This is a genomic window from Flavobacterium sp. N1719 (assembly GCF_025947045.1).
GTDB lineage: Bacteria > Bacteroidota > Bacteroidia > Flavobacteriales > Flavobacteriaceae > Flavobacterium > Flavobacterium stagni.
The window spans coordinates 1,499,459-1,614,801 of the sequence record NZ_CP109993.1 but is presented as its reverse complement, the minus strand read 5'-3'; the positions used below and the strand labels follow the sequence as shown (position 1 = coordinate 1,614,801).

Genomic DNA, 115,343 nt, shown 5'->3' with positions numbered 1-115,343 from the left:
CACAGAAGGCGTTGTTCCTGTGTAAATACTCGCATGACCCGGCGCGGTATAGGTGGGCATGTAGTTATAATGCGCATTATGGAACGTAAAACCGTTATTCATAATGCGTTTAAAACCCGTCTCCGAAAAATCATTTTGGAAACGGTATAAATATTCCATACGCATTTGATCGACTACGATTCCGACCACTAATTTGGGCCGTTTTTGGGCGAATGCAAGTTGGGACAAAACGATAATCCCAAAAAAGTATTTTTTCATGTTATAAGTGTATGGCTTGTTGTTTTGCCATTTCAAATTCAGAAACAACATCGGTTATTATTTGAGCTACGGGTTTGATCTCATGTATTAATCCGGCGATTTGTCCAATTTCCAATTCGCCTTCTTCTAAATCACCTTCAAACATACCGCGTTTGGCACGAGCCCGACCTAATAAGGTTTTTAAATCATCAACACTCGGACATCGCGCGTACAATGCTTGTAAATCGTGGAAGAATTTATTTTTGATCAAACGAACGGGTGCTAATTCTTTCAACGTGAGAAGTGTATCGCCTTCTTGGGTATTGACTACCGTTTGTTTGAAATTATCGTGAGCCGAACTCTCTTCTGAAGCAACAAAACGACTACCCATTTGCACCCCATCGGCGCCCAGCACCATGGCGGCTAACATTCCTTTTCCGGTAGCGATTCCACCTGCGGCAATTAAGGGCAAATGAATTTGCTCGCGCACCATCGGAATCAAGGTGAGTGTTGTTGTTTCCTCACGTCCGTTGTGGCCTCCGGCTTCAAACCCTTCGGCAACGATGGCGTCTACTCCTGCTTCTTGAGCTTTCAATGCAAACTTGGAACTGCTCACCACGTGGACAACCGTAATGCCGTGTTCTTTTAAAAACGCAGTCCATGTTTTGGGATTCCCCGCCGAAGTAAAGACAATTTTCACACCTTCTTCTACAATGATGTTCATAATTTCTTCAATGTTGGGATACAACATGGGAACATTCACACCAAAAGGTTTGTCCGTCGCTTTTTTGCATTTTTGAATGTGCTCGCGCAAGACATCAGGATACATCGAACCTGCGCCGATAAGGCCTAATCCGCCGGCATTACTTACGGCGCTTGCGAGTTTATAACCCGAATTCCAAATCATTCCACCTTGAATAATTGGATATTGGATGTTAAAAAGTTGGGTAATTCGATTCATAGTTTTCCGGTTATTTTTTAATGATTTTACCGGTTATCATTTGTTGGTTTTGAATTATTTGATAACAATAGATTCCGCTAGGCAATTCGCCAACCTCTATTGCTGTAGTTGAAGGATTGATTTTTTGAGTAAGCACCACTTGTCCCAGTGTGTTGACCAATTGTATCGTTCCCGAATTTTGAAGACCGACAATCGAAAATTCATGGGCAACGGGATTGGGATAGACTCGGAAATTGGTAGGGGTTAAAGCAGTATTTCCTAATGCATTTGTAAGCGCACTATTCAAATCAGGGATTCCATAGCCGTATTGATTGTTGGGCGCTGTATACCGATCGGCCGATTGTTTGACCAAATCCACTACCTGCTGATTGGTTAACTGGGGCACAGCAGCCCATAGACAGGCAATCGAACCTGATAAAATGGGACATGATAGCGAAGTTCCGTTAACATACACCAAATTTCCTTGCGGATTGGAAACGGCAGCACTTACCCCCAAGGCCATGACATCGGGTTTGATGCGTCCGTCGAAACTCGGGCCGATCGAACTAAAACCGGCTTTCACTTCTGCGGCATCTACAGCGCCAACTGCGAGAGCATGCGTGGCTTCTGCGGGAACACCCACATGGGGTTCGGTTGTATTGCCTGAATTTCCAGCACTGATTACAACCACCATTCCTTTACTGAAAGCTACATTTACGCCTTTCGAAGCAAAAGCACTATCGCCTGTCATTTGGGAATAGGTATAACTGTAATTGGTATTTTCGTATTGAAAATAGCCCAATGAACTCGTGATGATATCGGCACCTACACGATCTGCTTCTTCTGCGGCTTGCACCCAATAACTTTCCTCAACCGGATTTTCTTGCGAAACATCTTCGGTCACATACAAATAGTATTGGGCGTTAGGGGCTGTTCCTACCAATTGCCCGTCGACAAATCCACCCATGGACGATAAAACCATCGTACCGTGTTGGTGCAAATCATAGACATTGGTGTTTTGGGAAACGTAATTATAGCCTCCTAAAATCAAATTTTGCGTAAACAGTCTTTGAAAAGGCGCCGCAGTATCGACTCCTAAAAATCCGGAATCCAAAACAGCAATGATTTTTCCTGAACCGGTATAATCCGCTTGGTGCAACAAATGGGTATTCAACATTTGTACTTGCGTGGTGGCGTTTCCATAATTGTAACTGACCTGCACTTCATTGGTTTTTGAAGTAGCCAATGGCTGTGAAGGTTGGCTAGCCTTGGAATTCAATGTTGGATTGGCAAATTCAATATGGTCCACAAATGGTAAGGCTGTTAAAGCTTGTATGTCTTGTACCGAACCCCGCACATGTACACAATTCATCCATTTGGATTGGGCTTTGTATTCAATGCCGTTGGCGTTACTCACCGCATCGATATAGGCTGTTTCAACCGGAACATCGTTAAATGAAAGGGAAATGTTTTGTGCGACTCTTCGGTCCAATGCTCTTTGTGTTAGCATAGACAACGGATTATCCAAATAGGCTTGTGCATTGGGTTTGTCTGTAAAATAAATGCGTGCGTCTTCTTGAGCACTACTCCATTGAACAATAAACAGGAAAATGAAGATAATTTTTCGCATAGCAATGGGACATTGGCTCCCAAAAATACAAATAAAACCCCTGTTATGGTGTTAATTTACGAAGAAATTACTCCAGAGCCGAGCAGTTCTTCCCCTTGATGCCATGCGGCAAATTGACCTTCGGTAATCGCGGATTGGGGTTCGCTAAACTCGATATACAAGCCCGATTCAAATTGGAAAAGGGTGGCTTTTTGTAAGGGTTGGCGGTAACGAATGCGAACTTCCACGTCCATAGATTCCCCATTTTTCAAACGCAAATCTTCCCGAATCCAATGTACTTCATGCGGTTGAATGTGCAATGCTTTACGGAATAATCCAGGATGCTGATGGCCTTGTCCGGTGTAAATCACATTGTCTTTCACATCGGTAGCGATGATGAATAAAGGTTCGACCGTACCACCCACATTCAATCCTTTGCGTTGACCGATAGTGAAATAGTGGGCGCCTTGGTGCATCCCTACTTTTTTACCCATGGTTACATTATAGGAAATTGGTTTGGAAAGGTAGTGTAGCTCAGATTCTTTGGAATTAAATTTGGGCACCGATTGGTGGTACACTTCATGGGAAGCGGGCACTTCAACAATCAAGCCTTCTTTGGGTTGGAGTTGTTGTTGCAGGAATTCGGGTAATCGCACTTTTCCGATGAAACATAAGCCTTGTGAGTCTTTTTTCTCAGCGGTAACCAAATCCATTTTTGCCGCGATTTCACGCACTTGCGGTTTGGTTAATTCCCCGATAGGAAAAAGAGCTTTGGCTAATTGTTCTTGGGAAAGCTGGCACAAAAAATACGACTGATCTTTGTTGCCATCGACACCTGCTAAAAGTTGGTGAACGGCTGTACCGTCTTTTTCCAGAGTTGCTTTTCGGCAATAATGGCCGGTAGCCACATAATCGGCTCCAAGTGAAAGCGCAATTTTCATGAAAACATCAAACTTGATTTCGCGATTGCATAAAACATCGGGATTGGGTGTGCGACCGTTTTCGTATTCGTTAAACATATAGTTCACGATACGTTCTTTGTATTGTTCGCTTAAATCGACGGTTTGAAAAGGGATTCCCAATTTTTCGGCAACCAATAAAGCGTCATTGCTATCTTCTAGCCAGGGGCATTCGTTGGAAATAGTCACCGAGTCATCGTGCCAGTTTTTCATAAACAATCCAATGACTTCATACCCTTGTTCTTTGAGTAAGTAGGCTGCTACACTGGAATCTACACCCCCGGATAATCCGACAACGACACGTTTCATAGTTTAATTTTGGTGCAAAGGTACAGGAAAAAATGAGAGTGGCGAATACAATAAGAAAGGGTTAACAGTTTTGAATTATGAATTATGAGTTATGAGTTGTGCGATCCTGTAAAATAGAAGTAATTGTAATAAAGTAGTTTGGATTTTTGAGATTTTTAATCCCTGTCTTCCTCGTGGGTGATAGGTATTTTTTTAAATTTTCGCACTTTGAGTTTGCTCATGTCCTTTTTGACCAATTTCCCTTTTTCCAACACTTCCCAAATGCCTTCTTTTTTTCCTTTGACGAAATTCCCTTTGGCGGCAATTTTGTTATCGGCAGTTCGGAAAATCGCGAGTCCGTCGTATTCCCCATTTTTATAAACACTTTCTTCCAAGACCAATCCTTCTTCGGTTAACTTGCGGTAATTCCCGTCGCGTTTTCCGTTTTTATACCCACATTCTTCGGCGAGTTTACCGCTTTTGTAATAGACTTTGCGAATACCATTGAGTTTACCTTTAGTGTAAAATTCTTGGGTCATGATTTGGGGCGAATCTTCGTGGAAAAACTTCCATTCCCCTTCTTCGATGCGGTTGACGAGTTTCCCTTCACTGACTTTATTGCCATTTTGATTGTACACAATGGTATAACAGGAGTTGTCTTTGGGATTGAATTCGCGGGTAGCAATCACTTTTCCGTCTTTGGTATTGTCATAAAATTTAAAAACGCCCGTTTCTTTTCCATGCTCAAATGTGCCTTCATAGCGCGGGCGACCCGTGTCAGCATACGTTCCTTTCCAAAGACCGTGCTTTTTACCTTGACCGTCTACGGCATTGATTTCCTGGGCAACTACTTGGGAACAAACGAGTAAGAAAAGAAAAAGGTACTTCATGTTTTTTATTTTTAATAACAGCGAATGTACATAATTATTGTGCGAATATAAAACGTATTAAGTTGATTATATTTAATACTTTTCTTACATTTTTTATTTAATTTTTGTTTAATGAAGGAAAAGTCATTCAATGCAAGAATTGAAGTATTTCGTAAAATCCCACTCAACAAAATCGTTAAAAATAATCTAAATAAATTTTGTTTATGGTTTTATGTTTTTTGTTAAACAAACCATCTTGTAAATTCGAATCATAACTTAAAAAAATTGTTATATGAAAACAAACACATTAAAACAGATTGCCTTAGCGGCTTTTCTCAGCGTAGGATTAGCGGCTTGTAGTAGTGATGACAACAACACGACTACAGACAACAGTATTGCCGGAATTGCTTCACGTACTTCCAATCTTTCCACATTAGTAAGCGCTTTAAACAAAACTGGCTTGACGGCTACTTTAAGCGGTTCTGGTACTTTTACTGTTTTTGCACCCACCAATGACGCTTTTAATGCGTTTTTAACAGCAAATGGCTTCGCAAATTTGGATGCTGTTCCTGTGCCTGTGTTGAAAAACATTTTATTAAATCACGTGATTGGAACAGAGATTCCGAGTTCGGCGCTACCTGCAGCGACGTATGCTTCAACGCTTTCGCCAATCAACACAACGGCAAATGCACCAACGATCAGTATGTTTGTACAGAAATCAGGAAATGTTGTGACTATCAATGGCGGACCTGCTAACAAAGGAACTACCGTGGCTACAGCAGACATCGATGCTACAAATGGAGTGATTCACGTAGTTAATGATGTAATTGCGATTCCGACCTTGGTAAATCATGTGGTGGCCAACCCTGATTTTGACACTTTACAAGCGGTTGTAACAAGTACATCAGGTGCTTTTGGTGACCAATCGGCTGTGTTGAGTGCGTTAAACGGAATCACTGCAGCGGCTCCTGCAACTCTTTTTGCTCCAAACAATGCCGCATTCACTGCAGCAACTACAGGATCGGGTTTTGCTGTGGGTGCTACTGCTGCCCAAGTAACTAAAGTATTGCAATACCATGTTACGGGAGCTGGAAACGTTCGTTCCAATCAATTAACCAATAATCAATCTGTGCCAATGATTACTTCACCAGCTCAAAACACTACTGTTGTGTTAGGTTCTGGAACAGTAGACATCAAAGATACGGCGAACAATTTATCACGTGTTTTCCAAGCAGATATTCAATGTTCGAACGGAGTAATTCACGGCGTACAACGTGTGTTACAACCTCAATTATAGTACATTCTTGCGCTTCCTATAAATGGAAGAAGGGCTGTACCGAAGTAATTCGGACAGCCCTTTTTTTTGGTTAAGATTTACTAGTCACTAATTCCTAATAACCTTATTATTTCTTATTCAAACGTTTTTGCTCTTCTGCTTGTTCCATCATTTCGCGCATGCGTTTTTGGAACTTGCTTTCTTTGGTTGGCTTTTGTTTGTTTTCTTGAATTTGAGCGTGGATTTTGTCACTGTCAATGAAATACTTTTTAATGACCAACATTACACCAATCGTTACCACATTCGACATAAAGTTGTACAAACTCAAACCGGAACCGTAGCTGTTGAAGAAAATTAACATCATAATCGGCGAAACGTAAATCATGATTTTCATCATTTTAGCCATATCGGGCATTCCTTCCTGTTGGGGTTGCGCCATTGCAGCATTATCACCCGATGTCATTTTCATATAGAAGAAAATGGCAATCGCTGCCAAAATAGGGAACAAACTTACGTGATCACCGTACATTGGAATATTGAACGGTAATTTTAAAACTTGGTCAAATGATGATAAGTCATCGGCCCACAAGAAACTTTTCTGACGCAACTCAATGGCAGCAGGGAAGAATTGGAACGAAGCATAAACGAATGGCAACTGAATCAGGGCTGGAATACAACCTGCCATCGGATTCACACCTGCTTTATTGTATAACTTCATCATTTCTTGTTGGCGTTTCACAGGATCCTTGAATTTTTCATTCAATTCTGCAATCTCAGGACGCAATACTTTCATTTTAGCTTGCGACAAGAACGACTTGAACGTAATCGGCGACATCGCTAATTTGATCAAGAAGGTAAACACGATAATCGCTAAACCTAACGACATCCATCCGCCTAATAAACCAAATAATGGAACAAAAATGAATTTATTGATCCATCCGAAAATTCCCCAACCCATGGGTACCACTTCGTCTAAATTACGATCGTAACTGTTTAACAATTTATAATCAGCCGGACCGAAGTACCAATTCATTTTATAATCCAATTCGCCGTTGGTTAAGGCTAAAGGTGCTTTCGTCGTTAATTTCTTAGTAAAAACGGTATCCTTTTTATCGTCATGCACCAAATTATCAGAAGTCAGTTTTGCCGACTTAAAGGGCGTTTTGGTCATTAAAATAGAAGCAAAGAAATGTTGGCGATACGCTACATAAGTTACAGCTTCCGGGTTTTCTTCTTTACCGTTTCCTTGCCCTACGTAATCGTCTTTTCCGTCTTCGTATTCAAATATCGTTTCAGTATAACGATTTTCATAAGGAATACTGATTTCGTTGCGGTAGGTTTTGATATCCCAATCTAAATTTACGGGTTTTGAAGTATTCAATACACGACTCAATCCTTGAGAACGGATATCGAAATCCAACATATAGTCGTTTTTCAAAACGTATTTGTATTCCAAAAACTCGTTGGGTCCGGCTTTTAACTTCATCGATAAAACTTGAGCATCACCCACTTTGGAAACTTGGGGTTCGAAATACAAATCCTTCGTATTTAAAACTCGGTTATCCGACGTTTGTAATTCCAAGTTAAAGTTGGAGTTGTTGTTTTTCACCAATTCCACCAATTTCCCTGAATCGCGTTTGAATTTGGTATAGTTTTTTAACACTACATTGGAAACATAACCTCCTTTGTTGGCAATTTCCAATTTTACCACTTCATTCTCAATTACGGTTGTTCCTCCTTTGGCAGCAGGCAACGTAGCAGAGTAGGCAAATTTTCCTAACGTACTAGATAATTGTTTGATTTTGGTTGAATCGCTGGCTGTGGTATCTACAGCTTGAACAGTTTGCGCCGTTTTGGCTTGCTTGGCTTTTTGCTTTTTGTCAATCTGTTCTTGTTTGGCTTTGGCTGCCGCTTCTTTTGCTTCGTTTTGTTTGGAATTGAACATCATCCACATCACTAAGATGAAAATCAGTGCAAATCCGATAATCGAATTCTTGTCAAATTTCTTTTCTTCCATTGATTTGAAAATTGAGCTGCAGCAACTAACCGCAGCTTACTTTTTATTTTTTACAATTGCGGCTACAAAGCTAACAAAAATTGGCTGTGGATTTGCAACTGTACTTTTATATTCCGGATGATATTGTACTCCGATAAAAAACGGATGGTTTTCCAACTCGACAATTTCGACCAAACCGGTATCGGGATTGATTCCTGAACTCACCAAACCCGCATTTTGTAATGCTTCTGCATAGGTGTTGTTGTATTCATAACGGTGACGGTGACGTTCCGCAATTTGATCTTTGCCGTAGATTTTGTGTGCCAATGTCCCCGGTTTCAAGTCGCATTTCCAAGCGCCTAAACGCATGGTCCCTCCTTTTTCGGTGACCGTCTTCTGACTTTCCATTAAATCAATTACTGGATGGGGCGTATCGACATTCATTTCCGTTGAGTTGGCATGCTCCAAATGCAACACATTGCGCGCATATTCGATGACGGCCATTTGCATTCCCAAACAAATTCCGAAGAACGGCAAGTTGTTTTCTCGGGCATACCGTACGGTTTCAATTTTTCCTTCGATACCGCGTTCTCCAAAACCAGGAGCTACGAGAATACCGTCAATCCCATTTAATTTCTCAGCTACATTTGAAGCATCGATATATTCGGAGTGGATACTTACCACATTTACTTTGGTCTCATTGGCGGCACCCGCATGAATAAAGGCTTCTAAAATGGATTTATAGGAATCTTGTAATTCTACATATTTTCCAACCAAACCAATATTGATGGTTTGTTTCGGATTTTTGTGCCGACTTAAAAACTCATTCCACTGCTTTAAATCCGGTGCTGATTTTTCGGGCAAGTCTAATTTTTTCAATGCAACTACATCCAAACCTTCTTCCAACATTAAGTTCGGCACCTCATAAATCGTTTTGGCATCAATGGACTGAATAACCGCTTCCTTGGTCACGTTACAGAACAAGGCCAATTTTTGACGCAAGTCGGCTGACAACTCATGTTCGGTACGACAAACCAAGATATCCGCTTTAATTCCGCTTTCCATCAAGGTTTTCACGGAGTGCTGTGTCGGTTTGGTTTTTAATTCGCCCGCCGCTGCCAAATACGGCACCAGTGTAAGGTGAATCACGATACTATTATGTTCGCCCAACTCCCATACCAATTGACGTACAGATTCGATATAGGGTAATGACTCAATGTCCCCAACGGTTCCGCCAATTTCTGTAATCACAATATCAAAATCACCCGATTGTCCGAGTAATTGCATGCGTTCTTTGATTTCGTTGGTGATGTGCGGAACGACTTGTACCGTTTTTCCTAAAAATTCGCCACGGCGTTCTTTTTCAATTACTGAAAGATACACCCGACCCGTAGTGACATTATTTGCTTGCGAAGTAGGTACATTAAGAAAACGTTCGTAGTGACCCAAATCCAAATCCGTTTCGGCACCGTCATCGGTAACAAAGCATTCCCCATGTTCATACGGATTTAAAGTTCCGGGATCGACATTAATGTAGGGGTCAAATTTTTGGATGGTGGTGCGGTAGCCTCTGGCTTGGAGTAGTTTAGCCAAAGAAGCCGCAATAATTCCTTTTCCCAACGATGAAGTTACACCGCCAGTGACAAAGATGTACTTTGTAGTATTCATTATGTGTTAGTTGTGTTGTTGTATAAATCGGGGCAAAATTACAAACTAATCTGCCATTATAAAAATCGGTTGGAACCGAATTATCAGTATTTATTAACCTTTTTTGGGATGCGTTTTTTGAATATTTCGAATGAGTGGTTCCAAACCGTTGAGTTTTAATTCGTGGACCAACTTCAATTGTTCGCCCAACTTTCCTTTGGGCAAGCGATTGTTGTGCAACCACACCATATAATATTCGGGCAAGTCAATCAAATAGCGGCCTTCGTATTTCCCATAAGGCATTTTGGTATGCGCTAATTCAATTAAAAAAGCGTGTTGTTCATTTCTTATTTCCAATGAAAAACAATTTCTTTTTTAATATCGGGATGCAAACTATAATGAACGGGACATGTCATTGCAGTTCGTTCAAGGATAGTTTTGGTTTTTTCATCCACTTCCAATTCCATCGAAAACGTCACATGAATTTCAGTAATACGACGGGGTTCGGTGCCCATTATTTTGGTAACCTCAGCGGTTGATCCCGAAAAATCCACACCCAAATCACGGGCTTTGATGCCCATAACGGTAAACATACAACTCGCCAATCCGTTGGCTACTGTATCTGTGGGAGAAAAAGCTTCCCCTTTTCCGTTGTTGTCGGTGGGAGCATCGGAAATGATTACACTTCCCGATTGAAGATGTTCCGAAGAAGTTCGTAAATCACCTAAATACGTCACTTTTGAAGTCGCCATATTAATTTGCTTGTTTTATGGTTAAATCCTCATCGTAGTAAAGGATGTAAATTCCGTTGTTGGTATAACCACCTGATACTTTTTTGGCGTAATCAAATCTATTTTCAATTTGCTCGGAAGCATCCTCCAAAGTATCTTCAAAATCTTTGTCTTGCGCCAATCGAATCAAGGTATCAAAGGTCAAATCAAACCCACGCACGGCATATTGGTTGGGAAATACTTTGTTTTTTTTGCGGTATGCAACATCAAATTGACGGGCTTTATCCGAATCATTTTCACGAGTAACCGATGGATACATCAATTTTAATTTGGTCAAACGGGCGATCGGAATTTCTTCATAATCCAAGGTTTCATTGGCTTCTAAAATCACCAATTGTACTGGATACTCTTTTTGAGCTGCCACCATAGAAGCGGTTGTCGTCATTACAGCACCTGTTTTTTCAGTGGCTAAAATCACATAATTTGTGCGGTCCTTGACAAAATGTTTTTTGATACTGTCTGCTACCACGGAACCGTTATCCGCTACGCCTACAATTTTTACTTTCTCATAAAAATCTTTCAGATATTGGCGCATGGATTGTTTTTTGGGAGAAACCACGGCGATAATGTTGCCATTTTTGGACTGCAAATAATCCAACATCGCTGCTTTTGTAGCATCCGGTAATGGAGTAGATTGGTATAAATTGGTATAGCCTTTCCCTTCTTCACGCGATAAAGGTGAGATAACAGGAATATTTTTGGATTCCAAGGCCATGGCTACGCGCTCTACATTGACTTGATAAAAGGGTCCGATTACCGCATTTGTAGTTGAAAAATCTTCATTTTTTATAATGTCTAAAGCAGCTGTTGAATTGCGCGATTCTTGGGAATCATAAATACGAATATTGAAATTCATCCCAAGTGCCTTTGCGGAATCAATCGCCATTAAAGCCCCTGAATAAAAGTCCAATGTCATATTCAAAAATTTATCTTTCTTCAAACGCTCTACTACACCAGTCACTGTATCATTCTGAATGCGGGAAGCATTAAAAGGTAAGAATAGCACCAATTCTTTTCGTTTCTGATTGGACAATGAACGGGAAAAATCTTTGATTCCCGAACCCGTTCGTTCTTTCGCAAAAGCAATTTGTGCCGGTACTTTGATCACCATCCCTTGTTTTAAACCGTCTTTTAGTTCGGGATTCATACGAATTAATGCGGACTCTGATAAATTGAAATGTTTGGTCAAACTGTACAAGGTTTCACCCACTTTCACTTCATAATCCGAAGTTTCAATGGGTTTAACTTTAGGCAAATTATCATTGGATTTCGTTACCGCTTTTTTGATTTTCAACACATCCCCAATCGACAATCCATCTTTGGTTTGGGGATTTTGAGCTTCCAATTCTTCAATGGAAACCCCATATAAATTGGCAATACCGTATTTGGTTTCTTGCGCTCTTACCACATGTGTTATTTCAGTGGTTGAGGGGGCGGGCATTGGAGCAGTTGGAGTAGCATTTGACTTTGGAACCGTCACTCCTTTTTTTAAGGCTAACACTTGTCCGACTTGCAATCCGTTGGTCGACAAACTGGGATTTAAAGCTTCCAGTACACCTTTCTCTAATCCGTATTTTTTGGAAATACTGTAAATGGTTTCTTTTGCTAAAACGGTGTGCGTATTCGGCACTGTTGGTTTAGCCACAGCAACTGCTGGAATTGTTGAAGTTGGTTTAGTTGTTGTTTTAGGCAACACCGCATTCGGCGGAATCACCAAAACCATATTGGGCTGGATTCCACTTTTTGCATCGGGATTCACTTTATAAATATCGTAAGGTGTTACCTGATATTTTTGGGCGATAGACACTACTGTTTCGCCTTTTGCAACCGTATGCTTTTTCGTTTGGGCCATTACCGTAACGGTGGCCAAAACCAAAAAACCGAAAACAACTCTTTTCAACATACTCCTATTTTTAAAGGATTTCTCCTATTATTCCCATTCAATAGTGGCGGGTGGTTTCGAACTGATATCATACACCACTCGGTTTACCCCTTTGACCTTATTGATGATTTCATTCGAAATTTTCATTAAAAAATCATAGGGCAAATGCACCCAATCCGCTGTCATTCCATCGGTGGATTCTACCGCACGCAACGCTACTACTTTTTCATAGGTTCGCTCATCACCCATTACCCCTACACTATTCACTGGAAGTAAAATAGCGCCGGCTTGCCACACTTTATTGTATAAACCGTGTGATTTTAATCCGTCAATAAAGATAGCGTCAACCTCTTGCAAGATGCGTACTTTTTCTGGTGTAATATCCCCTAAAATACGAATCGACAATCCGGGACCTGGGAAAGGATGACGTCCTAGTAATTCAGGATCAATTCCTAAAGTAGCCCCAACGCGACGCACTTCATCTTTAAACAACATGCGAAGCGGTTCGACAATTTGCAATTTCATGTAATCGGGTAAACCACCCACGTTATGATGCGATTTGATGGTAGCCGAAGGTCCTTTCACCGATACCGACTCAATAACATCGGGATAGATGGTTCCTTGTGCTAACCATTTTACGTCGGTTAATTGATTGGCTTCATCATCAAATACTTCGATGAATACCCGACCAATTGTTTTTCGTTTGGTTTCAGGATCACTGATGCCTTCGAGGGCTGACAAAAAACGTGCCGAAGCATCTACGCCTTTCACGTTTAATCCCATTCCTTTATATTGGTTCAAAACGTTTTCGAATTCATTTTTCCGTAATAATCCGTTATTCACGAAGATACAATACAAGTTTGCTCCAATAGCTTTGTGCAATAAAACGGCAGCCACCGTAGAATCAACACCTCCAGACAAGCCCAAAACGACTTTATCCGATTTTACTTTTTCTTGGATTTCGGCCACGCAGTCTTCTACAAAGGCGTTGGGTGTAAAGCTTTGGGGAACTTCAGCGATTTTTACTAAAAAATTCTCCAACAATTGTTTGCCATCTGTGGAGTGATAGACTTCCGGATGAAATTGGATGGCATAGGTAGTTTCACCTTCAATTCGGTAAGCGGCATTTTCGACATCTTTGGTACTGGCCAAACGCACACCGTTGGACGGTAATTGCTTGATTGTATCGCTATGACTCATCCACACTTGCGAATTCAGGGCAATTTCTTCAAAGAAATCCTCATCATCTTTGATGAAAGTCAAGTTGGCCCGACCGTATTCACGGATATTACTCGGCGCCACTTCGCCTCCATTGAAATGCGCCAAATATTGGGCTCCATAACAAACCGCCAATAAGGGCATTTTGCCCCGAATTTGCGACAAATCGGGATGGGGAGCATCTTCTGCGCGAACAGAGTAAGGACTACCTGATAAAATTACAGCTTTAAAACTCGACAGATCCGCTGGAATCTGATTGTAAGGGAAAATTTCGCAGAAGATATTGAGTTCGCGAACCCTTCTCGCAATCAACTGAGTGTATTGCGATCCAAAATCTAAAATAAGTACGTTGTGTTGCATAAAAGTTGTGTTGTGCTTGTTCCGCGGGTATCAAATGATATTTGGAACGGTTGCAAAATTAGTCTTTTTTATGCTCTTTTTGTACAAACTTAATTACTAAAAAAAATAATAGTGATCATTTAATTTGTTGGTTTCACTTCAAGATCAAACCAATTGATTCCCCATTTGGTTTTTCCTTCATTTTCATATACAAGCGTACTATCCAGAAATGGATAATTTTTTGCTAACTCATCAACGATACTCTCCTTAACATCATACAAGGAAACAATCATTTTTGCATGGGGAGTAGTAAATAAAGACAATTGTTTTACAACTTCCAACCGATTGTCCAAATAGTAGAGCACTTCATTGAACACCAATAAATCAAACTTTTCTTCGGTTTTAAATTGATGCAAATCAGCTACTTTAAAAATAGCATTGGGGTATTTCTTTTTTCGGGCTTTTAATATTGCCGTATCCGACAAATCGACTCCTAAATACGCTGCATAGGCATCCTTGGGCAAATAATCCAATAAGGCACCATAACCACAACCCAAGTCTAGAATGCGCGGAGGTGTTACTGAACTCTTTTGAATGTAAGTTACGATGGCTTGATAACGATCGGCTTCGGTTCCCATTTTATTCCATTTTCCAATGGCGTATTTATAGTTCCAGGTAAGCCGCTTTCGAAACCACTTCCATCGATTTTTCAAAGTCCAATTTTGCATAAGTAGTGTGTATAGGTTTAGTTTGTTTTCAAATATCAAAATAATTATGTTAACTATTTTAAAAACCTAATTTTATTTCTAAAAAAAATAAACACTTAACAAATACTTTAACAAACACACTTCCGGTTTTATTCCTAAATTGCAGTATTAAAATTTGATTAGTAATCTTAACAATATTCTTTGTGAAGACCCTTATTTTTGTTGGCATTGGTGGAGCAATAGGCAGTATCCTTCGCTATCTTACAGGTATTTATTTTCAAAAAATGGATTCGGGTAATTTCCCTTTGGCAACGTTTATTGCAAATGCGATAGGCTGTTTACTCATCGGACTTTTTATGGGGTATTTGACAAAAAACAATCTCGTAGATTCCCAACTCAAATGGTTTTTAGTCACTGGTTTCTGCGGCGGATTTACTACATTTTCAACTTTCGGTTATGAAAACATTCAATTAGTGCAACAACAACAATATCTCTTGGCTTTAACCTACACGTTGGTCAGTGTTTGTGTCGGAATTACCGCTGTATTTCTAGGATTGTGGTTCACCCGTTAATGAACACAAACTAGGTTTCTTTCCAGAAAATTGTTTGGTAAAATTTACTACCTTCGCAACCTATGAATGAAAAAGAATTGCAGGATTTACTTGTTTTTTTGGAACAACCCAGAAAAATTGCCATTATCCCTCATCGTAATCCCGATGGTGATGCTATGGGGTCTACATTAGGTTTGTCCCATTTTTTACGAAAATTAGGCCACACTACTCAAGTTATTTCACCCAATGAATTTCCTGATTTTTTGGCTTGGTTACCTGGTGCCGAGGAAGTGATGATCTATGAAAAAGACCGCCAAAAATGCACTGCTTTTTTACAATCCCAAGACCTACTATTCACGCTAGATTTTAATGCCTTACACCGAACAGGTGAAATGGAACAAGCCTTACAAACCTTAAAGCAACCCATGGTCATGATTGATCATCATGAATTACCAGGTAACTATGCGCAGTTTGTGTTTTCGGATACGGCTTATGGCTCCACCTGTGAAATGGTGTATCATTTTATTCAAGATTTACAGCAAGGTGCTTTAATTGATAAAACCATTGCGACTTGTTTATATACTGGAATTATGACGGATTCAGGGCAATTCCGTTTTCCAAAAACGACAGGAACCACCCACCGTATTGTCGCGGAATTCATTGATTTGGGTGTGCCCAATACTGAAATCCCGACCTTGTTGTTTGACAATAATTCTTACGACCGTTTGCAATTAATGGGTCGCGCCCTTCAGAATTTGAAAGTGTTACCCGAATTACATACTTCGTATACGACTTTGAGTCAGGATGAACTCAACCAATTCCATTATGTCAAAGGCGATACGGAAGGAATTGTCAATTATGGTTTAACCATCAAAGGCATACATTTTACAGCCATTTTTATCGAACATAAAGACGAAGGAATTATCAAAATATCGTTTCGTTCACAAGGTCAATTTGACGTGAATCAGTTTGCTCGGACTTATTTTAACGGTGGCGGACATATCAATGCTGCCGGTGGAAAGTCAACCGACACACTTGAAAACACGATTTTGCGTTTTGAACAAATAGTTAAAGAAATACAACCGTAATTTATTGGTTATGAAAAAGAACTTTTTTCCCCTGTTTATCATCATGTTGGTGAGCATCTTAACGATAAGTTGCCAACAACAGCAAGCACGTCGACCTGTTTCCCATTCTTCTGGTGAATTTATGAATGCTTCGGTGGAACGCAACAAGAAGTTAATCAAGAATGAAGAAACGAAGATTGATTCCATTATTCAAAAAAATAAAGGCATTCAATATATTGCTTCCAAAAAAGGCTACTGGTACTATTATGAAAATAAAAATACTACGGATACCTTACGCCCAAAAAAAGGAGACATTGCCTATTTTGATTATGAAATCAAAGATTTGAACGGAAAGGTAATTTATTCGGATCTCGAATTAAAAGGGCAAACCTATCGGGTTGACAAGCAAACCATCATCACAGGATTACAACACGGTTTGAAATTGATGCGTAAAAATGAAACGGTGACATTCTTGTTTCCTTCCCATTTAGCCTATGGATACCACGGTGATGATCGCAGAATTGGTACCAACGAACCCATTATTTGTCGGGTAACGTTAACCGATTTCCGTCCAGAAAATAAATTAAACAATTAATAATGAAGAAAATAACATTAATTTTCACCATTTTAACGAGTTTGTTTTTACAAAGTTGTAAAGATGATCACGCCGATTTAAAAGATGGTCTTTATGCCGAATTCGAAACCGACAAAGGTTCGATTCTTGTAGCTTTAGAATATAAAAAATCTCCCATTACTGTTGCCAACTTCATCACGCTAGCTGAAGGAACCAATCCCTTTGTTCGGGAAGATTTAAAAGACAAGACTATTTTTGACGGAACCCGTTGGCACCGTGTAATTTCTAAATCAAATGGCGATGCCGATGATTTTGTAATTCAAGGCGGAGATCCTACTGGAACCGGTTCTGGTGATGTGGGATACAAATTCAAAGATGAATTTTCAGACTTGAGATTTGATCAAGAAGGAAAATTAGCCATGGCAAACTCGGGTCCTGGTACCAACAGCAGTCAGTTTTTTATCACGTTGGCACCTACTCCAAATTTGGATCAACGCCATACTATTTTTGGTTATGTGATTGGCGACGGAATGGAAGTTGCCCACGCCATTAAACAATTCGACCAAGTTATTTCGGTAACCATCATCCGCAAAGGTGAAGAGGCAAAAAAGTTTGATGCCGTAAAAGTATTTTCCGATTATTTCAAAGCAGAATCGGAACACCAAGCCAAACAAGCGAAAATTGATGCGGCTAATTTGTCAAAATACCAAGCTGAAAAACAAGCCTATTATGCGAGTTTAAAAGCGAAAGCGACCGTGACCAAAAGCGGTTTGGCCTATTTTATTACAGAAAAAGGTAAAGGCGGAAAACCCAATTTAGGCGACCCCATTGCTGTACATTATGCTGGATTTTTTGAAAATGGCAAATTATTTGATACGAGCGAAAAAGCAATTGCACAACGCTTTGGTATTTATAAAGCGGATCGAGAACAAATGGGCGGTTATAACGCATTACCGTTGAAACACGGCGAAAAAGAAGGTATGATTCCCGGCTTTGCAGAAGGGATGAATTTGCTGCAATATGGGGACAAAGCCATAATCTTTATCCCATCCAAATTAGGGTATGGAGAAAATGGTATGGGAAGTGACATTCCGCCCAATACCGATTTAATATTTGAATTAGAAATAAAAAAACCATAACATTAATACGCAAAATACTATGAAAATGACAATGAAATGGCTGGGAATTTTCCTCTTTTGTTCGGTGATGCTTCAAGCGCAAACTCCGAAAAAAGCAGCGGCTCAAAAACCAAAAGCAAAAGCAACAACTGCAGCTACTCAGCAAGCCGGACCTAAATTAGCCGACGGAATTTATACTGAAATCGAAACCCCAAAAGGAAAAATGCTTTTGGAATTGTATTACCAAAAAACACCGGTAACTGTTGCTAACTTTATTGCTTTGGCCGAAGGAACCCATCCTTATGTTTCCGAAAATTTAAAAGGAAAAAAATTCTTTGATGGTTTAACCTTTCACCGCGTCATCAAAGACTTTATGATTCAAGGTGGCGACCCTGCTGGTAATGGATCCGGCGGACCCGGTTATGCGTTTAAAGATGAAATTACAGAGGATAAGTTTACAGGACCAGGTATTTTAGCGATGGCTAATGCCGGACCCAAAACAAACGGTTCGCAATTTTTCATTACCCACAAAGAAACTCCATGGTTAAATGGCAAACATACCATTTTTGGAAAAATCATAACCGGTCAAGATGTGGTAAATGCCATTGCTCAAAATGACCCGATGACCAAAGTAACGATTATTCGAAAAGGTGCTGCTGCTAAAGCATTTGACGCAGTAAAAGTATTCAGTGACTACTACGGAGCGATTGCTATGGAAGAGCAAAAAGCAGAAGCCGCTCGCAAAGCTGCCAATGAAGCTGCATTGAAAGAATTTATGGACAAAGGTCAAGTAACGGCAAGCGGTTTACGCTATATCGTAATCCAAGAAGGAACTGGTGAAAAACCTTTAGCGACTAGTAATGTAAAAGTTCACTACACCGGAATGTTGACCGATGGTAAAATATTTGACAGTAGCGTACAACGCGGTCAACCAATTGACTTTGGTTTGAACCAAGTAATTAAAGGTTGGACAGAAGGCGTACAGTTAATGCCCGAAGGATCAAAATATAAATTTTATATTCCCTACCAATTGGCCTACGGCGATCGCGGTGCAGGCGGTGTGATTCCTCCAAAAGCAGATTTAATCTTCGAAGTAGAATTACTGAAAATTAATTCCAAATAATACAAAAGGCTGTCTATTGAAGACAGCCTTTTTTGTTTTATCATTTATCCTTTAAAGCGCCAGATAAAAGAATCCGTGGCGTCATCGATTAATGCTCCTATTTCAACACGAATAATGGCCCCAAACTCAGATTGAAGTGTCAACCAATTGGATTCATTAAAATGATTGGTAACGGAATCAAAATCTTCGGTTTCCCAAGTAGTAAAGGGCAACGATTCAATCACCTCCCCAATAGGTTTACCAATTATCGCTTGACCCAATAAGGTAGCATTGGGATGTGAGGTAATCGCATAACCAAAACGAAGGTCTTCATCGGCATAAAACGTCAATCGCAATTTTTGTTTGTTGTACAAATAAATCATATTGTCGTCTTCATCATGGAACTGACGATCGGGTTCGCCCAACAGATGCTCCACATGAGTCATTTTCATGCCGAAAATCAAATCGGCAATACCGTTTTTAGGATCTATTTTCATGACTTAATAATTAAAAGTGCCATAAGGCGAATGAATGGTTAACTTTTTAGTTGGGGCTGCCTCTATTCGACCCACTTGTTGCGCTTCAATTCCAAATCGGTTGGCAATTGCAATAATGGTTTCAGCGTGTTCTGGTTGAACGTACAATTCCATACGGTGGCCACAGTTGAAAACTTGATACATTTCTTTCCAATCCGTTCCTGACTGTTCTTGAATTAATTGGAACAACGGAGGTACTGGAAATAGATTGTCTTTAATTACGTGGACTTCGTCTACAAAATGCAACACTTTGGTTTGTGCTCCACCACTGCAATGCACCATTCCGTTAATATTTTCTGAACCTAAAGTAGCTAAAATTTCTTTAATAACAGGGGCATATGTGCGTGTAGGTGAAAGCACCAATTTGCCAGCATCAAGTGGCGAACCTTCGACAGCGTCGGTCAACTGTACATTTCCTGAGTAGACTAATTCATTGGGAACCGCCGCATCAAAACTTTCTGGAAATTGCGCAGCCAAGTCATGGGCAAACACATCATGACGCGCGGAAGTTAGTCCGTTACTCCCCATACCGCCATTGTATTCTTTTTCATAAGTCGCTTGGCCATAACTCGCCAATCCGATGATGACATTCCCTGGTTTAATATTGGCATTATCAATAACCTCAGAACGTTTCATTCGAGCGGTAACGGTTGAATCTACAATGATTGTTCGCACCAAATCCCCTACATCAGCGGTTTCACCACCTGTAGAATGAATGGTAACGCCGTGTTGACGGAGATCAGCAATTAATTCCTCCGTTCCGTTTATAATAGCTGCAATTACTTCGCCAGGAATCAAGTTTTTATTACGGCCAATCGTCGAAGACAACATGATATTATCCACGGCACCTACACATAACAAATCATCAATATTCATAATTAAGGCATCTTGGGCAATTCCTTTCCAAACCGAAATATCGCCTGTTGTTTTCCAATACATGTAAGCCAGCGAGGATTTTGTTCCTGCGCCGTCAGCATGCATGATGAGGCAATAATCTTCATCACCGGTTAAATAATCGGGGACAATTTTACAAAATGCTTTGGGGAATAATCCTTTGTCGATGTTCTGAATGGCTTGGTGAACTTCCTCTTTGGAAGCAGATACACCACGCTGATTGTAGCGTTGCGAATGATTTGATTGCATAGTCGTGTTGTTGTGGCACAAAGATACTATTTCTGTTTCAAGTTTCAAGTCAATCCCCAAGTTTCAGAATCTCCATTTATTTAAAATTATAAACAATTAAATGTTCTTTTTCCAAAAAAACAAGGTAGAGCGCCAACTGGAATTGGGTTGTATAATTAAATAAAGAATAAGAAGAATGAGCAAAGGTGAAAAAACGAGTAACCCTATAATATTGACTATTTTCTTTCCTGTAGTTTCACCGTATTTCTTTTCTGTTTCACGGTTGATAAATTGGATTAAAGAAGGTGAAACGTATTGTAAACCAATTGGAGCAACAGTTACATAACCCGGCTGGGGTTCGATAAAATGTTCCGATTCACTGAACGAATACACGGGAAGTTCCTTTTTGGATAAATCCACAAAATAATAGTACAGAAACGTTTCATCCGCATTGGTTGGAAAATAACCACGTGTTGTGTCTTCATTTTTCTTTTCCAATGAAAAAAAGCAGAACGGTTGTTGTACAATATTGAAAGGAAAATTTTTCAAATGATTTATCTGCTGATTCCAAACAAGAAGGGTATTTATATTTATCCTATTTCCATCCAATACATTTGCATAAGCACCTGCAGTTTGAAGAAATTGAATTAGTGTCGGATTAAATTGCTTCTGTAACTCCGTTTCCAAAAGGCGAATCTCCACTTCGGTAAATCCAACATTGGGATTGTCATTGTTTTGTATCCAACGAAATGACGCCATAAAAAGAATAATTGATTTGTGCTTAGTTTACCGTTCAACAACCATGATTTCGACACGGCGGTTACCGTCTTCTTCTTGGGCATTGCGCTCCGGAATTTTATAGATGGGACGCGTTGCACCATATCCTTTAAAAGAAAGACGTTTGCGATCTATCTTATGGGTGATTAAATAACTGTAAACCGCTTTGGCACGGGCTTCAGCAATGTACCCGTATTTATTTTCTGTATCACAACAAATATGACCTTGAATTTCAATTTTTAGGGTCGGATTTTCCTCCATTACACAGAGTAATTCCAACAAAATGGGTTCGCTATTGGGCACGAATTTAGCCGAATGATTTAAAAAATTGATATGTTCTAATTTGATGATATCCCCTTTTTTTGCCAAATTCATTTGTTGCTTGAATGTAGGGCCTACCGTTTTTGGCAGCGGAGTTTCGACTATTTTCTGAGGAATAATTTCTTCATAAATTAATGTCACTCTTCTGTTTTCCTCTTGCTTGGGGGATTGCTTGAAGTCCTCGCCAAATCCGCGAATCTCAATGTTTTTTTTCACCAAAATATTTTGCTTTTGGAGAAAGCGATACACCGTATTCACACGGCGAAGGGCTAAAGTATCATTATAAACATTGGTCCCTTTCCAATCACAAAAGCCAAAAAGTTTGGTGACCTTGTAATTCTTCCCAGAAGCCATCCATGTATTCAACGTTTGAATCGCCTGCGGATTTAAATCGTATTTATCGAAATCAAAATAAAGTTCCACTTTTTGCTGACCCTGCATCACAAGTGAAAACAATATAACCCATAAATTAACTGTTTTTTTCATCAAATGGCATGTTTAATTAAAATTTCCACACGACGATTAGCCGCCTTTTCAGCTTCTGATTTTTCGGGTAAGGGAAATACGGGGTTCGAACTCCCAAATCCTTTATAGCCCAATCGTTTTGAATCAACACCGTTCTGTGTGAGGTATTTGTATATTTTATGCGCTCTGCGAATTGATAATTTCGTGTCGCTGGGATCGGGATTGCAACAAATGTACCCGTGAATTTCGATTTCCAATTTTGGAAAATTTAGCATCACTTCGAGCAATTTGTCCAATAAAGGTTGTGACAATGGTTCAATTTCGTCACTGTTGAACACAAAGTTAAGATTTTTTATTTTGAAAATTGTCCCGACTTTGGATTGCGTAAGTTGGTTTTCCAGTTGATCGGCTTCTTCGGCGATTTGCTCCTCTGGCGTGAGTGTTTCCTGAATTGGGGTGGCAGTTTCTTCTCGTTTTAGAAGAGATGGTTTCACCTCAAGTTCGATAACTTTGGGAAGTATTTCGACTAGTAGCTCGACCCTGCGATTTTGAGCGTGTAAAGGAAATTCCAATTGCCGTTTACCGATGACTTTTTGTGTCGCACTTTCATGCGAAATTGATAAATCATCCAATTTTTGAAGTACCGCATTGATGCGTCGTTGCGCCAAAGCATCATTGTAAGCTACACTTCCACGGGCATCGCAATAGCCCCGAACTTCGATTACTTTGTAATGTGCTAATTGGAAATTAATCACCAATTTCTTTGTATCCTCGAAGGAAATCGAACTTTGGTCCACTTCAAAATAGACAGAAATTGTTCTTTGGGCGGATACAAAATTGAAAAGGAGTAAAAAAAGAAAAAGAATTTTGCGCATTTATTTTTGAGTGATTAAGATTTCTACACGGCGGTTTTGAGCGGCTTCTTCTTCCGATTTTTCGGGAATGGGGAATTTGGGTTTTGAAACGCCAAAGCCTTTGACAGTAATTCGTTCGGGATTTATACCTTCTGAAACCAAAATGCGTTTGATTTGGCGCGCTCGATCCAACGAAAGGTTTTTATAATCCTTACTCACACAACAAATGTGGCCTTGAATTTCGATATGCAACTTTGGATTATTGAACAACACATTCACCAATTGATCCACAGAATTTTTAGACGAAGGCATCACTGCAAAAGTATTGACATAAAAATTGATGTCCTTTAACCGAATTAAAGTGCCTACGCGTGCCAACTGAATTTTTTGCTCTAACGTTGCATTTTCAGGGAAATGCATGGCTTCTTCTTCAATAATTTCAGGTTCGGCGGGTTTAACTGGCTCGGCAGGTTGTATGCCTAAAATTTCATTTTCACGGGCAAAATCTTTGGGCTGAATAAACAAAATAGTCGCTCTGCGATTTTCTGCTTTGTTTTTGGATTGGGTAAAATTTTCACCAAAACTATGGGCTTTGTAATCTTCTCGAGTGGCGACTTTTCCTTGCACTTGTTTAAAAATAAAATCAACGCGCTTACGCGAAAGGGTATCGTTGTAACCGCTCGAACCGTCTTCATCGGTATAGCCTTGAATGGCTAATATTTTAACTTCTTTATGGGTTTGAATCCATTCGTTCAGTTTTTGGGTTTCTTTGGGATTGGTTTCAAATTTCCCACTATCAAAAAAAACGACAAATTGTTCTTGTGCTTGAAGGGTACATCCCAAAAGTAATCCGAGGAAGAGTAAAAGTTTTCGCATATTCATGTAACGAAAATAGGTAAATTTTAGTGTTTTAAAATGAAAAAACCCACTATTTCTAGCGGGTTTTGTTTATTGATACGTTGAAGTATTAGCGTGTAAACAACAATTCACGGTATTTGGTCAACGTCCACATTTCGTCATCAACAAGCAACTCTAATTTATCGCAATGTTCACGAATGATATCGAAATACGGTTTTACTTTATCGCAATACGCTTCCGCTTGTTTTTCAGCAGTTGCCAAGTTATTGGCTTTTTTGCGTTCTTCAATCATTGCATCCACATTACTGTTGATGGCTTCGATATGTGACGAAATTTCTTTGATTAAGGAAATTTGCTCTTTGGCAATTTTTTCGAAGTCTTTTCCAAAGATTTCTTTCAAACCGCGTACGTTTTCAATCAATGTATTTTGGTAACGAATCGCCGTTGGAATCACGTGATTACGAGCAATGTCCCCCAACACACGACCTTCAATTTGGATTTTTTTCGTGTATTCTTCCAATTCGATTTCGTAGCGCGCTTCAACCTCAACATGGTTCATGATGCTTAATTCTTCAAACAACTTCACCGCCTCTTTAGAAACTTTCGCTTTCAATGCTTTCGGAGTCGTTTTATGATTGCTCAAACCGCGTTTTTTTGCTTCTTTTTCCCAAGCTTCGCTGTAACCATCTCCTTCGAAAAGAATGTTTTTGGTTTCTTTGATGTATTCCCGCAACACATTGAAAATAGCTTCGTCTTTTTTCAATCCTTTTTTCTCAATCAAAGCATCCACTTCAACTTTGAAATCTTTCAATTGTTTCGCTACAATTGAATTTAATGTTGTCATCGCATTGGCACAGTTAGCTGACGAACCTACTGCACGGAACTCAAATTTATTTCCAGTAAAAGCAAAAGGCGATGTACGGTTACGATCGGTGTTGTCTAACAATACATCTGGAATTTTACCTACCACATTCAATTTTAAATCGGTTTTTTCTTCAGGAGAAAGTTTTCCATTAGTAACCCCTTCTAATTCTGCCAAAACTTTGGTCAATTGTTGTCCAATGAATACGGAAATAATAGCGGGTGGCGCTTCATTGGCTCCCAAACGGTGATCATTGCTCGCTGAAGCAATTGAAGCACGCAACAACTCTTCATAACGGTATACCGCTTTGATTGTATTGATGAAAAATGTCAAGAACTGTAAGTTGCTCATTGGCGTTTTACCAGGTGCTAACAAATTGATACCCGTATCCGTTGCCATGGACCAGTTGTTGTGCTTTCCTGAACCGTTGACACCTTTAAAAGGTTTTTCGTGCATCAACACTTTGAAGTCGTGACGTTCCGCCACTTTATACATCACATCCATCAACAATGAGTTGTGGTCCACCGCCAAGTTGGTTTCTTCAAAAATTGGTGCCAACTCAAACTGATTCGGAGCAACTTCGTTATGACGGGTTTTTACAGGAATTCCTAATAACATACATTCGTTTTCCAAATCACGCATGTAGTTCAATACTCGCGTAGGAATCGAACCAAAATAGTGGTCTTCCAATTGTTGTCCTTTGGCAGAAGCATGTCCTAACAACGTTCTTCCCGTCAGCGTAATGTCTGGACGTGAAGCAGCTAAAGCGGCATCTACTAAGAAATATTCTTGTTCCCAACCCAATGTTGGGGTTACTTTTTTTACATTTTTATCAAAATATTTTGCCACATCGGTAGCGGCTTCATCAATCGCATTCAACGCACGTAACAAAGGCGTTTTATTATCTAACGCTTCACCTGTATACGACACAAAAACGGTAGGAATACACAATGTTGTTCCGTAGATGAAAGCCGGTGAAGTGGGATCCCAAGCGGTATAACCACGTGCTTCAAAGGTATTTCGAATTCCACCATTCGGAAATGAAGAGGCATCCGGTTCTTGTTGCACCAATTGACTGCCACCAAATTTTTCTACAGGATCGCTCCCGTCAAAAGAGGTTTCAAAGAACGCATCGTGTTTTTCAGCAGTTGTCCCTGTTAAAGGCTGAAACCAGTGGGTGTAGTGGGTAACACCTTTTGTCAACGCCCATTCTTTCATGCCCATGGCGATATAATCAGCCAACTTACGGTCGATTTTCGTTCCGTACTGGACAGCACCTTTTACGGCTTTATAAGCTTCAGGCGTCAAGAACTGGCGCATCGCTTTATCGTTGAATACATTGGAACCGAAAATAGCCGACTTTTTATCGAGCTCGTCCACTTTTACCGGTTTACGATTACCGGCTGCTTGTAATGCTTGAAAACGCAATGTTGACATAAAAATGTGTTTTAAAATAGTTATACCCTAAATTTTATGATGCAAATATAATAATATTTGACATTAATTTTAAACATACCCTATTTTTTTAGGGGTCATTTTACGATTATTTAATATTGAAATAAAAATTGACGTTGTTTTGGGGGGATTGGGAAAGAATTATCTTTGTAAAAAAAACAAGCATGACCGTCTGGATACTTTTTTTTGCATTAGTCATTGGAATTCTAGCTTTGGATTTGGGTGTGTTTAATAAAACGCCCCATATCATTAGTTCGAAAGAAGCGGGAAAATGGACGGCGCTTTGGGCTTCTCTTGCTTTTGCTTTTTCAGGGGTTATTTATTGGCTTTATGGTACCGATTATATAGGTAATCCGACGTCCCTTTCGCAGTCGACTGCCGCTATGAAGTTCATTACAGGTTATCTGATTGAAGTTTCACTAAGTATCGATAACATTTTTGTGATTGCGGTAATTTTTGCTTCCTTTAAAATTCCGCAAAAATACCAACACCGTGTTTTGTTTTGGGGAATTTTGGGTGCAATTGTATTTCGTGGTTTGATGATTGGATTTGGAGTAACCATTATCCATCAATTTGCTTGGACTACGTATCTTTTTGGAGGCTTCTTGATTTTTACGGCTTTCAAAATGTTATTTTCTAAAGAAGAAGATGAATTTGACCCCAAACATTCTACGGTCTATAAATTGATTGGTAAAATCATCCCGATTACTTCTGAACATGATAAAGAACGCTTTTTTATCACTGCCCATAATGGTAAAAAAGCAGCAACACCTTTATTCGTGGCATTAATGATTATTGAAGTCATGGATGTTTTATTTGCTGTAGATAGTGTACCTGCTATTTTGTCGATTACTTCTGATCCATTTTTGGTCTTTAGTTCGAATATTTTTGCCATTCTTGGTTTACGTTCCATGTACTTTTTCTTGGCAAATATGTTGGAAAAATTCAGTCATTTGGAATACAGTTTAATAATCATCCTCACCTTTGTGGGTGTTAAAATGATTGCTCATGATTATATTCATATTCCAGAATGGGCTTCTCTATGTTTTATAGTGGCATGCCTTGCGGGCGGTGTGATTTTTTCGCTATGGCTTGCCAAAAAGGAGGAACAATCACTTCCATCACGTGATGAGGAATAAAAAAAGGCCATCTTCACAGATGACCTTAAACTAACCAAAACAAACTATAGACTATTAATTAACCTCTATTTTTATAATATTTTTTGAACGGTGGGTTTTCCAAAAGTGGCCACCACATGTTCATAATCTTCATAAGCACTTTTATCTTTGGAGGGTGCATGCTTTGCAAAATAACCCGGTACAATTACAATTCTGAATACTTGATTGGTTCTATAATTTGGAGATACACCTGCCAAATCAAATCCGTGCATAAATAGATTGACATCGTATTGCGTGAAATCAAAATCGTATCCAAAGTCTAATGTTCCATCAGGAAAATAATAGGTTTCGGGTTGCAATTTCCACACATCTGTTCCTGAAACCACTCCAGATAATCGGTAGACTAAAACCATATCTGAACTGTAAATCACATGCGGTAATGTCACCAAAGAACTAAAATTATTACCTGTGCTAAAAGAACGTGTTACTTCATAGACTTCACTGATCGTATCATTATCGACGGTATTGTCTCTAACTTCGTTGACCGTGCAACTTTGTAAGCTTATCATCCCGATAAAGGCAAACAATAATGTAATTTTTTTCATAGGATTTCAATTTAAAATTAAACGATTGATGATAATTTCCAGTAACCAATAGTCGTGCCAAAAAAATCACTCGTCAAAATTTAAAATCAAAAATCGCTGAAAACCAATAGCATAGAATAAAAAAAAGCTCCATAAATTTGGAGCTTTCAATTATTGTTTACTTATTTTCTTTTGAAGTATACCGTAGTCGGTTTTAATTTTAACCACATAAACTCCTGTAGCCAATCCCGAAATATCATTGGACTGGGCCACTCGTTTTCCGACTAAATCAAAAACTTCAATAGATTGAACAGTTTCTTGCGATATGCCTTGAATTGAAAATGATCCTGAAGTTGGATTGGGTACTAAACGTATTTGCACCGCATCAAATTCACCCAGATTTAACATCGCAAAAGGATAACAATCCGAAAGAGAAACACAACCGTTGGTGGTTAATTGTACGGCATAATTCCCGGGCATTTGCGGAGTAAAGACTTGATTATTTGCACCCGGTACTGGAGCATTGTTCGCATCACAATCTACCCATTGGTAAGTTGTTCCTGGAGCATTTCGAACCGCAGTTAAATCAGTTGACGTCACTGTAACTTCGTTGGTGAATATATTTTGAGAATCGGTTACATTTACCGGAATAGTTATCGTGTCGACTTGATCGGGATCGCAGAATTGGTTGGTAATCGTTAAAGTGACCATTTTTACACCGGGGCAAGTGTAGGTGTGCGCCGGACTTTTAACGCTACTGTGGGGTGACCCATCACCAAAATCCCAATCGGATACATCATAATTGGAACTACCATTGATAAAATTCACAACAGCCCCTGGTGTCGCAGGATTATAATCGGGTTGTAGTGGAAAATACGCAAATGCAGCTTGTGGTGTTAAACAACGTTGATAATCCATAAAGGTTACAGCAGTGGGCGTCCAAACTGAATTAACCAAATTACCAGTGACATCTAAAACTGGAATTTTATACGCAGGATCAAACCATTGGTAGGATACCGTGGTCTGACTTGTCGTTTGTGGTGTACCGTTGTACGTAATGGTTGTATTTTGAACCAATGTGGATTTTAACTTTAAAACATTTGAAAATGTCCCAAAGGGTGTAACTAATGTTCCCCATCCTTCAACAAGATTGGTGCGCTGACCTGTTGAAACAATTTGTACGGGCACTCCCAATGAAGTTAAATCGGTATTGATAGCATAAGGATTAGTTGCTGTTGAACCGAATGTCATCGGAAATTGATAAATATCATCCGGATCTGAATACGAAACAACTAAAGGCAATGTTGAACCATTCACGGTAACTTGTGCGCCAATCATTTTATTTTGCAACCCGGAAGTTGTTTTATTCAAATGATCGACTACATTGGTCAACCCCATTCCTTGAATTACCAATCCTTCTGTCAATTGGGTAGCTAAATTAAAATTGTTGTTAAACTGCGTATTACAATTGAACAAATAAAAATTCAACAAGCACCAAGTAGTCTTATACCCACTATTATTCGGATTACTCCAAGCTCTTGATTCCTGTGTATCGGGCACTAACGCACTGTAATCCCAAGAATAGTTGGAACCCGTTACGGAATAATCCAATTGCAAAGCTGCTGGTGTTGGCGTTGTAATAAAAAAGGAATCGCCTACAGCTGCAAAATTTGAAGCCGTGTAAGTAGCTTGACCAAATACATTGATAACGAAACCAAGACTTAATAACACTGGTATAATTTTCTTCATAAAACCAAAACTTTGCCCAAAGATAAAAAACCTTTTGGAATAGTAGTAATTCTACATAACTCATTGAAAGTAAATCATTTCCTACTAGTTCGTATGATAATTATCATTTTATACCTAGCGGCTACTTTCTAATTTTACCCTATTAACATTAGGTAGCAAAAAAATGGACAAATCAAAAATTTTAACAGAAATTGCGGCGGCATTACAAGAACATATCCGCCACATTGAGGCCTCAGTTACTCGGTACAAGCTGGCCTCAGACATCGATGACGATGACACAATGGATCCAGAAGACTTATCGCGGCAAGCAGAAGCCAGTGAAATGCAATTGCGCTTTGAGCAACTTTTATTACAAGCTAAAGAACAAGAGTTTTTCATCATGGATCACGATGATGAAAATCATGATTCAATTGTTCCAGGAGCTTTGATCGAAACCGATTCACACTATATTTATATAGGGATTTCAGTACCTTCATTTCAGTTGGAAGATAAAACAGTACTCACAATTAGTGAAAAAGCACCCGCTTATTTGGCAATGCACGGTAAAAAACCAGGAGATACGTTGGAGTTAGGTGAACATTATTATAAAATAATATCCATAATGTAATTAAAGATCCTTAATTGGGATATAAATAAGCTCTTCTGAATCAGGGGAGCTTTTTTTATACTTTTCCCCTAACACCTCGAACTGCGGACGGTTTTCCCATTGTAAATTGGCTTTTGGAAGAAATTCGGTGAAAATGGAATTAAAAAAATCAGCTGCATCTGAACCATCACCACGATACGTAAATACAGCATAACGCCCACCAGGAATAATCAATTTCTGCATACCTTCAGGAATAGATGTAAAGGCATTTACTTCTAAAGCCGCCCATTTCTCAAAAACCGCTTCGGATGAAAAATTATAGTGCAACGGATTCACTTGCACATGAAATAAATCGGTAGATTCTGAATTTTCAATTTCGTTTCGCCGTGGCATAAACGATTGCCAAAGTTCGCTCACTTGATAATCCAAAAAAGACATGGAACGTGAAATACCAACCAATTTCTTTTCGGGCAGTTGTATGATCTCAGGTTGCATTATTTTCGTTTATCGAAAAAAACTTTTACTCCGCGAAAAGCACTGAAAGCAAATAAAGCATATAAAACCAAACCTGCGATGACCACATAATGGCCATTGGATGATCCTTTTGATTCTAAATAATTAAAATAGGTAATTCCTAAATAAAAAAGGTAAGCGGTTCCAAGAATTGCAATTCCCAACATCAAACGCATGGCCCAAAGTTTTTCATTTTTCCCATGGTAAGCAATATAACCGACCACAACCATCATAACCAGTATAGCTAATTTGGGTAAATCGGCTTCTATTGGTAAAACATAAAAAGCTACCAACGGCACCAACAGCATCGTATGCACCATTAAGTATGCAAAAGACAACACATCCATGCCCATGGGTCGGTTTTCTTTTAAGTACGCTTTAATCGCAACACGCACTTCCTCCTCTGAAAAACCATCCCGTACCAAAAACCGAATCGTGTTGGTGTAGGTATAATTTTTGGAAAGATAATGTGCTACTTCTTGGTGTAAATCCTTTTGCATTTTGTAAAATTATAAAAAAACAGACAGGCAATTTACCTGTCTTTTGGTATTTAACAGCTGTTTTACATATTACGTCGGTACTGCCCACCTACTTCAAACAACCCTGAAGTAATTTGCCCTAACGAACAATATTTGGCAGCTTCCATTAATAAATCAAACATATTACGGTTATTCACAGCAGCTTCCTGAACTTGAGCAATCAATTCGGTTACTTTGACTCCATGTGCGCCATGTAAATTTTCTAAGGTTTGTATTTGCAACTGCTTTTCTTCTTCTGTAGCACGAATGACCTCAGCAGGTAAAACCGTTGGCGAACCTTTCGAACTCAAAAACGTATTCACCCCAATAATTGGATATTCACCTGTATGTTTCAAGGTTTCGTAATACAAACTCTCTTCTTGAATTTTACTGCGTTGGTACATGGTTTCCATAGCACCCAACACTCCACCACGTTCGGTAATGCGATCAAATTCTGCCAATACGGCTTCTTCAACCAAATCGGTTAATTCTTCAATGATAAACGAACCTTGAATCGGATTTTCGTTTTTCGCCAATCCCAATTCTTTATTGATAATCAACTGAATCGCCATGGCACGACGAACCGATTCTTCGGTTGGTGTCGTAATCGCTTCATCATAAGCATTGGTATGCAAGGAGTTACAGTTGTCGTAAATCGCATACAAAGCTTGTAAGGTCGTACGGATATCATTAAAGTCAATTTCCTGTGCGTGTAATGAACGCCCTGATGTTTGAATATGGTACTTCAACATTTGTGCGCGTTCGTTGGCACCGTATTTGAATTTTAAGGCTTTCGCCCAAATTTTACGCGCTACACGTCCAATCACTGCATATTCTGGATCGATACCGTTGGAGAAGAAAAACGACAGGTTCGGACCGAAGTCGTTGATATTCATACCACGGCTCAAGTAGTATTCTACATACGTAAATCCATTCGCCAACGTAAAGGCCAATTGCGTGATAGGATTCGCACCTGCTTCAGCAATATGATAACCCGAAATGGATACCGAATAGAAATTACGCACGTTTTTCTGAATGAAATATTCTTGAACATCTCCCATCAAACGCAAGGCAAACTCGGTAGAGAAAATACAGGTGTTTTGCGCTTGGTCTTCTTTTAAAATATCGGCTTGAACGGTACCTCGAACTTGCGATAACGTTTGTGCCTTGATGGTTGCATAAACTTCGGCATCCAAAATTTGGTCGCCTGTAACGCCCAACATCAATAAGCCCAAGCCATTATTTCCTTCCGGTAAAGCACTTCCTTTTTCAGGATGAAAAGGATTATAGGCTTTCCCATCTGCACAGATATATTGTGGACGACCTACACCTTTGGCATCATACAATTCTTTTAAACGGGCTTCTACCAAATGTTCCAATCCGTTTTCACGAATGTATTTTTCACAATTTTGGTCGATGGCAGCATTCAAAAAGAATCCCAATAACATCGGTGCCGGACCGTTAATCGTCATCGATACCGAAGTTGCAGGATGACTCAAATCAAAGCCGGAATATAATTTTTTAGCATCGTCCAAACAGCAAATCGAAACTCCAGCATTTCCGATTTTTCCATAAATATCAGGTCGGTGATCAGGATCATTTCCGTATAAAGTAACCGAGTCGAAAGCAGTAGACAAGCGTTTTGCAGGCATACCCAAACTCACATAATGAAAACGACGGTTGGTACGCTCAGGTCCGCCTTCACCCGCAAACATACGGGTTGGATCCTCGCCCTCGCGTTTGAACGGATACAATCCAGAAGCAAATGGGAATTCACCTGGAACATTTTCCTGCAAACACCAACGTAGTAAGTCACCCCATGCTTGGTATTTGGGCAACGCTACTTTTGGGATTTGCGAATGGGACAAACTTTCGGTATGCGTTTGGATTTTAATTTCCTTATCACGCACCATAAAGCTGTACACTGGATTTTTATATTTATTGACTTTTTCTTCCCATGACAACAAAACTTCCCAGTTGTAGGGATCTAAGTTCATTTTTACACGATCAAATTCTTTGACCAATAAATTGACCAATTGTTGCGCGTCATCAGCTGTAGGAACAGTGATGTCAAGACCCGACTTGGTCATCACTGGTGCTTTACCACTTACCGATTCAATGGTTTTGTAGATCCCATATAATTTTTGGGCAACTTCAACTTGAACTGAAACGGTCTGATCGTAACCGCGGTTGTTCTCTGCAATTTCAGATAGATAACGCGTACGGTGTGGTGGAATCACATAGACTTTCTCACTCATTTCACGCGTAATCGCAAAGGTTGAATGCAAATCGGATCCCGTTTTCTCCACTATTTTATCCATTATGGACTTGTACAACGCGTTCATTCCAGGATCGTTGAATTGAGAAGCAATGGTACCAAAAACAGGCATGGTTTCAGGATCGACATCCCATAAATTGTGGTTGCGTTGGTATTGTTTTTTGACATCGCGAATGGCGTCCAAAGCCCCGCGTTTGTCAAATTTATTAAGAGCTACTAAGTCGGCAAAATCCAACATATCGATTTTCTCCAATTGTGTGGCCGCTCCGAATTCAGGTGTCATTACATACAAAGAAACATCGGAATGGTCTAAAATTTCAGTATCACTTTGTCCAATACCCGAAGTTTCTAAAATAATCAAATCATAACGTGCCGCTTTCAGTACTTCGATCGCTTCAGCCACATATTTGGACAAGGCCAAATTCGATTGACGAGTTGCTAGGGAACGCATATAAACTCGAGGGTTATTGATCGCATTCATACGAATACGGTCACCCAAAAGTGCGCCACCCGTTTTACGTTTGGACGGGTCAACTGAAATCAATCCAATTGTTTTTTCAGGAAAGTCAATCAGAAAACGACGCACGAGTTCGTCCACTAGTGACGACTTCCCTGCCCCTCCAGTTCCGGTAATCCCAAGCACCGGAATCGCAATTTCTTTATTTTTATCGTGAATCGTATCCAAAGCTGCTTTTGCCACTTCCGGATAATTTTCGGCTGCAGAAATCACTCGAGCAATGGCGCGCGGATTTTTGACTTCCAAATGATTGATTTCACCATTTAAGGTATCGCCCACTGGAAAATCGGAACGCTGTACCAAATCATTAATCATCCCTTGCAAACCTAAAGCACGACCGTCATCAGGTGAATAAATGCGTGTAATTCCGTAGGCTTGCAATTCGGCAATTTCTTCGGGTAAAATTACTCCGCCACCGCCACCAAAAATTTTGATATGACCGGCCCCTTTTTCTTGCAACAAATCGTACATGTATTTGAAATACTCATTGTGTCCCCCTTGATAGGAAGTCATCGCAATGGCATTCGCATCTTCTTGAATGGCCGTATTTACTACTTCTTCAACACTTCGGTCATGACCAAGATGAATCACTTCACAACCAGTGGCTTGAATGATTCGACGCATAATATTGATTGAAGCATCGTGACCGTCAAACAATGACGCAGCCGTAACAATTCTTACTTTATTTTTAGGAATATAGGGTTGAACTTGTTCCATTTTTAAAATTAAAAGGATTTTGAGTGCGCAATTTACGAATATTATAAATTTTTACCGCATGGTGTTAATTGAATTAATATTAACATTTAAGGCATTATTTTTGAAGTTATTCACAAAAAGAAAACCATGAAACGTATCCTCTTACTCGCAACGGCTGTTTACACCTTAAGTTCCTGTGCCGAAATGCAACAAATTGCCAACAGTTTACCCCAAGTCGCTAACCAAAATCAGTTGGATATTGCCGGCGGATTGAAAGAAGCTTTGAATAATGGAATTTCCAAACAGGTAGTGAAATTAACCGCTTTGGACGGGTTTTATAAAAATGAGATGGTCAAAATTCTAATGCCCGAAGAATTGCAGAAAGTGGACCAAACGCTGCGAAAGGTCGGACTCTCCAGTCTCGCCGATGATGGGATTAAAATGTTGAATCGTGCGGCTGAAGATGCGGTAAAAGAAGCGACGCCCATATTTGTGGATGCGGTAAAAAAAATGACCATTACTGATGCTAAAAACATTTTAATGGGCAACGAAAGTGCGGCAACCACCTATTTGCAATCCTCAACTTCAACGGCTTTGTATGCCAAATTTAATCCGGTTATTAAAACTTCGTTTGCAAAAGTTGGTGCGGATAAAATTTGGACCCAAATCATTACCAAATACAACAGTTTACCATTGGTCAAAAAGGTGAATCCCGATTTAACCGATTACACCACCAACAAAGCCATGGACGGTGTATTCAAAATGATTGCTGTGGAGGAAAAAAACATTCGTACCAATTTGGGTTCGCGCACCTCAACCCTACTCCAACAAGTGTTTGCGTTACAAGATCGTCGCTAACTGTTAAAATTGATTTAAAATTTTAAAAATCAATAACATAGAAATAACAATCTATTAACAAAGACCTACCGATTTATGTCGGATATTTGTATCGAAATAATGATTTATTATTTTGTTTGGTTTAGGTTAGTTAGAAAAAAAAGCCGGTAGTCTTTGTGATCACCGGCCTTTTTTTATGCTAATAATTTTGCCATTTCTTGTTGTAATTTCAGGGCTTCTTCTCGCGCCTTTTCGGCAAAATCCACTTCCGATGCGGCATATATAATACCGCGTGATGAATTCACTAATAAGCCTACTGAATCGTTTTTACCGTAATGCCAAACTTCTTCCAAGCTTCCGCCTTGGGCACCCACACCAGGCACCAATAAAAATGAATCGGGAATTATTTGGCGAATTTCCGCAAGATATTCGGCTTTGGTAGCACCAACCACATACATCAGTTGTTGACTATTTTTCCAACCTTTCGAAGTTGCGATTACCTTTTTATATAATTCTTGATTGTCGTAAGTCAGTGTTTGGAAATCAAAAGCCCCTTCATTGGAAGTTAGTGCCAATAAAATAGTATGCTTTCCCTCGAATTCTAAAAACGGCTCCACCGAATCTTTTCCCATATAAGGCGCAACGGTCACCGAATCAAACGCCATATCTTCAAAAAAAGCTTTAGCATAGCGTCCAGATGTATTTCCGATATCCCCACGTTTGGCATCGGCGATCGTAAATTGTTCAGGATAGTTTTGATTCAAATAGTCGATAGTTTTTTGGAGGGCCATCCAGCCTTTTACCCCATAGGCTTCATAAAAGGCCGTATTGGGTTTATACGACACACATAAATCGTGTGTAGCATCAATAATTGCTTTATTAAATTCAAAAATAGGATCTTCGGAAGTTAATAAATGGACCGGAATTTTTTCCAAATCGACATCCAAACCAATGCATAAGAACGATTTTTTGGTTTGAATTTGCTGAATTAATTGTGTTGTGGTCATGTAGTTTTGTTGTGTGGGTAAAGGTACTTTTTCCAGCGCGAATCCACAAATTGATTTTTCCATGGGTTTACCTTAAAATACAGAACAGGATTCGAAAAATTACTCACTCCTTTCCAACGGAGTGTTTATAATCTTTCAGTTTAAGGAATCAATAGGAAATGTAAACGTTGTAAAAAGAAAACTTGTCATTCATGACGGTTTGATTTTTTTACAAAAAACCCGAACTGTTGTCCGGGTTAGCATATTAAAAAACTTCGCTTTCTTTTAATTTTTCGGTATTAGCCACCAACTGAAGTTCGTCAATGAACTTTTGAATATTGCCATTCAATACCCCATCCATATCAAAAACATCCATCCCAATGCGGTGATCGGTTACACGTCCTTGTGGAAAATTATAGGTTCGGATTTTTGCAGAACGGTCACCTGAACTTACTTGAGAATTTCGCTTCTTCGCATCTTCCTCTTGTTTTTTGGCTAATTCCATTTCATACAAACGCGAACGCAATACCGTTAAGGCTTTGTCTTTATTTTTATGTTGCGACTTTTCATCTTGACATTGAGCTACCAATCCGGTTGGAATGTGGGTCATACGTACAGCCGACTTGGTCGTATTTACCGACTGACCTCCAGGACCCGAGGAACAGAAAAAGTCAATTCGCACATCATTCATATCGATTTGTACATCAAACTCTTCAGCTTCAGGCAACACCATTACGGTAGCCGCTGAAGTATGCACGCGACCTTGGGTTTCCGTTTTCGGTACGCGCTGTACACGATGAACACCGGCTTCAAATTTTAGCGTACCATATACATCTTCACCTGAAACTTCAAAAATAACTTCTTTAAAACCACCCGAAGTTCCTTCATTGAAATCTACGGTAGAGGTTCGCCATCCTTTATTTTCACAATATTTCGTATACATTCGGTACAAATCTCCAGCAAACAAAGAAGCTTCATCACCTCCCGTTCCAGCACGAATTTCGACCATCACGTTTTTCGCATCTTCAGGATCTTTAGGAATCAACATAAATTTGATTTCCTCTTCCAATTGTGGTAAACGTTCTTTGGCTTCTTCCAATTGCATTTTGGCCATTTCGACCATTTCTGCATCGGAACCGTCGGCTAAAATTTCATTGGCTTCATTGAGATTATCAGTTAAACGAACGTACTCGTCACGTTTTTCCACCAATGCCTTCAGGTTTTTGTACTCCTGATTTAGCTGCACATACCGTTTTTGATCGGCGATAACATCCGGCTGAATAATCAAGTCGGACACCTCGTCAAATCGTTGTTTTACATATTGTAAACGCTCTAACATAGTTTGATACTCCTTTTTTTGGACTGCAAAAATACAATAAAATGTGATTTTTCTAGTAATTATTTTAGGCCCATCATTCCGACTACGTTTCCCTTTTCGTATAAAATTTGTAGTATTGTAAAAAATATGCGTCGTTTTCTAGTTATATTCATAATTGCACTGGCCATTTCAAGTTGTTCCCATAAGGAACCTAACATGGCATGGTTGGAAGGCTCTTGGAGAAACACATCAAAATCGATGGATTTTAACGAAAATTGGAAGCGGCTGGATGACGAACATTTGACGGCTGAAAGTTTTATTTTAGTCAAAAAAGATACGGTTTTTTATGAGCGAATCATTTTAACAAAAACGACCCAAGGTTGGGATTACACCGTTTCGGTTCGCGATCAAAACAAAGAATTACCCGTTACATTTGCTTCTACACTCTTGAGCGATGGCCTTCTTATTTTTGAAAATAAACAACATGATTTCCCCAATCGGATTGAGTATAAAAAAATCACGGAAGACAGTCTTGTAGCCACTATCTTTGGAACACAAAAAGGAAAACCAATTTCTGAAGTTTTCCCTATGAAAAAAATGCAACCATGAAAAAAATAATTTTATCGATACTTGCACTTGGCTTTATCGCTATTTCTTGTAAAAAATACGACACTTTTGGTAACGAAATTCGGTTTGTAGAATTGAACAAAGCAGCTTTTTTAGAAGGCAATTGGGAAGTTCAAGATTCGTTGGGTGTGCTCCAGCTGCAATGGAAAACGGAGAATGACAGTACGTTTTCAGGAACTTCTTATTTTATTCAAGGAGAGAAAAAAGACACTTTGCATCGCGAAACTATCGAATTACAACAACGCGACGAACATTTGTTTTATACCACTTCAGTTCAAGGAGAAAAAGGAGATACGCCCATCACCTTTCAACTAACCAAAGATGCAGACAGTTTGGCTGTGTTCGAAAATCCTAAAAATGATTATCCCTCCAAAATTGAATTCCGACTTCAAAAAGACGGCAAAATCAAACAAACGGAAAGTGGAACGGTTCTAAAAAAACCAAAAACTCAACAATATCTTTGGACGAAATCCAATACCAAATCAGAAAATTAATACTAAAAAGGGACCGTATGAGTCCCTTTTTCTTTGCACAATACATTCATTTTCTTCACTTTAAAATTATTATTTAAATTTAGTCTAAATAAGTTTTGAAAATTAAAAACGAGACTTTACATTTGCATCGTCTTATTTTTAATTATTCTAAATAAATGAAAACATATCTCCCAAAACTACTCGTTACACTTTTTACTTTTAGCTTTTGTCATGCACAATATAGCGATACTCCTAAAGGGAAAGAAAAAGATACCATCAAAAACAAAACAGCCATTCAATTGGATGAAGTGTTGGTTCAAAAAAATCCGTTTAAAATTCAGCCAACCCTTACCCGTAGTACGATTAAAGTCATGGATTTACCCCAAAACGTACAAACTATTGACAAATCGGTTATCTACCAACAACAAGCTGTTCGATTAAGTGATGTCATTAAAAACGTCAACGGCGCGTATGTGGGTTCGGCCCGCGGTGGAGCACAAGAATCGTTTTGGTCTAGAGGCTACGACTTGAGTGCGAACAATATTTTTAAAAATGGGTTTCGCGTAAGCAGTGGATCAATTCCCGAAGTAATTTCCTTGGAACGGGTCGAATTCTTAAAAGGGAATTCTGCCTTATTGTTTGGAAATGTGATTCCAGGCGGTGTGGTCAATTTGGTTACTAAAACACCCCAATTCAAATTTGGCGGCGAAGCTAGTTTTCAAGCAGGAAGTTATGATTTTTACAAACCCTCATTGGATATTTATGGACCAATTTCCAAATCCCTTGCCTACCGACTGAACACTTCCTATGAAAATTCGAAGAGTTTCCGTGATGTGGTGCAACGCGAACGTATTTATGTGAATCCGTCACTTCTTTACAAAATCAATTCCAAAATGGAACTCAACGTTAATGCTGATTATCTAGCAGACGATTGGACACCCGATTTTGGTACGGCGATCATCGGAAAAACGATTGTTGATTTACCTAGAAATCTTTATTTGGGTGGAAAATGGTCCAATGGAACCACCAAACAAACGACAGCTTCAGTATTTTTCAAATACCAAATCCGAGAGAAATGGACGTTAAACGCGAACAGTTCGTACCAGAAATACTATCGTTTTTGGACCGGTACCGACCGCATCCAACCCGCTGCTAACGGCGATTGGTCGCGTCCACTTGGCCAACAAGAAAACAGTGAACGTATTTACGGGGAGCAATTCTTTATCAATGGAGAATTTACCACAGGAAAATTGAAACATCAATTGACTTCGGGTGCCGATTTTGAAAATGCATTTACCGAAACTTTTACGTTTACTTTTCCAACGGGTGCTACCACCTATGGTTCAGGTAATATTTATGATTTTGCCAATTTCAATCAAGGAACGGGTCCGATCCCTTCAGCCACCGCAACTCGTTTGGTAGAAAACACGACCAATCGTTTCGGCATCTATGCCCAAGATTTAATTTCCTTACCTAAATATTTCAAAGTATTTTTAGGAGTACGCTGGTCATGGCAAGAAGCCAACATTTGGAACCACAATTCGTATGCAACAGATCCAAATGCGCAAATCAAAGATCCTGTGCGAATTGACAAAGCCTTTTCACCCAAAGTAGGTTTGATTTTTCAACCCGACAACAAGACGTCATTTTTTGCGAGCTACTCCAATTCCTTCACACCCAATACAGGTTTGACACCCGAAGGAAATGTGGTAAAACCTTCCATAATTACGCAATATGAAGCCGGATTCAAACGGGAATTCATTAAGGAAAAACTGAACATGAACTTTGCCATTTATAGCATTGTTAATGATAATTTTGTACAAACAGCTCCATTTGTCAACGGACTTCCCAACACCAATACAAACTACAAAATTCAGAGTGGTGAAACTGTAAGTAAAGGATTTGAATTTGACTTTTCTGCTTACCCGTTAAAGGGTTGGACAATGATGGCCGGATTTAGTTATAACGACATGCGCTTTACCAAAACTGAAGCAGGAGTAGGTAATTTTGTGGAAGGCGATCGTTTAACCCGAACACCTTACCAAACCGCCAATTTCAGTACTTTCTATAAAATTCCGAATGGAAAATTAAAAGGAGTCACTTTTGGAGCTATGGCTTTCTATATGGGAAGTCGTCTAGGCGGTTGGAATAACGATTACATCTTACAAAGCGGCAATTTGGTAGTTCGCGATCGGGTTATTCCGTTAAGCGACTATACCACAGTAGATTTATCTGCGGGTTATGATTGGAAAAAGTTTTCTCTTTTGGTAAAAGTATCCAACATTACCAACGCGTTGAATTATACCGTACACGAAAATTACAGTGTCAATCCGATTGCGCCACGACAAGTGATGGCCACCTTGAAATACAAAATTTAATACGTTAACTATGAATCAAACAAAAATTAGAGGATTACACCGGGATTTGGGGTATTTCTACATTGGTTTAATTATTTCCTTTGCTTTTTCGGGTATTATGATGAACCATCGCGAACATTGGCATCCTGAAAAATACACGACTACATCCACACCTTTAACGGTGATTCTACCTCAAAATGAAGACGAAATTTCAGAAGATTTTGTCAAAAATCTCGGCAAAAAACTGGGGATTGAAGATGAAGTTAGACGCCACAAAGTGAAAGAAGGAAAACTCCGCGTTGCCTTTGAAAAGCATGAATTGGAGGTGGATTTAAAGTCGGGCAAAGGCGAACTCGAAGCTTTTGAAAAAACCCCCATCATCAGTCATGTGATGAAATTACACAAAAGCACCTCCAATTTTTGGATTTACTACAGTGATATTTTTGGATTGTCATTGATTACTATAGCCATTACCGGTGCCATTATGATTCCGGCTGGTAAATTTACATTCAAGCGCAGAGGTTGGAAACTCGCCCTCGCTGGATTACTTTTCCCTTTATTGTTCCTTATTGTTTTAGGTTAAAAAAAGAAGCTCCCTTGTAAATTACAAGGGAGCTTTTTTATTATTTCACCGGAATATTCGCTAAAATTTCTAGTAAATACTTCCAGAATTTTTGTGACGAAGAAATGCTCGCACGCTCATCCGGACTGTGCGCACCGTGAATTGTAGGTCCGAAAGATATCATATCCATTTTAGGATAATTGGTTCCTAAAATCCCACATTCTAACCCGGCGTGACACGCTACAACATTGGGTTTTGCCCCATTTTGTTTTTCGTAGATATCAACCAATACTTTCAAAATCTCTGAATTGACATTGGGTGTCCAACCTGGATAACTTCCTCCGAAATTCACTTCACAGCCAATTAATTCAAAAGCGGAACGCAAAGCATTTGCCAAATCAAATTTTGATGTTTCTACTGAAGAGCGGGTCAAACATTGAATCGTGATTTGACCTTCTTTCACTATAACACGAGCAATATTGTTTGAAGTTTCCACTAAATCTGCCATGTCTGCACTCATGCGATATACGCCGTTATGCGCGGCATAAATAGCGCGTAGTAAGCCTTCTTGCACACCCAAATCCATAATTTTTGTAGGCAATTCCGATTTTTCAATGATTATTTGTAAGTTGGGTTCAGTCGTTTTGAACTCGGCTTTAATGTCGTTGATGACTTCTTGCATTTCAAATTCGAAAACTTCGTCATACATTGAAGCAATGATTACTTTGGCAACACTTTCACGTGGAATGGCATTGCGCAAACTTCCCCCGTTAATTTCTGCGATTTGCAACCCGAAGTTTTCAAATCCGTCAAACAACAAACGGTTCATAATTTTGTTGGCATTACCTAATCCTTTATGAATATCCATTCCGGAGTGGCCACCGTTTAACCCTTTTACAGTTATGGTATATCCAGTCGAACCATCGGGCACTTCGTCTTCATTGTAAACACGAGTAGCTGTTACATCAACTCCACCGGCACAACCAATATCGATCTCATCGTCTTCTTCGGTATCGAGATTTAACAAAATCTCACCCTGAAGAATGCCGCCTTTCAAATTTAAAGCTCCGGTCATACCGGTTTCTTCATCGATGGTAAAAAGGGCTTCAATTGCAGGATGCGGAATATCTTTACTTTCTAAAATAGCCATGATAGCTGCTACTCCTAAACCGTTGTCGGCTCCTAAAGTAGTTCCTTTAGCACGCACCCAATCGCCGTCCACATACATTTGAATGCCTTGGGTATCAAAATCAAAATCGGTGTCATTATTTTTTTGGTGCACCATATCCAAATGTGCTTGCATCACAATCGGCTTACGGTTTTCCATGCCCGGAGTGGCTGGTTTTCGGATGAAGACATTACGAATTTCATCTTCAAACGTTTCTAATCCTAAACTGTTTCCGAAATTTTTCATGAATTCGATTACACGCTCTTCTTTTTTGGAAGGACGCGGCACCGCATTTAAATCGGAAAATTTATTCCAAAGCGCTTTCGGCTCCAGATTTCTTACTTCTTGACTCATGGTAATGTATTTAATTCGTGTCGTTTTAGTTGGTCGAAAAACGAAGGTCAAAGTTACAAAGAATGTTGGGTGCAAAAAGGCTTTCCCGTACATTTACCTAAAAATAATAAAGGTGAAGAAAAATCCATATTGCGGTTGGATCAGTTTGGGCATACAAATTCTGTTGGTGCAATGGATTGCGTTGTATCCTGAAACCGTTGAGCGACTTTATAGCACTGGTTTTTACCGTTGGTGGGATGCTGTTATTCGCGGATTTTCCGCATACTTTACTTTTTCTATTGGTGATGTTTGCTATGGGATTCTTTTACTCTCAGGAATCGTTTCGCTTTTACGTTGGAAAAAAACAACAGGTAAAGAAAAAATGCGTCGGTTGGGGACTTTTCTCGCGGGCTTTTATTTTTTCTTTCAAGTCAGTTGGGGATTGAATTACTACCGCTTACCCTTGGCTGAAAAATGGCATTTGGAACCCCAATACACCGCTGTTGAATTGCGGGAATTCACAGAAAAATTGGTTGAAAAAACCAATGCTATTCAACTTCTGATTACCAAAAATCCGAAACAGAAAGTGGTGGTTCCGTATTCGGAGACCGAACTTTTATCCAAAGGAACTGAAGGGTATAAAGCGTTGGCACAAATTCATCCTGAAATCCGCTACGGCGTTCGCTCGGTGAAGTCGAGTTTATGGAAAAGTCCGTTGTCATATATGGGTTTCTCCGGCTATTTGAATCCGTTTACCCATGAAGCACAAGTCAATACCTTGATGCCCAAGTACACCCAAAGCAATGTGATTTGTCATGAAATGGCCCATCAAACCGGATTAGCCAGTGAAAGTGAATGCAATTTTATTGGATTCTTAGCGGGTTACCACCATCCTGATTTGTATTTCCAATACAGTGCTTGTACGGCTGCTTTGAAATATTGCATGAATGCGTTGGCGCAACAAGACCCAGAGGCATTTGATCAATTAAAAGTAAAAATCCATGCCGGCGTTTTGGACAATTTTAAAGAAAGTGAGCAATTCTGGAACCAATACGACACCTTTATAGACAAAGGGTTTCACAGTTTCTATGATCGTTTTCTCAAAATCAATCAACAAAAAGACGGCATGGAAGGATATAGTAAGTTTGTGGGGTTGTTGATATCCTACAAACTATAGAACAAATGATTATTTATTTAAACTATACATGAAAGAAAGTGATAATGTAGAGAATGGAGTATTTAAAAACTGATAATCTGAAGTTAAATTTCTTTTAAATTCATAATTGACTTCTACAAATGTTCGCTTAAAAAATTGCAATCCTAAACCTAATCCTAAACCAATTTCATTATTTAAATTAAATTTTGAAGGCATAGTTTTAGAGTAGCTATCTTTACTAACCATTTCAAAAACACCTAAACCGTTTACATAAATATTATAATTCTTGTGTATTTCAAAATATTTTCTAATTCCTAAAATAAATCGAACACTTGAACATTTTAATTCTGTTTCAATTGTTTGGATAGGTGAAAAATTTCCGTAAATAATTTGATCTGAATTCATTTTAACCGAATGATAAGATGTAACTAAAAAAAAGCTAAGCGCATTTTTCACCTTTAACTCTGCTTCAAATCCAATTTCTGGAACAAACTTAGAAGAAAATTCAGACTTACTATAAGGGTTTTGGACAGCACTTTTATCAGAATAAAGACTACTTGCACTAATCATACTAAATCCAATCCTCGGTTTTATAAAAAATTTTATTGGAGAAGTTGATTTTCTTTCGGTGGTATTCATTTCAACTCGACCTCCAAAAACTAAATTGTATTTTTTAAACAAATCAACCATTTCATTTTTGGTGTAAGCCACTTTAAACACATCTTGATCTGAAAATCCAGCATCCACCATAATATTTAACAACTCTTGTTTATAAAATTCATTTTTTAGGATATATGATTTAGATTCACCTCCCATATATTCTTTATAATCTAGAAGTTCTGGAGTTTCCATTCCTTCTTTTAAATAATAAAATTGGAGATTATTATTATCAACTAAACCTAATAATGTTAATTTTCCTTTCTCCATCACTTCTAGGAAAACATCTTTATTGACTAAATCTAAATTTTTATAAGCCGTTAATTCACTTTGCCTTTTTGAAGAGGTTTCAACTTTAACATTATACTTTTTGTAAACAATTACATTAGTTATTGCAATTTCTGAAAGACCATAACAATCAATAGTATTTATAGTCCCTTTATCCTGCAATCGATAAGTTAAATTTCCGTCCGGACTTTCATTGATAATGTCTGTAGTAATTAAGCATTCGGTTTTATTCCCTGATTTATCAATAAAATATCCTTGCTTAAAATTTTGTGCTGATACAGTAAAAAAAAGTAAAAGAGCATTGAATAAAAAAAAGTGTTTCATAAAAATAAAATAATTTGGTTTATAAATTACAATTCATCTGTGGTAAATGTACTAAAACTTTTCTTTTTAAACGGCCTTACAATTAATCTTCCTTCGCGATCAAAGCGAATGTAATTGTATACCCAATTCATAAAGACAACGGCTTTATTCTTAAATCCGATGAGTGAGAATAAATGCACCAACATCCACACCACCCAAGCGAAGAACCCGTTGAAATGGTATTTGGGTAAGTCGACTACGGCCAAATTACGCCCAATAGTGGCCATCGAACCTTTGTCGTTGTACACGAAAGGCTCAGGCATTTTCCCTTGTAGGATCTTGGGTAGATTTTTACCAAGAAGTGCACCCTGTTGCATGGCCGGTTGCGCCATCATGGGATGTCCTTGCGGAAAATCGGGAGTTTCCATGGAAGCAATGTCGCCAATAGCAAATATATTTTCGAAACCAATTACTTGATTGTAGGCATTCACCCGAATGCGATTGACCTGACTCACCAAACTTGAAGCGGGTAAACCAGCAGGACAAGCCCCTTGAACGCCCGCGGTCCAAATTACGGTTGCTGTTTCAAATTGGGTACCGACATTGGTAGTCACTGTGCGCCCATCATAACTTTGTACCCGCATGTTTTTCCAGACATTTACACCCAAGCTTTTTAAAAAAGCTTCAGATGCAGCTGAAGATTTCTCGCTCATGGTATTCAATACGCGATCACCACTTTGAATCAAATGAATTTGCATTTTTTGGATGTCCAAATCGGGATAGTCTTTTTGTAAAATAGCGCGTTTCATTTCGGCTAACGCACCCGCTAATTCTACGCCTGTGGGTCCGGCACCAACCAATACAAAATTCATGAGTGCATTGCGCTCACTCGTGTCATTGGACAAAACGGCTTGTTCAAAATTTTCCAAAATCAAACTGCGGATATTGAGCGATTGCGGTATGGTTTTCATGGACATGGCGTTGCGCTCGATTTCTTTATTACCAAAATAATTGGTTTTCGAACCTGTGGCGATAACGAGGTAATCGTAGTGTAAATCGCCAATCTCGGAAATGATTTTTTGGTTTTGGGTATCGATTTCTTTCACCGTTGTGAGTCGGAAATAAAAGTCGGGAAACCCTTGAATGACTTTCCGTAAAGGGTACGCAATGGAACCGGCTTCGAGTCCGCCCGTCGCTACTTGATACAGCAAGGGTTGGAACGTATGGTAATTGTGTTTATCGATTAAAACGACTTGTAGATTTTGTCGGTTGAGTTGTTTGGCAAGTGTTATTCCGGCGAAACCGCCACCGATAATGACGACGCGTTGCTTTGTGGAATTGGGAATATTCATAGGGTTGAAAAATTATACTCAAATTTACGAAGAATCGCAGGGAGTTGTCGTTAAATCGGACTTAAAAAATTGGCACTTGATGATTAGACCCGGTGGAAGCAAGCTACCCCGCCGTAGCCGTTAGGCAGGCGTGTAGCGCGGACGACGGGAAGGCAATTGATTGAAGAAAAAACGGCTGCTCCCAATAAAAAAAGAAGTATCTTGTAACAAAATTAGACCGACTCGGACTAACACGGCATGAGTGATTCATTAGAAAAATCCTTTGTAAAGCAGTTGACGGACAATCAAAACATTGTCCACAAAATTTGTCGTTTGTATACCAACAACGAGGATGCGCACAATGATTTGTTTCAAGAAATCACGATTCAGCTTTGGAAAGCCTTTCCAAAATTCAGGGGTGAAGCCAAATTTTCTACCTGGGCCTATCGGGTGGCGTTGAATACTGCGATTACGTTGTATCGCAAAAACACGCGAACGGTGGCAACGGTTGATTTTGAAAAAGCGAGTTATTTTATCAAACAAGAGGATTACAATCCGGAAGAAGAAGAACAACTCAAGCTCATGTACCAGGCCATTCACCAGCTGAACGACATTGAAAAAGCCTTGATCTTTATGTATTTGGAGGACAAAGACTACACTGAAATCTCGGAAACTTTGGGGATTAGTGAAGTCAATGCCCGTGTGAAAATGAACCGAATCAAAGGAAAATTAAAAAAAATATTAAACCCGTAAGTAGCCATGGAAGAATTGGATTTACTGAAAAAAGATTGGAATAAAAACAACCCGTTTCCGCAGTTGCAGGAAATGGATATCTATAAAATGCTCCATAAGAAATCGTCCTCTATTGTGAAGTGGATTTTGATTATTAGTATTTTGGAAGTTACCTTGTGGACGGCTATTAGCTTTTGTTTTAATACCGATGAGTATTTGATTAAGAATCACTCGGAATTTATGATTCCGTATTTCAAAGTATTGACGGTTGTCAACTTTATCGTGACTGCCGTTTTTATCTATTTGTTTTATAAAAATTACCGAACGATTTCCGCCACTAACGCCACCAAAAAATTGATGGCCGATATTGTGCGTACGCGTCGCACTGTAAAATACTATGTGGGTTACAATTTGGGGATGATGGTGTTGAGTGCCATTTCTGGTTTTGTCATGGCCATTATGGTGAATCCAAAAATTCAAGAATTGTCACACAATACCAAAGCGATGGTGATTGCAGTGATCATTATGATTGTTTTCTTGTTGATCTTTTTTGGGGTCGCTGCCTTGTTTTACTACTTGATTTATGGTACGTTGATGAAGCGTTTGTATCGCAATTACAACGAACTTAAAAAAATTGATTTGTAATGAAAAAAGTTTTTGCAGTTGTCGGTATTCTTTTGGGAGTAATCGCGGGAGCGCAAACGCCCAAAACGCTTTTGTGGAAAATTTCGGGAAACGGTTTACAAGCGCCTTCTTATCTTTTTGGCACGATACACATGACTTGTGATGCCACATTGAAATCCAAAGTGCTTCAGGCGTTGGACAATACGGAGCAATTGTGTCTTGAATTGGATATGGATGATTCCCAAATGCAATTGGAGGTATTGAAGCACATGTACATGAAAAACAATGTTCGTTTGGATTCCTTATTAACTCCGGATGAGTTTAAAAGTTTGGATGTTTATTTGAAAAAGAATTTGGGAATGTCGGCTAAAATGTTGAATCGTGTGCAGCCGTTATTTATAACATCCATGTTGTATCCAAAACTTTTAGCCTGTACATCACAATCTATAGAATCGGCTTTGATGCAAGTGAGTAAAGCACAAAGTGAAGAGGTGATTGGACTGGAATCGGTAGAGGAGCAAATGAATGCCTTTAATGCGATTCCTTACAAAGATCAAGTGAAGGATTTATATGCTATGAGTCAGAAAAATACAGAACTTGACAAAGCGGAAACCGACAAACTAACGAAGTTATACCAGGAAGAAGACATTGAGGGACTTTACCACTATATGAATGAGGTTGAAAATAAAACCTATGCCAAATTTGAAGACGATTTATTGGTCAAACGCAACAAAAACTGGCAAGAGCGCATTCCCAAAATAATTCAGGCCAAAACTACTTTCATCGGAGTTGGCGCAGCGCATTTGGGTGGTAAAAATGGGGTGATTCAATTATTAAAAGAGCTGGGATACAAAGTCGAACCCGTACTGTAAGTTACCAACGGCGCAATTCATTTAATTTTTCTTGCTCTTCCAATACAGCGGTCGGAATCACTTTTAGAAACGAAGGATGTTGTTCAATGGCATATTCGATTTTTTCCACAATAGAGTCAATGGACTCGTTATCGTAATCAATTTCCAATGGTTCTTTGATAATAAACGATTGAAGAATATTCTTTTTCTTGATACGAAGCCCTTTTTTATCAAACGAGCGTCGGAAACCATCAATCACAATGGGCACAACAATGGGTTTGTGTGTTTTAATAATATGAGCTGTCCCTTTACGTACAGGTTTGAACGATTTCGTGGTACCTTGTGGAAAGGTAATCACCCACCCATCTTCCAAGGCTTTCATGATGTTTTCCGTATCGTTGGGATTAACGGCTTTTTTTTCACAAATGTCTTTACCGCCAGCTCGCCAAGTTCGTTCAACAGTTATCGCTCCGGCATAAGCTAAAATTTTAGGAAGCAAACCCGATTTCATTGTCTCACTTGCCGCCACATAATAAATATTCAATTTGGGTTGCCATAGATAGCCCACATTCTTGATGTTATCCTGTCGCCCACTCAGACTCGCATTGAATACGTGAAACATGGCCACCACATCGGCAAAATAAGTTTGGTGATTGGAAATAAAAAGTACGTTAGTATCGGGCAATTGACGAATGATTTCAGAGCCCTCGATTTGGAGTTCGTTGAACCCCCGATAGCGGCGATGCGTCAATGTACCGGCGATCCGGATTAACCATTTTTTTAAAAATAAAATATGTCCAAAAGGATTGCGTTTCAATAGTCCCATATCATTTTTCCAAGGGGTCTAAAGATACCAAAAATTGAAGATTACACCAATTTTTTAAGACTCTCTTTCAGTTCGCTTAACATCATTGCCGTGGCACCCCACACAATTTTCCCTTCCAATTCAAAAGCAGGAACAAGGATATCCGTGGCATACGAAGTGGTCAAGGTGGTTTGCGTTACGTTGGAGTCATCGAGTAATTGGGCCAAGGGAACTTCTAAAATATCCGAAACTTCTTCAATTTGCAAGACAAATTTGGGTCGCTCTGTGGTATAGGCTAAAAACGGTGCCACTAAAAAATTACTGGGCGGAATAAAGACTTCGGTATAAGCTTTAATAAATTCCACTCCCGAAGGATGTACACCCACCTCCTCCCAAGCTTCTCGCAAAGCGGTTTGCAATAATGTGGCGTCTTCTTGTTCGACCTTCCCTCCCGGAAATGCCATTTGCGAAGAATGCACACCGGGGTAACTGTTGCGCTGAATCAAAACAAAATAAGTAGTCTCTTTATGGGGATAGCACAGCATGAGGACAGCGGCTTTGCGGGCATTTTTGACATCATAACCCGCTTGCAGTTCTAATTTGCGAATTTCAGGTACTATTTTCTCATGGGCAGCAGTCGCTGGTAAGTCATCGTGCTGCAATTGAGGTAATAAAGAAAGAAAACGTTGAAATTCCATAGCTGCGTAATAATTTCTAAATTTACCAAAAAAAAACTGCATGTACAGCAAAGAAGAAAAACAACAATTGAAACGTGAATTTTGGTCCCAATTTTCGGAAAATTATCCGAGAAAGTGGCTATTGTACGACACGCAAATTAAAGATGTTGCTTTTAAATTCTTTGTGGATACAAAAAGTGCGCGGGTTCAATTGGATATCGAACCTAAAGATGAGGAAAAGCGTAAAATTTACTACGAAAAGATAGAATCGTTGCGCACCTTATTACATGAGGAGCATGTTGCGGATGCTCAATTTGCACGACATTTGGACTTAGAAAATGGAAAAACAATTAGTCGGATTTGGGTTGAAATGGAGGGTGTGAACATGAACCGTCGTGAAGATTGGCCACGAATTCATGCTTTTTTTGCGATAAAAATGGCTGCTTTTGAAGAGTTCTTTATGGAATACGAAGATTACATTCGCGATCTTGACTTAAACACCTAAATAAACTTAGAATTTAGATTTTAGAATTTAGATTTCAGAGTTTAGATTTCAGAGTTTAGATTTCAGAGTTTAGAGTTTAGAATCTAACATTCATAATTTAAAATTCCTAATTTTTTTAGCGTGCCCCTCCGGGTCGGGCTATCCGTTGCAAGTCCGCGCTCCGTTGCACTGCGCTGTGGGCTTTTCACTAATATCCCTCACGCGGGTGAGTGCGTTTATCAACATTTTTTTTACCTGCTAATGAACAGGCACTACGAATCATTTATCATTTATAATTCATAATTCATTCCGCCGCACGGATAAAAAAAATGAGGCCCTTCAAATTGAAGGGCCTCACTAAAAGAAGGCGGCGACATACTCTCCCACAGTTATGCAGTACCATCTGCGCAGTCGGGCTTAACTTCTCTGTTCGGAATGGGAAGAGGTGAGCCCCGACGCAATAACCACCTTAAGTTGTGGCTTTGAGCTAATCGGATTAGCTAAAGCGCGTATTGCTACGCTTATATTTTAACATACTAAGATAAGATAAAAGAACAAAGCTGACCCGTCCCGATTGCTCGGGACGGTATCGATACATAAGCTTACGGGTTATTAGTACTACTCGGCTATGACATTACTGCCTTTACACCTATAGCCTATCAACGTGGTCATCTTCCACGACCCTTAAAAGAAATCTCATCTTGTGGTGGGTTTCGCGCTTATATGCTTTCAGCGCTTATCCCTTCCCGACGTAGCTACTCTGCGGTGCCCCTGGCGAGACAACAGATACACTAGAGGTCAGTCCAATTCGGTCCTCTCGTACTAGAATCAGATCCACTCAAATTTCTAACGCCCGCAGTAGATAGAGACCGAACTGTCTCACGACGTTCTGAACCCAGCTCGCGTGCCACTTTAATGGGCGAACAGCCCAACCCTTGGGACCTTCTCCAGCCCCAGGATGTGACGAGCCGACATCGAGGTGCCAAACCCCCCCGTCGATATGAGCTCTTGGGGGAGATCAGCCTGTTATCCCCGGCGTACCTTTTATCCTTTGAGCGATGGCCCTTCCATGCGGAACCACCGGATCACTATGCTCTACTTTCGTACCTGATCGACCTGTATGTCTCTCAGTCAAGCTCCCTTATGCCATTGCACTCTACGCACGGTTACCAAGCGTGCTGAGGGAACCTTTAGAAGCCTCCGTTACTCTTTTGGAGGCGACCACCCCAGTCAAACTACCCACCAAGCAATGTCCCCCGCAATACGGGGTTAGGCCTCAGATAAGCAAAGGGTGGTATTTCAACAATGACTCCCCGAATCCTGGCGAACCCGGTTCATAGTCTCCCACCTATCCTACACATCACTTATCCAAGGTCAATACTAAGCTATAGTAAAGGTGCACAGGGTCTTTTCGTCCCACTGCGGGTAATCGGCATCTTCACCGATACTACAATTTCACCGAGCTCATGGCTGAGACAGTGTCCAGATCGTTACACCATTCGTGCAGGTCGGAACTTACCCGACAAGGAATTTCGCTACCTTAGGACCGTTATAGTTACGGCCGCCGTTTACTGGGGCTTCAATTCAATGCTTCTCCGAAGATAACATCTCCTCTTAACCTTCCAGCACCGGGCAGGTGTCAGGCCCTATACTTCATCTTACGATTTTGCAGAGCCCTGTGTTTTTGATAAACAGTCGCCTGGACCTTTTTACTGCGGCCAGCATTGCTGCTGGCGACCTTTCTCCCGAAGTTACAGGTCTATTTTGCCTAATTCCTTAGCCATGAATCTCTCGAGCACCTTAGGATTCTCTCCTCGACTACCTGTGTCGGTTTACGGTACGGGTACTTATAATCTAAGTTTAGAGGTTTTTCTTGGAAGCCCTTAGGTACACTATCACTTTGTCCGAAGACGCCGTGTACTATCGTATTTCACCAGTCCCTGCGCATTTAACTACAAGGCCTTTAGTTACGTACTTTAACCAACTATTCCGTCAGTTGGCGGTACTTTCATCACTCCGTCACCCCATCACAATTATAAGTAGTACGGGAATATTAACCCGTTATCCATCGACTACTCCTTTCGGATTCGCCTTAGGCCCCGACTAACCCTCAGCTGATTAGCATAGCTGAGGAAACCTTAGTCTTACGGTGTGCGGGTTTCTCGCCCGCATTATCGTTACTTATGCCTACATTTTCTTTTCTAACCAGTCCAGCATAGCTCACGCTACACCTTCGGCCCTGTTAGAATGCTCCCCTACCACAGAATATTCTGTCCATAGCTTCGGTAGTATACTTATGCCCGATTATTATCCATGCTCGTCCGCTCGACTAGTGAGCTGTTACGCACTCTTTAAATGAATGGCTGCTTCCAAGCCAACATCCTAGCTGTCAATGCAGACAAACCGCGTTTGTTCAACTTAGCATACATTTGGGGACCTTAGCTGATGGTCTGGGTTCTTTCCCTCTCGGACATGGACCTTAGCACCCATGCCCTCACTGCTGATTATATTATATAGCATTCGGAGTTTGTCAGGAATTGGTAGGCGGTGAAGCCCCCGCATCCAATCAGTAGCTCTACCTCTATATAACTCAACATCAGCGCTGCACCTAAATGCATTTCGGGGAGTACGAGCTATTTCCGAGTTTGATTGGCCTTTCACCCCTACCCACAGGTCATCCGAAGACTTTTCAACGTCAACCGGTTCGGACCTCCACTATGTGTTACCACAGCTTCATCCTGCCCATGGGTAGATCACACGGTTTCGCGTCTACCACTACTGACTCAAGCGCCCTATTCAGACTCGCTTTCGCTACGGATCCATACCTGAAGTACTTATCCTTGCCAGCAACGGTAACTCGTAGGCTCATTATGCAAAAGGCACGCCGTCACCCCTCTAAAGGGCTCCGACCGCTTGTAAGCGTATGGTTTCAGGTTCTATTTCACTCCGTTATTCACGGTTCTTTTCACCTTTCCTTCACAGTACTGGTTCACTATCGGTCTCTCAGGAGTATTTAGCCTTACCGGATGGTCCCGGCAAATTCAGACAGGGTTTCACGTGCCCCGCCCTACTCAGGATACCACTATCAATAACTTCCCTTACCTGTACAGGACTATCACCTTGTATCGTCTACCTTTCCAGGTAGTTCCAGTTCAGTTAGCATCAAATCTCGTGGTCCTACAACCCCAAAATTGCCGTAACAACTTTGGTTTGGGCTCCTACGCTTTCGCTCGCCACTACTCACGCAATCACTATTGTTTTCTTCTCCTCCGCCTACTTAGATGTTTCAGTTCAGCGGGTTCGCCCTCCTATCGGAGTAATACATCTTCAATGTATTGGGTTGCCCCATTCGGATATCTGCGGATCAACTCGTGTGTGCCAATCCCCGCAGCTTTTCGCAGCTTATCACGTCCTTCATCGCCTCTGAGAGCCTAGGCATCCCCCATACGCCCTTATTTTGCTTATGTATGTTGGTGCTTACTATAATTAGCAAGCGCCTGTGCTTTCTACTTTGTTTGTATTTTATCTTATCCCAATATGTCAATGAACTTTTATTAATTTGAAAATTTAATGATTTGAGAATTTGAAAATGAATCTTCAAATCTTCAAATTGATTAATCTTCAAATCAATTCGTGGAGAATATCGGAGTCGAACCGATGACCTCCTGCGTGCAAGGCAGGCGCTCTAGCCAGCTGAGCTAATCCCCCGTTTTCCAGTGTTCAGTTAACAGTTTTCAGTTAACAGTACTTCAAACGGTTACTCAACCTCTAGAATTTCCTTTTTAAGCATTTCAGTAGTCCCGGGCAGACTCGAACTGCCGACCCCTACATTATCAGTGTAGTACTCTAACCAGCTGAGCTACGAGACTCTGTAATTATGCTTATCTTTTTTTTTGAACTAACAGCGAGAGTAATACTAATCTCTTTTCCTAAAATCAATTCCCCTTTAACGTCTCTAGAAAGGAGGTGTTCCAGCCGCACCTTCCGGTACGGCTACCTTGTTACGACTTAGCCCCAGTCACTAGTTTTACCCTAGGCAGCTCCTTACGGTCACCGACTTCAGGTACCCCCAGCTTCCATGGCTTGACGGGCGGTGTGTACAAGGCCCGGGAACGTATTCACCGGATCATGGCTGATATCCGATTACTAGCGATTCCAGCTTCACGGAGTCGAGTTGCAGACTCCGATCCGAACTGAGAACGGTTTTATAGATTCGCTCCTACTTGCGTAGTGGCTGCTCTCTGTACCGTCCATTGTAGCACGTGTGTAGCCCAAGGCGTAAGGGCCGTGATGATTTGACGTCATCCCCACCTTCCTCACAGTTTACACTGGCAGTCTTGTTAGAGTTCCCGACATGACTCGCTGGCAACTAACAACAGGGGTTGCGCTCGTTATAGGACTTAACCTGACACCTCACGGCACGAGCTGACGACAACCATGCAGCACCTTGAAAAACGTCCGAAGAAATATCTGTTTCCAAATACGTCGTTTCCCATTTAAGCCTTGGTAAGGTTCCTCGCGTATCATCGAATTAAACCACATGCTCCACCGCTTGTGCGGGCCCCCGTCAATTCCTTTGAGTTTCAAACTTGCGTTCGTACTCCCCAGGTGGGATACTTATCACTTTCGCTTAGTCACTCAGATTGCTCCAAACAACTAGTATCCATCGTTTACGGCGTGGACTACCAGGGTATCTAATCCTGTTCGCTCCCCACGCTTTCGTCCATCAGCGTCAATCAACTGTTAGTAACCTGCCTTCGCAATTGGTATTCCATGTAATATCTAAGCATTTCACCGCTACACTACATATTCTAGTTACTTCACAGTAATTCAAGTCTAACAGTATCAATGGCAGTTTGATCGTTGAGCGACCAGATTTCACCACTGACTTATTAAACCGCCTACGGACCCTTTAAACCCAATGATTCCGGATAACGCTTGGATCCTCCGTATTACCGCGGCTGCTGGCACGGAGTTAGCCGATCCTTATTCTTACGGTACCGTCAGGCTCCTACACGTAGGAGTGTTTCTTCCCGTACAAAAGCAGTTTACAATCCATAGGACCGTCTTCCTGCACGCGGCATGGCTGGTTCAGACTTGCGTCCATTGACCAATATTCCTCACTGCTGCCTCCCGTAGGAGTCTGGTCCGTGTCTCAGTACCAGTGTGGGGGATCTCCCTCTCAGGACCCCTACCCATCATCGTCTTGGTAAGCCGTTACCTTACCAACTAACTAATGGGACGCATGCTCATCTTTTACCGTTGGAACTTTAATATACCAAACATGCGAATGATATATACTATGAGGTATTAATCCAAATTTCTCTGGGCTATCCCTCTGTAAAAGGTAGATTGCATACGCGTTACGCACCCGTGCGCCGGTCTCAAAGGAGCAAGCTCCTTCTACCCCTCGACTTGCATGTGTTAGGCCTGCCGCTAGCGTTCATCCTGAGCCAGGATCAAACTCTTCATCGTAGATTTTTGATTTTTTTTGACTCGGGTTCTAGCTTAATTCTAATCGATTCAATTAGCCTTACTCTCTCTTATTTTGCTGTCAATCCAATATGTCTATGAACTTGTCTTCTCTTATTCAACCAACCTCTCTCGGTTAGCGGGTGCAAAAGTAAAACTCTTTTTTTAATTAGCAAATACTTTCGCAATTTTTTTTCGAAATCTTTTACCTCAATCCCGAACCCCAATTCTTCCGTTTTGGGAGTGCAAATATAGAAACCTATTCCCTCTTATTCCAAATTTAAAATCACCTTTTTTTTATCTTTTTTTCTATCGGCTTGTTTCCAACTACTTACACCGCCACTTTTTTCTACCCAATACCGCAAAACAACCCTTCTATGGGCTTATTCGCTGCTTTTAGCCTGCAATTCCTTGGAAAAATTCACTTGGAAAAAGTGCCTTTTGTTCATAACCCTGATTTTTTCGAGAAATTAAATCTGAAAAAAAAGCGAACTTCTTCACTCGGTTGCCTAAAAAACGGCTTTATAAATTGGCATTTCCCACTTTAGCCCCGATCGAAGCGGCATCCTGACCATGGCCTCAAGCCATGGGCAGATACAGCGAAGAGCGGGAAGGTAATTCATTAGTACAATAAATGGGGGCTCCAAGAAAAGAAAAAACACTACCTATTATATATATGTAGAAAATCGTTTGGGCGAACCTATATATAATAGGTGTATTTTTTGTGGTGCAACCGCAATCTGTTATATTTGCAGTCCATTAAAAACTAAGGAATGATTAAGATTACTTTACCAGACGGTTCGATTAAAGAGTTTTCCTCGGGCGTGACTCCGATGGATGTTGCTAAAAGTATAAGTGAAGGATTGGCGCGAAATGTGATTTCGGCTTCCTTTAATGGCACCACGGTGGAAACCGAAACCCCATTAACCAAGGACGGCGGATTGGTATTGTACACCTGGAATGACTTAGAAGGCAAAAAAGCCTTTTGGCATTCAACCTCACACGTTATGGCGCAAGCGTTACAAGAAATCTATCCGGGTATTAAATTGACATTAGGACCTGCGATTGATAATGGCTTCTATTATGACGTGGATTTCATGGAGCACAAAATAACAGATGCGGATTTCAAGAAAATCGAAGATCGTGTTTTGGAGATTGCGCGTGAGAAACACGAATTCAAAATGCGTTCCGTTTCAAAAGCAGAGGCTTTAGCCGTATATAAAGACAACGAATACAAAACCGAATTGATTTCCAATTTGGAAGACGGCACAATTACGTTTTGTGACCACTCAAACTTCTTTGACTTGTGTCGCGGCGGTCATATTCCGAATACCGGCTTAATCAAAGCGATGAAAATCATGAGTGTAGCGGGTGCGTATTGGCGTGGCGATGAAAAGAACAAGCAATTAACTCGTGTGTACGGTATTTCGTTCCCGAAACAAAAAGACTTGACCGAGTACTTGGAGTTGTTGGAAGAAGCCAAACGTCGTGACCACCGCAAATTAGGGAAAGAGTTGGAATTGTTTGCTTTTTCACAAAAAGTGGGTCAGGGCCTACCGTTATGGCTACCCAAAGGAGCCGCTTTACGCGATCGTTTGGAGCAGTTTTTAAAACGTGCGCAGAAAAAAGCGGGCTACGAACAAGTGGTCACTCCACATATTGGTCAAAAAGAATTGTATGTGACTTCAGGTCACTATGCAAAATACGGTGCCGATAGTTTCCAACCCATTCATACTCCAGCAGAGGGCGAAGAGTTTTTGTTAAAACCCATGAATTGTCCGCACCACTGTGAAATTTACAACACCAAACCCTGGTCATATAAAGATTTACCCAAGCGTTATGCTGAATTTGGTACCGTTTACCGTTACGAGCAATCGGGCGAATTGCATGGTTTGACCCGTGTACGCGGTTTTACACAAGACGATGCACATATTTTCTGTACACCAGAACAATTGGATACGGAGTTTAAAAAAGTAATCGACTTGGTGCTTTATGTATTCGGTTCATTAGGCTTTGAAAATTTCACCGCACAAGTTTCTGTTCGCGACTTGGACAACCCTGACAAATACATCGGAAGTGTTGAAAATTGGGAAAAAGCAGAAAATGCGATCATCAATGCAGCCCGCGATAAAGGATTGAATTATGTCATTGAAAGTGGCGAAGCAGCCTTCTACGGTCCGAAACTTGACTTCATGGTAAAAGACGCCTTGGGTCGCAGCTGGCAGTTGGGAACAATCCAAGTAGATTACAATTTACCGGAGCGTTTCGAACTAACTTACAAAGGGTCAGACGATAAGTTACACCGCCCTGTGATGATTCACCGTGCGCCATTCGGTTCGATGGAACGTTTTATTGCGATTTTGCTCGAACATACGGCTGGAAACTTCCCATTGTGGTTGATGCCCGAACAAGCTATCATCCTGTCTTTGAGTGAGAAATATGAAAATTATGCGCAAAAAGTTTTAAGTTTGCTAGAAAATAGCGAAATTCGCGCCCTAATTGACAACCGCAACGAAACAATTGGCAAGAAAATCCGTGAAGCGGAGATGCAAAAAATGCCGTTTATGTTGATTGTGGGAGAAGAAGAAGAGAAAAACGGAACTGTTTCTGTACGCCGCCACGGCCAAGAAGGCAAAGGCAATAGCACGATGTCGATTGAAGATTTTGTGGCTTTGGTACAAGAAGAAATTGGAAAGTCGTTAAAATCATTTGAAGTATAACCCCTGGAAACAGGATAAAATAAATTAGCCATAGCAATTAGAAACAACAGAGGTAGTTATAAACCTCGCGAAGAAAAGAAGGATGCACACCGCACCAATAACGGTATTCGTGTGCCTGAAGTTCGTTTAGTAGGTGACAATGTAGAACCCGGCGTTTACAAAATAATGGACGCGCTACGTTTAGCTGAAGAATTAGAAGTTGACTTAGTAGAAATTTCTCCTAATGCAGATCCGCCAGTATGTAAGTTGATGGACTACGGCAAATTCTTGTACCAACAAAAGAAAAGGGACAAAGAATTAAAAGCAAAATCGACACAAATAACCGTAAAAGAAATTCGTTTCGGACCCCAAACAGATGAGCACGATTACGAGTTCAAGAAAAAGAACGCTGAAAAGTTCTTAAAAGAAGGTTCGAAATTGAAAGCTTTTGTATTTTTCAAAGGTCGTTCCATCATCTACAAAGAGCAAGGTCAAATCTTGTTGTTGCGTTTAGCGCAAGATTTGGAAGAGCATGGAAAAGTAGAAGCCATGCCGGTGTTAGAAGGAAAGCGTATGATTATGTTCATCGCTCCTAAAAAGAAAAAATAATAGTCGTTACCGCGTTATGTACTTCGGTTGGCTACCGAAGCGAACGGTTATCGCTATACAAAATTGAGTAAATTGAATCGCAATAAATTTGGGAAATTATGCCTAAAATGAAAACGAAATCCAGTGCCAAAAAGCGCTTTAAAGTGACTGGTTCTGGTAAGATTAAAAGAAAGCACGCTTTTAAAAGTCACATTTTGACTAAAAAGTCTAAAAAACGCAAATTAGCGTTAACGCACGCTGCATTGGTTCACCCAAGTGACGAGCGTAGTGTAAAAGAGCAATTACGTATTGTATAATTGCCTTTACGGTTAAAATTATTTCATAACCCTGGAGCTGGGCCCATCAAGCACATTGAATTGTGCGCCTACTTCAAAAAAATTTAAAAAATTATGCCAAGATCAGTAAATTCAGTTGCTAAAAGAGCACGTAGAAAAAAAATGATGAAGCAGGCTAAAGGTTTCTTTGGCCGTCGTAAAAACGTTTGGACAGTTGCGAAAAACGCGGTAGAAAAAGCAATGCTATATGCATACCGTGATAGAAAGCAGAAAAAGAGAAACTTCCGCGCTTTATGGATTCAGCGTATCAACGCTGGAGCTCGTTTAGAAGGAATGAGTTACTCACAATTCATCGGATTAGTGAAGAAAAACGGTATCGAATTGAACCGTAAAGTATTGGCTGATTTAGCGATGAATCACCCAGAAGCTTTCAAAGCTATCGTGAATAAAGTAAAATAAAAACGTTTGTACAACCAGATTCAATTTACTCACTATATCAAATCCCAATCGTAAGGTTGGGATTTTTTTTTGGGGCGTGCCACCGGCTCCATGCTTACGCCGCTGTCAGGCTCTCCGCTGTAGCCGTACGGTTCCGCTGCCGCTCCACCTTCGGGCTGCCGCTGCGATCCTTCACGCAAATCCGAATAAAAAAGAAACCCCGATGTTCAATCGGGGTTTCTTTTATCTTGCTTCTTTGCTCTTTCTTCTTATTGAAAAACGTCTTCCTGCTCTCCATCAAAACTCGCAAAAACCATACTTGGATGCGAATCCTGGTGAAACATTTTTCCGTCTTTAGTAATCGCAATCGCCCCCGCAAATCCGTCAAACGGTGTTAACTCAGTAAAGGTTTTTTCAAATGCTTTTTCCAAGGTAAAACCATCGGTCACGCGGGTTACAATCTTAGCCGCAACGGCTCCTGAAACAATGTCTTCGCCTACTCCTGTCAAACTCACTCCGCAGTCGGCATTGCAATAATTCCCCGCCACCGTCGCTGAATCGGAAACCCGACCCACTAACTCAAATCCTTTACCACCCGTAGACGTTGCAACCGCAATGCGTCCTTCTGCATCCAAAGCCACACAACCTACCGTTCCTAAACGGGTAGCAGCCACTTTGGCTTCATACTCAGTACGACGCTGCGGAATTTCCGTTGAAAAAGCTTCAAAACCGTTAGCTCGCGCATAGGCCGTTGCCCCTTCCCCACTTAAAATTCGGTCGTCCACCGCTAGTAAATGCTGCGCCACTTGAATCGGATTTTTCACTTCTTCAATGTTGATTACACCGCTCATTTTCATCGTTACGCTGTCCATCAACGAGGCACTCATGCGAATCTTACCATCGCTCTGAATCTGGGATCCAATTCCCGCATTAAACAAGGCATCGTCTTCCAATAACGAAACGGCAAACACCACAGCTTCCAGGGCCGAATGGGTTTGCAAATAAGCATAGCTTTCTTTGACAATGCGCAAAAGGGCTTGCTGCTTGGCGACTTTCGTTTCCAAACTGGTGGAAGATTCTGAAAAAAATCCGCCGTGGATGATGATTCGTGTGGGATTCATTAGAAGTTTCAGGTTTATTTCGCTTCGCTACATCAGTCGGCTAAAGCCTCGTGTCAAGTTTCAGGTTTATTTTGCTACATCAGTCGGCTAAAGCCTCGAGTAAAATTAAAACCTCTACTATGTAAAAAAATTAAACGTATTGTGAGGATTTGATGGTCATTTTAAACGTGTCCAAATCAAAAGTATCGTTCTTGCTCAACACATGAGTCACCAAATGGTTGATGGAAATCGGTTGTCCCAATTCGACTTGAGTCAAATTGGTATCCTTAATTTCTCTACCATCCACCAAAATAACCAGTCCAGACCCAATCGCTTCCATCTGTTTGCCATTGGCAATAAACAAACCGGTATCTTCTCCGAGTCCGACCCCCAATACTTTAGGATTCCCAACAACCGCTTGAAACAAACGCCCGATGCGACCGCGTTGTACAAAATGGGTATCAATCACGACATCGTCAATCAATCCCAATCCCGAAGTAATTTTCACTTCTCCTTTCAACAAAGCTTCGCTGCTACTACCTTGGTAAATCATATTGTTAGAAGCTGCCGCTGCACCCGCTGATGTTCCTGCATAAATAAAATGCTCGTTGCGGTATTTATCCAATAACAAATCATGAAACGGTGTTCCTCCCAAAATAGACGTTAAACGCAATTGGTCGCCCCCCGTAAACATGACCACATCGGCATCGCGCAAACGTTGAATAATTTCAGGATCCATCGCTTGCTCCCGTTTTTCGATATACAATACATCGACATTGTGCGCGCCTAAATAATTGAAGGCTTTCACATATTCGGGTCCGATTTGACGCGGAATCTTTGAAGCCGTAGTAATGACTTCAATACGTGAATTCTCTTTGTATAATGATTCTTTGATGATGCGTTTTAAAATACCTTCCTCAAAGAAGTTCAAATTTTGAGGAGCTGTCGTATCCAAATCGGTTTCGGTAAAACTTCCTTTGTCTACTGCCCCCCCGATAATGATCAATTTTCCAAGTATTTTCATGGCGGTAAAAATAACCATTTCAACACATTTCGCAAACGTTTTCTTCACAAATAGCCCATGAGTTTTCCCCAAGTTTTCCACGAAGCTAGAATACGACAAGTAATCATTTTGTTGAATTTCAGATTAATAGTTCTTAAAATTTATTTTTTCACAAGTATTCCATACATTCAAAAAAATAATTCCTTATTTTTAACAAATTCGTTAGATAAAATCAACCACAAGACACTCGTTTTATGAAAATTGAAAAGATTCAGGCCCTTCGCGGACCCAACATTTGGAGCGTACAACGTAAAAAATTAATCCAAATGCGTCTCGACTTAGAAGACATGGAGGAAAAACCCACTAACAAAATTCCGGGTTTCCGCGAACGTATTGAAGCCATGTTTCCTACTATGATTGAGCACCGTTGTTCAGAAGGCGTGCGCGGCGGATTCTTTTCCCGTATCGATCGTGGAACATGGATGGGCCATGTCATTGAACATATTGCACTTGAAATTCAGACCCTCGCCGGAATGGAAACTGGTTTTGGTCGCACCCGAGAAACCAAAACTCCGGGTGTATATAATGTTGTATTTAGTTATGTTGAAGAAAGCGTAGGTATGTACGCTGCAGAATCTTCGGTGCGCATCGCCGAAGCGTTAATTGCTGGAACCGACTATGATGTACAAGCCGACATCCAAAAAATGCGCGAAATTCGGGAACGCGTTCGCCTTGGTCCTTCTACGGGAAGTATCGTAGATGAAGCGGTAGCGCGCGATATTCCTTGGATTCGCTTAGGAACCAACTCCCTTGTACAGTTGGGTTATGGTGTAAACCAAATGCGTTTTCAAGCAACCATCACATGCAAAACCAGCAATATTGCTGTAGACATTGCTTGTAATAAAGAAGAAACCAAACGCATGCTCGATATGGCTTCGATTCCTGTAGCCAGTGGCGGCATTTGTGTCGATGAAGAAGATTTAGAAAATGTAATCAAAAAAATAGGTTTCCCGATTGTGATTAAACCTTTGGATGGAAATCATGGTAAAGGCGCCTCTATCAATGTCAAAAATTTAGAAGATGCCAAAGCGGGATTAGCACACGCTAAAAACTACAGCCGCAGGGTAATCGTTGAAAAATTCATCACCGGATTTGATTTCCGTGTGCTGGTGATTGACAATAAATTGGTGGCGGCTGCTTTGCGTGAGCCAGCTCATGTCAAAGGTAATGGTGTGAATACCATTCAACAATTGATTGATGAAACCAATAAAGATCCACGACGTGGGTATGGCCATGAAAATGTATTGACCGAAATTACGGTGGATCGCGATACGACCGACTTGCTAACCAAATTGGGCTACGATTTGAATACCGTTCCTGCCAAGGATGAAATTGTGTATTTGAAATCGACAGCAAATTTAAGTACGGGTGGAACTTCGGTCGATGTTACGGATATGATGCACCCGGAAAATATTTTCTTGTGTGAACGCATTTCTCGTGTGATCGGTTTGGACGTTTGTGGTATTGATATTATGGCTTCCAACTTAACCCAACCTTTAAAAGAAAATGGTGGTTGTATCTTGGAAGTAAATGCAGCACCCGGCTTTCGTATGCACTTGGCTCCTTCGGAAGGACTACCACGCAACGTGGCTGCTCCTGTAATTGACATGTTGTATCCTCCTGGAAAACCTTCGCGTATACCAATTATAGCAGTTACGGGTACCAATGGGAAAACCACTACGACCCGTTTAATGGCACACATTGTGAAAAACAACGGTTTCCGTGTTGGTTTTACTACTTCAGACGGTATTTATGTACAAAACCACATGATGGAAAAGGGCGATACTACCGGACCTATTTCTGCAGAATATATATTAAAAGACCCCACCGTTGAGTTTGCCGTTTTGGAAACGGCTCGTGGCGGAATTTTACGTTCCGGTTTAGGATTTAGTCGTTGCGACATCGCGATAATTACCAATATTCAAGAAGACCATTTGGGCTTACAAGATATTCACACTTTAGATGATTTAGCCCGTGTAAAAAGTGTGGTCGTTCGTAGTGTGAAAAAAGACGGTTGGGCGATTTTGAATGCAGATGATGAACAATGCATGAAAATTGCCAAAGACTTAAGCTGTAACATTGCCTATTTCTCTATGGATGAAAACAGTGCAAAAGTGCGCGAACTCTCTAAAGAAGGAAAAATTGTGGCGGTTTATGAAAATGGTTTCATTACCATCAAACGGGGCGAATGGAAAATTCGTGTCGAACGTGCCACACACATTCCTTTGACCATGGGAGGCAAAGCGAAATTTATGATTGCCAATGTTTTGGCAGCTACCCTAGCCGGTTATCTTCATGGATTCAAAACGGAAGACATCAGTTTGTCACTACAAACATTTATTCCAGGGGCAGCGCAAACACCGGGTCGTATGAATATTTTTGAATTCAAAAAATTCAAAGTAATGATCGACTTTGCCCACAATCCGGCGGGTTATCGCGGAGTTGAAGAGTTCTTATCGAGTGTGGATGCTACCAAAAAAATTGGAATCATTGCCGGAGTTGGCGATCGACGTGATGAAGATATAAAAGAGTGTGCAAAAATTGCCGCCCGTATGTTTGATCACATTATCATTCGTCAAGAAAAACACCTGCGGGGACGCACTGAAGAGGAAATCATCGGACTCATCATGGAAGGAATTCATGACAGCGGCTCAACGGTCACCCATGAAATTATTACCAAAGAGACCGAAGCCATAAAACACGCTATTGATACCGCTCAAGAAGGTAGTTTCATTACGGCTCTGAGTGATGTTGTCACCAATGCGATTGAGATCGTTCAAGAATATTTGGATAAAGAACAAGAAGAATAAAGTAGAAACCCGGTTTATCCGGGTTTTTTTATTTTAACACTGACTTTCAAATACTTTACTATATTTGTCGAAATTCAAAAAATATGAAAAAAAGTATCCTGTTATGGTTGAGCATTTTGGCATTTACCTCATCATTTGCTCAAAAAATTCAAGTAAAAAAAGATAAAATTATTTTCGACAAGGCGGAAGTTGCTACGGTAAAAGAAGCCTTCAGAAACCATTTAGACATTGGCACCTTAGCGGGAGAAAAACGTTTCTCTGTAGAATACAAAGGTTTAAGCGCCAATGAAATGCAAATGTACAATTGGTTGGAAGTAACCTCGGCCGATGGAAAGCAAAAAACGGAAATCCCCTATGAAGTGTTGATTACCGCTTTCAATTCTGATCGCATTATTGTGCATTTATTGGCCGTGAAATACAACTTGATTACCGACAAAGGAATCAATGAAGAGGCTTTGAAAACATTCTTTGACACGCCACGAGAAAGTTTGAGTGACAAGTACGGTAAAATCATTGCGGCTGCAAAATTTGAAGAAGACGAGCGCAAACGTAAATTACAGCAAGTTAAAAGTACGTGGAATCCTCAAATCAAAGCAGACAACAGCATTACTATGAACGTTAATGGGAAGTTGTCGATTGTTGGAAGTATAAGCGCACGTCCTTATGCCATTGGTTCTGGCGTAAACAAATATGTTTCTGTCATCGATTTGGACGGCATTGAAGTCGCTTCCTTATCCAATGTGGCCAATGAATTTTACAAATACAAAGTGGAAACCTTTGACGGTAAAAATTATGACTTCTTTATTAAAAGTCAGTACAACAACACCAACACCACCTTCTTGTATGAATTTGTTTGTGACTTAGTGAGTCGCGGTTACGTTTTGGGACACCAAGCCAAAGTAGAACAACAAAAATTATATCAAGCAAAAATTGATTTGGCCAAAGACCGCAGTGTCAATGTATACCAAAAACCCGGCTATTTAATTGATGAAGATGGAAAAAAATACACCGGAATCATCAGCATCAATTTCCAAATGTTGGATGTCAACCAAACCGGTCAAGTTTTGCCTGAGGAAACGGCAGACAAATTCGGAAAAACGGTTGCCATTGTCTACCGCAATGAAAAAAACCAAGAACGTACCAAGACATTCAAAGCTAATTCAGGTGCTTACTTCTGTATTCAAGAAAACGGTACCGAGACCTTTTATTACGGTATGGCGGTGAAAGGAGATTCGATGAAAAAATTTCAAAACATGAGCAATTTGAGTTTTGACAATTCGTACTTCTATCGCTTAATTCACAAAGAAGAAAAAATATTATTACTTCAGGATCCAGTTGAAACTGATCGTTATGTTTTCAAAATTAAAGAAGAAAACAAAGGTCAAATGATCGACCGAAGAAGTAACGACGATTTGATTCCTGTAGTTGCCGATTACTTAAAAGCTTGTAAATCGGTTGCAGAGGATATTCGGAAAAAAGAATTTGATCTCAAAATCGAAGACAATTTAAAAACCATCGCACAAGAATACCAATCGTGTAAATAAAACAGAAATGGGACAACGTAAAAGTTGTCCTTTTTTTTGTAACAAAAGGAGACTTTCTACCGACTATTAGTGGGAAATAGCTATTTTTACTTCAAACAAATTAAGGCAACAATGAATAAAAAATGGATTGCAATTGGCGGATTTTTACTCGCCTTCGGTTTTGCACAAGCACAATTAAAATCGATAACTTTAGAAGACGGAGTTTTACAACAAAACCGCAAATTTGGCGCCGATCGCCTTACCGGATTTCAATGGATTCCCGGCACAACGGATTATGTGTATTATGCCAATACGTGGTCAAAAATGATGAAAGCTTCAGCAGCCAATCCAGAAGCAAAAGAGTGGATCACTTTAGCGGATATCAACAAAACGTTGGGCACCAAATTGACCAACTTTTTTGGGGTGCAATGGATTGACGGCACCCATTTATTACTCACTGAAGGTGGAAAATATTACAGCTTTGATGTCAATTCCAAAACAGGAACCATACTTTTAAGTATTCCAGAATCGGCGGATAATGCCACTTTTAATGACTCCAAATCACTTCTGGCCTATACCAAAGACAACAATTTATACTTAAAAAAAGGCGAACAAGAAATCGCCATTACACAAGAATCCAATAAAGGGATTGTTTCCGGACAATCCATATCGCGGAATGAATTTGGAATCAGTGGCGGAATTTTTTGGGCACCCAATTCAACCTATTTGGCTTTCTACCAAAAAGATGAATCGCAAGTAGCTGATTATCCCTTATTGGACATTACTAAAACACCTGGGCAATTAGTGAACATTAAATACCCGATGGCTGGACAACCATCGGAGAAGGTACGCGTTGGCATCTACCACCTCGCTACTGGAAAGACTGCTTTTATCAGTCCGAAGAGCGGAGCCGCAGATGATTATATGACCAATTTATGTTGGACCCCCGATTCCAAGTATATTGTGGTTGCCGAACTCAACCGCGGGCAAAACAACATGAACTTGAATGTGTATGACGCGGCAACGGGTAACTTCGTTCGCACTTTATTGAATGAAACCAACGAGCGTTGGGTCGAACCCGAACACGAAGCGTTTTTCCCATCTGCTAAATCCAATAATTTTGTTTGGTTTAGTGAGAAAGATGGCTTTCAAAACTTGTATTACTATGATTTTAACGGGAAATTGATCAAACAATTGACCCAGAATAAATTCCCAACCCGTGAAATCATTGGCGCTAATCCCGAAGGAACGGAAATCTATTTTAAAGCTACGGGAGAAAATGGTACGAACATGTTGGTTTACAAAGTGGATTTAAAAGGTAAACAAACCTTAGTAACCAAAGACCAAGGCGTTCATACTGCGTTTTTATCAACGGATGGATCTTATCTATTTGATGAATATTCCAATCACAGCACTCCGTCAAAATCCGTGATTATTGATAAAAAAGGGAACGCGGATGTGGTGCTTACCAGTAAAAATAAATACGAAGGTTATGCTTTAGGAACTGCTGAAATCAAAACGATTAAAGCCGCTGATGGGGTAACCGACTTATATACGCGTTTGATTAAACCGAGTAATTTTGATCCTACCAAGAAGTATCCTGTTTTGGTGTACGTTTACGGCGGACCGCATGCGCAAATGATTACCAACTCCTATTTGGATGGCGCTAATTTGTGGATGTATTGGATGGCAGAACAAGGCTATTTGGTCTTTACGGTAGACAATCGCGGTTCTGACAATCGTGGATTTGCGTTTGAAAGTGTGATTCACCGCAATTTGGGTAATAATGAAATTGACGATCAATTAAAAGGCGTAGAATATTTAAAATCGTTACCGTATGTCGACGGCAATCGTTTGGCGGTTCACGGATGGAGCTTTGGCGGATTCATGACGACTTCGCTATTATTACGCAAACCCGATGTCTTTAAAGTGGGCGTTGCGGGCGGACCTGTAATTGATTGGAAATGGTATGAAGTGATGTATGGCGAACGCTATATGGATACGCCAGAAGAAAATCCACAAGGATTTGAAACGGCTTGTGTTTCCAATTATGCCAAAGATTTGAAAGGAAAATTATTGCTAATTCACGGTACTTCGGATGATGTGGTGGTAGAACAACACAATTTATCGTTGGTCAAAAAATTAATCGAAGCGGGTAAACAAGCGGATTATTTTCCGTATCCGATGCACAAACATAATGTAACTGGGAAAGACCGGGTACATCTTATGAAAAAGGTGTTGGATTATGTGATGGAGAATAATAAATAATTAAATTCCAATAAAAAAATCCCAAATTCCAATATCCAAATTCCTCCCGAAATTTCGGGCCTAAATTAAAAAAATACCAAAATATAAATCCCAAATTCCAACTGTTATACTATTGGAATTTGGGATTTTTTTATTGAAATTTAATCCTTACGTTTTTTGTTTCTTCTTTTTGGCGGCAGGGAATAATACGTTATTTAATATTAGGCGAAATCCAGGTGAATTGGGGTGTAAATCCAATACGGTTGGTTCGTCACCTACTTGATGGCGGTAATCTTCGGGATCGTGTCCACCGAAAAAGGTAAAGAATCCTTTTCCTTTTTGACCGTGAATGTAGCGGGCTTCTTCATTGATTTGGCATTCGCCTAAAACCAAGACATTGGATTTAATAGTGGATCGATCAAAAGCCGTGGTTTGCCCCATAAATCCTTTCACCAATTGCGTATGATTTTGGCATAACATGCTCGGAATCACATCCCATTTGGCCGAATATTCCATGAGTGTAAAATAGTCTTTTTCAAAGGGAACGCGGCGTTTTTCGGTCATGTCAATATCGGAAAACTCGTATTTATCGGGGCGGCGTTCAAGAATAAAATCTTTGAAAGCAAACGATTTGGTATAGTCGATTTGGGCTTGGTAATTGGGGTCACTGCCGTCACCATCAAACATGGGTTCGCAAATATCTACACCTTCAGCGGTCAGGGCGATATCAAAACTATCGGTCGCCGAGCACATGGCAAACATGAATCCGCCTCCAATCACAAAATCACGAATTTTTTTGGCTACAGCTAATTTTTCTAGAGAAACTTTGGGATAGCCTAATTTTGTAGCCAAAGCTTCTGCTTCGCGTTTTTGTTCAATATACCAAGGTGCATTGCGGTAGGCACCATAGAATTTTCCATATTGTCCGGTAAAATCCTCATGGTGTAAATGCAACCAATCATATAAAAGCAATTGATCGGTTAATACCTCTTCATCGTAAATGGGTGTAAACGGAATTTCGGCGTAGGTTAATACCATCGTCACAGCGTCATCCCAAGGTTGTTTACCTTTGGGCGTATATACTGCAATTTTGGGCGCTTTTTCCAACACCACTGTTTCCATATTTTGGGACGGACTCGCGATTTCATCCAAAATTTGATTAGCTTCACTATCGGAAAGGATTTCGAAACTGACGCCACGAATTTGGCATTCTTTGCGAATTTCTGCCGCATCAGGTAATAGAAAAGAACCGCCACGGTAATTCAACAACCAACTGGCTTTGTATTCTTTAGTAAGTACCCAATAGGTAATCCCGTACGCTTTCAAATGATTTTTTTGCGATACATCATCCATGGGCAAAAGGATAAAATTCGCCCGAATTGGCAGTATACAAACTAAAAACAACAGTACACAAACTGAAAAGCGATTTTTCATAAGGTCCAAACTATATTTGCTTCGAAGGTACAATTTATCACAGAAATACCGAATCAACGATTTGTTAATTGTTAAAAACAAAAAACACGTAAAAATACGTGTAGCATAAAATTTACTAACACCTTATTTTTGAAAAATGACAAACCAACCCTCAACGCTTACTATGAGAAAATCACTTAAGAACATGAGCGCCTTGGCCAAATTGGGGCTAAGTTGTGTGTTGGCGCTGTTGCTGATTTATTTTGTTTTATCGGTCAAATTCATATTAAGTTAAGAGTCTTTGAAACAACCATGAATTTATTTACGCCTTATTAACCGATAGAATTGGCACCGACTTCGTTATCCAAGTCGGTGCTTTTATTTTTAAATCGTATCGATTTCTACAATTTTGTTTTGAATGGCATAGACAACCAATCCCGCAATATTCTTGGATTCGGTTTTTAACAACAGATTATTGCGGTGGCCTTCGACGGTTCTCGGACTGATAAACAACTTTTCTGCTATTTCATTGGTATTTAATTGTTGGCAAATTAACTGCAAGACTTCTTGTTCTCTGTTGGTAAGATAGTCGTCATCAAAACGGTTTTTAGGGGTATCGGAAACAATATCATTTTGAATGACATCGAGTACTTCTGGTGTGTAATAAAACCCTTTTTCATCCACTTGTCGGATGGTTTCCAACATAACTTTGGGTGAGGCATTTTTCACGAGATAAGAAGAAGCTCCCACGTGCAGCATATTGGCAATGAAAGCTTGGGTATTATAACTTGTTAAGGCTATGATTTTAACGATGGGAAATTCTTTATGAATAATTCGAGTGGCCTCTACTCCATTGAGATCAGGCATTTTTAAATCCATAAGAATGATATCGGGATAGTTTTCAGTATTGCGAAGATAATCAACCACTTCTTGCCCGTTTGAAGCTTCATAAATGACATCAATATCGGGTTCGCGTTGCAATAGAAAATAAATTCCTTTACGAAATAATTCCTCATCGTCTGCTAAAAGAATTTGAATGGGCATAATTTATAATTTAGTGAAAAGAAAAATATAGTTAACTCCATGATTGGGCTGACTTGCAACTTGAAAAGTACCGTTTAAGATACCCACCCTACTTTCGATATTTTTTAAGCCCAATCCACGATGTTTTAAAGAATCGTGCACTTCAAATCCGATACCGTTATCCGTATACTGTAGCTGAATTTGGTCGTTATACTGTGCCATAGTAATTTGAACTTGTGTGGCTTTCCCGTGGCGCAACGAGTTATTGAGTAGTTCTTGTAAAATACGGAATACATGCAACAGTTTGTCATTTTTTGCTTCATCAAACTTAACGGAATTGGTATAAGTAACCTGCATGGTTTTACTAGAATTAAATTCTAAAACCAGTTCTTCGATACCCGCATGCAACCCAAACCGTTCAAAAACGGGTGGCAATAAATCATGTGCTATACGTCGGGAATTTTCCAAGGCTTTTCCTGTAAGATCCGAAATTTGCTGCATAATTTCTGTTCGTTCCAAATCAGTTATATCAGGTGTGGATAATAAATGAGTATGCAGGGCCACTACATTGAGTTTCGAACTGATGTCATCGTGTAAATCTTGTGCAATGCGTTTGCGTTCGGCTTCTTGTGTAACCAAAACGGAATGTAGCAGTTCTTTTTGATGATTGACTTCCAATTCGCGTTTTTCAATTTCTTTCTGGACAATCTTTTTACGTGAAAAATAAAAAAACAAAATCATGACCAAAGCAATCGACAGGAAAGCCAAAGCAACGGCAATGATGGTTTGTGCTATTTTAATTTCTTCAGTTCCTAGTTGCATGTGTTGGTCTTTTTGAGTCGGATAATTTGAATAAACAAAATCAAATGATATCCTAGGAATAATATAATGTTAAACCACATGATGACATCTGCAGGGTATTTTATGTGCAATTGAGTCATCAAAAAATTAAAGAGAAACAACGACATACTCCCAATTAAATAGATTAGGGGGCCCAATGTAAAATTGTAATTGACTTTAGGTTGATCCAACATTTGATACAAATGCATTGTAGCATACACAATAATCGGCATTGACATAAGGTAAATTTCGACCAAATTAAATTCCCAGAACATATCTGGAAAGCGTACATATTGAAAACCAATGATACCCAAAAGTATGAACGTTGTAAATCGAATCCCTTTTTTGATTTTTGAACCACTTAAAACAGTATAAAAATAGTTACTCAAGAATACAAATTGAGTGATAAAATAAACATGGGACAAATACAAGTTATTACTATGCATCTTGGACAAAATAGTAGCCCATAACTGGGTAATGCCCATGGCAAAAATGTACCAGGTAAATACCTTTACACTATATCCTTGACTCCGATAGACACGAAATAGCAATACTATATTGATCAAATGAATGACATAGTGAAAAAGATCTAATATTTGATACATTCTTTATTTCATTAACGGACTTGTAAAATCACAATTCTCGGGACAAGGTTTTGTGAAATCATAAATGTAGAAACCTTGGTCATCGTTGATCATATCTTGACCGTTCTTATCGACGCCAACAACCATCATTTTGGGTGTGCCATTTTCATCAATACCGAGGTAGGCACGCACATTTTCAACGCCGTCTTCATTGAGAACTTGGGTGATATCAATTTCGGGAATCAAGAATGCTTTGATGTCAATATTACTTTTTACACCCCAAGCCGCTACCCAAGTTTGTGCTTGTTCTAAGGTTACCGTGTTGATTGCTTCTTTCATAAAAAATTGTTGTTAAGGTTTATCGCATAAATATAACTTTTTAAGCAAAAAAAAACAGGTATTTCTACCTGTTTTTGTATTCATTTTCTTAGAAAGGAACATCGCTGTCGTCATCGATTGGCGGACTACTGCTTCCAAAAGCTTCATTGGCGGAAGGTAAATTTTTGGTAAAGAACGGATTGTCATCCAAATTCATTTTTGACGGTAAATCCCCAAAACCATTTCCAAAATCGTCGAGGTTGTCAAATTTACCCAAACTTCCGATGAACTTCAAACGGATATTCTCCAGCGAACCGTTACGGTGTTTCGCAATGATAAACTCCGCTTGCCCTTGAGTTGGTGATTGTTCATCATCATCCCATTCTTCAATTTTATAATATTCGGGACGATAAATAAACGATACAATATCCGCATCTTGCTCAATCGCACCCGATTCACGAAGGTCGGAAAGTAAAGGCCGCTTACTGGAACCACGCGTTTCTACGGCACGGGACAACTGAGACAATGCAATTACGGGAACTTCCAATTCCTTTGCTAATGCTTTTAAGTTACGCGAGATGGTCGAAATTTCTTGTTCACGGTTTCCACCGCCCTTACCAGCTCCACCGGCAGTCATCAATTGCAAATAATCGATAATGATTAATTTGATACCGTGTTGGGAAGCCAAGCGTCGGGCTTTGGCGCGTAAATCGAAAATCGATAACGAAGGTGTATCGTCAATGTAAAGTGGCGCTTTTTCAAGATCGCGAACTTTCACACTCAATTGTTCCCATTCGTGTTTTTCCAATTTTCCAGTACGCAATTTTTCAGAAGACAAACCGGTTTCCGAGGAAATCAAACGGGTTATCAACTGTACAGAAGACATCTCTAGGGAGAATACGGCTACTGGACTCTGGGAATCGATGGCCATATTTCGGGCCATGGATAATACAAAGGCGGTTTTCCCCATACCTGGACGTGCTGCGATGATAATCAAATCGGAAGGTTGCCATCCCGAAGTGACTTGATCGAGTTTATGAAAACCAGTTGGAATTCCGCTTAAACCTTCTTTATTGGAAATTTCTTCGATGCGTTTTTTGGCTTGCATCACCAAACTTTGTGCGGTTTCCGAACTGCGTTTGATGTTGCCTTGAGTAACCTCATACAATTTCGATTCGGCCATGTCCAATAAATCAAATACATCGGTTGATTCATCGTAGGCTTCTTCAATAATATCCGAAGAAATTTTAATTAACGAACGTTGAATGTGTTTTTGCAGAATGATGCGCGAGTGAAACTCGATATGTGCCGAAGACGAAATCTTTTGGGTAAGTTGAATCAAATAAAAATCACCGCCCGCAATATCCAATTTACCGTTCTTTTTCAACTGAGCCGAAACGGTTAATAAGTCGATGGGTTGTGAATCGGTGAATAATTGGAAAATCGCTTCAAAAATAAACTTGTGTGCGTCTTTGTAAAAAGCTTCAGGTTGAAGGATATCGATTACCTCATCAACCCCTTTTTTATCAATCATCATGGCGCCCAATACCGCCTCTTCTAGGTCTACCGCCTGTGGTGGCAACTTCCCTTTCTCAAGGTTGATGATGGTCGTTTTGTCGACTTTGACCGGGTTAATATTTCTTAAATTTTCCATAAAGCGAAAGTAACGAATTCTACTAAAAATCGCGTGACGACTTATTACCAGAACGTGTTTATAAATTGTAAAATTTTGTTGAAAACCAAAAAAAAATCCGAAACCATAGGGCTTCGGATTTACACCTGAAAAATCAGATTTTTACTCTTTATATTCGCCCATCTTGCTGTACTTGTCCATTCTCTTGGCGACAAGCTCAGTTGTTGATAAGTCTTTTAACTCGTTAAACGATTTTAAAATATATTCTTTAACCGTTTTGAATGTCGTTTCTTTATCGTAATGCGCTCCACCTAGTGGCTCAGGAATCACATCATCTACCAATTTTTGTTTTTTCATATCGGTAGAAGTCAACTTCAAGGCTTCAGCCGCTTTTTCTTTGAAGTCCCAACTTTTCCATAAAATCGAAGAACACGATTCCGGAGAAATTACCGAGTACCACGTGTTTTCCAACATGAATACACGATCACCTACACCAATTCCTAACGCTCCACCCGAAGCCCCTTCTCCAATAATTATACAGATTACAGGCACTTGTAAACGGGACATTTCAAAAATGTTTCGAGCAATCGCTTCCCCTTGTCCGCGTTCTTCTGCTTCCATTCCGGGGTAAGCTCCTGGTGTGTCAATAAAGGTAATTACAGGTACGCCAAACTTCTCAGCCATTTTCATCAAGCGCAATGCTTTGCGGTAGCCTTCTGGATTGGCCATACCAAAATTACGGTATTGACGCATTTTGGTGTTGATTCCTTTTTGTTGCCCAATCAACATAAACGATTGACCACCAATTTTACCTAAACCACCAATCATCGCTTTGTCATCTTTGAAGTTACGATCTCCAAATAATTCAAGAAATGTTCCGTCGGTTAAATTGGTAATGTACTCTAACGTATACGGACGATTGGGATGACGTGATAGTTGCACACGTTGCCAAGCCGTTAAGTTTTTATAAATTTTCTTCTTGGTTTCTTCTAATTTTTTCTCGATCTGCTTGCAGGTATTGGTGACATCCACATTGGATTCCTGACCGATTAGCTCACATTTTTCAAGTTGGTCTTCCAACTCTTTAATGGGAAGCTCAAAATCTAAATATTCCATAGAATACGAGGTTTAGTAATAGTTCGAACTACAAAGATATAGCTTTCCTTTTTCTAGGAAAATAAAAAATAGGGATAAGTTTTAAACAAAAAAGTTAGTTGACTGACTTTCGGGACTTTAACCAACCGTTTGCGATAACGGTGAGCAAGATGATTATAGCGCCCAAATAAAAGGTGCCGCTCATGGTTTCGGTTTGTTCAAACAATAGCATGGCCAAAATGATACCGTACACCGGCTCAAGATTTATGGTCAACATAACCGTGTACGCATCCAAAACACGCAATAATGCGGTTGAGGCAATCATAGCAAAAGCGGTACAGATCGAACTTAGAATCAACAAATAACCCAAGTCTGATAAGGAAATTTGAAAAAATGATGAAGTGAAACTTCCAGAAAAGCCTAATAAAAGAGAGAAAAACAATACGCCGCCAATCAATTCAAATAATGAAATGACCACAGGTTCGTGATGGATCACAAATTTTGTATTGATAATGGCAAAAGAAGCCGATAAAAATGCCGATACTAAAGCCAAAACGATACCTTCAACAAATCGGGTTTCCACATTAAATATTAAGGCTAAACCCGCCACTACTATCAATCCAAATACGATTTCATAGCCTACAATTTTCTTTTTACTGACCAAGGGTTCGATCAACGAGGTGAAAAAAGCACCGGTGGACAAACAGGCCAAAGTAACCGAAACATTGGATACTTTAATCGCTTTAAAAAAGGCAAACCAATGCAGCGCAATGACTACTCCCGCCAATAAAAACATGGGGATTTGCTGGATTGAATGGCGCCAATCCATTTTTTTGTAGACGATATAGCCCCAAATGAAAAATACGGCGAACAGCATTCGAAACCAAACCAACGACAAAGCTTCCAAGGAAATCAATTTGCCAATAATCGCGGTAAAGCCCCAAATAAAGACTATAAAATGTAAAAGTAACTGACTGCGTAGTTTATCGTTTGGCATTCCGAAGTAAATAGATCGCTAAGATACCAAAAATCACATTGGGTAACCACACTAAAATAATGGGTGGCGCACTGGCTTTTTCTGCCATTACCCCAAATACTTTGTCCATGAAGATAAAACCAAAGGCAATCACAATTCCGATTACCAAATTAATTCCCATTCCGCCACGTCGTTTCATCGAAGATACTGCAACGGCAATCACAGTAAGAATAAAGGCTGACAAGGGCACACTGTATTTTTTATACAACACTACCAAATACACATTGATGTTGCTTGACCCGCGTTGTTTCTCTTTATCAATAAATTTTACCAAATCAAAATAATTCAGCGTTTCAGCGATATAGACTACCGGAGTAAGTTCGTCCACCTCAAAAGGAAAAACGGTGTCTTTTTTCATCCCGATTTCGATTTCATCCCCAAAGGCTCCCACCTTTCTTTTTTTGTAATCAAATAAGGAATAGGTGCTATCTTTTTCATTGAATTTAATTCGCTCCGCTGTGATTTTATATTTCAATCGATCGCCTTCAAAGCGCTCTATGGCAAATTTAAAACCCATTTTGGAATCGGGATTGTAGGTGCTTACATACACGTATTCATTTTCACTAATTTGGCGAAAGACATCGGAGTTATCCCGCATTTCGTTTTGTCCGTTACCAATTAAATAGGTATAACGGAAAGTTTTAAATCCTTCACTGGCTTTGGGCACCAAGAAAAACCCCATCAATAAAGCAAAAATAGACACTATAGTTGCCCCAATAATGTAGGGTTTGAGGAAACGTTGAAAGGAAATTCCCGAACTTAAAATCGCGACCACTTCGGTGTTGTTGGCCAACTTTGACGTAAACCAAATGATGGATAAAAACAGAAATATCGGGAATAATAAATTGGCAAAGTAAATCGTGAAATCGACATAATACTGCGCAATAGCGGAGAAAGGCACCCGATTTTCAATCATCTTGTTCACTTTCTCAGCCACGTCGATGGTGATTCCGATTGGAATAAACAACAACAACATGGTGACAAACGTCATCAAGTACCGCTTCAATATGTATTTGTCGATAATTTTCATCAGAGACGCTGACTCATTTGTTGGACCATTTTATCTTTCCACACGCGGAAATCACCTGCGATAATATGTTTTCGCGCTTCACGCACCAACCACATATAGAATCCTAAATTGTGAATGGTTGCGATTTGCTTGCCCAAATATTCATTGGCTGCAAACAAGTGACGAAGGTACGCTTTGGAATATTCAATATCCACAAAGGTAATTCCCATTTCGTCAATCGGAGAAAAATCATCTTCCCATTTTTTATTCTTGATATTGATGACACCGTTAGCCGTAAACAACATTCCGTTGCGGGCATTACGGGTGGGCATTACACAATCAAACATATCAATCCCTAACGCTATATTTTCCAAAATATTGATCGGTGTTCCCACGCCCATTAAATAGCGAGGTTTGTCTTTGGGTAAAACAGCGGTAACTACTTCAGTCATCGCGTACATTTCCTCTGCGGGTTCGCCTACAGATAATCCACCAATGGCGTTTCCTTCAGCACCAACATTTGCAATGTATTCGGCCGACATTTGGCGTAAATCTTTGTACGTACTTCCTTGCACAATAGGGAATAAAGTTTGCTCATACCCATATTTTGGTGGAAGGGTTTTCAAATGTGCCACACAACGATCCAACCATCGGTGGGTCATGTGCATACTGCGTTTGGCGTAGCGGTAATCACAAGGATAGGGCGTACATTCGTCAAATGCCATAATGATATCGGCACCAATAGTACGTTGGATTTCCATGACATTTTCGGGAGAGAAAAAGTGGTAAGAACCGTCGATGTGCGACTTGAACTTCACGCCTTCTTCCTTGATTTTACGATTGGCTGAAAGCGAATACACTTGGTACCCGCCGCTATCGGTTAAGATGTTGCGGTCCCAATTCATGAATTTGTGCAACCCTCCTGCTTTTTCCAAGATATCCAACTGCGGACGCAAGTACAAATGATAGGTATTTCCTAAAATAATATCGGGATTGATATCGTCTCGGAGTTCGCGTTGATGTACTCCTTTTACAGAGGCTACCGTTCCTACGGGCATAAAGATGGGCGTTTCAATCACACCATGATCTGTGGTAATTTTCCCAGCACGGGCTTGGGATTGTGGATCGGTATGTAAGAGATCAAATTTCATGGAATCGTATTTCAGCCGACAAAGATACTTTTTTTTGGAGAAGTGCGGTAGGGATTATGATTTCCTTAATTAGACAATGAGTCGATGTGGCAATGAGACAATGTGGCAATGTGGCAATGTGAAAATTGATAGAATGCACCAAAGGATGTTTTTAGAAGGATTGCGTGAGGGATGAAAGTGGAAAGCCCACAGCGCGGAGGCACGACAAGCGCGGACTTGCAACGGACAGCCCGACCCCGCTGCAGGTAGACTGAATTGAGAATAAGAGCTCGTGGCGGGGGCACGCCAAAAAAATTATGAATTATGAATTTTTATTGAGGAATTAGTGCGTTTTAAGATTTGTATAACCCGCAGAATCGGTGTACTTTTGTGCCACACAATAATTCATTTACAATGTCTAACATTCAACAACTACACGATTTTACAACACAAGTTCGTCGCGACATCCTTCGCATGGTACATGCTGTAAATTCGGGTCACCCGGGAGGTTCTTTGGGCTGTGCCGAATTTTTAGTTTGTCTTTACCAAGAATTGATGGAGCGCAAAGAAGGATTTGATATGAACGGAATTGGGGAAGATATTTTCTTTTTATCCAACGGTCATATCTCTCCGGTTTTTTACAGCGTTTTAGCGCGCAGTGGCTATTTCCCAGTATCGGAATTGGCGACATTCCGCAAACTCAATTCACGTTTACAAGGTCACCCGACAACGCATGAAGGCTTACCGGGTATCCGCATGGCCTCGGGTTCGCTAGGTCAAGGTTTATCCGTGGCTATTGGTGCGGCGGAAGCTAAAAAACTTAACAAAGACAACAAACTCGTCTATATCTTAACCGGTGACGGTGAGTTACAAGAGGGACAAAATTGGGAAGCCATCATGTATGCTTCTGCCAAAAAAGTGGATAATTTAATTGCTACGGTAGATTACAACGGTCAACAAATTGACGGTTCGACCAACGATGTTATGTCTTTGGGTAATTTACGTGCAAAGTTTGAAGCGTTCGACTGGGACGTTTTGGAAATCAAAGAAGGAAACAACATTGAAGCGATTTTAGCGGGGATGAAAGAAGCCAAAGCCAAGACAGGTAAAGGCAAACCCGTAGCCGTTTTATTGTATACTGAAATGGGGAATGGAGTTGACTTTATGATGCACACGCATGCTTGGCATGGTAAAGCACCCAACGACGCACAATTGGAAAGCGGTTTGGCACAAAACCCAGCAACTTTAGGTGACTATTAATCGGCAGAATCTCATGAAAAAATACGAAAATACAGGAAGTAAAGATACCCGCTCCGGATTTGGAGCTGGGATGACCGAATTGGGTCAGACAAACGAAAATGTAGTCGCTTTATGTGCCGATTTAATTGGCTCGCTAAAGTTTGATGATTTCAAAAAAAATCACCCGGAGCGCTTTTTCCAAATTGGAATTGCTGAAGCCAACATGATTGGTATTGCGGCGGGAATGACCATTGGTGGAAAGATTCCATTTACGGGAACGTTTGCCAATTTCTCCACCGGACGTGTGTACGATCAAATTCGTCAATCGGTAGCGTACTCGGATAAAAATGTAAAAATCTGTGCTTCGCATGCGGGATTAACGTTGGGCGAAGACGGTGCAACTCACCAGATTTTAGAAGATATTGGGTTGATGAAAATGCTTCCGGGCATGACGGTAATCAATACATGCGATTATAACCAAACAAAAGCGGCAACCATCGCCTTGGCAGATCACCACGGTCCGGCCTATTTGCGTTTTGGTCGTCCGGTAGTGCCGAATTTCACTCCTAGCGACGAACCTTTCATTATTGGAAAAGCGATTTTGTTGAATGAAGGAACGGATGTAACCATTATTGCTACTGGCCATTTGGTTTGGGAAGCTTTAGTGGCAGCAGAAACTTTGGAGGCGAAAGGAATTTCGGCCGAAGTGATCAACATTCACACCATCAAACCGTTGGATGAAGAAGCGATTTTGAAATCGGTGGCCAAAACCGGTTGTGTGGTTACGGCAGAAGAACACAATATGTTGGGCGGTTTGGGCGAAAGTGTAGCCCGTACCTTGAGTTTGAACCATCCTGCTCCCCAAGAATTTGTTGCGGTACAGGATTCGTTTGGCGAAAGTGGTACTCCTGAACAATTGATGGAGAAATATGGCTTGAACAGCGCTTCAATTGTGGCCGCTTGTGAAAAAGTAATGACTCGAAAATAATTCGATGACAGGTATACAAAAAAGGCTCCCTATGCGGAGCCTTTTTTATTGATTGTCACTTTGGGTATGTAGAGAAAGACTAGTATGTTTCTCTACATATCCAACGTGCAAAAAAAAAGGAACACTAATGTGTTCCTTTAAACTGAGCCGATGGAGGGACTTCCCGAATCCACTGCGTTCCTCGGGATAAACTTCTCGTCCTAGATGAAATAAAAAAAGGAACACAATTGTGTTCCTTTTAAACTGAGCCGATGGAGGGACTCGAACCCACGACCTGCTGATTACAAATCAGCTGCTCTAGCCAGCTGAGCTACACCGGCGGTATTCAGTGGTGCAAATATAAAAGTGAAATTTAATTCTCCAAAATTATTTGACCACTTTTTTGGAAAAAAATTTGCTTATAATGCGTTGATTTTATCAACCAATTGATTAGCAGTTGCTTCCAATGCTGTATTAATTTGCTTGAAATGTGCTTTTTTATTTTCCACATTTTTAGCATTTACTTGGGTCATTAAGTCGTCAAAAGCCACTAACGCCTCAGTAATAATCATTTGAGTCGGTTCGGTAGGTTTACCTGCAGTTGTCATTTCCAATAAATAAACCGCTTCGATGATATCACCCAATACGTAGTTAATGTCTTTTTTTAAGTTTCTTACACTTGCCATAACGCGTTGTATTTTTAAATTTTGTGCAAAGTTAAGGATTATCTTCGGATTGGAGTTAGGAAATTGTGATTTCTAACAATTCGGCATTTCCCTCTAACTGAACTGGTCCGAGACCTGCGGGGAGTAAGACCGTCATTCCCTTTTTGATTTCCATTGTTCCCTCAGCATACTTTAGTTCCGCAACTCCTTCAACCACCATCAGAACGGTAAAGGTTTCATCGGATTGGTTTACCACTGCATTACCTTGAAGAGGCAAAAGTGCTGTAGTAAAGTAGGGACAATCGACCATGACATTGGAAGTATTGGTTACTTGACTGTAGGTTTTTTTACTTGCCGTTTTTTGATAATTGATGGCATCCAATGCCAATTCTGTATGCAATTCCCGCAAATTACCTTGGTCATCGCGTCGATCAAAATCGTAGATACGGTACGTAATATCCGAAGTTTGTTGAATTTCAGCAATTAACGCACCCGCACCGATGGCATGAACTGTTCCCGTTTCCAGAAAGAAAACATCGCCTTTTTGTACGGGATGTTTTTCCAACAAATCAACCACTTGATGATTATCTACTGCTGCTTGATAGGCTTGCAAATTGGAATCTTCTTTAAAACCTACGATTAATTCCGTGCCCGAATCCGCTTGCATCACGTACCACATTTCGGTTTTACCAAAAGAATTGTGCCGTTCTTTGGCTAAAGCATCATTGGGGTGAACTTGAATGGATAAATCCTCGCGCGCATCAAGAAATTTAAATAATAACGGAAATTGCGTTCCAAATTGGGCGACCACTTTCTTTCCTAAAACCGCTTCTGGGTTGGATGCCACTACAGCATTCAAATCGTTTCCGGCTAAAACGCCATTGGCCACCACGCTTACATCACCCGGCACGGTTGAGAGCTCCCAACTTTCTCCTGAGATTTCTGAAACTATAGGTTTGTGTAAAAGGTCGCGCAATTTTGTTCCGCCCCAAATGCGTTCTTTGATAATGGGTTCGAATAACAAAGGATACCAATTCATAGATAAAATATAATGGGCAAAAATAAAGGGTTTATTGCATTCCCCCTAAAAAAAGAGGTTAAACCTTCTTTTTCAAAAAAGCCAAAGCGCGTTCCATATGGCCGCTTCCGCTGATAGAGTCAAAGATATAATGTACTTTTTGATCCAAACCAATCACGTAGGTAGCACGACCCTCAACAAATCCTAGCAAATCATTGGGCACACCAAAAAGTCGGCGAATTGTTTTTTTGGTATCGGCTAAAAGAATAAAGGGCAATTGAAATTTGGATTGAAATTTGACATGGGAAGTTACCCCATCCGAACTCACGCCAATTACTTCAGCACCGAGATCCGTAAAATCTTGATAGGCATCGCGAAAGGAACAGGCTTGGGTAGTACAACCGGGCGTGTCGTCTTTGGGATAGAAATACACGACCAACCATTTTTTACCAAAATAATCTTGGGTATCAAATGCATTCCCATTGGAATCAATGCCTGAAAAATGAGGAACCGTATCGCCGACTTTTAATGCCATATTATTCGCCTTTATAGGTTACAAAATTGCGAGGCGTTTCATAAAGTACAATTCCTAAATCCTTATCAATAGCAATATGTGGTCGCAATTTATTCCAAATCACAACCGCTATATTTTCTGCTGTTGGATTCAGTTCTTGAAATTCAGGCACATCCAAATTAAGATTTTTATGATCAAAAGCGTCTTCCACCAAGGATTTCACTAGATCAGAAATGATTTTCACATCAATCACATAACCCGTTTCGGGATCGATTTCACCCGTAACCGAAACGATCAATTCATAATTGTGCCCGTGGAAATTAGGGTTATTGCATTTGCCAAAAACCAAATCATTTTGTTCCATCGTCCAATCTTTTCGATACAAACGGTGGGCGGCATTAAAATGTGCTTTACGAGAAACGGTGACGCGCATGATTATAATTTGTGATCTTCTAAATAATGATAAAATTCGTCAAATATGATTTTAAACCATACGGTATAAAGCTCCGGTTGGTTTTTCATGTCTTCTCTAATTGTTTCAATATCCATCCATTTCCAACTTTCCACCTCATCCGGATTAATATTGGGTTCGCCATTGTAATACCCTATCATCACATGATCCAATTCATGTTCAGTCAAGCCATTATCAAAAGGCGCTTTATAAATAAAATGAAACAGTTCTTTTAAGTCGGTGACAAACCCCATTTCTTCTTCCAATCTTCGCTTTCCGGCTTCCAAATTGGTTTCACCAGCCCGCTGATGGCTACAACACGTATTGGTCCATAACAATGGAGAATGGTATTTATGATGGGCCCGTTGTTGGAGCATGACTTCATTTTTATCATTTAAAACAAAAACCGAAAATGCGCGATGCAAAACGGCTTTCTCATGGGCTTCCAACTTATTCATAAGGCCAATCGGCTCGTCGTTGGTATTGACTAATATTACTTGTTCCTCTTTCATAATGTATGGTCGTGTTCAAAAATACAATAATTATTGGGGATATGAGGGAAACAAAAAAGAACAACCGTTAAACTTTCCTTAAACCCAATCCGCAAGTAAACTAAACTACATTTTAAAACGTAAATCCTATTTAACTTTGTAGCACTAAGAACGACAATCTATGAAATCACTGTATTATTTTGTAACATTGTGTATGCTTTTCACACTAACAGCTTGTGGTCAGTCCCAACCCAAAAAGTCGAAAGCATTCAAAAATTCAACCATGGAAAATGTAATTCAAAAACCGGAAAATCCCTACTATTCAAACACTGATACGGCCAAATTGACCTTAACAGATGCTGAATGGAAAAAAGTTTTACCACCGGATTTGTATGAAGTGGCGCGACACGCGGACACGGAACGCGCATTTACAGGTTCGATGTGGAAAAGTGAAACCAAGGGTACTTATTATTGTGCTGCCTGTGGTAATAAATTATTTCGTTCCAATCAAAAATTTGTAAGCAGCTGTGGCTGGCCCAGTTTTTTTGAACAAGACAACCCAAAAAGCATTTGGTTTCGCCCTGATAACTCTTACGGCATGCAACGTGTTGAGGCGTTATGCAGCCGTTGTGATAGTCATTTAGGTCATTTATTTGACGACGGTCCCGAGCCAACTGGCAAGCGTTATTGCATGAATGCCGTATCGTTGGATTTTGTTCCCGATGCTGCTGAAATTGCTGCACAACAAAAAACGTTAGTTTTTGGAGGCGGTTGTTTCTGGTGTATGGAAGCCGTATTTAGTGAGATGCATGGGGTTACAAAAGTCACTTCAGGATATGCTGGAGGTACTGTTGAAAATCCGTCGTATGAGGAAGTTTGCACGGGACGAACCGGTGCTGCTGAAGTAATCGAGATTGTTTATAATCCGAATGAAACCAATTTGGACGAATTGTATCAAGTCTTTTTCACCCTACATGATCCAACTACGCTCAATCGCCAAGGTGCCGATGTAGGTACTCAATATCGTTCGGTTATTTTTTATCAAAATGAAGATGAAAAAAAAGAAGCGCAATCGTTGATTGACGAACTGAATTACAAACATGTTTATCCCAATAAAATTGTCACTACGCTGGAACCCTTAAAAAAATTCTGGCCTGCTGAAGATTATCATCAAGGATATTTTAAAAACAACAAAGACAAACCGTATTGTCAGTTGGTTGTTCGTCCAAAAGTTGAAAAATTCGAAAAAGTATTTAAGGATTGGAAGAAAAATAAAGAAGCCCATTAATTTGGGCTTTTTTTATGCTAACGATTCCGCAATTTTTAACGCACATTTTTCTCCATCAATGGCGGCAGAAATGATACCGCCTGCATACCCTGCTCCTTCCCCACAGGGATACAATCCTTTGATTTGCAAATGTTCTAACGTATAAGGATCACGCGGGATACGAACGGGTGAGGATGTCCGACTCTCAGGTGCATGCAAAATGGCATCATTGGTAAAATAGCCCTTCATAGATTTTTCAAATTGCACAAACCCTTCGCGCATGATTTGGGTTAGAAACGAAGGGAAAACTTCGCCCAATTCAACCGATGTCGTTCCTGGAACATAAGACGTTTTTGGAATTTCGGCCGATACTTTCTTTTGGGAAAAATCCACCATTCGTTGAGCAGGCACTTTTTGGGTTTGACCCGCCAAACGAAAAGCACGTTGTTCAATATCTTTTTGAAATTCCATTCCGGCTAAAGGGCCAAACTTGGCATAAGGTTTAAAATCTTCTAACCGCAATTCGACTACAATCCCTGAATTGGCGGTAGCTTGATCGCGTTTGGAAGGCGACCAACCGTTGGTTACTACTTCTCCCGGACTCGTGGCACAAGGTGCAATAACGCCTCCCGGACACATGCAAAACGAATACATGCCGCGGCCGTTGACTTGCTTCACAATGGAATACGGCGCGGGTGGAAGGTAATCACCGCGGAAATCACAGGAATATTGTATTTGATCAATCAAGGTTTGTGGATGCTCGGCGCGCACACCTAGTGCAAAAGGTTTGGCTTCGATTAGAATTTGTTTTCGATCCAACAACTCAAAAATATCCCGTGCCGAATGTCCCGTTGCTAGAATTATTTTTTTCGCTTCAATGCGTTGTCCATTCTGGAGTTCGACCCCTTGCACTTCATTACTCGAAATCAAAATATCAGTTACCCGGGATTCAAACAACACTTCACCTCCAAAATGGATAATGGCTTCGCGAATATCTTGAATAATTTGGGGGAGTTTATTCGTGCCAATATGCGGATGCGCTTCCACTAAAATTTCGGGAGAAGCACCAAATCCAACTAAAAGACGAAGAATGCGATCTACATCGCCCCGTTTTTTGGAGCGGGTATATAATTTACCATCCGAATAGGTTCCGGCACCGCCTTCGCCAAAACAATAATTGGAATCCTCATCGACAATATGATCTCTGTTGATGGCTTTCAAGTCGCGTCGACGACCGCGCACATCTTTGCCCCGTTCAATAACAATGGGTTTCAGTCCCAATTCGATTAATTGTAAAGCAGCAAACAATCCCGCAGGTCCCGCACCTACCACAATCACTGGGGTTTTGTGGGTTACGTTGGGATAGTCGGGCAAGTGAACTTCTGTGTTTTCGATCACTTCGCCTTCAAAATATACAATAGCTTTGAGGTTGATTTTGATAGCACGTTGACGCGCATCAATACTTCGTTTCAAAACATGGACAAATTGAATCTCCGCTAAAGATACATGCATCATTTGAGCAACCTGTTTTTTCAACAAATCGGGTTGAGCGGCTACTTCGGGCGTGACTTGAAATTGAAGTTCTCTGGGCATGGCGCAAAAGTAGTTCTTTTATTTTTTTTGAAAAACTTAATTCTGAGCTGTATCAAAAGCCAATAATGCAAAGGATGCCAACCAATGTTCGCCTTCATAATTGCCGTCAACTATGGCGGGTAATGAAAAATTTAGATGACTTTGGGCTAATGCTCTCAAATGACCAAGTTCTTTGGGGAAAGCATGAGCTAAACGGTATAAATTCCAGGCCCGACTAAAATTTAACCCATCCAAATGAACCAAATGACCGTCGGTGCGATCACTCACTTCACCAGGTGCCCAAGTATAATTTTTACGAAATAAATCGGGAGCAAAAGCCTTCAACCACTTCAAAAAAGTTTTCGGCTCCAAAATGCGTTGCATCAACCCGATTTCTTCCATACACGGCGAGAGGAAATCGGTTCCACTGGGTTCCCAAGCGAATGGACAATTTTGATCATTTAAAAATAACCGTAAAGCAGTATTGTGAAGACATTGCTGTAATTCAAGATTGTTGGAATAGACAGCATAATCCCAAGCCAATGCCATCCCGAAAGCCGTATTGGTGTGGGTTCCTACACGTAAGGCATAGTTTAATTTGGGCAAAAACTCGATATAGCGTTCACACAACAATTGGGTTAAGGGTTTTAGATTTTTGGCTAATTCCAATAAAACAGGATCCTTACTTAGTTCCAATTCCATTTGCAATTTTAATTCCCATGCCCAACCGTAAGTGCGCTCGTAGGATTTTTCATGTTTTTTGGATAAATAGGCAATCTCGGCATCAATGTTGGCTTTGCTTAAATTAGTTTGCAATTTTTCAAGAATGAGATTTCTATTCTCTAAAGTTGAAAAATGATTGAGCAAGTACACCAAACTCCAATGCCCATGAACGGAAGAATGCCAATCAAAACAGCCATAAAAGGCAGGATGCAATTGTTTGGGCGAGCCTAATTCTGAAGCATCAATCAACATCTGACTCAACTTATTGGGAAACTCTTGTTGAAGACATTTCAAGGGCAAACGCGCCAATCCATTAGCGCGATCCAGTGTTAATTCCTGTGCCTTAAGTGTGACTAAATTAAATAGAATTAGGAATAAAATTGCTTTTTTCATCGATCAGAATTTAAAGTAAAGATACTGTATTCCATAAAAAAGGTCGGAGATTATCCGACCTTTCCTAAGAAAATTGATTTATAGATTTATCGTTTGATAAATTTCATCGTTGAAGTCCCCGTTGTAGTTTTCACTTGAACTAAATACAATCCAGCGGCCAAATCATTTACAGGTACGGATTCCATAGCTGTTTTTACTTGTCTAACCAATACCCCATTTGTATTATAAATCAAAATGGATTGGATGTCGAGTTGATTGGGATTTTGAATAAATAATTGATCATTTACAGGATTGGGATAAATTGCAAAATCTGCATTTTCATTTTGATTTACACCCAACGCTACAGCACTTTCCATATAATCAGGAGTTCCGTTGGCATTGGTATCATCATCTGCAGGATTTCCATTCCCATTGTAGTCTTCTAAATAAGTTAGAACACCATCTCCATCATCATCATTATCCAAATAATTGGGCGTTCCATCATTATCCGTATCTAACGCCACATTTACTGAAGTTGTAGCCGAATTAGTTTTGGGGAACACATATTCTAAATTGGTTAAAATCATATCCCCGTCATCGTCATTGTCACTGTAATTTGGAATACCATCGGCATCGGTATCGTCATTGGCCAAATTAGTATCAGCATTTAAATCTTCTAAATCAGTGGGCACTGAATCATTATCCACATCAATTGTACAATCAATAGCTTGAAGTGTAACAGCTTTTATCTGTCCATTATAAACTGCATAAATCACTTGGTTTTGGGATAAAGAAGTATAAAACGGTCCTGTAATCGCATTTGTCTGTGCTCCTGCATCTGCCATAGTGGGATATAGATTTACTGAAGATGGATTGGAGGGAAATAAATCATTTTGAATGACAGCGACATTGAAATCGCCAATTCCATCATTGTTGGGGTCACACAAAACATAACTATAATTGGCATAATAACCAGGACGACTAAAGCGCCAGGCTTCATGATATGCGGACCAAAAACCGGTATTTCTTCCCGCAGGTGAGATTCCGTTAGCTCCAGAAATGTCAATCAAACCCGTCACGGTACGACCTGCATTAGCATTGGCACAAGCTTGTTTATCGATTAAGATAACATCAATAATATTGGACGTTTCATGCAATACAATCTGAAAAGTACTGCGCATGGATGAACAAGCAAATAGTGCATTTTGATAATAATACACTACAAATTTGCGATAGGGAGCTGTTCCATATACCGTATACCCAATAAATCCGCCTGTGGTGTTGTACAAATCTTGATACGCACCTAAAATGGAATTTTTAACTGGAAAAGCGGTATTCGGGATAGTTGTAGAAAAAGAAAATGGTGAATACATGTTGGCACTTGAACTTCTCAAATCCACATAACCATTAGTACTTATAACCACTTGATTGTAGGTTGCTCCATAATAATCAAACGAAAAAGGCAATGTAATAAGACCTGAACACATATCATCACTGGTATTCAAGTTGGTCATCGAACCTTGATACGGCACATAAGGAATGGAATTCACTGCGTAATTCCCTTGTGCATTTCCATTATTTACGCCTAACAACATAAACAATGCAATTAAAATGTAATTTTGCTTCATAATTTTAGTTTGTTTAATCAAACATACAAAAAAAATCATAAACTCTGATAATTAGCTGTTTAATGAATCGAAAAATAAAACTCATTTGGGATTTTCGGGGTCCCGTTGCTGCAAAAACAGCGGAACATCACGAAATTCATTTGAAAGAATATATCATCCTTGAAAAACTCCCTTTGAACATTACTGGATTTAACATCCTAAATGAAATGCATGCCATCGCATTTATGGTAGTGGAAGAAGCCCAAATGATAGCGGTGCGAGACGCCTTGAAACCGCATCGGGGCGAAGTGTATGAATGAAAAATTATGAATTTTAAATTATGAATTATGAATTATACGTAGAACCTGTCGTTTGGCAGGTTTTATTATTCAACATTGGCAGGTTTTAATTTAGGGTTGAACCGAGCACAATTCGCGTGAGGGACAGTCGTGGAAAGCCCACAGCGTAGGGTACCGAAGCGAGGACTTGTAACAAATGGCCCGACCCGTAGGGGCACGCCCAAAAATTATTTTGAATTGTGAATTTTAAATTAAAAATTAAAAAAAACCGCAACTCAATTGCTTGAATTGCGGTTCCAAACCATGTGCGTAGTTTGTGCCTAATTGGCCACTTCGCTGATGAATTTGATGCGCATCAACCGAAGCTCTTCAATATCGTAATCGCCATCAAATTCGCGCAGGGCATCTTCGATACGATCGGTTTCTGAATCCATAAAATACTCGTGAATTTCTTCTTGCTGGTCTTCGTCTAGAATTTCGTCAATCCAATAGCCAATATTTAATTTGGTCCCCGAGTACACGATTTGCTCCATTTCTTTCAATAAAGCATCCATATTCATTCCCTTGGCCGAAGCAATATCGTCTAAGGAAAGTTTACGGTCGATATTTTGTATGATGTATAACTTGTTGGAAGAATTGGCTCCCGTTGATTTTACCACCAAATCGTCGGGACGAATGATGTCGTTGTCTTCTACATAACGGGCAATCAATTCCACAAATTCTTTTCCGTATTTTTTGGCTTTTCCTTCCCCTACTCCATGAATATTGGTGAGTTCGTCAATCGTGATTGGATATTTCAACGCCATGTCTTCCAAAGAAGGATCTTGGAACACCACAAATGGCGGTACGCCCAATTTTTTGGCTACTTTTTTTCGCAATTCTTTCAACATGCCCATCAACGCTTCATCAGCAGTCCCCGTGGATTTGGCTGCGGCAACGATAGTATCGTCTTCGGCTTCACTGTACTCATGGTCTTCCGACATGAGGAATGATGATGGCTTTTCAATGTAAGCATGACCGGCTTCGGATACTTTTAAAATGCCATAGGTTTCGATGTCTTTGTTTAATAAACCATCGACCAACACTTGGCGAATTAACGCCATCCAATAGCGTTCATCAAAATCACTACCACATCCAAAAAACGGTTGAGTATCGGTTCGATGCGCCTTTATGGTAGCATTGACACGACCAATTAAGGTAAATACAATTTCTTTGGATTTGTATAAATGTTTGGTGTCGCGCACCACTTCCAACAGTTGTTTAACTTGATCTTTGGCTTCGACTTTCGATTTGGGATTGCGAACATTATCATCCATGTCGGCACCTTCACCGGTTTCTGAATCAAACTCTTCCCCGAAATAATGGAGTAAAAATTTACGGCGGGACATCGAAGTTTCGGCATACGCCACTACTTCTTGGAGCAATGCATAGCCGATTTCTTGTTCGGCTACGGGTTTACCCGCCATGAATTTTTCTAACTTTTCTACATCTTTATAGGAATAGTAGGCAATACAATGTCCTTCGCCTCCATCACGACCGGCACGACCGGTTTCTTGGTAATAACTTTCTAAGGATTTCGGAATATCGTGGTGAATAACAAAGCGCACATCGGGCTTGTCAATGCCCATTCCGAAAGCGATAGTAGCCACCACAACCTCAACATCTTCCATCAAGAACATGTCTTGGTGTTTGGCACGGGTTTTAGCATCCAAACCGGCATGATAGGGAACTGCACTAATGCCATTCACCTGTAAGACTTGGGCGATTTCTTCTACTTTTTTGCGACTCAAACAATAGACAATTCCCGATTTTCCTTTGTTTTGTTTGATGAATCGAATGATGTCGGCCTCAACGTTTTTTGTTTTGGTTCGAACTTCATAAAACAAATTCGGACGATTAAACGAAGCCTTGTACACCAACGCATCCGTCATGTCCAGATTTTTTAATATATCTTCCTGTACTTTGGGAGTTGCCGTAGCGGTCAAACCAATTACTGGAATATTTCCTAATTGTTTAATAATCGATCGTAAGTTTCGGTATTCAGGTCGGAAATCATGACCCCACTCCGAAATACAGTGGGCTTCATCGATGGCCACAAAAGAAATGGGAACGGATTGTAAAAACTCCACATATTCCTCTTTGGTGAGCGACTCTGGAGCCACATACAACAACTTGGTGACACCTGTAGTAATATCTTTTTTAACCTGATTGATTTCCGTTTTATTCAACGAAGAATTTAAGACGTGAGCCACACCTTCAGCCGAAGATAAACTGCGAATAGCATCTACTTGGTTCTTCATCAAAGCAATTAATGGAGAAACAACAATAGCCGTCCCCTCTTGAATCAAGGCCGGTAATTGGTAGCATAAGGACTTCCCGCCACCGGTGGGCATAATCACAAATGTATTCTGTTTATCGATCACACTGCGTATCACTTTCTCCTGCAATCCTTTAAACTGCGAGAAACCGAAATACTTCTTTAACGCTTCGTGGATATCAATTTCGTTTGAATTCATTCTTTAGTTAAGGGTATTTTTATCTAAATTTGCAACCATAAATATACAACAAACTTCTGTACGTACAAATTTTATAACATTTCATTTTGATAACGAAAGAAGCCATCCTTACTAGCGCAAAACGGACACTTTTATCTGAAAGTGCATCCATCGCGAAACTGACTGATTTTATTGACGATACCTTTGCCACGATAGCCGAACTCATCTACCAATCCAACGGACGATTGGTGGTGACCGGAATTGGAAAAAGTGCCATTATCGCACAAAAAATAGTAGCCACTTTAAATTCAACCGGTACACCCGCTTTATTTTTACATGCTTCGGAAGCGATTCATGGCGATTTGGGCATGGTGCAACCGGGCGATCCCATCATTTGCATTTCTAAAAGTGGCAACAGTCCAGAAATCAAAGTCTTGGCTCCATTACTCAAACGCAATGGCAATACATTAATTGGCATGACGGGTAATCCTGAATCGTATTTAGGAAAAGAGTCGCATTACATTCTCAATACGTGGGTGGCCGCTGAATCCGATCCGAATAATTTGGCGCCAACCAATAGTACGACAGCACAATTGGCGATGGGAGATGCTTTGGCCGTTTGTTTGATCGAAATGCGGAATTTTTCTGCGGAAGATTTTGCTATGTACCATCCCGGTGGTGCTTTGGGAAAAAAATTATTATTGAAAGTCAATGACCTACTTGAGGCGAGTCGCCGACCTGAGGTTCGCCCCGACACCAGCATCAAAAACGTCATTGTCTCCATTTCGGAAGGACGTCTTGGCGTAACAACTGTGGTTGAAAATCAAAAAGTTGTAGGCATTATCACCGACGGTGATATTCGTAGAATGTTGAATAAAACAGAAACAATCACCGGATTGACGGCACAAGACATCATGTCGGTCAACCCTAAACATATTCAATCTGACACTTTGGTTGTGGATGCCTTAAATACAATGGAAAATTATGCCATTACCCAATTAATTGTCGTAGATGAAGGAGAATACAAAGGCGTAATCCATTTGCATGACATTTTAAAAGAAGGAGTCGTATAATGGCATCAAAAGCAAAAAAAGACATGTCCTTCATGGAACATTTGGAGGAGTTGCGTTGGGTTTTGGTGCGGAGTACCTTGGCCGTTATTATCATGGCCATAGTAGTGTACTTCTTTGAAGATTTTGTATTTGACACATTGATCTTCGGACCTACAGACCCCAACTTTATCACCTACCGACTATTTTGTGAAGCCTCGCATTATGTGGGATTTGCAGAAAGTATTTGTATCACCGAACTCAATTTTGTGATTCAAAACACGGTCATGGAAGGGCAGGTCAATGTCTTTATCTGGATCTGTATTACGGCCGGTTTTATCTTGGCTTTCCCCTATATTTTACTGCAGTTTTGGAATTTTATTGCGCCAGCGTTGTACGAAAAAGAACGAAAAAATGTCAAGGTCTTCATTTTTATCTCTTCTTTACTCTTTTTCATAGGCGTTTTATTTGGCTATTTTGTGATTGTTCCTATGACACTCAATTTCTTGGCGACCTTCTCAATTAGTGATGTGGTCAAAAACGAGTTCAATTTGGAATCCTACATAAGCATGATCAAAACTTCAGTGATTGTCAGCGGATTGTTTTTTGAATTGCCTGTCATTATCTATTTCCTTACCAAATTAGGAATTGTTACTGCTGGATTCTTGCGTAAATACCGAAAGTATGCGATTGTTATCGTATTAATTATAGCGGCTATTGTCACGCCACCTGATGTGGTGAGTCAAGTGACTGTAGCTATCCCAATGTTATTAGTGTTTGAAGCCAGTGTAATCATAGCGGCTTTGGTTGAAAAAAGGAAAAAAGCATGAGTAATTTAGTCGAAGAATTCAACGATTACCGTTCGCGCATGAACGAAAAATTATTGGCCGATAACAATTTGGTCATTAAACGTATTTTTAATTTGGATACCAACGCCTACAGTGCGGGTGCTTTGGATGTGAAAACCAAAGAACTTTTGGGTCTTGTTGCTTCAGCGGTTTTACGTTGTGACGATTGCATCAAATACCATTTGGAAACTTCATACAAAGAAGGCATCACGCGGGAAGAAATGATGGAAGCGATGGGTATTGCTACTTTAGTGGGCGGTACTATTGTCATTCCGCATTTGCGAAGAGCTTACGAGTTTTGGGAAGCGCTTGAAGAAACGGGAAAATAATCATTTAACAGCGTATTGGCAGTTATGCATTGAAAAAATGTAGTATTTTGCCTCTCAAACTGAACGTACCATGAAATTACGTGCCGATCATTTAATCAAAACCTATAAAAAAAGAACCGTTGTAAAGGGGATTTCTGTGGAAGTGAACCAAGGTGAAATTGTGGGCTTACTGGGTCCGAATGGCGCCGGAAAAACTACATCGTTCTACATGATTGTGGGATTGGTCAAACCCAATTCGGGGAATATCTATTTGGATGATTTGAACATCACGGATTATCCTATGTACAAACGCGCCCAACACGGAATTGGGTATTTGGCACAAGAAGCTTCTGTTTTTCGCAAATTGAGTGTGGAAGACAACATCATGAGTGTATTGCAATTAACCAATTTGACCAAAGAACAACAGGAAGCCAAAATGGAGAGCTTGTTGGACGAATTCAGTTTGCAGCACATCCGTACGAACCGAGGCGACTTGTTGTCGGGTGGTGAGCGTCGTAGAACTGAAATTGCACGTGCATTGGCAACTGACCCTAAATTCATCTTATTGGACGAACCATTTGCGGGAGTTGACCCTGTAGCTGTAGAAGATATCCAACGCATTGTAGCGCAGTTGCGCAATAAAAATATTGGGATTTTAATCACCGACCATAACGTACAAGAAACCTTGGCGATTACCGACAAAACCTATTTGATGTTTGAAGGCGGTATTTTGAAAGCAGGTATTCCCGAGGAATTGGCCGCTGATGAAATGGTTCGAAAAGTGTATTTGGGACAAAACTTCGAACTTCGTAAAAAGAAATTGGAATTTTAAATTCTCTCGAATATAGCAGTTTTGCGTGAAGGATTGCAGCAAGTACCCACCGGACGTTAGGGAGGTGCGTACTGCGGAAAGCCTGACCCCGTTTATACATACAAGAAAAAATATAGAGAATTACTAACGGGGGCACGCCCAAAATATTTTTATATGAAAAAATGGGATGACGCGACTTTAAAACGTTGGAAAGAAGACCCCAACCACTGGAAATGCGGCGGCTTATTTTACTACAATCCTGAGGATCCACGCCTATTCCCGCCGAAACCAATAGAATGGATGGGCTGGACAATTAATTTTGCCAATCCGAAATCGGTGATTGCTTTTGTGGTGATTGTAGGAATTGTGCTCGGACTAATCGCTTTGATTTAATTAATTTTTGGTGAGGTACCCCAACATTTTCGGCGTTCCGTTGTAGAGATTGACATCGACTTTTTCTGGGATTCCGTTGACCAGCCCTTTTTCTGAAAACTGCCAAAACAGCCAATCCGATTGCATTTCTTCAGCAAAGAAATTGTAATTCGCGACCCAAAAAGTGTAGGCCGAAAATTCTTCTTTTAAAAAATCTTCGTAATATTTTTGACCCGAATACAGTATGGGTTTGACGCCGTAATGCTTTTCCACGGCATCGAGCCATTTTTTCAACCCAACTTTCAATCGCGTCATGGATTGGTTGGAGGGAAGTTGTTCAATATCCAAAACAGGAGGCAAATCCCCATCTTTTAAGTGCACCGTTTTAATAAAGCGTCTTGCTTGTTCCAATGAATTTTCATCGGGGCGGTAATAATGATAGGCACCGCGAATAAACTTTTTGGCTCCTTTCCAGTTGGCGTCGAATCGGTTATCCTCGCGGTCGTTGCCACAAGTAGCCCGTACAAACACAAAACGAATGGGTCGGCTTTCAATCGAATCCACCGCTTCCCAATCGATTTCCCCCTGGTATTCGGACACATCGATGCCCGCGGACAAGTTGGGGTGGTTTTGAAAAATCTGGTAAATACGGGCTTGCGCGACTTTATCTTCTTTGAGTGTGTGGCGGGATTTGAAACTAAAATAGTAGAGAATAGCATTTTTATAATGCACGGCAGTCGCTAAAATCACGAGACTGATTAGACCAATCAACAAGAGTTTTCCCCATGAAAATCGGGTAGCTGTTTTGCGTTTTGGGGAAGCTTTTTTTCGGGCTCGGGTCGCCATGCAAGAGGTGTTTTTAAGCTAACTCTTTTTTTGAAAAAATAGTATTCAATACTGAAAGTAACACGTAAGACACGATAATCAAGGGTACGGCTACGACTTTTAACAAGACAATTAAGGCTACTGAAAACAACACAAATCCGATTTGGAGTTTGTATTTGGCTATGCTAAAATTTTTGATTTTTAGGGAAAATAACGGAATTTCAGCATTCATCACGAAAGCACTCAGCACCGTAATGGCTAACAACACATATTTATTGACCAACAAATCGCCCCAAAATGTATCGCCTTGGTACTGCAATACTAGGGGCAAACTCATGATAAACAAGGTATTGGCAGGTGTTGGTAATCCGATAAACGAATCGCTTTGACGGGTATCGATATTGAAATTGGCCAAGCGATAACAAGCGCCTAGTGTAATGATAAAACCGAGATACGGTAAGTAATCGGCTAACGGCATGTGAAAGGTCATTCCGCTCAACAAATACACCATGGTATAACCGGGTGCGACACCGCTAGTCACCATATCAGCGAGGGAATCCAATTGCACACCCAACGGACCAGCTACGCCAAATTTCCGAGCGAAAAATCCGTCGAAAAAGTCGAAAAAGATACCGAGGCACACAAAATAAAAGGCATATTCAAAATTAAAATCAGACACCAAAACGATGGCAATACAACCGCAGAAAAGGTTTAACAGTGTGAGTAGATTCGGAATATGCTTTTTCACCGACATGAAATTAAATTTAAAACACAAAGGTAGTACAATAAGTGAATGTACAAACACGTTTAGAAACAGAGTTTTCGACAGCCTTGTGCTTGGATTACCCTCCTAAATTGCTATTTTTGAAAAAAAATTGACCTTGAAAAAAGTATTGCTATTCCTACTTTTGTTGCCGACAGCATTTCTCACGGCGCAATCGGTGCGCAAGTATTCCAATGAATTCATGAACATTGGTGTCGATGCGGCTGCTTTTGGTATGGCCAATGCGATGGTCGCACAAACCCAAGATGTCAATTCGGTGTACTGGAATCCGGCGGGATTAGTGCATTTAGAAGACGGACAAGCCTCGTTTATGCACGCTAATTATTTTGCCAACATTGCCCAATATGACTTTGCGGCCTATGCCCAACCCATTGATACGGAAAGTGCTTGGGGAATCTCGATGATGCGATTTGGGGTTGACGACATTCTTAATACAACCCAATTAATTGATAGTGAAGGTAATATTGATTACAACCGCATTAGTAAATTTTCAACAGCGGATTATGCGCTGACTCTTTCTTACGGTCGAAAGTTAAAAATCCCCGGATTTCAATACGGCGTAAATGCCAAGGTCATTCGAAGAATCATCGGTAATTTTGCCAATTCTTGGGGTTTTGGATTTGACGCCGGTTTGCAATGGGATCGCGATAATTGGAATTTCGGGTTGATGGTACGGGACATTACCACTACGTATAATGTTTGGGCTATCAACGAAGAAGAATACAACAAAATCAAAGGAGCAGTTGCGGGTCAGAATCAAGATTTGCCCGAAAGTACGGAAATCACGGCTCCCAAAGCCCAGTTTGGCGTTTCTCGAGAATTTGATTTGCATAACGAAACCTACTTGCGCGTTTCGGGTAATTTGAATATGCAGTTTACCAAAACGAATGATTTGTTGGCGACAGACATTGTGAGTATTGATCCGGCGATTGGCGCGGAATACAATTATACCGACTTGATTTTTGTTCGTGCAGGTTTAGGCAATTTCCAGAATGTTACCCAAATTGACGGCAGTAAAAAAATTGGTTTTCAACCGAACATTGGTATTGGTTTCAAATACAAAGGCATCCAGGTGGATTATGCGTTGACCGATTTAGGCGACCAAAGTGCGGCGTTGTATTCCAATATATTTTCTGTAAAAGTTGACTTTAGTATCTTCCGATAATATGGTAAAAAAACTACTCTTTTTTCTCTTCCCTATTCTTTGTTGGTCCCAAATGACACCGCTTTCGGAACAGGCCAAAGTGAGTATTTTAACGTGTGGCCGTGGGGACGAATTGTATACTACTTTCGGTCATACGGCGATTCGAGTACAAGATACTATCAATCATTTAGACATTGTGTACAACTATGGCATGTTTGATTTTAGTACGCCCAATTTTTACGCCAAGTTTGTCAAAGGGGATTTGCAATATTTCGTGGCCGCATGCTCGTTCCCCGATTTTTTGATGGAATACCAAATGACAGAACGGGAAGTTATCGAACAAACATTGGCACTCCCCCAACCCAAAGTGCAAGAACTGTTTGAAACATTGAACGCTTCATTGTACTCTGAAGATCGGTATTATACTTATAAATTCATTGACCGAAATTGCACAACGATGGTTTATGAAAAAATCAATGCCATCCTAGGGAAACCGCTCTTAAAAAAGGTAGACGACACTTCGATTTCCTACCGCCAATTGTTGTATCCCTATTTTGACAATCATTTTTATTTCAAATTGGGCATCAACATCATTTTTGGAGCAAAAACGGACGCCAAAGCAGAGAAGATGTTTTTACCTATTGAATTACTCCACAGTTTGAACCAAAACCAATGGCAAGGAAAATCCTTAGTGTCGGCCCAAAAAACATGGGTAAAAGGGCAACCTTTACCTATGGTCAGTTCATTTTTCAATAGTATTTGGTTGGTAGTAGTGGTGTTATTGTTGATTGCTTTATCCCGAAAAAGCTTTGTGTACAATACCTATTGGATCGTAAGCGGATTATTAGGTACTTTTTTGTGTATTGTAGGCTTGTATTCCCAACATGAAGAAGTGTTATGGAACTACAATGCGTTATTGTTTAATCCGTTATTTCTTCTTTTACCTTTTATTAAAAAAGGAGCTTTACGTAGTAAACTGATCATTGCCGGATTGGTTTCTTTGTTGCTTTATGGTGCTTTTATGTTTAATAAGCCCCATTTATTGCTGATGTTACCGTTTATTGGCACGCACTTGTTCATGTTGCGCTACATGATTCGCAACGAGCGCAATCAATTATTGTCCTCTGTAGAATAAAACGGTACTCGCCGTTTTGATCACAATATTGATATCCATAAAAATACTGCGGTGTTTGATGTAATACAAGTCGTATTGCAATTTCACCAAACTATCATCGATAGAATCGCCGTAGGTATAATTCACTTGAGCCCAACCGGTTAATCCGGGTTTTACCACATGACGGGTTTCATAGAACGGCATGTTTTCAGCAATTTGTTGGACAAAAACGGGGCGTTCTGGACGTGGACCAATAATCGCCATGTCGCCTTTTAGAATATTGATAAACTGTGGAAATTCGTCCAAACGGGTTTTGCGCATGAACTTCCCAAACAGGGTAATTCGTGTATCATTTGCTGTGGTAAAAACGGCACCATTGGCTTCCGCATTTTTTACCATGGTTCGAAATTTATAGATGCGGAAAACTTCTCCATTCTTTCCTACACGATCTTGGGTATAAAATAGTGGCCCGCGGTTACCTATCAGATTTCCGAGCAAGATGATAGGAAAAAAAACGAATCCTAACATGAGTCCGAACACCGAAAACAAAACATCAAACAATCTTGAAAACAAAAGATACAAATGATTTTGATTGCTTCGACTGAAAGGGAAATAGCGGTAAAAATCACGGGAAACGTATTGAACTGGAATCCGTTTGGTACTTTCTTCATACACTTGGGTATACTCCCGAATGGTGATTCCGTTTTCCAACATATGGATGAGTTGGTTGTACAGATTTACTGTGATACCGTCTGTTTTTTGCGAAGCAATCACCAATTCAGAAATGGGATTACGGCGTACAAATTTTTCCAATTCATCAATGGGAATGGAACGAATAGGATTTGACTTTTGACTGACATTCGCTGTGCCATCTGAATTAACAAAGGCGATAAATTTATAGTGAGGATCTGCATTTTCAATTCCCGACACCAATTCTGTTAATTGATCTTGATCACAAACTAATATGGCTTTTTTGATAAAACGATGGGAGGCCAAAAAAGAAACATAAAAGAAGCGCCAAACCACTAAAGTGAAAAATAAAGTCAGAAAGAAAATAATGATTTGGATTCGATTGGAAGGCAGTTCAGGAGTATAGATTGGGGTTAATAAATACACCAAAACTGTTGTAAATGTGGTCAGTACAATACTTTTAGTAATTTGAAATTGATTACTCGCGACTTGTAGATTATACATTTCAAAAACTGATCCGAAAATATTGATATAAATACCTAAAACGACTACCCAATAAAGATTGTCCTCTGATAAGGTAAAGTATTTAAAATCAAAAATAGAACTCACACTGTACAGTGCCAGCAGCACCAACAATACATCAAAAAGGCGCAATAGAATCTTGCGTTCTGAAACCTCAAAATGTATTTTCTTGTTACTGTTCATCGTCCTATCAAATCCGATGCAATTTAACAAAAATTAAGACACAATTATTTCAAAAGTGCAAACCAATAATTTTTGACATTCTGCCAATCAAATCGTTCTACTTTTTTACGGGCATTGGACTGAATTTGAGCGACTAAGTCTGGTTTCGTCAATAAATTTTTAACCGCATTCACCATGCCAACAACATCGGAATCGTCGACCAATAATGCGTCACTACCATCTTCAATCAAGTAGGGAACACCACCAACGTTTGTGGAAACCACAGGAATACCTAATGCCATCGATTCGATAACACTCACAGGTGTATTATCATAATGGGTAGTATTAATAAAAACATCAAACTCTTTAGACAATTCGATCCATTCTTCTTTAGCCAATTTTCCGGTAAATGTAACATCCAAATCGAGATCTTGGGCGTATTCAATATATTTATCCATGATGTTTTCTTTATCGGGACCTACCATACACAATTCAGCTGTAGGATATTCCCTTTTTAACATAGCATAAACATCAATAGCCATTTTGGGATTGTATATTTTTGAAAAGGATCGTACCCAAAGCATGTACGGACCTTTCACTTCTCTAGGTTGATAATCATAGAGTCCAATATTGATTGTGTTGGGAATTAATAGTAAGTTATCGGCATATTTTGGCAAGAAAGCTTCGTATAAATAATCGGATGGAGCTGTTATAAAGTAGGCGTTTTTAAACAATAAATCACAGGCTTTCGGACTTTTCTCCAATCTTCTTGGCAACTCGCCACCATGCAGTTTGGCAATGTAAGGCACTCTTAAAAATATACAGATTCGTGCAACGATATAGGCGAACCAAAAATTTTGGGTACTGTAGGTATCTATCAACACATAATTGACTTTTTTGCCGTAATAAAACGTAGCAGCAATCATGTGGAGTAAGCGCAAGACTTTATTCTTGAAAGAAGAAGCATAGTACATTTCGTAACCTTCTAATTCCAGAAAAGCCCCTAAGGTTTCTACTGAAGTAGCCGTATTCCCGTGTTTTGAGAGTTTATTTCCTACGTACAGTAATTTCTTCTTCATCATTAAATCGAATTTTCAGCACCGATAATGCGTATACAAATGAGGGCGCCGCCGTTCGCATTGCCGCATGATTAATTGTAAAGAACCAAAAACCAACAAAGCAAAACATATACAAATGCTGTTTGTTGTCTAAGTATAAAAATAAGGGCGTTAACATCAATATAGCCAATCCAAGTATTCCCAACGAACCATGTTCTGCAAGCATACGCGTTAATTCGTCATGGGAGGCAACCAAATAGCCCATCTGTTCGGTACGAATTTCAGTTCCTTTCCCAGCTCCAGCACCAAAGAACGGATTATCTAAGAAAATTTCTATTTCCCCAGCGGCTAAAGCTTCTCGTCCTGTAAACTTACTTTCTTTATCCCGCCCAAAAGAGTCTTTATTGGCATATCGCTTTCCAATTAATCCACTCGTCTCGGATTCGGCATACACCCATATCAAAGAAAAAACCACTAAAAATATAGCGACGAGTTGAACCAATTGCGTTCGTATAATTTTATTAGAACGGGAATAGGCAATAAGCATGAAAACAAAAATCATGATTGCACCTGTAATCATTCCTCCACGGGAAAATGTAATTAACCCTCGGTATCCTAAATTAATTGCAATAAGCAAATTAACCACAAAGAATATTTTATTTTTTGAAGCAATAAAAACACGCGTAAAAAAAATAAACATGCCCAATCCCAAGGCAGTAGAAACTTGATTAGGTCCAAATCCACCAGACGTTTCAGAATTGGATACGGTAGAGGTAATTACTTCTTTTAAATCGGGTGTGTATAAAATCAGGTAGATAGAACATGACAAGATGGGCAATGCCATTAATAACAAAATATTATTGAGTTCAAAGATGGTTATTTTCCGCATATAACAATAGAGCGAAGCAATCCCTAAAGTAATTGGTCCTGAAATATTGAACAGTATTGTTTTCCTAATATTCGCTACTTCATATCCTAAAGATTGTGTGGCTATTATGATTCCTGGTGCCAACAATATTAAAAAGATCCAATAGGGCACAGCATTTTTAGAAAACCCTGAATATATCATTCCCATAATCATGAAAATGATTACGGAATACTTAGAAAATTCGTGATTGGGATTTCCGTTGGTCATTCGTAAAAACACCTCACTCCCCACCACATAAGCAGCGGCATAGAGCACTTCATTATTGGCATTTCTGGTCTTGATTATAAAGTAGATACTGACGACAAAAATTAAAATCCCATAAACTTTGGCCAATAAGGGCGCCAAAAAAATGACCACGCCTAGCAGTACATGGACAAGAATAAGGAATAAATAATTTTTAACTTTAGTTTCCATTATAACGTGGCTACCCAATTTTTAAATTGTGCTACAATTGCTTTCTCGGAATGTTTTTGATCAATGGTCGAATACAATCCTTTGCCCAAGGTAAATCTTAATTCAGGATTATCCAGCAACTGCACTAATTTAGTATAAAAAATATCGTGATTGTAATTGGGCACCAACATTCCATTTTCACCCTCTTTAATGATTAATGGAATCTCACCCACTTCTGTAGATACTACCGGTAATTTGGACAAACCATATTCCAACATAGCAACCGGCAACCCTTCCGATTGAGAGGTAATAATCGCTACATCCGATTGCTGTAAAATCGCGGCAATATCCTGACAGGTTCCGTAAAAAAAGACGGTATGGGTCAGATCTTTTGCTCTCCATGCAGCATTAATCGCTTTAGAATAATCATCTTCAAAATCTTTTCCAACCAAATGAAACGTCCAATCGGGATGCGATTGTTTCACTTTTTCGGCTACTTCTAATAATAAATGATGGTTTTTTTGAAAACGTAGATTGGCCAAACAAACAATACGTTTCCCTGCAATTCCCTTTAAATCCGTTTGCAAGGGCACAGTAGTATCCAGCAAGGTGAAATTGGGTAAATACAGTACTGATGGACAGTGCAATGTTTTTTCAGCCCATGCTTTCAACTTGTAATTGACAACTACAATGCCTTTAAAAAAAAAGGAACACAATTGCAAGACACGTGTCTTCTGAGAACTGATAAACTCGCTCAACCCATTATGATCATGCCAAATGATTTGAATGGAAGGCATCACTATTTTCAATAAAAAAGCCGTAAAAAAAGAACTGCTATGCGCTTGTACATAATTGATTTGATGGGCTTTGCAAAATTTACGCAAACGCAAAATGGCACTAACATCAATTTTTGAAGTGCGCTGCATATGGAAATAGGCTACTTCTTTGTGCAATTGCGCTTTTAACGGCCCTTCTTTTCGCGTTGTAATTAATGCAGAAAAAGCCGCAGCAGTGACCATTGCATTAGCATAATTGACTGCCATTTTTTCGGCACCCCCAATTTCTAAAGAGTCAATGATTTGTGCAATTCGCATTATGATTCCATTAATTGTTTTATCGCTTCATCAAAAGCGGTTGTTGTATATTTTCGCGACCAAACTATCCCATTGTTCCGAAGGAATGCATACTTGGATTCCGATTGAATTACATCCATCACTTGACGACAATCGTTTTGCAAGTCCATACTTAACAGGATTCCACGATTACCTTGATCCAACATATTGGAAACACAAGAAACTGGAGTAGCCACGGGCACACATCCCCAAAACATGGCTTCAGCAACTACTTTGGGCCACCCTTCACTTTTTGAAGGAAGAATTAGAAAATGTGCGTCCAAATATACTGCTTTCAGCGCTTCTGCTTCTAAATTTCCTTTTAAAACTACGTTGTTTTGCAGCTTATTCTCTTGTATAAAATTGGATAATGAAGATTCCAACGCTCCTTTTCCATACACTGCTAATTCCGCTGAAATACCGTGTTCATTTAATGCTCTTACCAATTCAATGGCATAAAACGGCTGTTTACCAGGCGCCAAACTCCCCACAAATACAAATTGAAGCGGCGTGTTGAGTATTTTACTCGAACTCGGCATGGGTTCGCCTACTGCGTAACTCGCCGTAAAAAAAGCCTTGATATTTTTAGTTTGATTGGGCCATTCCCCATACACCAAAACATGGATATTCTTGGTCCAAAAGGTATTCGACAACAAGGCACGTTGCCATTTATAAGTTAAGGGTTGTTTGGCTTTCGGATCCCAATTGCCAGCATATTTAGCCGTTTTTATTTTTTTTGGAAAAAAAACTTGTGCCCAAGCGCCTAACAAACCCATATTTCCGGGGCAACGCAAATGCAAATGATCGGATTTTCGATAGGCTTTTAGAATTTTAAAAAATATAAACGGAATCACCCACAATGCTTTTAGCATGTTTGAGAACGATGTAAATGAAAAATGGGGAACGGGAATAAATTCAATATTGGGATGTTGGTAGGCTAAATGAATAGCATCCAATTTTCGCTCTTTTAAAGGCGCAACCACAATGACTTTATCTGCATATTGCAACCAAATATTCATCTCTTTGATGTACGGACCATAGCCAAAGTACTTTCCGTCTTTGGCGGTATGAATCACATGCGAGATAATACAAAAAGTCATGGTTAAGAGGCTTTAGGCTGGTTGTACAATAAACTCCACCATCCCGCAATTCTTCCCATTGTTTCACGAAATGCATCCCGCTTGTCGGTGGCGGTTAAAACATTCGTAAATCGAATAGCGGTCAACAAAAAGGCAATGGTATTCCACTTTAAACGCGCTTTTAACGTGGGCTTTGGATACTTGGTGCGCCATACAAACCATCCGTTACGAATTACCATCTTACCGTAATGATAAAAATCGGGACGCCCCGAACTATCGTGGTAGTGATAGAGTCCGGCATTGGTATTCAAATACAATTTCCCTAAATTGGACAAACGCAACGTATATTCAGCATCTTCATATAATCCATACCCTTCAAAATAGGTAGAGAATTTATGTTCGTCCAACACCGATTTTTTAAACGATGAAACCCCACCCATAAACTGTTGTACTTCGTAAATTTTACCGGAAGGCGGTAAAAAAGCTACACTGCGACCGTGGGATTCTGGCGGCATAAAACAAGGAGAATTGGTGGTCATCAAACCCAATTTTTTACGAATCACAAAACGGTTGCTGTCACTGCGTTTCCATCCGTCATAGTAATATTCATTGGCTTTGGGAGTATACTTTTGTCCAACTTCAGTCCAGGGTCCAACATTGATGATGAATCCCCCTACTCCCATTGCGTCTGGGAAAAGGGCATAGGTTCCTACCAATTGCTCAAAATAATCAGGTTCCAAAACCGTGTCATCGTCCAAAAAACAAACTACCTCAGCAGCAGCCATTACACGATTGATTCCGAAATTTCGTTGTTTAGTCAAACCCCGATGTGCAGGTTCAACGCGATAATACTGTAAATTAGGGTATTGTTTTGTAGCTAAAGCCTTTTCTGTTTCTGAATTCAACGAACCGTCAATAATTAATATTTCATCGGGATACCACGTTTGGTTTTGTACCGAATCCAACAAGGTTTGCAACGGTATAGGTCGCATGTAGGTACAAATGATTAATGAAAAAACGGGCTTTTGTGTGGCCATACTCCGTCGAACTTGAAAACTTATTTATTAAAATACCGAATTGGAATTCGGTTAATTTTCAATTATTTAGTTGCAATGAAAATCAAATTATTATAACCTGTTTTACGGTTATAAGCGATTCCTTTGGTTTGATAAAAAGCTTCTAAAGACATAATTTTTATCTGTGAAAAACCGGCTATGCTTAAATCGTTGTGCAAATCAGAGGCATTGTAATAATACCCTGGCACTTGAAACCCGTTGAATCCCGTCATGCGGTTCCCCACTTTTACCCCAATAAATGGTCGTAAAAGCGACCGTAATTGAAAATACACTGTTTTCTTTGGAGTTCCCACTTGATTGTGAACGGTTCCTATTAATTGACCCCCAGACACGAGCAATTGGTTCGCATTTTTAAAGATTTGCAAACGCGCCGAATGTTCAGGAACATAGGTCATCATACTGTTGAAAAGGGTCACCAAATGAAAAGATTGCGCAGGTTGATTAAACTGTACTGCATCCATCACCATCGTTTCTGTGATGGAATCGATTCCCCATTTTTGAAGATTTTCACGACATTTCAAAATCATATTTTCTGAAATGTCGGTAGCTACAATGCTTTCGGGTTTAAAAAACTCAGCCACAGGTTCGATCTCACGCCCCGTTCCACAACCAAAAATTTTGATTTTTTGGATGGGATGTGAAGCACGCACTTTGGCTTCTTCCATCAAATAAAGCTCAAAATCTGAGGCTTTCTGAAGTACCTCTTGTGTTGCGATGATGTCGCTTTTTTCCCAAAAAGATTTATTATCTATTTTCATTTAGCTTCGTTTACGCATCAACATGGTTACATGCATACAAGAAAACAATCGAGAAGTCGAAGTAGCCGACAATTCCCAGTCATTTCGGTGCCAACGCTTACCAATCGCTAATCGTTTTTCCTCAGACATAGGAAGGAAACCTAGTAAAAAGAACCATTTCGATTTTCCTAACAAGCCGCGACGTTCTTCAATTTGAAAAGCTTTATCGTATTTGTAAAATGTTTTCCGTGTAAAAGGCCATTCCCAAGCGGCATCCGACTGAAAAGGACGATACAACATACGAATGAATTTGATTGGCAAACTGGTTTCTAGCGGATCGTAACTGATTACGACACCTCCGGGAGCTAATTTTTCTTGCAATTTTGCAATCAATACGTCCACATTCGGAAAATGATGCAATACACCGTAAGCGTAAATGATATCAAAATCTTTCTCCGCAAATTCGTCGGAAAGAAAATCTACCGCCAAAGCTTTTGCCGTCGGAATTTCAGCCAAGCGCTGGTTTAATTTATCAATGGCCACATCACTCAAGTCAACTCCAATGTATTGTTTGGAATTACGAGCCAAATGCATGGACAAACTATTTCCTGCATAACACCCCAAATCCATTACTTTTTTCTGGGATAAATCGCCAAACCATTTTTTGTGCAAATCGTACGATTCGTCCAAAATACCAATGTTTTTACGGATTTTTTTTAGGGTTTTTTCTCGAATAGAAGACCAAATTCGGGTGGCAAGGTTTTTCTTTTTGTGATTATAGAATTCTTTCTGCTTTACATTCGTTTCCAGAATTTGTTCTTTAGTTTTCATTCCGAGGGTATTAGGTTATCAAGGAAGCAAATATAACCCAATTCTACTAGAGATAAAAAGGAATTATTTTTTCTTTTTTAACAAAAAAAGGATTTTTGCCACTTTGCTTTTTTGTCGTTTTAATCCCGTTTCAAAGAGTTGGTATAAGCCAAAAACAGGCCGATTTAAAATCCAATACCGGGGTGATTCAAAATCAATCAAGGTACTTCCAAACCCTTCTTTGAAACGCAATACGCCTGCACTGCCCCCCACAGAAATATCATAATGGGCATGACCCAATTGATGAGCTTCACGCATTACCCAATCGTGCATAAAATGGGACACCCCTTTGTCTTGATGTGCCAAGACTACACCCCCATTGATATAAATGTACCGTTGCCCGCAAACCATCACATAAAGCGCCCCTACAATTTCATTATTATGCGTACAAATTCCCACTTTTGCAAATCCTTTTTCCAAGTAATTTGCAAACGTTGATTTTACCGAATCATAACTGCGAATGGGATAACCTTTCTCCTTTGCATTTTGCTCAAAACAACGATAGGCTTCCTGCAATTTATCGTGTTCATCAAACTGAAGCCAACGAAATTTCAATCCATTTTTTATTCCTTTATTGACATTACGCCAATGGTTTTTTGAATACCCTTTTTGCACCTCCTCAAAAGACTTTCCCTCGAGTGCAATGGGACGCATGCCATACAACGGGATGACAAACTTAAATCGCGTACCCTGTTGCCCTTGAAAATAAAAACTAGTTTCAGGTAATTTATCAAGATAAAATCGAAAATCAGAACCTGAATTGGGTACTGAAGGCACACTCAATTGAAAATAACAACACCCCTTCTTTTGGGCTTCTTGATGCAATAAACGAATGCATTGGTCTACTGCATCAGAATATTCCGGGAGCAAAACTGGGCCACACGGAACAACCATAAATTTGAAAAATAGAAACTTAGCGAGTACATACCCTGCGCCTCCAACCACTTGCCCTTTGTCTTTCACTAGTAAAAATCCGGTTGTAAAACCATACGATTCATAGGCTTTAACCCAATCCGAATATTGATTATACAGCCCACGTGAATGCGTATACAGCAACTGATCCCATTCCGCAATTTCTTCGGGCGTATTGGAAAAGACAAATTCTCTCATCGGATTAATCGTTTAGGCAAATCATTGCCGTTACTAACAATTATTTCACCTTGAGCATCCACATCAAAAGTGATATTCGAAAATTGTTCCCAAGCCTGTATCAACTGACTTAACGTTGGATTCCACAATTTCTTTGCAGCTATTTGCTCTCCCAAATACCTAAAATTCAAACCCGGTTGATGGGCAATTTGGGTTTCACTTTCCAGTAAACGCCCTTGATGATGCGTCATATCGACAGCAAAATAAGTGTGTGCAATAAGTACACCCGATTCATCCCTCAGCATATCGATGTTTTCTTTGCTTAACCCCGATACAAAGTCAACCAATTCAACCGATTGAAACACCGTATATATTTGGTTTCCAAATTGGTGTCGAAAAAAAATAGGCGAAAATTCCGCTAATGGGTAAGGATTTTTTTGCTTTTTGGAACTGCCTAAAAACGAAATAACTTTCCATGAAACAGGCAATACATTTTGCAAAAAAGCAAGGGCATGTTTGGGATGCTTTGTCTTTTTTAACAACCGCAAATGACTCAATGCATCGATGTAATTTCGAATGCGATGGGCGTGATTATCGGCATAAAAAACAATGGCTTTTACTGTATTTTCAATTCTTTTTAAAAAAGGTAAATGTTGAATAGACTGGCGAAAAGCTTGTAAAGTAAACTGTTGACGGTTCAACATATTGATGATCCCTTTTGCTGCTCTTCCGGTATCCATATAATTCCAAAATACAGCAATACCATTGCGTTGCATTACCGTTTGCAATTCGTCTTCACGATAACCACTGTTTTGATACAACGACCAATTATAGGGTTGGAACCCATGATCAATCCAAACGGGAATGTCTGGCAACGGCGCTTTGAAATTTAAAAAGTCGTTCCGACTCTCTGCTTCACTTTTAATGGATTGAGATAAGGAATGGTAGGCCAATTCATGACCGTCTTTCGCCCACAATTGTAATTCTTCGGATTGGTTTTGCCAAGAGGCATTCGTCTCTCGCTTGGAATAATGCTGCAAGAAAAAGCCTTTGGTCACTTTCACTCCTACCGATTGTAAAAACTCCCGTTGGGTTTTTAAATTTTGGGGTGTATCATAATCGCAATGATCTGTAAAACAAACAGTTCCTACAAAGGGAATTGGGGTTCGACTCACTTCCAAAGCTCCTGCATTTGAAAATAAAAGAGAAGGTAATTCTAGTAACGCAGGTGACTGGGCACCAATTCGGGTTTTTATGTTGGATGCACCACTGTAAACCGTCAAGGACTCTGCCGCTTCCGGATGAAAATGCCAGAGCAATTCCTTGGGACGTTGTGGATGCCATTCCCAAATCCCTTGGGTTGTCGAACCTTGAACGTAGCTACCGTTTTGTAATTGTAAAATTTTATTCGAAAATTCAGGAATCAAAACGGAATCTTTCGCTGAAATCCACTGATAATCGTGATTCCGAAATTGAAGAATGGGTTGGTCAAAAATCAGCACCAGAACAAACCGATGGGGAATCGTAGCCGCTTCCAAAATACATTTATGCTGGCTCGAAAGCGTATGTTTTACCGCTATTCGCTGCTGTTCCTGTTGTATGTATGCTGAAGCAATCACCCGTGTTTATTTTGTGCGTTTTCCCAAAGCATTCAATTTTTTGGCATAGAAAACCGATTTATTAAATTGAATGATGCGATACGGTAACTTCAATAATTTCAATGGAATTTCCCACTTGCTTCCTTTTTTAAACAAGTACATGGAAAAATATTTATGCTTGTATTCAGTGTGTTGCTCAGGAGTAAATTGTTTGACGATTTGATACATGATTGTCGGACTCGGAACAGGTCGGATCCACTTTACCGGCGTGTCCAATTCCCACGGTTGTTTTTTACGTTTTTTACCCATGATTTTGGCCTGTGTTCCCCAAAAACGATACCCACCTTGTGGTGGTTTCAAATGCAAATTGGCCGAAAACGGATTAAACAAAACAGGAACGCCAATTTTGGTTAAGGAAATTCCGAAGTCACTATCCTCGCCATAACCACCATCGTAATTAATATCATTCCCTTCCAATTGCATTACATATTCGCGACGCACACAGGAATTGGCGTTACTAAAATTACTTGACAACCCGACTATCCAACGATTGCCTTCGTACTGTTCCAGTTTTTGGGTCAGATCAGCCAAAGTTTGTTGTTGGTGATCGGCACGAATATCCAAACCGTTGGCTGCCCCCGCTTTATAGGTTTGCAACAAACGAATATGGTTCTCGATAAAATCAGCGGGAATACGAATATCATCATCTCCAAAAACAATAAATTCTCCCGTACATTTTTCTATCGCTTCGTTACGGGCACGGCAACTTCCTTTGGTGGTTTGCCATTGAAAAATGACTTCAAAAGGAAAATCTGCGGGATTGTATAGCGATTCATCGCGAGATTCAGGTGGAGTAGCATCCACCACTACAACTTGCGTTGGCGGATAGGATTGCTTTCGCAAATCATCCAACAAAGTGAGCGTAAAGTCTTGACGCAACATCGTCGGAATAATATAACTCACTGTAGGCTGCCCTTGAATGGGTTCCAATTTCCGTGGCGCTACAACAGGCAGTTGGTTTCGTTTTTGAAAACGCGACTTGGCTTTCCATAAGGCAATCCATTCCAACGGATTCCATAAGCCTTTGCGATAAAGCATAAATAAGGCGTGATCGATTTTAAAATTTTTGATATAAAAATCATACCGATCTTGCCGCGAAATAGTAATTGTTTCTTTTTGGGTATCCGAATACAATCCTTTGGAATAGAGTGGAATTGCACCTTGATTACGTAGCGCATTAAAACCAAAATCGAGTGCTGCCAATTGAGGATTGGAAAAATCAGGGTCAAATCCACCCAAAGTTTCCCAAACCGATTTTCGAACCGCAAACAGGTTGGGATTGATACGCCAACTCACACATTCGTCCAATCCTTCAAAATCATTCACGTACCAAAAAAACACAAATACTTGATAGACGATATCCTTGAACGCATTTTTATAGCCTTGCTCAAAAGAAGAGTGCCAAATATCCCCATAGCCTTCAGCTAATGTGTTGAGTTGATCTAAATTGGGTGCTCCCAAATACAAAATTAGCTCTCCGGAAGGCGTTTGGTGTTCTCTAAAGTTCAAAATAATAGATTTAAATTTGGCAATACCAAGGAAATAGCCCTTTTGTAACCGTCACAAAGATAAATTTTGCGAACTATAAAACCAACAGAAAAGCTAATTTTTGACAGCGAAATAAATGGGAAAATGGCAACTGATTAATTTCCTTTCGGCAACAATTTTTGATAAGTTTCCACCAATTGTTGGGCTACTTTTTCAATACTGAATTGGGATTCAATTTTTAGTCGAGCCGCTTGTGCTATGGATGCAGCCAATGTAGGGTTTTCTAAAATTTCTAAAACACATGCCGCGTAGTCTTGATGTGCTGTGGGTGCTACTAAAAATCCGTCTTTTTCATGCGTCACAATTTCTGGCGCCCAACCGATATTTGATGCGACAATTGGTTTCTGCATGGCCATGGCTTCCAACCATGAAACGGGTAAGGCTTCTGCAAATGTGGGAAAAACACAAACAGTTGCTTTGCCAATCCATTGTTGCATTTCTGCATAGGGAACAGGCCCTACATAATTCACTTTTTGGAGTGCTTGCGCAGTAAACAACGGCTGCATCATGGCCCATACCGAAGTCGAACCTGTAATGACATCTGCGGCGTCTTTACCCACCAATACGAGTTGGGCTTCGGGATTTTTCTCATGAATGGCATTAAAAATATGCGGCAATTCGAGTAATCCCTTTTTGCGAATTAAGGTGCCAAAATAGAGGATAATATTAGGCTCCGCTTGAGCAACGGGTTTAAAATTTGTCAAATCGACTCCGTTGGGGACCACACTATAATTACGAGAACTACCAAAAACTAAATTGGACATTTTCCCGGTGTAATCACTCACCGGAATTATTCCTGTAGCCTGATGGTAAGCGCGTTTTTCATACAAACGGTTGCGCCATTTCAACTTCCGGTTTTCAAGATGACAAAAATAGGTGTCACTACCGTGCAAACGCATCATCAAAGGACAAGGGGTATTCACATAAGCGGTAACGCCTTGCCAATCGGGCACTTCCAAAACTTCTATTTGTTGGGATGCATAAAGCGAATTGATGAGTCGTTGTATCTTTTTTTGGGTCAAATACATGGACAAACCCTTGACGGCTTTATTTTCAACTGTATAAAATTGAATTCCATTTTCTTTAAACGTGCTGTCATGGGGCTGACCGTAAACTATGACCGTAATTTGGTGGCCTTGCGCTTGAAGACCACGAACCAAACTGTAAATGGCCGTTCCAATTCCCCCTGAATTACCAATATTTGGGTGGGGATATTCGATGGTCAGAAAACCTATTTTCATGCGAGTAACTGGAAATAATTTTGCACCATATTAGCCAAGGTCAATTGCTCAATTTTCGAGTTGTAATGTACGGAATTATCCAGTAGTAATTGTTCGGTCAGTATTTTTTCTAAATGCGAAGCCAACTGTTGAACCGCTTGTTCTTGAAACAAAAATCCGTTGACCGATTCTTCAACCAATCCCAAAATATTCCCTTGATTTTTGGTTGTAATTACGGGAAGTCGGCATAACAAGGCCTCGACAACAGCGTAACAAAACGTTTCCCCATGCGAAGGATGAATCAAATAATCATAATCGGCATACCGTCCATGAAGATTGGACACGCTGCCTTTGAAATTAAAATAGGATTCCAAGTGATAGTTTGTGACCAAGGTTTTCAA

General features: G+C 40.0%; 103 protein-coding genes, 3 tRNA genes and 3 rRNA genes (2 of these 109 running past the window's edge). 36 read left to right on the top strand and 73 right to left on the bottom strand.

Annotated features, from left to right (window positions below; genetic code table 11):
- The 5 genes from pafA to OLM45_RS06865 all read right to left on the bottom strand — a co-directional run.
- Positions 1 to 258, bottom strand: the 5' portion of a protein-coding gene (gene pafA / locus OLM45_RS06885) for an alkaline phosphatase PafA (protein WP_264509273.1). The gene continues 1,350 nt to the left of window position 1, outside the view; the window shows 258 of its 1,608 coding nt (coding positions 1-258); it begins with the start codon at positions 256 to 258; its stop codon lies beyond the left edge, outside the window.
- Between the two features lies 1 nt (position 259).
- The gene (locus OLM45_RS06880; protein WP_264509272.1) at positions 260 to 1,198 is read right to left on the bottom strand and encodes an NAD(P)H-dependent flavin oxidoreductase; all 939 of its coding nucleotides are present in this window, start codon (positions 1,196 to 1,198) and stop codon (positions 260 to 262) included.
- 10 nt (positions 1,199 to 1,208) lie between these two features.
- A complete protein-coding gene (locus OLM45_RS06875; RefSeq protein WP_264509271.1) occupies positions 1,209 to 2,807 on the bottom strand; it encodes a S8 family serine peptidase in 1,599 nt (532 codons plus the stop codon).
- A 56-nt stretch (positions 2,808 to 2,863) separates the two neighbouring features.
- On the bottom strand, positions 2,864 to 4,054 hold the full coding sequence (gene mnmA / locus OLM45_RS06870; RefSeq protein ID WP_264509270.1) for a tRNA 2-thiouridine(34) synthase MnmA: 1,191 nt from the start codon (positions 4,052 to 4,054) through the stop codon (positions 2,864 to 2,866).
- A gap of 155 nt (positions 4,055 to 4,209) precedes the next feature.
- On the bottom strand, positions 4,210 to 4,923 hold the full coding sequence (locus OLM45_RS06865; RefSeq protein ID WP_264509269.1) for a toxin-antitoxin system YwqK family antitoxin: 714 nt from the start codon (positions 4,921 to 4,923) through the stop codon (positions 4,210 to 4,212).
- A gap of 271 nt (positions 4,924 to 5,194) precedes the next feature.
- Here OLM45_RS06865 and OLM45_RS06860 point away from each other — a divergent pair, with 271 nt between their 5' ends.
- The gene (locus OLM45_RS06860; RefSeq protein WP_264509267.1) at positions 5,195 to 6,199 is read left to right on the top strand and encodes a fasciclin domain-containing protein; all 1,005 of its coding nucleotides are present in this window, start codon (positions 5,195 to 5,197) and stop codon (positions 6,197 to 6,199) included.
- A 106-nt stretch (positions 6,200 to 6,305) separates the two neighbouring features.
- On the opposite strand, the gene yidC is transcribed toward OLM45_RS06860, so the two are convergent.
- The 7 genes from yidC to OLM45_RS06825 form a co-directional block, all read right to left on the bottom strand.
- The gene (gene yidC, locus OLM45_RS06855) at positions 6,306 to 8,195 is read right to left on the bottom strand and encodes a membrane protein insertase YidC (protein WP_264509266.1); all 1,890 of its coding nucleotides are present in this window, start codon (positions 8,193 to 8,195) and stop codon (positions 6,306 to 6,308) included.
- Between the two features lie 36 nt (positions 8,196 to 8,231).
- Positions 8,232 to 9,842 carry a CTP synthase gene (locus OLM45_RS06850; protein WP_264509265.1) on the bottom strand — a complete coding sequence of 537 codons (1,611 nt, stop codon included), beginning with the start codon at positions 9,840 to 9,842 and terminating at the stop codon, positions 8,232 to 8,234.
- Between the two features lie 93 nt (positions 9,843 to 9,935).
- Positions 9,936 to 10,178, bottom strand: a complete 243-nt coding sequence (locus OLM45_RS06845; RefSeq protein ID WP_413614175.1) for a DUF3820 family protein — start codon at positions 10,176 to 10,178, stop codon at positions 9,936 to 9,938.
- On the bottom strand, positions 10,169 to 10,573 hold the full coding sequence (locus OLM45_RS06840; RefSeq protein ID WP_264509264.1) for an OsmC family protein: 405 nt from the start codon (positions 10,571 to 10,573) through the stop codon (positions 10,169 to 10,171). The genes OLM45_RS06845 and OLM45_RS06840 overlap by 10 nt, the downstream gene beginning before the upstream one ends.
- A 1-nt stretch (position 10,574) precedes the next feature.
- Positions 10,575 to 12,515 (bottom strand): LysM peptidoglycan-binding domain-containing protein, encoded by a 1,941-nt coding sequence (locus OLM45_RS06835; protein ID WP_264509263.1) that lies wholly within the window; start codon positions 12,513 to 12,515, stop codon positions 10,575 to 10,577.
- Between the two features lie 27 nt (positions 12,516 to 12,542).
- Positions 12,543 to 14,072: a glutamine-hydrolyzing GMP synthase gene (gene guaA, locus OLM45_RS06830; RefSeq protein ID WP_264509262.1), complete on the bottom strand. Its 1,530-nt coding sequence runs from the start codon at positions 14,070 to 14,072 to the stop codon at positions 12,543 to 12,545.
- Positions 14,073 to 14,191: 119 nt separating this feature from the next.
- A complete protein-coding gene (locus tag OLM45_RS06825; protein WP_129460736.1) occupies positions 14,192 to 14,779 on the bottom strand; it encodes a class I SAM-dependent methyltransferase in 588 nt (195 codons plus the stop codon).
- A 182-nt stretch (positions 14,780 to 14,961) separates the two neighbouring features.
- Here OLM45_RS06825 and crcB point away from each other — a divergent pair, with 182 nt between their 5' ends.
- The 5 genes from crcB to OLM45_RS06800 all read left to right on the top strand — a co-directional run bounded on the left by crcB (position 14,962) and on the right by OLM45_RS06800 (position 19,191).
- Positions 14,962 to 15,330: a fluoride efflux transporter CrcB gene (gene crcB, locus OLM45_RS06820; protein ID WP_264509260.1), complete on the top strand. Its 369-nt coding sequence runs from the start codon at positions 14,962 to 14,964 to the stop codon at positions 15,328 to 15,330.
- Between the two features lie 62 nt (positions 15,331 to 15,392).
- On the top strand, positions 15,393 to 16,397 hold the full coding sequence (locus tag OLM45_RS06815) for a DHH family phosphoesterase (RefSeq protein ID WP_264509259.1): 1,005 nt from the start codon (positions 15,393 to 15,395) through the stop codon (positions 16,395 to 16,397).
- Positions 16,398 to 16,407: 10 nt separating this feature from the next.
- Positions 16,408 to 16,971 carry a gliding motility-associated peptidyl-prolyl isomerase GldI gene (gene gldI / locus OLM45_RS06810; RefSeq protein WP_129460733.1) on the top strand — a complete coding sequence of 188 codons (564 nt, stop codon included), beginning with the start codon at positions 16,408 to 16,410 and terminating at the stop codon, positions 16,969 to 16,971.
- Positions 16,972 to 16,973: 2 nt separating this feature from the next.
- Positions 16,974 to 18,089, top strand: a complete 1,116-nt coding sequence (locus tag OLM45_RS06805) for a peptidylprolyl isomerase (protein ID WP_264509258.1) — start codon at positions 16,974 to 16,976, stop codon at positions 18,087 to 18,089.
- Between the two features lie 19 nt (positions 18,090 to 18,108).
- Complete coding sequence (locus OLM45_RS06800) at positions 18,109 to 19,191, top strand: peptidylprolyl isomerase (protein WP_264509256.1); 1,083 nt, start codon at positions 18,109 to 18,111, stop codon at positions 19,189 to 19,191.
- Positions 19,192 to 19,235: 44 nt separating this feature from the next.
- Here OLM45_RS06800 and OLM45_RS06795 read toward each other — a convergent pair whose 3' ends face one another.
- The 7 genes from OLM45_RS06795 to OLM45_RS06765 all read right to left on the bottom strand — a co-directional run bounded on the left by OLM45_RS06795 (position 19,236) and on the right by OLM45_RS06765 (position 26,402).
- Positions 19,236 to 19,667, bottom strand: coding sequence for a hypothetical protein (locus tag OLM45_RS06795; protein ID WP_264509255.1), 432 nt, complete (start codon positions 19,665 to 19,667; stop codon positions 19,236 to 19,238).
- A 3-nt stretch (positions 19,668 to 19,670) separates the two neighbouring features.
- A complete protein-coding gene (locus OLM45_RS06790; RefSeq protein ID WP_264509254.1) occupies positions 19,671 to 20,849 on the bottom strand; it encodes an AIR synthase related protein in 1,179 nt (392 codons plus the stop codon).
- Between the two features lie 96 nt (positions 20,850 to 20,945).
- On the bottom strand, positions 20,946 to 21,587 hold the full coding sequence (locus OLM45_RS06785) for a hypothetical protein (RefSeq protein WP_264509252.1): 642 nt from the start codon (positions 21,585 to 21,587) through the stop codon (positions 20,946 to 20,948).
- 27 nt (positions 21,588 to 21,614) lie between these two features.
- The gene (locus OLM45_RS06780) at positions 21,615 to 22,412 is read right to left on the bottom strand and encodes an OmpA family protein (protein WP_264509251.1); all 798 of its coding nucleotides are present in this window, start codon (positions 22,410 to 22,412) and stop codon (positions 21,615 to 21,617) included.
- Positions 22,412 to 23,266 carry an OmpA family protein gene (locus OLM45_RS06775; RefSeq protein WP_264509249.1) on the bottom strand — a complete coding sequence of 285 codons (855 nt, stop codon included), beginning with the start codon at positions 23,264 to 23,266 and terminating at the stop codon, positions 22,412 to 22,414. Before OLM45_RS06775 ends, OLM45_RS06780 begins: the two co-directional genes overlap by 1 nt.
- Complete coding sequence (locus OLM45_RS06770) at positions 23,267 to 24,127, bottom strand: OmpA family protein (protein ID WP_264509248.1); 861 nt, start codon at positions 24,125 to 24,127, stop codon at positions 23,267 to 23,269.
- Between the two features lie 85 nt (positions 24,128 to 24,212).
- The gene (locus tag OLM45_RS06765; RefSeq protein ID WP_264509247.1) at positions 24,213 to 26,402 is read right to left on the bottom strand and encodes a glutamine synthetase III; all 2,190 of its coding nucleotides are present in this window, start codon (positions 26,400 to 26,402) and stop codon (positions 24,213 to 24,215) included.
- 182 nt (positions 26,403 to 26,584) lie between these two features.
- Here OLM45_RS06765 and OLM45_RS06760 point away from each other — a divergent pair, with 182 nt between their 5' ends.
- Positions 26,585 to 27,559: a TerC family protein gene (locus OLM45_RS06760; RefSeq protein ID WP_129460723.1), complete on the top strand. Its 975-nt coding sequence runs from the start codon at positions 26,585 to 26,587 to the stop codon at positions 27,557 to 27,559.
- A gap of 71 nt (positions 27,560 to 27,630) precedes the next feature.
- On the opposite strand, the gene OLM45_RS06755 is transcribed toward OLM45_RS06760, so the two are convergent.
- Positions 27,631 to 28,143 (bottom strand): hypothetical protein, encoded by a 513-nt coding sequence (locus tag OLM45_RS06755; protein WP_264509246.1) that lies wholly within the window; start codon positions 28,141 to 28,143, stop codon positions 27,631 to 27,633.
- 150 nt (positions 28,144 to 28,293) lie between these two features.
- Complete coding sequence (locus OLM45_RS06750) at positions 28,294 to 29,871, bottom strand: PKD domain-containing protein (protein ID WP_264509245.1); 1,578 nt, start codon at positions 29,869 to 29,871, stop codon at positions 28,294 to 28,296.
- A gap of 163 nt (positions 29,872 to 30,034) precedes the next feature.
- Here OLM45_RS06750 and OLM45_RS06745 point away from each other — a divergent pair, with 163 nt between their 5' ends.
- Positions 30,035 to 30,478: a hypothetical protein gene (locus tag OLM45_RS06745; protein WP_264509244.1), complete on the top strand. Its 444-nt coding sequence runs from the start codon at positions 30,035 to 30,037 to the stop codon at positions 30,476 to 30,478.
- On the opposite strand, the gene OLM45_RS06740 is transcribed toward OLM45_RS06745, so the two are convergent.
- From OLM45_RS06740 to OLM45_RS06730, 3 genes are all read right to left on the bottom strand, one after another.
- Positions 30,479 to 30,952: a GyrI-like domain-containing protein gene (locus OLM45_RS06740; RefSeq protein WP_264509243.1), complete on the bottom strand. Its 474-nt coding sequence runs from the start codon at positions 30,950 to 30,952 to the stop codon at positions 30,479 to 30,481.
- On the bottom strand, positions 30,952 to 31,470 hold the full coding sequence (locus OLM45_RS06735; protein ID WP_264509241.1) for a hypothetical protein: 519 nt from the start codon (positions 31,468 to 31,470) through the stop codon (positions 30,952 to 30,954). Before OLM45_RS06735 ends, OLM45_RS06740 begins: the two co-directional genes overlap by 1 nt.
- A gap of 62 nt (positions 31,471 to 31,532) precedes the next feature.
- A complete protein-coding gene (locus tag OLM45_RS06730; protein ID WP_264509239.1) occupies positions 31,533 to 35,000 on the bottom strand; it encodes a methylmalonyl-CoA mutase family protein in 3,468 nt (1,155 codons plus the stop codon).
- Positions 35,001 to 35,126: 126 nt separating this feature from the next.
- On the opposite strand from OLM45_RS06730, the gene OLM45_RS06725 reads away from it, so the two are divergent.
- Positions 35,127 to 35,837: a DUF4197 domain-containing protein gene (locus OLM45_RS06725; protein ID WP_129460716.1), complete on the top strand. Its 711-nt coding sequence runs from the start codon at positions 35,127 to 35,129 to the stop codon at positions 35,835 to 35,837.
- Positions 35,838 to 36,010: 173 nt separating this feature from the next.
- Here the strand turns inward: OLM45_RS06725 and pyrF are convergent, their stop codons facing one another.
- The gene (gene pyrF / locus OLM45_RS06720; protein ID WP_264512942.1) at positions 36,011 to 36,823 is read right to left on the bottom strand and encodes an orotidine-5'-phosphate decarboxylase; all 813 of its coding nucleotides are present in this window, start codon (positions 36,821 to 36,823) and stop codon (positions 36,011 to 36,013) included.
- 244 nt (positions 36,824 to 37,067) lie between these two features.
- The gene (gene prfA, locus OLM45_RS06715; protein ID WP_264509237.1) at positions 37,068 to 38,141 is read right to left on the bottom strand and encodes a peptide chain release factor 1; all 1,074 of its coding nucleotides are present in this window, start codon (positions 38,139 to 38,141) and stop codon (positions 37,068 to 37,070) included.
- 126 nt (positions 38,142 to 38,267) lie between these two features.
- On the opposite strand from prfA, the gene OLM45_RS06710 reads away from it, so the two are divergent.
- The 4 genes from OLM45_RS06710 (at position 38,268) to OLM45_RS06695 (ending at position 42,160) form a co-directional block, all read left to right on the top strand.
- A complete protein-coding gene (locus OLM45_RS06710; RefSeq protein WP_264509236.1) occupies positions 38,268 to 38,729 on the top strand; it encodes a DUF6265 family protein in 462 nt (153 codons plus the stop codon).
- On the top strand, positions 38,726 to 39,241 hold the full coding sequence (locus OLM45_RS06705) for a DUF6265 family protein (RefSeq protein ID WP_264509235.1): 516 nt from the start codon (positions 38,726 to 38,728) through the stop codon (positions 39,239 to 39,241). The genes OLM45_RS06710 and OLM45_RS06705 overlap by 4 nt, the downstream gene beginning before the upstream one ends.
- A 155-nt stretch (positions 39,242 to 39,396) precedes the next feature.
- Entirely contained in the window at positions 39,397 to 41,598 is a 2,202-nt protein-coding gene (locus OLM45_RS06700; protein WP_264509234.1) for a TonB-dependent siderophore receptor, read from the top strand.
- Between the two features lie 10 nt (positions 41,599 to 41,608).
- Complete coding sequence (locus tag OLM45_RS06695) at positions 41,609 to 42,160, top strand: PepSY-associated TM helix domain-containing protein (protein ID WP_264509233.1); 552 nt, start codon at positions 41,609 to 41,611, stop codon at positions 42,158 to 42,160.
- 40 nt (positions 42,161 to 42,200) lie between these two features.
- Here the strand turns inward: OLM45_RS06695 and OLM45_RS06690 are convergent, their stop codons facing one another.
- Positions 42,201 to 43,661 carry an aminoacyl-histidine dipeptidase gene (locus tag OLM45_RS06690; protein WP_264509232.1) on the bottom strand — a complete coding sequence of 487 codons (1,461 nt, stop codon included), beginning with the start codon at positions 43,659 to 43,661 and terminating at the stop codon, positions 42,201 to 42,203.
- Between the two features lie 112 nt (positions 43,662 to 43,773).
- Here OLM45_RS06690 and OLM45_RS06685 point away from each other — a divergent pair, with 112 nt between their 5' ends.
- Positions 43,774 to 44,817: a DUF3810 domain-containing protein gene (locus OLM45_RS06685; RefSeq protein WP_264509231.1), complete on the top strand. Its 1,044-nt coding sequence runs from the start codon at positions 43,774 to 43,776 to the stop codon at positions 44,815 to 44,817.
- Between the two features lie 9 nt (positions 44,818 to 44,826).
- Here the strand turns inward: OLM45_RS06685 and OLM45_RS06680 are convergent, their stop codons facing one another.
- Complete coding sequence (locus tag OLM45_RS06680) at positions 44,827 to 46,065, bottom strand: hypothetical protein (protein WP_264509230.1); 1,239 nt, start codon at positions 46,063 to 46,065, stop codon at positions 44,827 to 44,829.
- A 26-nt stretch (positions 46,066 to 46,091) separates the two neighbouring features.
- Positions 46,092 to 47,396: an NAD(P)/FAD-dependent oxidoreductase gene (locus OLM45_RS06675; RefSeq protein ID WP_264509229.1), complete on the bottom strand. Its 1,305-nt coding sequence runs from the start codon at positions 47,394 to 47,396 to the stop codon at positions 46,092 to 46,094.
- A gap of 237 nt (positions 47,397 to 47,633) precedes the next feature.
- Here OLM45_RS06675 and OLM45_RS06670 point away from each other — a divergent pair, with 237 nt between their 5' ends.
- Genes OLM45_RS06670 through OLM45_RS06660 form a run of 3 tightly spaced genes read left to right on the top strand, consistent with a single transcriptional unit; the run spans position 47,634 to position 49,603 of the window.
- Entirely contained in the window at positions 47,634 to 48,128 is a 495-nt protein-coding gene (locus OLM45_RS06670; RefSeq protein ID WP_129460698.1) for an RNA polymerase sigma factor, read from the top strand.
- A 6-nt stretch (positions 48,129 to 48,134) separates the two neighbouring features.
- Positions 48,135 to 48,752, top strand: coding sequence for a hypothetical protein (locus tag OLM45_RS06665; RefSeq protein ID WP_264509227.1), 618 nt, complete (start codon positions 48,135 to 48,137; stop codon positions 48,750 to 48,752).
- Positions 48,752 to 49,603: a TraB/GumN family protein gene (locus OLM45_RS06660; RefSeq protein WP_264509225.1), complete on the top strand. Its 852-nt coding sequence runs from the start codon at positions 48,752 to 48,754 to the stop codon at positions 49,601 to 49,603. The genes OLM45_RS06665 and OLM45_RS06660 overlap by 1 nt, the downstream gene beginning before the upstream one ends.
- A 1-nt stretch (position 49,604) precedes the next feature.
- Here OLM45_RS06660 and OLM45_RS06655 read toward each other — a convergent pair whose 3' ends face one another.
- The gene (locus tag OLM45_RS06655; RefSeq protein WP_129460695.1) at positions 49,605 to 50,408 is read right to left on the bottom strand and encodes a lysophospholipid acyltransferase family protein; all 804 of its coding nucleotides are present in this window, start codon (positions 50,406 to 50,408) and stop codon (positions 49,605 to 49,607) included.
- Between the two features lie 41 nt (positions 50,409 to 50,449).
- Positions 50,450 to 51,085 (bottom strand): NUDIX hydrolase, encoded by a 636-nt coding sequence (locus tag OLM45_RS06650; protein WP_264509223.1) that lies wholly within the window; start codon positions 51,083 to 51,085, stop codon positions 50,450 to 50,452.
- Between the two features lie 40 nt (positions 51,086 to 51,125).
- Between OLM45_RS06650 and OLM45_RS06645 the strand changes: the two genes are divergently transcribed.
- Complete coding sequence (locus tag OLM45_RS06645; RefSeq protein ID WP_264509222.1) at positions 51,126 to 51,569, top strand: DUF4268 domain-containing protein; 444 nt, start codon at positions 51,126 to 51,128, stop codon at positions 51,567 to 51,569.
- A 341-nt stretch (positions 51,570 to 51,910) separates the two neighbouring features.
- Here OLM45_RS06645 and rrf read toward each other — a convergent pair.
- From rrf to OLM45_RS06620, 5 genes are all read right to left on the bottom strand, one after another.
- Positions 51,911 to 52,020 (bottom strand): 5S ribosomal RNA (gene rrf, locus OLM45_RS06640).
- A gap of 120 nt (positions 52,021 to 52,140) precedes the next feature.
- Positions 52,141 to 55,015: ribosomal RNA gene (locus OLM45_RS06635) — 23S ribosomal RNA — on the bottom strand.
- Positions 55,016 to 55,182: 167 nt separating this feature from the next.
- Positions 55,183 to 55,256: transfer RNA gene (locus OLM45_RS06630), tRNA-Ala, on the bottom strand.
- A gap of 87 nt (positions 55,257 to 55,343) precedes the next feature.
- Positions 55,344 to 55,417 (bottom strand) — tRNA-Ile (locus OLM45_RS06625).
- 90 nt (positions 55,418 to 55,507) lie between these two features.
- Positions 55,508 to 57,023: ribosomal RNA gene (locus tag OLM45_RS06620) — 16S ribosomal RNA — on the bottom strand.
- The 16S, 23S and 5S rRNA genes sit together here with 2 tRNA genes alongside, the layout of an rRNA operon.
- A 770-nt stretch (positions 57,024 to 57,793) precedes the next feature.
- Between OLM45_RS06620 and thrS the strand changes: the two genes are divergently transcribed.
- The 4 genes from thrS to rplT all read left to right on the top strand — a co-directional run bounded on the left by thrS (position 57,794) and on the right by rplT (position 61,062).
- The gene (gene thrS / locus OLM45_RS06615; protein ID WP_264509221.1) at positions 57,794 to 59,740 is read left to right on the top strand and encodes a threonine--tRNA ligase; all 1,947 of its coding nucleotides are present in this window, start codon (positions 57,794 to 57,796) and stop codon (positions 59,738 to 59,740) included.
- A 36-nt stretch (positions 59,741 to 59,776) separates the two neighbouring features.
- Positions 59,777 to 60,328: a translation initiation factor IF-3 gene (gene infC, locus OLM45_RS06610; protein WP_129461780.1), complete on the top strand. Its 552-nt coding sequence runs from the start codon at positions 59,777 to 59,779 to the stop codon at positions 60,326 to 60,328.
- A gap of 98 nt (positions 60,329 to 60,426) precedes the next feature.
- Complete coding sequence (rpmI, locus tag OLM45_RS06605) at positions 60,427 to 60,624, top strand: 50S ribosomal protein L35 (RefSeq protein WP_073363905.1); 198 nt, start codon at positions 60,427 to 60,429, stop codon at positions 60,622 to 60,624.
- Between the two features lie 93 nt (positions 60,625 to 60,717).
- Positions 60,718 to 61,062, top strand: a complete 345-nt coding sequence (rplT, locus tag OLM45_RS06600; RefSeq protein ID WP_073363906.1) for a 50S ribosomal protein L20 — start codon at positions 60,718 to 60,720, stop codon at positions 61,060 to 61,062.
- A 248-nt stretch (positions 61,063 to 61,310) separates the two neighbouring features.
- Here rplT and OLM45_RS06595 read toward each other — a convergent pair whose 3' ends face one another.
- Together OLM45_RS06595 and OLM45_RS06590 are read right to left on the bottom strand one after the other, a co-directional pair.
- Positions 61,311 to 62,162, bottom strand: a complete 852-nt coding sequence (locus OLM45_RS06595) for an isoaspartyl peptidase/L-asparaginase (protein ID WP_264509220.1) — start codon at positions 62,160 to 62,162, stop codon at positions 61,311 to 61,313.
- 130 nt (positions 62,163 to 62,292) lie between these two features.
- Complete coding sequence (locus OLM45_RS06590; RefSeq protein WP_129462017.1) at positions 62,293 to 63,165, bottom strand: cyanophycinase; 873 nt, start codon at positions 63,163 to 63,165, stop codon at positions 62,293 to 62,295.
- Positions 63,166 to 63,398: 233 nt separating this feature from the next.
- On the opposite strand from OLM45_RS06590, the gene cphA reads away from it, so the two are divergent.
- The 3 genes from cphA (at position 63,399) to OLM45_RS06575 (ending at position 69,805) form a co-directional block, all read left to right on the top strand.
- On the top strand, positions 63,399 to 66,014 hold the full coding sequence (gene cphA / locus OLM45_RS06585) for a cyanophycin synthetase (protein ID WP_264509219.1): 2,616 nt from the start codon (positions 63,399 to 63,401) through the stop codon (positions 66,012 to 66,014).
- Positions 66,015 to 66,097: 83 nt separating this feature from the next.
- Positions 66,098 to 67,558, top strand: coding sequence for a hypothetical protein (locus OLM45_RS06580; RefSeq protein ID WP_264509217.1), 1,461 nt, complete (start codon positions 66,098 to 66,100; stop codon positions 67,556 to 67,558).
- 111 nt (positions 67,559 to 67,669) lie between these two features.
- Positions 67,670 to 69,805, top strand: coding sequence for a S9 family peptidase (locus OLM45_RS06575; RefSeq protein ID WP_264509216.1), 2,136 nt, complete (start codon positions 67,670 to 67,672; stop codon positions 69,803 to 69,805).
- Between the two features lie 147 nt (positions 69,806 to 69,952).
- On the opposite strand, the gene OLM45_RS06570 is transcribed toward OLM45_RS06575, so the two are convergent.
- The 10 genes from OLM45_RS06570 to tgt all read right to left on the bottom strand — a co-directional run bounded on the left by OLM45_RS06570 (position 69,953) and on the right by tgt (position 79,886).
- Positions 69,953 to 71,218 carry an asparagine synthetase B gene (locus OLM45_RS06570; RefSeq protein ID WP_264509215.1) on the bottom strand — a complete coding sequence of 422 codons (1,266 nt, stop codon included), beginning with the start codon at positions 71,216 to 71,218 and terminating at the stop codon, positions 69,953 to 69,955.
- A gap of 363 nt (positions 71,219 to 71,581) precedes the next feature.
- Positions 71,582 to 72,241 carry a response regulator transcription factor gene (locus tag OLM45_RS06565; protein ID WP_264509214.1) on the bottom strand — a complete coding sequence of 220 codons (660 nt, stop codon included), beginning with the start codon at positions 72,239 to 72,241 and terminating at the stop codon, positions 71,582 to 71,584.
- Positions 72,242 to 72,244: 3 nt separating this feature from the next.
- Entirely contained in the window at positions 72,245 to 73,042 is a 798-nt protein-coding gene (locus OLM45_RS06560; RefSeq protein WP_264509212.1) for a sensor histidine kinase, read from the bottom strand.
- A complete protein-coding gene (locus OLM45_RS06555) occupies positions 73,033 to 73,665 on the bottom strand; it encodes a hypothetical protein (protein ID WP_264509211.1) in 633 nt (210 codons plus the stop codon). The genes OLM45_RS06560 and OLM45_RS06555 overlap by 10 nt, the downstream gene beginning before the upstream one ends.
- A gap of 3 nt (positions 73,666 to 73,668) precedes the next feature.
- The gene (locus OLM45_RS06550) at positions 73,669 to 73,983 is read right to left on the bottom strand and encodes a hypothetical protein (RefSeq protein ID WP_264509210.1); all 315 of its coding nucleotides are present in this window, start codon (positions 73,981 to 73,983) and stop codon (positions 73,669 to 73,671) included.
- A gap of 88 nt (positions 73,984 to 74,071) precedes the next feature.
- Complete coding sequence (gene dnaB / locus OLM45_RS06545; RefSeq protein WP_264509209.1) at positions 74,072 to 75,616, bottom strand: replicative DNA helicase; 1,545 nt, start codon at positions 75,614 to 75,616, stop codon at positions 74,072 to 74,074.
- 141 nt (positions 75,617 to 75,757) lie between these two features.
- On the bottom strand, positions 75,758 to 76,711 hold the full coding sequence (locus OLM45_RS06540) for an acetyl-CoA carboxylase carboxyltransferase subunit alpha (protein ID WP_129461792.1): 954 nt from the start codon (positions 76,709 to 76,711) through the stop codon (positions 75,758 to 75,760).
- A 94-nt stretch (positions 76,712 to 76,805) separates the two neighbouring features.
- Positions 76,806 to 77,687, bottom strand: coding sequence for a DMT family transporter (locus OLM45_RS06535; RefSeq protein ID WP_264509208.1), 882 nt, complete (start codon positions 77,685 to 77,687; stop codon positions 76,806 to 76,808).
- On the bottom strand, positions 77,674 to 78,759 hold the full coding sequence (locus OLM45_RS06530) for an LptF/LptG family permease (RefSeq protein WP_264512940.1): 1,086 nt from the start codon (positions 78,757 to 78,759) through the stop codon (positions 77,674 to 77,676). The genes OLM45_RS06535 and OLM45_RS06530 overlap by 14 nt, the downstream gene beginning before the upstream one ends.
- Positions 78,756 to 79,886 (bottom strand): tRNA guanosine(34) transglycosylase Tgt, encoded by a 1,131-nt coding sequence (tgt, locus tag OLM45_RS06525; protein WP_264509207.1) that lies wholly within the window; start codon positions 79,884 to 79,886, stop codon positions 78,756 to 78,758. Before tgt ends, OLM45_RS06530 begins: the two co-directional genes overlap by 4 nt.
- A 393-nt stretch (positions 79,887 to 80,279) precedes the next feature.
- Here tgt and OLM45_RS06520 point away from each other — a divergent pair, with 393 nt between their 5' ends.
- Both OLM45_RS06520 and OLM45_RS06515 read left to right on the top strand, forming a co-directional pair.
- Complete coding sequence (locus OLM45_RS06520) at positions 80,280 to 81,125, top strand: transketolase (protein WP_264509206.1); 846 nt, start codon at positions 80,280 to 80,282, stop codon at positions 81,123 to 81,125.
- Positions 81,126 to 81,138: 13 nt separating this feature from the next.
- On the top strand, positions 81,139 to 82,092 hold the full coding sequence (locus tag OLM45_RS06515) for a transketolase family protein (RefSeq protein ID WP_264509204.1): 954 nt from the start codon (positions 81,139 to 81,141) through the stop codon (positions 82,090 to 82,092).
- Positions 82,093 to 82,338: 246 nt separating this feature from the next.
- On the opposite strand, the gene OLM45_RS06510 is transcribed toward OLM45_RS06515, so the two are convergent.
- The 6 genes from OLM45_RS06510 to idi form a co-directional block, all read right to left on the bottom strand.
- Positions 82,339 to 82,412 (bottom strand) — tRNA-Thr (locus tag OLM45_RS06510).
- Between the two features lie 78 nt (positions 82,413 to 82,490).
- Complete coding sequence (locus tag OLM45_RS06505; protein WP_129461798.1) at positions 82,491 to 82,757, bottom strand: hypothetical protein; 267 nt, start codon at positions 82,755 to 82,757, stop codon at positions 82,491 to 82,493.
- Between the two features lie 55 nt (positions 82,758 to 82,812).
- Positions 82,813 to 83,775, bottom strand: coding sequence for a type I phosphomannose isomerase catalytic subunit (locus tag OLM45_RS06500; RefSeq protein WP_264509203.1), 963 nt, complete (start codon positions 83,773 to 83,775; stop codon positions 82,813 to 82,815).
- Positions 83,776 to 83,833: 58 nt separating this feature from the next.
- Positions 83,834 to 84,289: a peroxiredoxin gene (locus OLM45_RS06495; protein WP_129461800.1), complete on the bottom strand. Its 456-nt coding sequence runs from the start codon at positions 84,287 to 84,289 to the stop codon at positions 83,834 to 83,836.
- A gap of 1 nt (position 84,290) precedes the next feature.
- Positions 84,291 to 84,701 (bottom strand): 6-pyruvoyl trahydropterin synthase family protein, encoded by a 411-nt coding sequence (locus OLM45_RS06490; RefSeq protein ID WP_264509201.1) that lies wholly within the window; start codon positions 84,699 to 84,701, stop codon positions 84,291 to 84,293.
- Positions 84,702 to 84,703: 2 nt separating this feature from the next.
- Entirely contained in the window at positions 84,704 to 85,231 is a 528-nt protein-coding gene (gene idi, locus OLM45_RS06485) for an isopentenyl-diphosphate Delta-isomerase (protein WP_264509200.1), read from the bottom strand.
- A gap of 160 nt (positions 85,232 to 85,391) precedes the next feature.
- Between idi and OLM45_RS06480 the strand changes: the two genes are divergently transcribed.
- Positions 85,392 to 86,498, top strand: a complete 1,107-nt coding sequence (locus OLM45_RS06480; RefSeq protein ID WP_413614174.1) for a bifunctional methionine sulfoxide reductase B/A protein — start codon at positions 85,392 to 85,394, stop codon at positions 86,496 to 86,498.
- A 12-nt stretch (positions 86,499 to 86,510) separates the two neighbouring features.
- Here OLM45_RS06480 and OLM45_RS06475 read toward each other — a convergent pair whose 3' ends face one another.
- The 3 genes from OLM45_RS06475 to OLM45_RS06465 all read right to left on the bottom strand — a co-directional run bounded on the left by OLM45_RS06475 (position 86,511) and on the right by OLM45_RS06465 (position 90,772).
- Positions 86,511 to 88,070 carry an NAD(P)/FAD-dependent oxidoreductase gene (locus OLM45_RS06475; protein ID WP_264509199.1) on the bottom strand — a complete coding sequence of 520 codons (1,560 nt, stop codon included), beginning with the start codon at positions 88,068 to 88,070 and terminating at the stop codon, positions 86,511 to 86,513.
- Between the two features lie 36 nt (positions 88,071 to 88,106).
- Positions 88,107 to 89,165, bottom strand: coding sequence for a DUF2891 domain-containing protein (locus OLM45_RS06470; RefSeq protein ID WP_264509198.1), 1,059 nt, complete (start codon positions 89,163 to 89,165; stop codon positions 88,107 to 88,109).
- Positions 89,166 to 89,251: 86 nt separating this feature from the next.
- Positions 89,252 to 90,772, bottom strand: coding sequence for a T9SS type A sorting domain-containing protein (locus tag OLM45_RS06465; protein ID WP_264509197.1), 1,521 nt, complete (start codon positions 90,770 to 90,772; stop codon positions 89,252 to 89,254).
- Between the two features lie 62 nt (positions 90,773 to 90,834).
- Here OLM45_RS06465 and OLM45_RS06460 point away from each other — a divergent pair, with 62 nt between their 5' ends.
- Entirely contained in the window at positions 90,835 to 91,071 is a 237-nt protein-coding gene (locus OLM45_RS06460; RefSeq protein ID WP_264509196.1) for a hypothetical protein, read from the top strand.
- A gap of 299 nt (positions 91,072 to 91,370) precedes the next feature.
- Here OLM45_RS06460 and recQ read toward each other — a convergent pair whose 3' ends face one another.
- Positions 91,371 to 93,566 carry a DNA helicase RecQ gene (gene recQ / locus OLM45_RS06455; protein WP_264509194.1) on the bottom strand — a complete coding sequence of 732 codons (2,196 nt, stop codon included), beginning with the start codon at positions 93,564 to 93,566 and terminating at the stop codon, positions 91,371 to 91,373.
- An 86-nt stretch (positions 93,567 to 93,652) separates the two neighbouring features.
- Here recQ and OLM45_RS06450 point away from each other — a divergent pair, with 86 nt between their 5' ends.
- The 5 genes from OLM45_RS06450 to OLM45_RS06430 all read left to right on the top strand — a co-directional run bounded on the left by OLM45_RS06450 (position 93,653) and on the right by OLM45_RS06430 (position 96,954).
- Positions 93,653 to 94,618: a KpsF/GutQ family sugar-phosphate isomerase gene (locus OLM45_RS06450; protein WP_129461811.1), complete on the top strand. Its 966-nt coding sequence runs from the start codon at positions 93,653 to 93,655 to the stop codon at positions 94,616 to 94,618.
- On the top strand, positions 94,618 to 95,424 hold the full coding sequence (gene tatC, locus OLM45_RS06445; RefSeq protein WP_264512900.1) for a twin-arginine translocase subunit TatC: 807 nt from the start codon (positions 94,618 to 94,620) through the stop codon (positions 95,422 to 95,424). Before OLM45_RS06450 ends, tatC begins: the two co-directional genes overlap by 1 nt.
- Positions 95,421 to 95,771, top strand: a complete 351-nt coding sequence (locus OLM45_RS06440; protein ID WP_129461813.1) for a carboxymuconolactone decarboxylase family protein — start codon at positions 95,421 to 95,423, stop codon at positions 95,769 to 95,771. Before tatC ends, OLM45_RS06440 begins: the two co-directional genes overlap by 4 nt.
- Positions 95,772 to 95,841: 70 nt before the next feature.
- Positions 95,842 to 96,582 (top strand): LPS export ABC transporter ATP-binding protein, encoded by a 741-nt coding sequence (gene lptB, locus OLM45_RS06435; RefSeq protein ID WP_129461814.1) that lies wholly within the window; start codon positions 95,842 to 95,844, stop codon positions 96,580 to 96,582.
- A gap of 153 nt (positions 96,583 to 96,735) precedes the next feature.
- Positions 96,736 to 96,954 carry a DUF5808 domain-containing protein gene (locus tag OLM45_RS06430; RefSeq protein ID WP_264512898.1) on the top strand — a complete coding sequence of 73 codons (219 nt, stop codon included), beginning with the start codon at positions 96,736 to 96,738 and terminating at the stop codon, positions 96,952 to 96,954.
- Here the strand turns inward: OLM45_RS06430 and OLM45_RS06425 are convergent, their stop codons facing one another.
- Positions 96,955 to 97,779: a glycoside hydrolase family 25 protein gene (locus tag OLM45_RS06425; protein ID WP_264512896.1), complete on the bottom strand. Its 825-nt coding sequence runs from the start codon at positions 97,777 to 97,779 to the stop codon at positions 96,955 to 96,957. It abuts the gene before it with no gap.
- Positions 97,780 to 97,792: 13 nt separating this feature from the next.
- On the bottom strand, positions 97,793 to 98,512 hold the full coding sequence (locus OLM45_RS06420) for a CDP-alcohol phosphatidyltransferase family protein (protein WP_264512894.1): 720 nt from the start codon (positions 98,510 to 98,512) through the stop codon (positions 97,793 to 97,795).
- A gap of 211 nt (positions 98,513 to 98,723) precedes the next feature.
- Here OLM45_RS06420 and OLM45_RS06415 point away from each other — a divergent pair, with 211 nt between their 5' ends.
- Both OLM45_RS06415 and OLM45_RS06410 read left to right on the top strand, forming a co-directional pair.
- Positions 98,724 to 99,707 (top strand): PorV/PorQ family protein, encoded by a 984-nt coding sequence (locus OLM45_RS06415; RefSeq protein ID WP_264512936.1) that lies wholly within the window; start codon positions 98,724 to 98,726, stop codon positions 99,705 to 99,707.
- 1 nt (position 99,708) lies between these two features.
- The gene (locus tag OLM45_RS06410) at positions 99,709 to 100,821 is read left to right on the top strand and encodes a DUF4105 domain-containing protein (RefSeq protein WP_264512892.1); all 1,113 of its coding nucleotides are present in this window, start codon (positions 99,709 to 99,711) and stop codon (positions 100,819 to 100,821) included.
- Here OLM45_RS06410 and OLM45_RS06405 read toward each other — a convergent pair.
- From OLM45_RS06405 to OLM45_RS06345, 13 genes are all read right to left on the bottom strand, one after another.
- Positions 100,801 to 102,195 carry a sugar transferase gene (locus OLM45_RS06405; RefSeq protein ID WP_264512890.1) on the bottom strand — a complete coding sequence of 465 codons (1,395 nt, stop codon included), beginning with the start codon at positions 102,193 to 102,195 and terminating at the stop codon, positions 100,801 to 100,803. The two genes, OLM45_RS06410 and OLM45_RS06405, sit on opposite strands and share 21 nt — an antisense overlap.
- 44 nt (positions 102,196 to 102,239) lie before the next feature.
- The gene (locus OLM45_RS06400) at positions 102,240 to 103,256 is read right to left on the bottom strand and encodes a glycosyltransferase family 4 protein (protein ID WP_264512888.1); all 1,017 of its coding nucleotides are present in this window, start codon (positions 103,254 to 103,256) and stop codon (positions 102,240 to 102,242) included.
- On the bottom strand, positions 103,222 to 104,574 hold the full coding sequence (locus OLM45_RS06395; RefSeq protein WP_264512886.1) for an O-antigen ligase family protein: 1,353 nt from the start codon (positions 104,572 to 104,574) through the stop codon (positions 103,222 to 103,224). The genes OLM45_RS06400 and OLM45_RS06395 overlap by 35 nt, the downstream gene beginning before the upstream one ends.
- Positions 104,574 to 105,647, bottom strand: coding sequence for a glycosyltransferase (locus OLM45_RS06390; protein ID WP_264512885.1), 1,074 nt, complete (start codon positions 105,645 to 105,647; stop codon positions 104,574 to 104,576). Before OLM45_RS06390 ends, OLM45_RS06395 begins: the two co-directional genes overlap by 1 nt.
- Positions 105,647 to 106,765, bottom strand: coding sequence for a glycosyltransferase (locus OLM45_RS06385; RefSeq protein ID WP_264512883.1), 1,119 nt, complete (start codon positions 106,763 to 106,765; stop codon positions 105,647 to 105,649). Before OLM45_RS06385 ends, OLM45_RS06390 begins: the two co-directional genes overlap by 1 nt.
- A 2-nt stretch (positions 106,766 to 106,767) precedes the next feature.
- Positions 106,768 to 107,781, bottom strand: coding sequence for a glycosyltransferase family 2 protein (locus tag OLM45_RS06380; RefSeq protein WP_264512881.1), 1,014 nt, complete (start codon positions 107,779 to 107,781; stop codon positions 106,768 to 106,770).
- 62 nt (positions 107,782 to 107,843) lie between these two features.
- Complete coding sequence (locus OLM45_RS06375; protein WP_264512879.1) at positions 107,844 to 108,578, bottom strand: class I SAM-dependent methyltransferase; 735 nt, start codon at positions 108,576 to 108,578, stop codon at positions 107,844 to 107,846.
- A complete protein-coding gene (locus OLM45_RS06370) occupies positions 108,579 to 109,388 on the bottom strand; it encodes a class I SAM-dependent methyltransferase (RefSeq protein WP_129461826.1) in 810 nt (269 codons plus the stop codon).
- A 63-nt stretch (positions 109,389 to 109,451) separates the two neighbouring features.
- Positions 109,452 to 110,537, bottom strand: a complete 1,086-nt coding sequence (locus tag OLM45_RS06365) for a lipid II:glycine glycyltransferase FemX (RefSeq protein ID WP_264512877.1) — start codon at positions 110,535 to 110,537, stop codon at positions 109,452 to 109,454.
- Positions 110,534 to 112,135, bottom strand: a complete 1,602-nt coding sequence (locus OLM45_RS06360; RefSeq protein WP_264512875.1) for a hypothetical protein — start codon at positions 112,133 to 112,135, stop codon at positions 110,534 to 110,536. Before OLM45_RS06360 ends, OLM45_RS06365 begins: the two co-directional genes overlap by 4 nt.
- Positions 112,136 to 112,141: 6 nt before the next feature.
- Positions 112,142 to 113,683 carry a glycosyltransferase family 2 protein gene (locus tag OLM45_RS06355; protein WP_264512873.1) on the bottom strand — a complete coding sequence of 514 codons (1,542 nt, stop codon included), beginning with the start codon at positions 113,681 to 113,683 and terminating at the stop codon, positions 112,142 to 112,144.
- 134 nt (positions 113,684 to 113,817) lie between these two features.
- Positions 113,818 to 114,963 carry a glycosyltransferase family 4 protein gene (locus OLM45_RS06350; RefSeq protein ID WP_264512871.1) on the bottom strand — a complete coding sequence of 382 codons (1,146 nt, stop codon included), beginning with the start codon at positions 114,961 to 114,963 and terminating at the stop codon, positions 113,818 to 113,820.
- Positions 114,960 to 115,343: the 3' end of a glycosyltransferase family 4 protein gene (locus tag OLM45_RS06345; RefSeq protein ID WP_264512869.1), read on the bottom strand. Its footprint extends 705 nt past the window's final position; 384 of the gene's 1,089 nt are visible here — the last part of the coding sequence; its start codon lies beyond the right edge, outside the window; the stop codon is at positions 114,960 to 114,962. Before OLM45_RS06345 ends, OLM45_RS06350 begins: the two co-directional genes overlap by 4 nt.

Excerpts from the sequence above, each read along its gene's own strand:
- OLM45_RS06580 (WP_264509217.1), top strand. The coding sequence starts at position 66,098 with ATGAAAAAAAGTATCCTGTTATGGTTGAGCATTTTGGCATTTACCTCA.
- OLM45_RS06815 (WP_264509259.1), top strand. The coding sequence starts at position 15,393 with ATGAATGAAAAAGAATTGCAGGATTTACTTGTTTTTTTGGAACAACCC.
- idi (WP_264509200.1), bottom strand. The coding sequence starts at position 85,231 with ATGAAAGAGGAACAAGTAATATTAGTCAATACCAACGACGAGCCGATT.
- OLM45_RS06465 (WP_264509197.1), bottom strand. The coding sequence starts at position 90,772 with ATGAAGCAAAATTACATTTTAATTGCATTGTTTATGTTGTTAGGCGTA.
- OLM45_RS06430 (WP_264512898.1), top strand. The coding sequence starts at position 96,736 with ATGAAAAAATGGGATGACGCGACTTTAAAACGTTGGAAAGAAGACCCC.
- OLM45_RS06540 (WP_129461792.1), bottom strand. The coding sequence starts at position 76,711 with ATGGAATATTTAGATTTTGAGCTTCCCATTAAAGAGTTGGAAGACCAA.
- OLM45_RS06570 (WP_264509215.1), bottom strand. The coding sequence starts at position 71,218 with ATGAAAAATCGCTTTTCAGTTTGTGTACTGTTGTTTTTAGTTTGTATA.
- OLM45_RS06865 (WP_264509269.1), bottom strand. The coding sequence starts at position 4,923 with ATGAAGTACCTTTTTCTTTTCTTACTCGTTTGTTCCCAAGTAGTTGCC.
- OLM45_RS06790 (WP_264509254.1), bottom strand. The coding sequence starts at position 20,849 with ATGCAATCAAATCATTCGCAACGCTACAATCAGCGTGGTGTATCTGCT.
- OLM45_RS06765 (WP_264509247.1), bottom strand. The coding sequence starts at position 26,402 with ATGTCAACATTGCGTTTTCAAGCATTACAAGCAGCCGGTAATCGTAAA.
- OLM45_RS06835 (WP_264509263.1), bottom strand. The coding sequence starts at position 12,515 with ATGTTGAAAAGAGTTGTTTTCGGTTTTTTGGTTTTGGCCACCGTTACG.
- OLM45_RS06780 (WP_264509251.1), bottom strand. The coding sequence starts at position 22,412 with ATGAAAAAAACAGTTAATTTATGGGTTATATTGTTTTCACTTGTGATG.
- lptB (WP_129461814.1), top strand. The coding sequence starts at position 95,842 with ATGAAATTACGTGCCGATCATTTAATCAAAACCTATAAAAAAAGAACC.
- OLM45_RS06385 (WP_264512883.1), bottom strand. The coding sequence starts at position 106,765 with ATGACTTTTTGTATTATCTCGCATGTGATTCATACCGCCAAAGACGGA.
- OLM45_RS06700 (WP_264509234.1), top strand. The coding sequence starts at position 39,397 with ATGAAAACATATCTCCCAAAACTACTCGTTACACTTTTTACTTTTAGC.
- OLM45_RS06645 (WP_264509222.1), top strand. The coding sequence starts at position 51,126 with ATGTACAGCAAAGAAGAAAAACAACAATTGAAACGTGAATTTTGGTCC.
- OLM45_RS06575 (WP_264509216.1), top strand. The coding sequence starts at position 67,670 with ATGAATAAAAAATGGATTGCAATTGGCGGATTTTTACTCGCCTTCGGT.
- OLM45_RS06745 (WP_264509244.1), top strand. The coding sequence starts at position 30,035 with ATGGACAAATCAAAAATTTTAACAGAAATTGCGGCGGCATTACAAGAA.
- OLM45_RS06800 (WP_264509256.1), top strand. The coding sequence starts at position 18,109 with ATGAAAATGACAATGAAATGGCTGGGAATTTTCCTCTTTTGTTCGGTG.
- OLM45_RS06695 (WP_264509233.1), top strand. The coding sequence starts at position 41,609 with ATGAATCAAACAAAAATTAGAGGATTACACCGGGATTTGGGGTATTTC.
- OLM45_RS06395 (WP_264512886.1), bottom strand. The coding sequence starts at position 104,574 with ATGGAAACTAAAGTTAAAAATTATTTATTCCTTATTCTTGTCCATGTA.
- mnmA (WP_264509270.1), bottom strand. The coding sequence starts at position 4,054 with ATGAAACGTGTCGTTGTCGGATTATCCGGGGGTGTAGATTCCAGTGTA.
- tgt (WP_264509207.1), bottom strand. The coding sequence starts at position 79,886 with ATGAAATTTGATCTCTTACATACCGATCCACAATCCCAAGCCCGTGCT.
- OLM45_RS06415 (WP_264512936.1), top strand. The coding sequence starts at position 98,724 with ATGAACATTGGTGTCGATGCGGCTGCTTTTGGTATGGCCAATGCGATG.
- OLM45_RS06655 (WP_129460695.1), bottom strand. The coding sequence starts at position 50,408 with ATGGGACTATTGAAACGCAATCCTTTTGGACATATTTTATTTTTAAAA.
- rplT (WP_073363906.1), top strand. The coding sequence starts at position 60,718 with ATGCCAAGATCAGTAAATTCAGTTGCTAAAAGAGCACGTAGAAAAAAA.
- cphA (WP_264509219.1), top strand. The coding sequence starts at position 63,399 with ATGAAAATTGAAAAGATTCAGGCCCTTCGCGGACCCAACATTTGGAGC.
- OLM45_RS06365 (WP_264512877.1), bottom strand. The coding sequence starts at position 110,537 with ATGAGAGAATTTGTCTTTTCCAATACGCCCGAAGAAATTGCGGAATGG.
- OLM45_RS06670 (WP_129460698.1), top strand. The coding sequence starts at position 47,634 with ATGAGTGATTCATTAGAAAAATCCTTTGTAAAGCAGTTGACGGACAAT.
- OLM45_RS06470 (WP_264509198.1), bottom strand. The coding sequence starts at position 89,165 with ATGAAAAAAGCAATTTTATTCCTAATTCTATTTAATTTAGTCACACTT.
- OLM45_RS06555 (WP_264509211.1), bottom strand. The coding sequence starts at position 73,665 with ATGTATCAAATATTAGATCTTTTTCACTATGTCATTCATTTGATCAAT.
- OLM45_RS06550 (WP_264509210.1), bottom strand. The coding sequence starts at position 73,983 with ATGAAAGAAGCAATCAACACGGTAACCTTAGAACAAGCACAAACTTGG.
- OLM45_RS06785 (WP_264509252.1), bottom strand. The coding sequence starts at position 21,587 with ATGGCGTCATTTCGTTGGATACAAAACAATGACAATCCCAATGTTGGA.
- OLM45_RS06750 (WP_264509245.1), bottom strand. The coding sequence starts at position 29,871 with ATGAAGAAAATTATACCAGTGTTATTAAGTCTTGGTTTCGTTATCAAT.
- OLM45_RS06375 (WP_264512879.1), bottom strand. The coding sequence starts at position 108,578 with ATGAAAATAGATAATAAATCTTTTTGGGAAAAAAGCGACATCATCGCA.
- recQ (WP_264509194.1), bottom strand. The coding sequence starts at position 93,566 with ATGAATTCAAACGAAATTGATATCCACGAAGCGTTAAAGAAGTATTTC.
- pyrF (WP_264512942.1), bottom strand. The coding sequence starts at position 36,823 with ATGACCACAACACAATTAATTCAGCAAATTCAAACCAAAAAATCGTTC.
- OLM45_RS06520 (WP_264509206.1), top strand. The coding sequence starts at position 80,280 with ATGTCTAACATTCAACAACTACACGATTTTACAACACAAGTTCGTCGC.
- OLM45_RS06875 (WP_264509271.1), bottom strand. The coding sequence starts at position 2,807 with ATGCGAAAAATTATCTTCATTTTCCTGTTTATTGTTCAATGGAGTAGT.
- OLM45_RS06880 (WP_264509272.1), bottom strand. The coding sequence starts at position 1,198 with ATGAATCGAATTACCCAACTTTTTAACATCCAATATCCAATTATTCAA.
- OLM45_RS06590 (WP_129462017.1), bottom strand. The coding sequence starts at position 63,165 with ATGAAAATACTTGGAAAATTGATCATTATCGGGGGGGCAGTAGACAAA.
- OLM45_RS06425 (WP_264512896.1), bottom strand. The coding sequence starts at position 97,779 with ATGGCGACCCGAGCCCGAAAAAAAGCTTCCCCAAAACGCAAAACAGCT.
- OLM45_RS06675 (WP_264509229.1), bottom strand. The coding sequence starts at position 47,396 with ATGAATATTCCCAATTCCACAAAGCAACGCGTCGTCATTATCGGTGGC.
- OLM45_RS06370 (WP_129461826.1), bottom strand. The coding sequence starts at position 109,388 with ATGAAAACTAAAGAACAAATTCTGGAAACGAATGTAAAGCAGAAAGAA.
- OLM45_RS06380 (WP_264512881.1), bottom strand. The coding sequence starts at position 107,781 with ATGGCCACACAAAAGCCCGTTTTTTCATTAATCATTTGTACCTACATG.
- OLM45_RS06350 (WP_264512871.1), bottom strand. The coding sequence starts at position 114,963 with ATGAAAATAGGTTTTCTGACCATCGAATATCCCCACCCAAATATTGGT.
- OLM45_RS06390 (WP_264512885.1), bottom strand. The coding sequence starts at position 105,647 with ATGCGAATTGCACAAATCATTGACTCTTTAGAAATTGGGGGTGCCGAA.
- OLM45_RS06595 (WP_264509220.1), bottom strand. The coding sequence starts at position 62,162 with ATGAATCCCACACGAATCATCATCCACGGCGGATTTTTTTCAGAATCT.
- OLM45_RS06420 (WP_264512894.1), bottom strand. The coding sequence starts at position 98,512 with ATGTCGGTGAAAAAGCATATTCCGAATCTACTCACACTGTTAAACCTT.
- OLM45_RS06840 (WP_264509264.1), bottom strand. The coding sequence starts at position 10,573 with ATGGCGACTTCAAAAGTGACGTATTTAGGTGATTTACGAACTTCTTCG.
- dnaB (WP_264509209.1), bottom strand. The coding sequence starts at position 75,616 with ATGGAAAATTTAAGAAATATTAACCCGGTCAAAGTCGACAAAACGACC.
- thrS (WP_264509221.1), top strand. The coding sequence starts at position 57,794 with ATGATTAAGATTACTTTACCAGACGGTTCGATTAAAGAGTTTTCCTCG.
- rpmI (WP_073363905.1), top strand. The coding sequence starts at position 60,427 with ATGCCTAAAATGAAAACGAAATCCAGTGCCAAAAAGCGCTTTAAAGTG.
- OLM45_RS06475 (WP_264509199.1), bottom strand. The coding sequence starts at position 88,070 with ATGCCCAGAGAACTTCAATTTCAAGTCACGCCCGAAGTAGCCGCTCAA.
- OLM45_RS06760 (WP_129460723.1), top strand. The coding sequence starts at position 26,585 with ATGACCGTCTGGATACTTTTTTTTGCATTAGTCATTGGAATTCTAGCT.
- OLM45_RS06405 (WP_264512890.1), bottom strand. The coding sequence starts at position 102,195 with ATGAACAGTAACAAGAAAATACATTTTGAGGTTTCAGAACGCAAGATT.
- OLM45_RS06725 (WP_129460716.1), top strand. The coding sequence starts at position 35,127 with ATGAAACGTATCCTCTTACTCGCAACGGCTGTTTACACCTTAAGTTCC.
- OLM45_RS06850 (WP_264509265.1), bottom strand. The coding sequence starts at position 9,842 with ATGAATACTACAAAGTACATCTTTGTCACTGGCGGTGTAACTTCATCG.
- OLM45_RS06770 (WP_264509248.1), bottom strand. The coding sequence starts at position 24,127 with ATGAATATGCGAAAACTTTTACTCTTCCTCGGATTACTTTTGGGATGT.
- OLM45_RS06705 (WP_264509235.1), top strand. The coding sequence starts at position 38,726 with ATGAAAAAAATAATTTTATCGATACTTGCACTTGGCTTTATCGCTATT.
- OLM45_RS06680 (WP_264509230.1), bottom strand. The coding sequence starts at position 46,065 with ATGAAACACTTTTTTTTATTCAATGCTCTTTTACTTTTTTTTACTGTA.
- OLM45_RS06410 (WP_264512892.1), top strand. The coding sequence starts at position 99,709 with ATGGTAAAAAAACTACTCTTTTTTCTCTTCCCTATTCTTTGTTGGTCC.
- OLM45_RS06500 (WP_264509203.1), bottom strand. The coding sequence starts at position 83,775 with ATGAATTGGTATCCTTTGTTATTCGAACCCATTATCAAAGAACGCATT.
- gldI (WP_129460733.1), top strand. The coding sequence starts at position 16,408 with ATGAAAAAGAACTTTTTTCCCCTGTTTATCATCATGTTGGTGAGCATC.
- OLM45_RS06400 (WP_264512888.1), bottom strand. The coding sequence starts at position 103,256 with ATGATGAAGAAGAAATTACTGTACGTAGGAAATAAACTCTCAAAACAC.
- OLM45_RS06825 (WP_129460736.1), bottom strand. The coding sequence starts at position 14,779 with ATGCAAAATTGGACTTTGAAAAATCGATGGAAGTGGTTTCGAAAGCGG.
- OLM45_RS06860 (WP_264509267.1), top strand. The coding sequence starts at position 5,195 with ATGAAAACAAACACATTAAAACAGATTGCCTTAGCGGCTTTTCTCAGC.
- OLM45_RS06515 (WP_264509204.1), top strand. The coding sequence starts at position 81,139 with ATGAAAAAATACGAAAATACAGGAAGTAAAGATACCCGCTCCGGATTT.
- OLM45_RS06740 (WP_264509243.1), bottom strand. The coding sequence starts at position 30,952 with ATGCAACCTGAGATCATACAACTGCCCGAAAAGAAATTGGTTGGTATT.
- OLM45_RS06560 (WP_264509212.1), bottom strand. The coding sequence starts at position 73,042 with ATGCAACTAGGAACTGAAGAAATTAAAATAGCACAAACCATCATTGCC.
- OLM45_RS06650 (WP_264509223.1), bottom strand. The coding sequence starts at position 51,085 with ATGGAATTTCAACGTTTTCTTTCTTTATTACCTCAATTGCAGCACGAT.
- tatC (WP_264512900.1), top strand. The coding sequence starts at position 94,618 with ATGGCATCAAAAGCAAAAAAAGACATGTCCTTCATGGAACATTTGGAG.
- OLM45_RS06495 (WP_129461800.1), bottom strand. The coding sequence starts at position 84,289 with ATGGCATTAAAAGTCGGCGATACGGTTCCTCATTTTTCAGGCATTGAT.
- OLM45_RS06755 (WP_264509246.1), bottom strand. The coding sequence starts at position 28,143 with ATGAAAAAAATTACATTATTGTTTGCCTTTATCGGGATGATAAGCTTA.
- OLM45_RS06480 (WP_413614174.1), top strand. The coding sequence starts at position 85,392 with ATGAAATCACTGTATTATTTTGTAACATTGTGTATGCTTTTCACACTA.
- OLM45_RS06660 (WP_264509225.1), top strand. The coding sequence starts at position 48,752 with ATGAAAAAAGTTTTTGCAGTTGTCGGTATTCTTTTGGGAGTAATCGCG.
- OLM45_RS06490 (WP_264509201.1), bottom strand. The coding sequence starts at position 84,701 with ATGCGCGTCACCGTTTCTCGTAAAGCACATTTTAATGCCGCCCACCGT.
- OLM45_RS06775 (WP_264509249.1), bottom strand. The coding sequence starts at position 23,266 with ATGCGCAAAATTCTTTTTCTTTTTTTACTCCTTTTCAATTTTGTATCC.
- OLM45_RS06795 (WP_264509255.1), bottom strand. The coding sequence starts at position 19,667 with ATGAAAATAGATCCTAAAAACGGTATTGCCGATTTGATTTTCGGCATG.
- OLM45_RS06690 (WP_264509232.1), bottom strand. The coding sequence starts at position 43,661 with ATGAGTCAAGAAGTAAGAAATCTGGAGCCGAAAGCGCTTTGGAATAAA.
- OLM45_RS06665 (WP_264509227.1), top strand. The coding sequence starts at position 48,135 with ATGGAAGAATTGGATTTACTGAAAAAAGATTGGAATAAAAACAACCCG.
- OLM45_RS06505 (WP_129461798.1), bottom strand. The coding sequence starts at position 82,757 with ATGGCAAGTGTAAGAAACTTAAAAAAAGACATTAACTACGTATTGGGT.
- OLM45_RS06460 (WP_264509196.1), top strand. The coding sequence starts at position 90,835 with ATGAATCGAAAAATAAAACTCATTTGGGATTTTCGGGGTCCCGTTGCT.
- OLM45_RS06735 (WP_264509241.1), bottom strand. The coding sequence starts at position 31,470 with ATGCAAAAGGATTTACACCAAGAAGTAGCACATTATCTTTCCAAAAAT.
- OLM45_RS06565 (WP_264509214.1), bottom strand. The coding sequence starts at position 72,241 with ATGCCCATTCAAATTCTTTTAGCAGACGATGAGGAATTATTTCGTAAA.
- OLM45_RS06805 (WP_264509258.1), top strand. The coding sequence starts at position 16,974 with ATGAAGAAAATAACATTAATTTTCACCATTTTAACGAGTTTGTTTTTA.
- prfA (WP_264509237.1), bottom strand. The coding sequence starts at position 38,141 with ATGTTAGAGCGTTTACAATATGTAAAACAACGATTTGACGAGGTGTCC.
- OLM45_RS06710 (WP_264509236.1), top strand. The coding sequence starts at position 38,268 with ATGCGTCGTTTTCTAGTTATATTCATAATTGCACTGGCCATTTCAAGT.
- OLM45_RS06730 (WP_264509239.1), bottom strand. The coding sequence starts at position 35,000 with ATGGAACAAGTTCAACCCTATATTCCTAAAAATAAAGTAAGAATTGTT.
- OLM45_RS06535 (WP_264509208.1), bottom strand. The coding sequence starts at position 77,687 with ATGCCAAACGATAAACTACGCAGTCAGTTACTTTTACATTTTATAGTC.
- yidC (WP_264509266.1), bottom strand. The coding sequence starts at position 8,195 with ATGGAAGAAAAGAAATTTGACAAGAATTCGATTATCGGATTTGCACTG.
- guaA (WP_264509262.1), bottom strand. The coding sequence starts at position 14,072 with ATGCAACACAACGTACTTATTTTAGATTTTGGATCGCAATACACTCAG.
- OLM45_RS06440 (WP_129461813.1), top strand. The coding sequence starts at position 95,421 with ATGAGTAATTTAGTCGAAGAATTCAACGATTACCGTTCGCGCATGAAC.